The 94,741-nt window shown below is 65.9% G+C and carries 100 protein-coding genes, 3 tRNA genes and 1 other RNA gene (1 of these 104 running past the window's edge); 27 read left to right on the top strand and 77 right to left on the bottom strand.

Translation table 11 applies throughout. The features are described from left to right. Positions 1-88: 88 nt before the first annotated feature. From CLG96_RS09775 to CLG96_RS09680, 20 genes are all read right to left on the bottom strand, one after another. Positions 89-367: a DUF1467 family protein gene (locus CLG96_RS09775; RefSeq protein ID WP_107967664.1), complete on the bottom strand. Its 279-nt coding sequence runs from the start codon at positions 365-367 to the stop codon at positions 89-91. A 43-nt stretch (positions 368-410) separates the two neighbouring features. Further along, positions 411-1,991, bottom strand: coding sequence for a ribonuclease J (locus CLG96_RS09770; protein ID WP_107967712.1), 1,581 nt, complete (start codon positions 1,989-1,991; stop codon positions 411-413). 249 nt (positions 1,992-2,240) lie between these two features. Beyond that, positions 2,241-2,945 (bottom strand): biotin--[acetyl-CoA-carboxylase] ligase, encoded by a 705-nt coding sequence (locus CLG96_RS09765; RefSeq protein WP_107967663.1) that lies wholly within the window; start codon positions 2,943-2,945, stop codon positions 2,241-2,243. Between the two features lie 9 nt (positions 2,946-2,954). After that, a complete protein-coding gene (nuoN, locus tag CLG96_RS09760; protein WP_107967662.1) occupies positions 2,955-4,394 on the bottom strand; it encodes an NADH-quinone oxidoreductase subunit NuoN in 1,440 nt (479 codons plus the stop codon). Then, positions 4,394-5,929, bottom strand: a complete 1,536-nt coding sequence (locus CLG96_RS09755; protein ID WP_107967661.1) for an NADH-quinone oxidoreductase subunit M — start codon at positions 5,927-5,929, stop codon at positions 4,394-4,396. The genes nuoN and CLG96_RS09755 overlap by 1 nt, the downstream gene beginning before the upstream one ends. Before the next feature lie 4 nt (positions 5,930-5,933). Further along, positions 5,934-8,006 carry an NADH-quinone oxidoreductase subunit L gene (gene nuoL, locus CLG96_RS09750; RefSeq protein WP_107967660.1) on the bottom strand — a complete coding sequence of 691 codons (2,073 nt, stop codon included), beginning with the start codon at positions 8,004-8,006 and terminating at the stop codon, positions 5,934-5,936. 7 nt (positions 8,007-8,013) lie between these two features. Beyond that, a complete protein-coding gene (gene nuoK / locus CLG96_RS09745; RefSeq protein WP_107967659.1) occupies positions 8,014-8,319 on the bottom strand; it encodes an NADH-quinone oxidoreductase subunit NuoK in 306 nt (101 codons plus the stop codon). After that, positions 8,316-8,927, bottom strand: coding sequence for an NADH-quinone oxidoreductase subunit J (locus CLG96_RS09740; RefSeq protein WP_107967711.1), 612 nt, complete (start codon positions 8,925-8,927; stop codon positions 8,316-8,318). Before CLG96_RS09740 ends, nuoK begins: the two co-directional genes overlap by 4 nt. Positions 8,928-9,016: 89 nt before the next feature. Then, the gene (gene nuoI, locus CLG96_RS09735; protein WP_107967658.1) at positions 9,017-9,502 is read right to left on the bottom strand and encodes an NADH-quinone oxidoreductase subunit NuoI; all 486 of its coding nucleotides are present in this window, start codon (positions 9,500-9,502) and stop codon (positions 9,017-9,019) included. 4 nt (positions 9,503-9,506) lie between these two features. Then, positions 9,507-10,550 (bottom strand): NADH-quinone oxidoreductase subunit NuoH, encoded by a 1,044-nt coding sequence (gene nuoH, locus CLG96_RS09730; protein ID WP_107967657.1) that lies wholly within the window; start codon positions 10,548-10,550, stop codon positions 9,507-9,509. Next, positions 10,547-12,550, bottom strand: a complete 2,004-nt coding sequence (gene nuoG / locus CLG96_RS09725; protein WP_107967656.1) for an NADH-quinone oxidoreductase subunit NuoG — start codon at positions 12,548-12,550, stop codon at positions 10,547-10,549. Before nuoG ends, nuoH begins: the two co-directional genes overlap by 4 nt. Positions 12,551-12,553: 3 nt before the next feature. Beyond that, positions 12,554-13,852: an NADH-quinone oxidoreductase subunit NuoF gene (gene nuoF / locus CLG96_RS09720; RefSeq protein ID WP_107967655.1), complete on the bottom strand. Its 1,299-nt coding sequence runs from the start codon at positions 13,850-13,852 to the stop codon at positions 12,554-12,556. Continuing rightward, a complete protein-coding gene (locus CLG96_RS09715) occupies positions 13,845-14,501 on the bottom strand; it encodes a complex I 24 kDa subunit family protein (protein WP_107967654.1) in 657 nt (218 codons plus the stop codon). The genes nuoF and CLG96_RS09715 overlap by 8 nt, the downstream gene beginning before the upstream one ends. Continuing rightward, entirely contained in the window at positions 14,501-15,733 is a 1,233-nt protein-coding gene (locus CLG96_RS09710) for an NADH-quinone oxidoreductase subunit D (RefSeq protein WP_107967710.1), read from the bottom strand. The genes CLG96_RS09715 and CLG96_RS09710 overlap by 1 nt, the downstream gene beginning before the upstream one ends. 20 nt (positions 15,734-15,753) lie before the next feature. Continuing rightward, complete coding sequence (locus CLG96_RS09705) at positions 15,754-16,413, bottom strand: NADH-quinone oxidoreductase subunit C (RefSeq protein ID WP_107967653.1); 660 nt, start codon at positions 16,411-16,413, stop codon at positions 15,754-15,756. Continuing rightward, positions 16,410-16,949: a NuoB/complex I 20 kDa subunit family protein gene (locus CLG96_RS09700; RefSeq protein ID WP_107967652.1), complete on the bottom strand. Its 540-nt coding sequence runs from the start codon at positions 16,947-16,949 to the stop codon at positions 16,410-16,412. The genes CLG96_RS09705 and CLG96_RS09700 overlap by 4 nt, the downstream gene beginning before the upstream one ends. Beyond that, positions 16,940-17,317, bottom strand: a complete 378-nt coding sequence (ndhC, locus tag CLG96_RS09695) for an NADH-quinone oxidoreductase subunit A (RefSeq protein ID WP_107967651.1) — start codon at positions 17,315-17,317, stop codon at positions 16,940-16,942. The genes CLG96_RS09700 and ndhC overlap by 10 nt, the downstream gene beginning before the upstream one ends. 152 nt (positions 17,318-17,469) lie before the next feature. Continuing rightward, positions 17,470-18,288 carry an inositol monophosphatase family protein gene (locus tag CLG96_RS09690; protein ID WP_107967650.1) on the bottom strand — a complete coding sequence of 273 codons (819 nt, stop codon included), beginning with the start codon at positions 18,286-18,288 and terminating at the stop codon, positions 17,470-17,472. A 103-nt stretch (positions 18,289-18,391) separates the two neighbouring features. Then, positions 18,392-18,955, bottom strand: a complete 564-nt coding sequence (gene efp, locus CLG96_RS09685) for an elongation factor P (RefSeq protein WP_107967649.1) — start codon at positions 18,953-18,955, stop codon at positions 18,392-18,394. A 96-nt stretch (positions 18,956-19,051) separates the two neighbouring features. Next, positions 19,052-20,065, bottom strand: coding sequence for a L,D-transpeptidase family protein (locus tag CLG96_RS09680; RefSeq protein WP_107967648.1), 1,014 nt, complete (start codon positions 20,063-20,065; stop codon positions 19,052-19,054). 90 nt (positions 20,066-20,155) lie between these two features. Between CLG96_RS09680 and CLG96_RS09675 the strand changes: the two genes are divergently transcribed. Continuing rightward, complete coding sequence (locus tag CLG96_RS09675; RefSeq protein WP_107967709.1) at positions 20,156-20,704, top strand: peptidoglycan L,D-endopeptidase MepK; 549 nt, start codon at positions 20,156-20,158, stop codon at positions 20,702-20,704. 47 nt (positions 20,705-20,751) lie between these two features. On the opposite strand, the gene thiE is transcribed toward CLG96_RS09675, so the two are convergent. From thiE to tkt, 6 genes are all read right to left on the bottom strand, one after another. Further along, positions 20,752-21,447, bottom strand: a complete 696-nt coding sequence (gene thiE / locus CLG96_RS09670; protein ID WP_107967647.1) for a thiamine phosphate synthase — start codon at positions 21,445-21,447, stop codon at positions 20,752-20,754. Positions 21,448-21,504: 57 nt separating this feature from the next. Next, positions 21,505-22,419, bottom strand: coding sequence for a class I fructose-bisphosphate aldolase (locus tag CLG96_RS09665; RefSeq protein ID WP_107967646.1), 915 nt, complete (start codon positions 22,417-22,419; stop codon positions 21,505-21,507). Positions 22,420-22,477: 58 nt separating this feature from the next. Continuing rightward, complete coding sequence (locus CLG96_RS09660) at positions 22,478-23,674, bottom strand: phosphoglycerate kinase (protein WP_107967645.1); 1,197 nt, start codon at positions 23,672-23,674, stop codon at positions 22,478-22,480. Beyond that, on the bottom strand, positions 23,674-24,135 hold the full coding sequence (locus tag CLG96_RS09655; protein ID WP_107967644.1) for an MOSC domain-containing protein: 462 nt from the start codon (positions 24,133-24,135) through the stop codon (positions 23,674-23,676). Before CLG96_RS09655 ends, CLG96_RS09660 begins: the two co-directional genes overlap by 1 nt. A 64-nt stretch (positions 24,136-24,199) precedes the next feature. Continuing rightward, positions 24,200-25,210 (bottom strand): type I glyceraldehyde-3-phosphate dehydrogenase, encoded by a 1,011-nt coding sequence (gap, locus tag CLG96_RS09650; protein ID WP_107967708.1) that lies wholly within the window; start codon positions 25,208-25,210, stop codon positions 24,200-24,202. A gap of 11 nt (positions 25,211-25,221) precedes the next feature. After that, on the bottom strand, positions 25,222-27,204 hold the full coding sequence (gene tkt / locus CLG96_RS09645) for a transketolase (protein ID WP_107967643.1): 1,983 nt from the start codon (positions 27,202-27,204) through the stop codon (positions 25,222-25,224). Between the two features lie 160 nt (positions 27,205-27,364). Between tkt and CLG96_RS09640 the strand changes: the two genes are divergently transcribed. The 6 genes from CLG96_RS09640 (at position 27,365) to CLG96_RS09620 (ending at position 29,976) form a co-directional block, all read left to right on the top strand. Continuing rightward, positions 27,365-27,589 carry a Rossmann-fold NAD(P)-binding domain-containing protein gene (locus CLG96_RS09640; RefSeq protein ID WP_107967642.1) on the top strand — a complete coding sequence of 75 codons (225 nt, stop codon included), beginning with the start codon at positions 27,365-27,367 and terminating at the stop codon, positions 27,587-27,589. Then, positions 27,589-27,915: a cell division protein ZapA gene (locus tag CLG96_RS09635; protein WP_107967641.1), complete on the top strand. Its 327-nt coding sequence runs from the start codon at positions 27,589-27,591 to the stop codon at positions 27,913-27,915. The genes CLG96_RS09640 and CLG96_RS09635 overlap by 1 nt, the downstream gene beginning before the upstream one ends. A 12-nt stretch (positions 27,916-27,927) precedes the next feature. Continuing rightward, positions 27,928-28,084, top strand: a non-coding RNA gene (ssrS, locus tag CLG96_RS19455) — 6S RNA. A 29-nt stretch (positions 28,085-28,113) separates the two neighbouring features. Next, the gene (locus CLG96_RS09630) at positions 28,114-28,674 is read left to right on the top strand and encodes a 5-formyltetrahydrofolate cyclo-ligase (RefSeq protein WP_107967640.1); all 561 of its coding nucleotides are present in this window, start codon (positions 28,114-28,116) and stop codon (positions 28,672-28,674) included. Beyond that, positions 28,671-28,895, top strand: a complete 225-nt coding sequence (locus CLG96_RS09625; RefSeq protein WP_107967639.1) for a DUF2842 domain-containing protein — start codon at positions 28,671-28,673, stop codon at positions 28,893-28,895. The genes CLG96_RS09630 and CLG96_RS09625 overlap by 4 nt, the downstream gene beginning before the upstream one ends. 58 nt (positions 28,896-28,953) lie before the next feature. After that, positions 28,954-29,976 (top strand): GGDEF domain-containing protein, encoded by a 1,023-nt coding sequence (locus tag CLG96_RS09620; protein WP_107967638.1) that lies wholly within the window; start codon positions 28,954-28,956, stop codon positions 29,974-29,976. Positions 29,977-30,033: 57 nt separating this feature from the next. Here CLG96_RS09620 and CLG96_RS09615 read toward each other — a convergent pair. Continuing rightward, a tRNA-Asp gene (locus CLG96_RS09615) sits at positions 30,034-30,110 on the bottom strand. 55 nt (positions 30,111-30,165) lie between these two features. Next, positions 30,166-31,314, bottom strand: coding sequence for an AI-2E family transporter (locus CLG96_RS09610; RefSeq protein WP_243395728.1), 1,149 nt, complete (start codon positions 31,312-31,314; stop codon positions 30,166-30,168). A gap of 423 nt (positions 31,315-31,737) precedes the next feature. Here CLG96_RS09610 and CLG96_RS09605 point away from each other — a divergent pair, with 423 nt between their 5' ends. Further along, the gene (locus CLG96_RS09605) at positions 31,738-32,391 is read left to right on the top strand and encodes a cell wall hydrolase (RefSeq protein WP_243395721.1); all 654 of its coding nucleotides are present in this window, start codon (positions 31,738-31,740) and stop codon (positions 32,389-32,391) included. Positions 32,392-32,485: 94 nt separating this feature from the next. Here the strand turns inward: CLG96_RS09605 and CLG96_RS09600 are convergent, their stop codons facing one another. The 10 genes from CLG96_RS09600 to CLG96_RS09555 form a co-directional block, all read right to left on the bottom strand. Continuing rightward, positions 32,486-32,824: a hypothetical protein gene (locus CLG96_RS09600; RefSeq protein WP_107967637.1), complete on the bottom strand. Its 339-nt coding sequence runs from the start codon at positions 32,822-32,824 to the stop codon at positions 32,486-32,488. A 12-nt stretch (positions 32,825-32,836) separates the two neighbouring features. Further along, entirely contained in the window at positions 32,837-34,252 is a 1,416-nt protein-coding gene (locus tag CLG96_RS09595) for an MBOAT family O-acyltransferase (RefSeq protein ID WP_107967636.1), read from the bottom strand. A 3-nt stretch (positions 34,253-34,255) separates the two neighbouring features. Then, entirely contained in the window at positions 34,256-35,734 is a 1,479-nt protein-coding gene (locus tag CLG96_RS09590; protein WP_107967635.1) for an SGNH/GDSL hydrolase family protein, read from the bottom strand. Next, complete coding sequence (locus CLG96_RS09585; protein WP_243395720.1) at positions 35,731-36,726, bottom strand: SGNH/GDSL hydrolase family protein; 996 nt, start codon at positions 36,724-36,726, stop codon at positions 35,731-35,733. Before CLG96_RS09585 ends, CLG96_RS09590 begins: the two co-directional genes overlap by 4 nt. A 135-nt stretch (positions 36,727-36,861) precedes the next feature. Continuing rightward, a complete protein-coding gene (locus tag CLG96_RS09580; RefSeq protein WP_107967704.1) occupies positions 36,862-37,677 on the bottom strand; it encodes a ferredoxin--NADP reductase in 816 nt (271 codons plus the stop codon). A 180-nt stretch (positions 37,678-37,857) separates the two neighbouring features. Beyond that, positions 37,858-37,934: transfer RNA gene (locus CLG96_RS09575), tRNA-Arg, on the bottom strand. Between the two features lie 36 nt (positions 37,935-37,970). Continuing rightward, the gene (locus CLG96_RS09570; RefSeq protein WP_107967634.1) at positions 37,971-38,435 is read right to left on the bottom strand and encodes a DUF1178 family protein; all 465 of its coding nucleotides are present in this window, start codon (positions 38,433-38,435) and stop codon (positions 37,971-37,973) included. Then, positions 38,432-39,262, bottom strand: a complete 831-nt coding sequence (locus CLG96_RS09565; protein ID WP_107967633.1) for a carbon-nitrogen hydrolase family protein — start codon at positions 39,260-39,262, stop codon at positions 38,432-38,434. The genes CLG96_RS09570 and CLG96_RS09565 overlap by 4 nt, the downstream gene beginning before the upstream one ends. Beyond that, positions 39,262-39,519, bottom strand: a complete 258-nt coding sequence (gene grxC, locus CLG96_RS09560) for a glutaredoxin 3 (RefSeq protein WP_107967703.1) — start codon at positions 39,517-39,519, stop codon at positions 39,262-39,264. The genes CLG96_RS09565 and grxC overlap by 1 nt, the downstream gene beginning before the upstream one ends. A gap of 33 nt (positions 39,520-39,552) precedes the next feature. Next, on the bottom strand, positions 39,553-40,311 hold the full coding sequence (locus tag CLG96_RS09555; protein WP_243395719.1) for a ComF family protein: 759 nt from the start codon (positions 40,309-40,311) through the stop codon (positions 39,553-39,555). Between the two features lie 54 nt (positions 40,312-40,365). Between CLG96_RS09555 and CLG96_RS09550 the strand changes: the two genes are divergently transcribed. Beyond that, complete coding sequence (locus tag CLG96_RS09550) at positions 40,366-41,232, top strand: class I SAM-dependent methyltransferase (protein WP_107967632.1); 867 nt, start codon at positions 40,366-40,368, stop codon at positions 41,230-41,232. Here the strand turns inward: CLG96_RS09550 and CLG96_RS09545 are convergent. Then, positions 41,229-41,645, bottom strand: a complete 417-nt coding sequence (locus CLG96_RS09545) for a (deoxy)nucleoside triphosphate pyrophosphohydrolase (protein WP_107967631.1) — start codon at positions 41,643-41,645, stop codon at positions 41,229-41,231. The two genes, CLG96_RS09550 and CLG96_RS09545, sit on opposite strands and share 4 nt — an antisense overlap. On the opposite strand from CLG96_RS09545, the gene CLG96_RS09540 reads away from it, so the two are divergent. Next, a complete protein-coding gene (locus CLG96_RS09540) occupies positions 41,632-41,985 on the top strand; it encodes a Flp family type IVb pilin (protein WP_133175386.1) in 354 nt (117 codons plus the stop codon). The two genes, CLG96_RS09545 and CLG96_RS09540, sit on opposite strands and share 14 nt — an antisense overlap. On the opposite strand, the gene CLG96_RS09535 is transcribed toward CLG96_RS09540, so the two are convergent. The 5 genes from CLG96_RS09535 to CLG96_RS19320 are packed head-to-tail and all read right to left on the bottom strand — an operon-like array spanning position 41,976 to position 47,284. Next, positions 41,976-43,421 (bottom strand): M48 family metalloprotease, encoded by a 1,446-nt coding sequence (locus CLG96_RS09535; protein WP_107967629.1) that lies wholly within the window; start codon positions 43,419-43,421, stop codon positions 41,976-41,978. The two genes, CLG96_RS09540 and CLG96_RS09535, sit on opposite strands and share 10 nt — an antisense overlap. A gap of 57 nt (positions 43,422-43,478) precedes the next feature. After that, on the bottom strand, positions 43,479-44,420 hold the full coding sequence (locus CLG96_RS09530) for an acetyl-CoA carboxylase carboxyltransferase subunit alpha (RefSeq protein ID WP_107967628.1): 942 nt from the start codon (positions 44,418-44,420) through the stop codon (positions 43,479-43,481). Between the two features lie 11 nt (positions 44,421-44,431). Then, positions 44,432-45,340, bottom strand: coding sequence for a tyrosine-type recombinase/integrase (locus tag CLG96_RS09525; RefSeq protein ID WP_107967627.1), 909 nt, complete (start codon positions 45,338-45,340; stop codon positions 44,432-44,434). Positions 45,341-45,348: 8 nt separating this feature from the next. After that, positions 45,349-47,166 carry a hypothetical protein gene (locus CLG96_RS09520; RefSeq protein WP_107967626.1) on the bottom strand — a complete coding sequence of 606 codons (1,818 nt, stop codon included), beginning with the start codon at positions 47,164-47,166 and terminating at the stop codon, positions 45,349-45,351. Beyond that, positions 47,150-47,284 (bottom strand): hypothetical protein, encoded by a 135-nt coding sequence (locus CLG96_RS19320; RefSeq protein WP_279330609.1) that lies wholly within the window; start codon positions 47,282-47,284, stop codon positions 47,150-47,152. The genes CLG96_RS09520 and CLG96_RS19320 overlap by 17 nt, the downstream gene beginning before the upstream one ends. Before the next feature lie 89 nt (positions 47,285-47,373). Between CLG96_RS19320 and CLG96_RS09515 the strand changes: the two genes are divergently transcribed. Both CLG96_RS09515 and aroB read left to right on the top strand, forming a co-directional pair. Next, complete coding sequence (locus CLG96_RS09515) at positions 47,374-47,928, top strand: shikimate kinase (protein ID WP_107967625.1); 555 nt, start codon at positions 47,374-47,376, stop codon at positions 47,926-47,928. Beyond that, on the top strand, positions 47,925-49,031 hold the full coding sequence (gene aroB, locus CLG96_RS09510) for a 3-dehydroquinate synthase (protein WP_107967624.1): 1,107 nt from the start codon (positions 47,925-47,927) through the stop codon (positions 49,029-49,031). The genes CLG96_RS09515 and aroB overlap by 4 nt, the downstream gene beginning before the upstream one ends. Positions 49,032-49,046: 15 nt before the next feature. On the opposite strand, the gene CLG96_RS09505 is transcribed toward aroB, so the two are convergent. After that, the gene (locus CLG96_RS09505) at positions 49,047-49,805 is read right to left on the bottom strand and encodes a competence/damage-inducible protein A (RefSeq protein ID WP_107967623.1); all 759 of its coding nucleotides are present in this window, start codon (positions 49,803-49,805) and stop codon (positions 49,047-49,049) included. Between the two features lie 66 nt (positions 49,806-49,871). Here CLG96_RS09505 and map point away from each other — a divergent pair, with 66 nt between their 5' ends. Next, the gene (gene map / locus CLG96_RS09500; protein WP_107967622.1) at positions 49,872-50,702 is read left to right on the top strand and encodes a type I methionyl aminopeptidase; all 831 of its coding nucleotides are present in this window, start codon (positions 49,872-49,874) and stop codon (positions 50,700-50,702) included. A 14-nt stretch (positions 50,703-50,716) separates the two neighbouring features. Here map and CLG96_RS09495 read toward each other — a convergent pair whose 3' ends face one another. Then, positions 50,717-51,433 carry an endonuclease V gene (locus CLG96_RS09495; RefSeq protein ID WP_107967621.1) on the bottom strand — a complete coding sequence of 239 codons (717 nt, stop codon included), beginning with the start codon at positions 51,431-51,433 and terminating at the stop codon, positions 50,717-50,719. A gap of 157 nt (positions 51,434-51,590) precedes the next feature. Here CLG96_RS09495 and CLG96_RS09490 point away from each other — a divergent pair, with 157 nt between their 5' ends. Next, on the top strand, positions 51,591-51,929 hold the full coding sequence (locus tag CLG96_RS09490) for a P-II family nitrogen regulator (protein WP_107967701.1): 339 nt from the start codon (positions 51,591-51,593) through the stop codon (positions 51,927-51,929). An 83-nt stretch (positions 51,930-52,012) separates the two neighbouring features. After that, on the top strand, positions 52,013-53,425 hold the full coding sequence (gene glnA, locus CLG96_RS09485) for a type I glutamate--ammonia ligase (RefSeq protein WP_107967620.1): 1,413 nt from the start codon (positions 52,013-52,015) through the stop codon (positions 53,423-53,425). Between the two features lie 77 nt (positions 53,426-53,502). Here glnA and CLG96_RS09480 read toward each other — a convergent pair whose 3' ends face one another. Then, entirely contained in the window at positions 53,503-53,820 is a 318-nt protein-coding gene (locus CLG96_RS09480; protein ID WP_107967700.1) for an antibiotic biosynthesis monooxygenase family protein, read from the bottom strand. Between the two features lie 71 nt (positions 53,821-53,891). On the opposite strand from CLG96_RS09480, the gene CLG96_RS09475 reads away from it, so the two are divergent. The 5 genes from CLG96_RS09475 (at position 53,892) to CLG96_RS09455 (ending at position 57,154) form a co-directional block, all read left to right on the top strand. After that, positions 53,892-54,218: a DUF167 domain-containing protein gene (locus CLG96_RS09475; protein WP_243395718.1), complete on the top strand. Its 327-nt coding sequence runs from the start codon at positions 53,892-53,894 to the stop codon at positions 54,216-54,218. Positions 54,219-54,275: 57 nt separating this feature from the next. Next, entirely contained in the window at positions 54,276-54,992 is a 717-nt protein-coding gene (locus tag CLG96_RS09470; RefSeq protein WP_243395717.1) for a DUF4197 family protein, read from the top strand. A 4-nt stretch (positions 54,993-54,996) separates the two neighbouring features. After that, positions 54,997-55,290: an oligosaccharide flippase family protein gene (locus tag CLG96_RS09465; RefSeq protein WP_480935822.1), complete on the top strand. Its 294-nt coding sequence runs from the start codon at positions 54,997-54,999 to the stop codon at positions 55,288-55,290. 206 nt (positions 55,291-55,496) lie between these two features. Continuing rightward, positions 55,497-55,946: an FAD synthase family protein gene (locus CLG96_RS09460; RefSeq protein WP_107967618.1), complete on the top strand. Its 450-nt coding sequence runs from the start codon at positions 55,497-55,499 to the stop codon at positions 55,944-55,946. A gap of 17 nt (positions 55,947-55,963) precedes the next feature. Next, positions 55,964-57,154 carry a CDP-glycerol glycerophosphotransferase family protein gene (locus tag CLG96_RS09455; protein WP_107967617.1) on the top strand — a complete coding sequence of 397 codons (1,191 nt, stop codon included), beginning with the start codon at positions 55,964-55,966 and terminating at the stop codon, positions 57,152-57,154. A gap of 15 nt (positions 57,155-57,169) precedes the next feature. On the opposite strand, the gene metG is transcribed toward CLG96_RS09455, so the two are convergent. The 6 genes from metG to CLG96_RS09425 are packed head-to-tail and all read right to left on the bottom strand — an operon-like array spanning position 57,170 to position 63,456. After that, on the bottom strand, positions 57,170-58,714 hold the full coding sequence (gene metG / locus CLG96_RS09450; protein WP_107967616.1) for a methionine--tRNA ligase: 1,545 nt from the start codon (positions 58,712-58,714) through the stop codon (positions 57,170-57,172). Between the two features lie 4 nt (positions 58,715-58,718). Then, positions 58,719-59,708 (bottom strand): DNA polymerase III subunit delta', encoded by a 990-nt coding sequence (locus CLG96_RS09445; protein ID WP_107967615.1) that lies wholly within the window; start codon positions 59,706-59,708, stop codon positions 58,719-58,721. Further along, positions 59,705-60,319, bottom strand: a complete 615-nt coding sequence (gene tmk, locus CLG96_RS09440) for a dTMP kinase (protein ID WP_107967614.1) — start codon at positions 60,317-60,319, stop codon at positions 59,705-59,707. Before tmk ends, CLG96_RS09445 begins: the two co-directional genes overlap by 4 nt. Continuing rightward, entirely contained in the window at positions 60,316-61,494 is a 1,179-nt protein-coding gene (locus CLG96_RS09435) for a D-alanyl-D-alanine carboxypeptidase family protein (RefSeq protein WP_107967697.1), read from the bottom strand. The genes tmk and CLG96_RS09435 overlap by 4 nt, the downstream gene beginning before the upstream one ends. A 29-nt stretch (positions 61,495-61,523) precedes the next feature. Continuing rightward, positions 61,524-62,411 carry a septal ring lytic transglycosylase RlpA family protein gene (locus CLG96_RS09430; protein ID WP_107967613.1) on the bottom strand — a complete coding sequence of 296 codons (888 nt, stop codon included), beginning with the start codon at positions 62,409-62,411 and terminating at the stop codon, positions 61,524-61,526. Continuing rightward, positions 62,395-63,456 (bottom strand): lytic murein transglycosylase, encoded by a 1,062-nt coding sequence (locus CLG96_RS09425; RefSeq protein ID WP_107967696.1) that lies wholly within the window; start codon positions 63,454-63,456, stop codon positions 62,395-62,397. The genes CLG96_RS09430 and CLG96_RS09425 overlap by 17 nt, the downstream gene beginning before the upstream one ends. A 117-nt stretch (positions 63,457-63,573) precedes the next feature. Between CLG96_RS09425 and CLG96_RS09420 the strand changes: the two genes are divergently transcribed. Continuing rightward, positions 63,574-63,663, top strand: a tRNA-Ser gene (locus CLG96_RS09420). Here CLG96_RS09420 and CLG96_RS09415 read toward each other — a convergent pair. After that, a complete protein-coding gene (locus tag CLG96_RS09415; protein ID WP_107967612.1) occupies positions 63,631-64,011 on the bottom strand; it encodes a VanZ family protein in 381 nt (126 codons plus the stop codon). The genes CLG96_RS09420 and CLG96_RS09415 overlap by 33 nt on opposite strands. Positions 64,012-64,147: 136 nt before the next feature. Here CLG96_RS09415 and CLG96_RS09410 point away from each other — a divergent pair, with 136 nt between their 5' ends. Continuing rightward, positions 64,148-65,089: an XdhC family protein gene (locus CLG96_RS09410; protein WP_107967611.1), complete on the top strand. Its 942-nt coding sequence runs from the start codon at positions 64,148-64,150 to the stop codon at positions 65,087-65,089. Positions 65,090-65,144: 55 nt separating this feature from the next. On the opposite strand, the gene rpmE is transcribed toward CLG96_RS09410, so the two are convergent. Beyond that, entirely contained in the window at positions 65,145-65,375 is a 231-nt protein-coding gene (gene rpmE / locus CLG96_RS09405; RefSeq protein WP_107967695.1) for a 50S ribosomal protein L31, read from the bottom strand. A gap of 102 nt (positions 65,376-65,477) precedes the next feature. Here rpmE and mobA point away from each other — a divergent pair, with 102 nt between their 5' ends. Then, positions 65,478-66,017 carry a molybdenum cofactor guanylyltransferase gene (mobA, locus tag CLG96_RS09400; RefSeq protein WP_107967610.1) on the top strand — a complete coding sequence of 180 codons (540 nt, stop codon included), beginning with the start codon at positions 65,478-65,480 and terminating at the stop codon, positions 66,015-66,017. A gap of 89 nt (positions 66,018-66,106) precedes the next feature. Here the strand turns inward: mobA and fabZ are convergent, their stop codons facing one another. The 11 genes from fabZ to rpsB form a co-directional block, all read right to left on the bottom strand. Beyond that, positions 66,107-66,589: a 3-hydroxyacyl-ACP dehydratase FabZ gene (gene fabZ, locus CLG96_RS09395; protein WP_279330605.1), complete on the bottom strand. Its 483-nt coding sequence runs from the start codon at positions 66,587-66,589 to the stop codon at positions 66,107-66,109. Further along, positions 66,586-67,206: an OmpH family outer membrane protein gene (locus tag CLG96_RS09390; protein WP_107967609.1), complete on the bottom strand. Its 621-nt coding sequence runs from the start codon at positions 67,204-67,206 to the stop codon at positions 66,586-66,588. Before CLG96_RS09390 ends, fabZ begins: the two co-directional genes overlap by 4 nt. After that, on the bottom strand, positions 67,206-69,797 hold the full coding sequence (gene bamA / locus CLG96_RS09385; RefSeq protein WP_243395716.1) for an outer membrane protein assembly factor BamA: 2,592 nt from the start codon (positions 69,795-69,797) through the stop codon (positions 67,206-67,208). Before bamA ends, CLG96_RS09390 begins: the two co-directional genes overlap by 1 nt. A gap of 140 nt (positions 69,798-69,937) precedes the next feature. After that, complete coding sequence (gene rseP / locus CLG96_RS09380) at positions 69,938-71,071, bottom strand: RIP metalloprotease RseP (RefSeq protein WP_107967608.1); 1,134 nt, start codon at positions 71,069-71,071, stop codon at positions 69,938-69,940. Next, entirely contained in the window at positions 71,068-72,231 is a 1,164-nt protein-coding gene (locus tag CLG96_RS09375; protein ID WP_107967607.1) for a 1-deoxy-D-xylulose-5-phosphate reductoisomerase, read from the bottom strand. The genes rseP and CLG96_RS09375 overlap by 4 nt, the downstream gene beginning before the upstream one ends. 2 nt (positions 72,232-72,233) lie before the next feature. Next, on the bottom strand, positions 72,234-73,037 hold the full coding sequence (locus CLG96_RS09370; protein ID WP_243395715.1) for a phosphatidate cytidylyltransferase: 804 nt from the start codon (positions 73,035-73,037) through the stop codon (positions 72,234-72,236). Beyond that, on the bottom strand, positions 73,034-73,780 hold the full coding sequence (locus CLG96_RS09365; protein ID WP_107967605.1) for an isoprenyl transferase: 747 nt from the start codon (positions 73,778-73,780) through the stop codon (positions 73,034-73,036). The genes CLG96_RS09370 and CLG96_RS09365 overlap by 4 nt, the downstream gene beginning before the upstream one ends. Before the next feature lie 26 nt (positions 73,781-73,806). Further along, positions 73,807-74,364: a ribosome recycling factor gene (frr, locus tag CLG96_RS09360; RefSeq protein ID WP_107967604.1), complete on the bottom strand. Its 558-nt coding sequence runs from the start codon at positions 74,362-74,364 to the stop codon at positions 73,807-73,809. Positions 74,365-74,380: 16 nt separating this feature from the next. Next, positions 74,381-75,097, bottom strand: a complete 717-nt coding sequence (pyrH, locus tag CLG96_RS09355; protein WP_107967692.1) for a UMP kinase — start codon at positions 75,095-75,097, stop codon at positions 74,381-74,383. A 156-nt stretch (positions 75,098-75,253) separates the two neighbouring features. Next, the gene (gene tsf, locus CLG96_RS09350) at positions 75,254-76,177 is read right to left on the bottom strand and encodes a translation elongation factor Ts (protein ID WP_107967603.1); all 924 of its coding nucleotides are present in this window, start codon (positions 76,175-76,177) and stop codon (positions 75,254-75,256) included. A 100-nt stretch (positions 76,178-76,277) separates the two neighbouring features. Continuing rightward, the gene (rpsB, locus tag CLG96_RS09345; RefSeq protein WP_107967602.1) at positions 76,278-77,030 is read right to left on the bottom strand and encodes a 30S ribosomal protein S2; all 753 of its coding nucleotides are present in this window, start codon (positions 77,028-77,030) and stop codon (positions 76,278-76,280) included. Between the two features lie 234 nt (positions 77,031-77,264). Between rpsB and CLG96_RS09340 the strand changes: the two genes are divergently transcribed. Continuing rightward, positions 77,265-77,504, top strand: a complete 240-nt coding sequence (locus CLG96_RS09340; RefSeq protein ID WP_107967601.1) for a hypothetical protein — start codon at positions 77,265-77,267, stop codon at positions 77,502-77,504. Here the strand turns inward: CLG96_RS09340 and CLG96_RS09335 are convergent. Further along, entirely contained in the window at positions 77,467-78,243 is a 777-nt protein-coding gene (locus CLG96_RS09335; RefSeq protein ID WP_107967600.1) for a CDP-alcohol phosphatidyltransferase family protein, read from the bottom strand. The genes CLG96_RS09340 and CLG96_RS09335 overlap by 38 nt on opposite strands. A gap of 11 nt (positions 78,244-78,254) precedes the next feature. Further along, a complete protein-coding gene (locus CLG96_RS09330) occupies positions 78,255-78,989 on the bottom strand; it encodes a phosphatidylserine decarboxylase (protein WP_107967599.1) in 735 nt (244 codons plus the stop codon). A gap of 152 nt (positions 78,990-79,141) precedes the next feature. On the opposite strand from CLG96_RS09330, the gene CLG96_RS09325 reads away from it, so the two are divergent. Both CLG96_RS09325 and CLG96_RS09320 read left to right on the top strand, forming a co-directional pair. Further along, a complete protein-coding gene (locus CLG96_RS09325) occupies positions 79,142-80,362 on the top strand; it encodes an NADP-dependent isocitrate dehydrogenase (protein WP_107967598.1) in 1,221 nt (406 codons plus the stop codon). Positions 80,363-80,527: 165 nt separating this feature from the next. After that, positions 80,528-82,042: a carbon-nitrogen hydrolase family protein gene (locus tag CLG96_RS09320; protein WP_107967691.1), complete on the top strand. Its 1,515-nt coding sequence runs from the start codon at positions 80,528-80,530 to the stop codon at positions 82,040-82,042. Positions 82,043-82,064: 22 nt separating this feature from the next. On the opposite strand, the gene ybaL is transcribed toward CLG96_RS09320, so the two are convergent. Next, complete coding sequence (gene ybaL, locus CLG96_RS09315; protein ID WP_107967597.1) at positions 82,065-83,708, bottom strand: YbaL family putative K(+) efflux transporter; 1,644 nt, start codon at positions 83,706-83,708, stop codon at positions 82,065-82,067. Positions 83,709-83,839: 131 nt separating this feature from the next. Here ybaL and CLG96_RS09310 point away from each other — a divergent pair, with 131 nt between their 5' ends. Further along, positions 83,840-85,654, top strand: a complete 1,815-nt coding sequence (locus CLG96_RS09310) for a cation:proton antiporter domain-containing protein (protein ID WP_107967596.1) — start codon at positions 83,840-83,842, stop codon at positions 85,652-85,654. Positions 85,655-85,664: 10 nt separating this feature from the next. On the opposite strand, the gene alaS is transcribed toward CLG96_RS09310, so the two are convergent. The 8 genes from alaS to dapA all read right to left on the bottom strand — a co-directional run. Then, the gene (gene alaS / locus CLG96_RS09305) at positions 85,665-88,328 is read right to left on the bottom strand and encodes an alanine--tRNA ligase (protein ID WP_107967595.1); all 2,664 of its coding nucleotides are present in this window, start codon (positions 88,326-88,328) and stop codon (positions 85,665-85,667) included. A 66-nt stretch (positions 88,329-88,394) separates the two neighbouring features. Continuing rightward, the gene (locus tag CLG96_RS09300) at positions 88,395-89,021 is read right to left on the bottom strand and encodes a glutathione S-transferase family protein (RefSeq protein WP_207796650.1); all 627 of its coding nucleotides are present in this window, start codon (positions 89,019-89,021) and stop codon (positions 88,395-88,397) included. A gap of 240 nt (positions 89,022-89,261) precedes the next feature. Next, a complete protein-coding gene (gene recA, locus CLG96_RS09295) occupies positions 89,262-90,335 on the bottom strand; it encodes a recombinase RecA (protein ID WP_107967689.1) in 1,074 nt (357 codons plus the stop codon). Positions 90,336-90,432: 97 nt separating this feature from the next. After that, positions 90,433-90,789, bottom strand: coding sequence for a response regulator (locus tag CLG96_RS09290; protein ID WP_107967688.1), 357 nt, complete (start codon positions 90,787-90,789; stop codon positions 90,433-90,435). Positions 90,790-90,815: 26 nt separating this feature from the next. Continuing rightward, entirely contained in the window at positions 90,816-93,227 is a 2,412-nt protein-coding gene (locus CLG96_RS09285; RefSeq protein ID WP_107967594.1) for a hybrid sensor histidine kinase/response regulator, read from the bottom strand. Between the two features lie 42 nt (positions 93,228-93,269). Further along, positions 93,270-93,821: a DUF2062 domain-containing protein gene (locus CLG96_RS09280; RefSeq protein WP_107967593.1), complete on the bottom strand. Its 552-nt coding sequence runs from the start codon at positions 93,819-93,821 to the stop codon at positions 93,270-93,272. A 10-nt stretch (positions 93,822-93,831) separates the two neighbouring features. Next, on the bottom strand, positions 93,832-94,314 hold the full coding sequence (gene smpB, locus CLG96_RS09275) for an SsrA-binding protein SmpB (RefSeq protein ID WP_107967592.1): 483 nt from the start codon (positions 94,312-94,314) through the stop codon (positions 93,832-93,834). Further along, on the bottom strand, positions 94,314-94,741 hold the end of the coding sequence (dapA, locus tag CLG96_RS09270) for a 4-hydroxy-tetrahydrodipicolinate synthase (RefSeq protein WP_107967591.1). 448 nt of this gene lie beyond the right edge of the window; 428 of the gene's 876 nt are visible here — the last part of the coding sequence; its start codon lies off the right edge, out of view — the gene reads right to left on this strand; it ends in the stop codon at positions 94,314-94,316. The genes smpB and dapA overlap by 1 nt, the downstream gene beginning before the upstream one ends.

Genomic DNA, 94,741 nt, shown 5'->3' with positions numbered 1-94,741 from the left:
TGCGATCTCTACTCGCCCGAGGAATGCTGGAATTACCTCAAGGCTACCGGCTATGCGTCAGATTAAACGCACAACGCTCTAGCTCCGCTCACCGCGTCCCATGCGCCGGCGGCGTGAAGAAGTTGAGCGACTGCACGTCCAGCCAGCCATTGACATAATTGGCGTAATAAAGCCCGAACAGCAGCGCCGCGACGATCGTGGTCCACAGGCATGTCCGCCCGAAGCTGAAGCGTGGCGGCGCGCTGTCCGCCTGCCCCGGCACGGGCGCATCCGGTTCCGCGCTCGTCCGCAGCCGGAACGGCAGGACGAGGAAGAAGCTCAGCGACCAGAACAGCGCATAGATTGCGATGATCGAGCTGATCTTCATGGGCTTCCTCCCTTCCCCTCCCCAACGGGGAAGGGAATTCTCCTCACAGCCGGATCAGCGACACCTCAACCACCGGCTTCTTGCCCGTCCACTGCGTCGCCCGGCGGCGGACGCCCAGCCGGATCGCCTCGCGCAGCTTCTTCTCGTCGCGAATGCCCTCGCCGGCCACATCCGCCGCCGCCTCGCGCGCTTCCTCCAGGAAATCGGCGCGATCCTCCTCCACGGGGATGCCCTGGATCGAAATGGCCGGCTCGCCCAGCAACTGCCCCTTCTTGTCGAGCGCCACCGCGACCGAGATGAAGCCGTTGACCGATATCTTGCGGCGCTCGTTCATCGTCGTGCCGTCCGCCGGCAGGATCACGTCGCCGTCCAGGATCAGCCGGCCCGCGCGCTCATTGCCGATCTTCCGCGGCCCGTCGGGCGCCAGCCGCAGCACATCGCCATTGGTCTGCACGATCGCCTTGGGCACGCCCTTTTCGAGGCCGAAGCGCGCCTGCTCGGCCATATGGCGCATCTCGCCATGCACCGGCAGGATGATCTCCGGCCGGATCCATTTATACATCAGCTCCAGCTCGGGCCGCCCCGGATGGCCGGAGACATGGACATGCGCCTGCCGGTCCGTGACCATGATGATGCCCTTGGCGGACAGCGCATTCTGGATGCGGCCGATCGCCATCTCATTGCCCGGAATCTGCTTGGAGGAGAAGACGACCGTGTCGCCCGCCGAAAGCTTGATCGCATGGCTGTCGAACGCGATGCGGGAGAGCGCGGCGCGGCTCTCGCCCTGCCCGCCCGTCGCGATGATCATCACTTCGGACGGCGGCAGCCGCATCGCCGCGTCGAAATCGATCGTCGGCGGGAAATCCTCCAGATAGCCAGCCGCCTTGGCGACCTTCACGATCCGATCGAGCGAGCGCCCCGCCACGCAAAGCTGCCGCCCGGTATCGCGCGCCACCTCGCCCAGCGTCTGCACGCGCGCCGCGTTGGAGGCGAAGGTGGTGACGAGCACGCGGCCCTTCGCCGCCTTGATGACGGCGTCCAGCCCCTCGCGCACCGCCGCTTCGGAGCCCGAGGCCGCATCGTTGAACACATTGGTGGAATCGCACACCAGCGCGAGCACGCCCTCGTCGCCGATCGCGCTCAGCTCCTCGGCGGTGGACGGCCGGCCGAGCAGCGGTTGCTCGTCCAGTTTCCAGTCTCCCGTGTGGAAGATCCGGCCATAAGGCGTGTCGATCAGCAGCGCATTGCCCTCGGGGATCGAATGGGCGAGCGGCACATAGGTGAAGCCGAACGGCCCGAGCCGGAAGCTGCCCTCATTCTCGATGACGCGGAGCTTCACCTGGCCGGCAATGCCCTCCTCCTCCAGCTTGCCGCGGATCAGCCCGGCGGTGAAGGGCGTGGCATAGAGCGGCACGTCCAGATCGGCGGCGAGATAGGGGATCGCGCCGATATGATCCTCATGGCCATGGGTGAGGACGATGCCGAGCAGGTCGCCGGCATTTTTCTCGATGAATTCAAGATCGGGCAGGATCAGGTCCACGCCCGGATAGGCGGGGTCCGCGAAGGTCAGGCCGAGATCGACCATCACCCACTTACCCTGCGTGCCATAGAGATTGACGTTCATGCCGATCTCGCCCGACCCGCCGAGCGCGAGGAAGAGCAGTTCGTTGCCTGGTTTTGTCACTTGTTCGCGGTTCCGTTCACATCATGCCGATCACGCGGCGCTGCCCGGCCGCCCGGGGGCGGAAGCATGCGCGCGATCGTAAATCTCGTCCGTTTCGCTTTGAAAAGGCGCGGTATCACAGTCTTCATGTAAAGCTTCGCGACCGCGCCGCAAGCATTTGAACGCCCGCGCATGACGGATGGACGAGCTTTATAGCAGGAAGACGTCTCCGGCATGGATCGTCTCCACGCCCCCGTCCGCGCGCCGCAGCCGCAACGCCCCGCTCTCGTCCAGCCCCTCGAACAGCCCTTCGACAGAAGCCGATTCCAGATTGGCCACCAGCGGCGTGCCCACGGCATGCGCGCGCTCCAGCCAGCGCAGCCGCACCGGCGCGAGCCCCTCGCCGCGCCAGCGGCCGAGCCAGCGCGCAAAGGCCCGCGCCAGATCCTCGGCGAACAGCTCCGGACCGGGCGGCTCGATCCCCACGGCCGCGAGGCTCGTCACGGGCCGGTCGAGCCCCTGCGGATGATGTGCCAGATTGACGCCGAAGCCGATCACGACCGCCTCGCCCGCCCGCTCCAGCAATATGCCCGAAAGCTTGGCGCCGTCGATCAGCAGGTCGTTGGGCCATTTGATCATCGCCCGTGCGGGACCGACATAGGCCGAGACCAGCTCGTCCAGCGCCACTGCCGCGACCAGCGCCAGCGTCGCGGGCTGCGGGTCGCCCGGGAGCAGCCGTACCAGCGTGCTGGCATAGAGATTGCCCGGCGGCGAGAGCCAGGCCCGGCCATGCCGCCCGCGCCCGCCGCTCTGCGTCTCGGCGCGCAGCCACAGCCCCTCGGCCGCGCCCGCCCGGGCCAGCGCCGCCATATCATCGTTGGTCGATGCGGTTGTCGCTATGGTCCGGACGCGCAGGCTGATACCTCAGAAGAGCGCGCGCGCCGCGTTCAGCGTCACCGCGCCCAGCAGGGGGATCGCCAGATAGCCGAGCGGGGAGACGGCGATGGCAGAAAGCGCGATCAGCCCATTTTCCACCTTGCTGTCCGCCGCCGCGAAGGCGGGCGCCGGCTCGTCGAAATACATCGTCTTGACGATCTTCAGATAATAATAGGCCCCGATCACCGATGTCGCGATGCCGATCGCGGCGAGCGGCCACAGGCCGATCTCCACCACCGCATCGAACACCACGAATTTCGGCCAGAAGCCGAACAGCGGCGGAATGCCGGCGAGCGAGAACATGAAGATGGCGAGCGCCGCCGCCAGTGCCGGCCGCGTCCGCGACAGGCCCGAAAGCGCCGCTATATCCTCCACCTGCGCGCCATCCGCCGTCCGCATGCGCAGCACGCAGAGGAAGGAGCCGAGCGTCATGACGACATAGACCGTCATATAGGTCAGCACCGCCGACACGCCCGCCGCCGTGCCGGGGACGAGGCCCATCAGCGCGAAGCCGACATTGTTGATCGAGGAATAAGCGAGCAGCCGCTTGATATTGGTCTGGCCGATCGCCGCCACGCCACCGAGGATGGTGGAGGCGAGCGCCGCGAAGATGATGATCTGGCGCCAGGATTCGGTCGCCGGGCCCATCGCCTCGACCGCGACGCGCACCAGCAGCGCCATCGCCGCCACCTTGGGCGCGGAGGCGAAGAAAGCCGTCACCGGCGTCGGCGAGCCTTCATAAACGTCCGGCGTCCACATGTGGAAGGGCACGGCCGAAATCTTGAAGGCGAGGCCCGCCAGCACGAAGACGAGGCCGAACAGCTCGCCCACCGAAAGCCCGCCGGCGAAGCCCACGGCCACGCCCTCGAACGCGGTCGTGCCGGTGAAGCCGTAGAGCAGCGAGATGCCGTAGAGCAGGATGCCCGAGGCGAGCGCGCCCAGCACGAAATATTTGAGCCCCGCCTCGGCCGAGCGCGTATCCCGGCGCATGAAGCTCGCCAGCACATAAGCGGCAAGGCTCTGCAGCTCGAGCCCGACATAGAGCGTCAGCAGGTCGCCCGCCGAAACCATCATCCCCATGCCCACTGCCGAAAGCAGGATCAGGACGGGATATTCGGCACGCAAGGTCGCATGGCGCGCAAAATAGCCCGGCGCGATCAGCACCGAGACTGCGGCTGCGACATAGATGAGCAGCTTGGCAAAGGCCGCGAAGGCATCCGCGCGATAGAGGCCGTCAAAGGCGACGCCGCCATGGCCCGCCGGCCCGAGCAGAGCCAGCGCGGCGGCGCCGAACAGCGCGACCGCGGCCCAGCCGATCGGCTTGGTCAGCCGGTCTCCGCCATAGGCCGCGACCATCAGCAGCGCCATCGCGCCGATCGAGAGGATGAGCTCGGGCAGCGTCAGCGCGAGCGAAGAGCTAGTCGTCATCAGTGCGCTCCCCCGTGCGCGACAGGAGAAAGTTGAGGTCCATGGCCGGCGGCAAGCTGCGCGTCGCCCTGCGGCTTGGCGCGTTCCAGCCGGGCCAGCACGGCGCCGACATCGGCCCGCATCGGGCTGATGAAGCTTTCGGGATAGACGCCCATCCACAGCACCACCGCCGCAAGCGGAGCCAGCGTGGCGATCTCGCGGCCCGAAAGATCGGGCATCGCCGCCACGTCCGGCTTGTCGAGCGGGCCATAGGCCACCCGGCGATAGAGATAGAGCATATAGGCCGCACCCAGGATGATGCCCGTCGTTGCCACGAAGGCCGCCCAGCTCGACGCCTGATAGACGCCCAGCATCGCCAGGAACTCGCCGACAAAGCCCGACGTGCCCGGCAGGCCGACCGATGCCATGGTGAACAGCAGGAACAGCACGGCATAGCGCGGCATATTGTTCGAAAGGCCGCCATAGCGGGCGATCTCGCGCGTGTGCAGCCGATCGTAGATCACGCCGACGCAGAGGAACAAGGCGCCCGAGACGAGGCCGTGGCTCAGCATCACCAGCAGCGCCCCCTCAATCCCCTGCCGGTTGAATGCGAACAGGCCGAAGGTGACGAAGGCCATATGCGCGACGGACGAATAAGCGATCAGCTTCTTCATGTCCTGCTGCACCAGCGCCACCAGCGAGGCATAGACGATGGCGACCATCGACAGGCCCATCACCAGCCAGAACATCTGCGCCGAGGCTTCGGGGAACATCGGCAGCGAGAAGCGGATGAAGCCGTAACCGCCCATCTTGAGCAGCACGCCGGCGAGGATCACCGATCCCGCCGTCGGCGCCTGGACGTGCGCATCGGGCAGCCAGGTATGCACCGGCCACATCGGCATCTTCACCGCAAAGGAGGCGAAGAAGGCCAGGAACAGCCAGGTCTGCGCTTCGGGCGGGAAATCGACCGCCATCAGCACGGGGATGTAGGTCGTGCCCGCATATTGCGCCATCCACAGCATCGCGATCAGCATCAGCACCGATCCGAGCAGCGTGTAGAGGAAGAATTTATAGCTGGCATAGATGCGGTCGACACCGCCCCAGATGCCGATGATCAGATACATCGGGATCAGGCCGGCCTCGAAGAAGATGTAGAAGAGGAACAGATCCTGCGCCGCGAATACGCCGATCATCAGCGTTTCCATCAGCAGGAAGGCCGCCATATATTCGGGCACGCGCTTCTCGATCGCATCCCAGCTCGCCGCGATGCAGATCGGCATCAGGAAGACGGAGAGCAGGATCAGCATCAGTGCGATGCCGTCGATGCCCATTGCCCAGGCGAAGCGCCCGAACAGCGGAACATTCTCGACGAACTGCCATTGCGGCCCGCCGACATCATAATTGGCCCAGAGCAGCAGCCCGAGCGCGAAGTCGACGAGGGTCGCGGCGAGCGCGATCCAGCGCGCCATGTCCGCGCGGACGAAGAGACAGGCGATCGCCGCGAAGGTCGGGATGGCGATCAACAGGGTGAGGATAGGAAAGCCGAGCTGGTTCATCTGCTTAACCCACCATCGCCCAGGTTGCTGCCGCGGCGAGGCCAAGCAGCATCACCAGCGCATAAGTATAGAGATAACCCGACTGGAGCCGCCTTGCGGCGACGCCCCCCGTCGCGACGAGCGTCGCGAAGCCATCGGGGCCGAAACGGTCGATCGTCCCCTGATCGCCGCGCTTCCACAGGAAACGGCCGATCGCGAAAGCCGGACGCACGAAGATCACGTCGTAAAGCTCGTCGAAATACCATTTGTGGAGCAGGAAATCGTAGAGCAGGCGGAACTGCGCGGTGAAGCGGCCGGGAATGCTCGTGTCGATTATATAGGCCCAAAGCGCCACCAGCAGGCCCGTCACCATCACGACCGTCGCGGAAAGCTGCACCCACAGCGGCACGCCATGCATCGCGTGCATCAGATGCTCGTTGAAGGCGAGGCTGCCCTTCCAGAATTCCGCCCCCGTCTCGGCGCCGATGAAGGCGCCCGCGAAGACATAGCCGGCGAAGATCGCGCCGAGCGTCAGCACGATCAGCGGCACGAGCATCGGCCAGGGGCTCTCATGCGGATGATAGCCGGCGGTGCCATGCTTCACCTCGTCGATGCCGCGCTGGTCGTGGATCGGCTCCGAACCCGCGCCCTCGTCGGGCACCTCATGGGCGACATGATGCGCGTCATGCGCATGTTCGTCATGCACCGCATGCTGGATATGTTCGGACGCCGCCCAGCGCGGTGCGCCGAAAAAGGTGAGGAAGACGAGCCGCCAGCTATAGAAGCTGGTGAGCAGCGCCGCGAAGACCGCAACGACGAAGGCGACGCCGCCCGAGGTCGTGCCGGCGGCATAGGCCGCCTCGATGATCGCATCCTTCGAATAGAAGCCTGCAAAGCCGAAGACGCCCGCCACGCCCACGCCGGTGATCGCCAGCGTGCCGGCCATCATCGCCCAGAAGGTAAGCGGGATATGCTTCCTAAGGCCGCCATAGAAGCGCATGTCCTGCTCATGGTGCATCGCATGGATCACCGAGCCTGCGCCCAGGAACAGCAGCGCCTTGAAGAAGGCATGGGTGAAGAGATGGAACATCGCCGCGCCATAGGCGCCGACGCCCGCTGCGAAGAACATGTAGCCGAGCTGCGAGCAGGTCGAATAGGCAATGACGCGCTTGATGTCGGTCTGCACCGTGCCGACCGTCGCCGCGAACAGCGCGGTCGCGGCGCCCACATAGGTGACGACGGTCAGCGCGGTCTGGCTCGTCTCGAACATCGGCGAGAGGCGGCAGACCATGAAGACGCCCGCCGTCACCATCGTCGCAGCATGGATCAGCGCGGAAACCGGGGTCGGGCCTTCCATCGCGTCCGGCAGCCAGGTGTGCAGGCCGAGCTGCGCCGACTTGCCCATCGCGCCGATGAACAGCAGCAGGCAGAGCAAGGTCATCGTATCGACGCGATAGCCCAGGAAGCCGATGGTGGAGCCCGCCATGCCCGGTGCCGCTTCGAGGATCGCGGGGATCGAGACGGTGCCGAAGACGAGGAAGGTGCCGAATATGCCGAGCGAGAAGCCGAAATCGCCAACGCGGTTGACGACGAAGGCCTTGATCGCGGCCGCATTGGCGGACGGCTTATAATACCAGAAGCCGATCAGCAGATAGGAAGCGAGGCCCACCCCTTCCCAGCCGAAGAACATCTGGATCAGATTGTCCGACGTCACCAGCATCAGCATGGCGAAGGTGAAGAGCGACAGATAGGCGAAGAAGCGCGGCTGATCCGGGTCCTCCGCCATATAGCCCCAGCTATAGAGGTGGACGAGCGCGGAAACGCTCGTCACCACCACCAGCATCACCGCCGTCAGCGTATCGACGCGCAACGCCCAGTCGACGTTCAGATCGCCCGAGCGGATGAAGCTCAGCACCGGCTCGACATAAGCGGTCGTCTCGCCGGACAGAAAGCCCAGGAAGATCGGCCAGCTCAGCGCGCAGGCGACGAGCAGCGCGCCCGTCGTCAGTGCCTTGGCTGCGATATTGCCGAGCGCCTTGTTGCCCAGCCCTGCGATGGCCGCCGCGATGAGCGGCAGGAAAACGATGAGCTTGATCACCGAATGATCACCCCTTCATCCGGTTGATGTCGTCCACCGAAATGGTGCCCCGGCCCCGGAAATAGATGACGAGGATGGCCAGACCGATCGCCGCCTCGCCGGCGGCCACGGTCAGCACGAACATCGCGAACACCTGCCCGACCAGATCCTGGAGATAGGCGGAGAAGGCGACGAGATTGAGGTTCACGGAGAGCAGGATCAGCTCGATCGCCATCAGGATGATGATGACGTTCTTCCGGTTGAGGAAGATGCCGAACACCCCCATCACGAACAATATGGCGGATACGGTCAGATAATGTTGGAGACCAATCACAGCTGCACCCCCTGCCCCACGGGCGCGTCGACTTTGCGGATCGCTTCTTCCGGCCGGCGCATATTCTGGCGCGTCACATTCTGCACGCGCACGTCGCCGCGCTTGCGGTGCGTCAGCACGATCGCGCCGATCAGCGCGACGAGCAGCACCAGACCCGCCCCTTCGAAGATGTAGAGATAACGGGTGTAGATCAGCGTGCCGAGCGCCTGGATGTTCGGCACTTCGCTGGGCGTCGGCGCCAGCCGCTGCGCGAATTCCACGCCGCCCGCATTCCATGCCGCCACCGCAAAGATCATCTCGGCGGCGAGCACGATCACCAGCAGCATGCCGAACGGCAGATATTGGGCGAAGCCCGCGCGCAGCTCGGCGAAATCGATGTCGAGCATCATCACGACGAACAGGAACAGCACCGCGACCGCGCCGACATAGACGATGACGAGCAGCATCGCGATGAATTCGGCGCCGACGAGCAGCATCAATCCGGCCGCGTTGAAGAAGGCGAGGATGAGCCAGAGCACGGAGTGCACCGGATTGCGCGCCACGATCGTGAGCGCGCCCGACGCGATCACAAGCGAAGCGAACAGATAGAAGGCGATCGTCTGGATCAACTCAGTTCCCATCCCCGTTGGTTGTTCTTGTTCTTCGATCAGGCCCCGATCCCGGCGGCATGTCGTATGCTTCGTTGCGCCGGCGTGGCTTAGCGATAGGGCGCGTCGGCAGCAAGATTCGCGGCGATCGCGCGCTCCCACCGGTCCCCATTCTCCAAGAGCTTTGCCTTGTCGTAGAGCAGTTCCTCGCGCGTCTCGGTCGAGAATTCGAGGTTCGGCCCTTCCACGATCGCATCCACCGGACAGGCTTCCTGACAGAAGCCGCAATAGATGCATTTGGTCATGTCGATGTCGTAGCGCGTGGTGCGGCGGCTGCCATCCTCGCGCGGCTCGGCCTCGATCGTGATCGCAAGCGCGGGGCAGACCGCCTCACACAGCTTGCACGCGATGCAGCGCTCCTCCCCATTGGGATAGCGGCGCAGCGCATGCTCGCCGCGAAAGCGCGGGCTCAGCGGGTTGCGCTCGAAGGGATAGTTGATCGTCGCCTTGGGCTTGAAGAAATATTTGAGCGTGAGGGCATGCGCCTTCACAAATTCCCACAGCGTGAACGACTTGACGATGTGCGCGAGGCTCATCCCGTCAGACTCCATAGCGAGTGACCATCAGCCACCCGGACACAAGGAACACCCAGAAGAGGGAGAGCGGCAGGAAGATCTTCCAGCCCAGCCGCATCAGCTGGTCATAGCGGAAGCGCGGCACCGTCGCCTTCACCCAGGAGAAGATGAAGAAGAAGATGAAGATCTTGAGGAAGAACCAGAAGATGCCCGGGATCGCATAGAGCGGCGCCCAGTCGATCGGCGGCAGCCAGCCGCCCCAGAAGAGCACGGCGTTGAGCGCGCACATCAGGAGCACATTGCCATATTCGCCGAGCCAGAAGAGCGCGAAGCTCATCGACGAATATTCGGTCTGATACCCTGCCACGATCTCCGATTCCGCCTCGGTCAGGTCGAAGGGCGCGCGCGCCGTTTCCGCCATGGCGGAGATCAGGAAGATCACGGCCATCGGAAAGAGCAGGGGATTGAAGCCGAAGCCGTTGATAATCCCGAAAATATGCGCCCGCTGTGCATCGATGATGCCGCTCAGGTTGAACGTCCCCGCCCACAGCACCACGGAGATCAGCACGAAGCCGATCGACACTTCATAGCTCACCATCTGCGCGGCCGCGCGGATCGAGGAGTAGAAGGGATATTTGGAGTTGGATGCCCAGCCGGCGAGGATCACGCCATAGACGCCGAGCGACGAGACGGCGAGAATGTAGAGCAGGCCGACATTGATGTCGGCGAGCACCATGCCCGGCCCGAAGGGGATCACCGCCCAGGCGACCAACGCCACGGTAAAGGTGATGACCGGCGCGATCAGGAACAGGCCCCGGTTGGCCGCAGACGGGATGATCGTTTCCTGAAGGAAGACCTTGAGGCCGTCCGCGAAGCTCTGGAGCAGGCCGAAGGGGCCCACCACGTTGGGCCCGCGCCTGAGCGCCATCGCCGCCCAGATCTTGCGATCGGCATAGATGATCATCGCGACAGCCAGCATCAGCGGCAGCGCGATCATCAGGATCAGGATCAAGGTGGCGAGGAACCAGCCAAAGCCATAGCCCAGATGCGCCTGGAAAAACTCGGTCATTCCGCGGCCTCCGCATAGGTCTGGCCGTGGAGCAGCTCGGCCGAGCAACGCTGCATCGTCTCGCTCGCCCGCGCGATCGCATTGGTCAGATAAAAGTCGGCAATCGGATAGCCGATCGGGCCCGAAGCGGCCTTGCCGAGGCTCGGCGGCGCCCATTCATAGGCGGCCAGCCCCTCCTGCCCCAGCGCGGGCACCTCGGCGGCCATCGCCGCGCGCAGCGCGTCGAAGCTGTCGAAGGTCAGGCGCGCACCCAGCACGTCGGAAAGAGCGCGGAAGATCGCCCAGTCCTCGCGCGCATCGCCCGGCGGGAACACCGCCCGGTCGCCACGCTGGACGCGTCCTTCCAGATTGACATAGGTGCCCGGCTTCTCGGCATAGGAAGCGCCCGGCAGGATCACGTCCGCCATGGCCGCACCCCGGTCGCCATGATGGCCGGCATAGACTTTGAAGCTGTCCGCAAACCGCGCCGGATCGACCTCATCGGCGCCGAGCAGGAAGAGCAGCTTCGGCGCGGCCGCCGCGACCGCCGCGATGCCGCCCGGCTGCGCATAGCCGAGCATCAGCCCTGCCATGCGCGATGCCGCCATGTGCAGCACATTATAGCCGTTCCAGCCTTCCTTCACGAGACCGAGCGTCTCGACCAGCGCAAGGCTCGCGCCCTGCGCCCCGGCCTTGAGCGCGCCGCCGCCGACGATCAGCGCCGGCCGCTCCGCCTTGCCGAACGCATCCGTCACCGCCTGCGGCAATTTGCCCAGCAGCTCCAGATCATTGCCGAGCCACGTCACCTTATAGGTGAAATCAATCTCCGGCCCGATCGCGAACACCTTGGCACCGCGCTTCACCGCCTTGCGGATGCGCGTATTGACCAGCGGCGCTTCCCAACGGACGTTCGATCCGACGATCAGGATCGCATCGGCCTGCTCGATCCCGGCGATGGTCGTGTTGAAATTGACCGCCGCGATATTCGAGCAGTCATAATCCAGCCCCGTCTGCCGCCCTTCGAGCAGCGAGGAGCCGAGCTTGGCGAGCAGCGCCTTGGCCGCATACATGGTCTCGGCATCGACCAGGTCGCCCGCGATCGCCGCGACGCTCGTTCCGGCATTCACCGCCGCGATCGCCTCGAACGCCTCGGCCCATGTCGCCTCGACGAGCTTGCCGCCCTTGCGCACATAGGGCCGGTCGAGCCGCTTGCGGATGAGGCCGTCAACGGCATGGCGCGTCTTGTCCGACGCCCATTCCTCATTCACTTCCTCATTGATCCGCGGCAGCACGCGCAGCACCTGCCGGCCACGGCTGTCGAGGCGGATATTGGTGCCGACCGCGTCCATCACGTCGATCGCCGCCGTCTTCTTCAGCTCCCACGGCCGCGCCTCGAAGGCATAGGGCTTGGAGGTGAGCGCGCCCACCGGGCACAGATCGACGACATTGCCCGAAAGCTCGGACGTGACGGCATGCTCCAGATAGGAGGTGATCTGCATATTCTCGCCGCGATAAAGCGCGCCGATCTCCTCCACGCCCGCCACTTCTTCCGCAAAGCGGACGCAGCGGGTGCATTGGATGCAGCGGGTCATGACCGTCTTGACGATCGGACCCATATATTTCTCGGTCACCGCGCGCTTATTCTCGAGGAAGCGCGAGTGGCCCTTGCCATAGGCGATCGACTGATCCTGCAGGTCGCATTCGCCGCCCTGGTCGCAGATCGGACAATCGAGCGGATGGTTGATCAGGAGGAACTCCATCACCCCTTCGCGCGCCTTCTTCACCATGGGCGACATGGTGGAAATCTGCTGGCCGTCCGCCGCCGGCAGCGCGCAGCTCGCCTGCGGCTTGGGCGGCCCGGGCTTCACCTCGACCAGGCACATGCGGCAATTGCCCGCGATCGACAGCCGCTCATGGTAGCAGAAACGCGGTATTTCCTTGCCGGCCGCTTCGCAGGCCTGCAGCACGGTCGCGCCCGCGGGCACTTCGACCTCGATCCCGTCAACGGTAAGTTTGGGCATTGCTTACTCCGCCGCAACCGCGAGAGGCGCGGCACCGTTACGTTCGTTGATCCGCCGTTCCAGCTCCGGCCGAAAATGGCGGATGAGCCCCTGGATCGGCCAGGCCGCCGCGTCGCCAAGCGCGCAGATGGTGTGGCCTTCGACCTGCTTGGTCACTTCCTGGAGCATGTCGATCTCGGAGATGTCGGCATTGCCCTCGCGCAGCCGCTCCATCACGCGCCACATCCAGCCCGTGCCCTCGCGGCAGGGCGTGCACTGGCCGCAGCTCTCATGCTTGTAGAAATAGCTGATCCGGCTGATCGCGCGGACGATGTCGGTGGACTTGTCCATCACGATCACCGCCGCCGTGCCGAGGCCCGAGCCCAGCCCGCGCAGCCCGTCGAAATCCATCGGCGCGTCCATGATCTGCGCCGCCGGCACCAGCGGCACCGACGAGCCGCCCGGGATCACCGCGAGCAGATTGTCCCATCCGCCGCGAACGCCGCCCGCATGTTTCTCGATCAACTCGCGGAACGAAATGCCCATCGCCTCCTCGACGACGGTCGGCCGGTTCACATGGCCGGAAATCTGGAAGAGCTTGGTGCCCTTGTTATTCTCCCGCCCGATCGAGGAGAACCAGCTCGCGCCGCGCCGCAATATGGTCGGCGCCACCGCGATCGATTCGACATTGTTCACCGTCGTCGGGCAGCCGAACAGGCCGACCCCCGCCGGGAAAGGCGGCTTCAGCCGCGGTTGGCCCTTCTTGCCCTCCAGGCTCTCGATCTGCGCGGTTTCCTCGCCGCAGATATAGGCGCCCGCGCCGCGATGGACGAACACGTCGAAATCATAGCCCGAGCCCGAGGCGTTCTTGCCGATCAGCCCGCGCTCATAAGCCTGGGCGACCGCAGCGAAGAGCGTCTCCGCCTCGCGGATGAACTCGCCGCGAATATAGATGTAAGCCGCCCGCGCGCGCATCGCATAGCCCGCGATCAGCGCGCCTTCGATCAGCTTGTGCGGATCATGGCGGATGATCTCGCGATCCTTGCACGAACCCGGCTCGGATTCGTCGGCGTTGATCAGCAGGAAGCTCGGCCGGCCCGGCTTATTCTCCTTGGGCATGAAGCTCCACTTCATGCCGGTCGGGAAGCCCGCCCCGCCGCGCCCGCGCAGGCCCGATGCCTTGATCTCCTCGATGATCGCGTCCTGGCCGCGCGCCATCAGCCCCTTGGTATCGTCCCAGTCGCCACGACGCATCGCGGCATCCACGCCCCAGTCCTGGAAGCCGTAGATGTTGGTGAAGATGCGGTCCTTGTCCTCAAGCACTGGCGCCGCCCTCCGTCACATAATCTTTGAGCACGGTCGGCCCGCCCACCGGCGCGGCACGATGCCGGTCGATCTGCGGGCCCGGTTTCGGCGTCTCGCCGCGCGCCAGCGCCTCGAGGATCGCGGTCATGCTTTCGAAGGTCAGATCCTCATAATTATCATCGTTGATCTGAACCATCGGCGCATTGACGCAGGCACCGAGGCATTCGACCTCGGTCAAGGTGAACAGGCCGTCCGCCGTCGTCGCACCCTTCTTCAGCCCCTTGGCCTTGCAGGCAGCCAGCACGTCGTCGCTTCCACGCAACATGCAGGGCGTCGTTCCGCACACCTGCACATGATGGCGGCCGACCGGCACCATATTGTACATGGTGTAGAAGCTCACCACTTCGAGCGCGCGGATGTAGGGCATGTCGACCTGGCGCGCGACATATTCGATCACCGGGATGGGCAACCATCCTTGCGTGTTCGTTTCGGCGCCGACCTGCCGCTGGGCGAGATCGAGCAGCGGCATGATCGCCGAATGCTCGCGTCCCTTGGGGTAGCGGCCGATGATCTCCTTGACCTTCTCGGCATTGGCTTCCGACCACTGAAAGCCGCCCCAGCGGGCGCGCGTCTCGGCTTCGTCGGGAATTTGGGCTGCATCGGCCATCAGCGGTCACACTCTCCGAAAACAACATCTATCGCCGACAGGACGGCGGTTGTGTCCGCCAGCATGTGGCCCTTCATCATGAAGTCCATCGCCTGAAGATGGCTGAAGGCGGTCGGGCGGATCTTGCAGCGATAGGGCTTGTTGCTGCCGTCGGAGACCAGATAGACGCCGAACTCGCCCTTGGGCGCCTCTGTCGCGACATAGACCTCGCCGGCCGGCACGTGGAAGCCCTCGGTATAGAGCTTGAAATGGTGGATCAGCGCTTCCATCGAGCGCTTCATCTCACCGCGCTTGGGCGGCACGGCCTTGCGGTCGGTCGACGCGATCGGCCCGTCCGGCATCTGCGCCAGGCACTGCTTCATGATCCGCGCCGACTGGCGGACCTCCTCCACGCGCACCATGAAGCGATCATAGCAGTCGCCCCGCGTGCCGACCGGAATATCGAACTCCATCCGGTCATAGACGTCATAGGGCTGCGACTTGCGCAGATCCCAGGGCAGGCCCGCCGCGCGGATCATCGGGCCCGAAAAGCCCCAGGCGATCGCATCGTCGCGGCTCACTGTGCCGATATCGACATTGCGCTGCTTGAAGATGCGATTGTCCGCCACCAGGCTGATCGCATCCTCGAAAAGCTGCGGCAGGCGCGTGTCGAGCCAGTCGGCAATGTCGGTCAGAAGCTTCAGCGGCACGTCCTGATGGACGCCGCCGGGGCGGAACCAGGCGGCATGCATGCGCGCGCCCGATGCCCGCTCGAAGAAGCCGTAAGTGTCCTCGCGAATCTCGAACAGCCAGAGATTGGGCGTCATCGCCCCCACGTCCATCACATGGCTGCCGAGGTTCAGCATATGGTTGGAGATGCGCGAAAGCTCGGCGAAGAGGACGCGCAGATATTGCGCGCGCAGCGGCACTTCGAGGCCGAGCAGCTTCTCCACCGCGAGCACATAGCTGTGCTCCATGTTGAGCGGCGAGCAATAATCCAGCCGGTCGAAATAGGGCAGCGCCTGGAGATAGGTCTTATATTCGATCAGCTTCTCGGTGCCGCGGTGCAACAGGCCGATATGCGGATCGACGCGCTCGACGATCTCGCCGTCCAACTCCATCACGAGGCGCAGCACGCCATGCGCGGCGGGATGCTGCGGGCCGAAATTGATCGTGTAATTGGCGATTTCGGTTTCGGAAGGGGCCTGCCCCTCGTCCGCGACCTGGAGGCGCTCGAGCGCGGCGGCGTCCATCAGTTGATCCTGCTCGGCCATCAGCGCTTCACCTCATCGGCCTTGAGCGGCGTCGGCGCGCCTGGTGCTTCCGGCGCCTTCTCGTCGCCCGGCAGCACATATTCCGCGCCTTCCCACGGGCTCATGAAATCGAATGTGCGGAAATCCTGCGCCAGCTTCACCGGCTCATAGACGACGCGCTTCTGCGTTTCCGAATAGCGCAGCTCGACATAGCCGGTCAGCGGGAAGTCCTTGCGCTGCGGATGGCCGCGGAAGCCATAGTCGGTCAGGATGCGGCGCAGGTCGGAATTGCCCTCGAACAGCACGCCATACATGTCGTAGACTTCGCGCTCGAGCCAGCCCGCCACGGGCCACAGACCCGTGACCGAAGGCACTGGCCTCGCCTCGTCGGTCGAGACATGTACGCGGATGCGATGATTCTTGGTCAGCGAGAGCAGGCAGTAAACCACCTCGAAACGCTCCTCGCGCTCCGGATAGTCGACTCCGGCAATCTCCATAAGCTGCTGATATTGCAGCTTGTCCCGCAGGATCCGCATCACCTCGACCAGCGCCTCGCGACGCACGTCGAGCCGCACCTCGGAAACCGCCTCGCAGGCCGTAACGAGCATGTCGCCCAGCGCCGCCTGCACGGCCTCGATCACCCCCTCATTGGAGGCATATTTGGGGAAAGGCGCCGTCACCGTTCGATCGTCCCCGCCCGGCGAATCTTCCGCTGGAGCTGCATGATGCCGTAGAGCAGCGCCTCGGCGGTCGGCGGACAGCCCGGGACATAAATGTCCACCGGCACGATCCGGTCGCAGCCGCGCACCACCGAATAGCTGTAATGATAATAGCCGCCGCCATTGGCGCAGCTGCCCATGGAGATGACATATTTCGGCTCGGACATCTGGTCGTAGACCCGACGCAGCGCCGGCGCCATCTTGTTGCAGAGCGTACCTGCAACGATCATCACATCCGACTGGCGCGGAGACGCGCGTGGTGCGGCGCCGAAACGCTCCAGATCATAGCGCGGCATGTTGACGTGGATCATCTCCACCGCGCAGCAGGCGAGACCGAAGGTCATCCACCAGAGCGAGCCCGTACGCGCCCACTGGAACAGCTCTTCGGTCGAGGTGACGAGAAAGCCCTTGTCCTGCACCTCGGACTGGAGGCCGTTAAAATAATCCTGATCCGGCGGCGTGACTTGCGTCGAGGCCGGATTGAGCATCACTCCCATTCGAGAGCTCCCTTCTTCCAGGCATAGACGAAGCCGATGGTAAGCTCCGCCAGGAAGATCATCATCGCCAGCCATCCAGCGAAGCCGATCGCGCCGAGCGATACCGCCCAGGGATAGAGGAACGCCGCCTCCAGATCGAACACGATGAAAAGAATCGCAATCAGATAGAAGCGCACGTCGAATTGGGCGCGGCTATCCTCGAAGGCGGGAAAGCCGCATTCATATTCGGTGAGCTTTTCAGGATAGGGCTTGGATGCGCCGGTGAATTTGGCGGCGATCATCGGCAGCACAACGAACGCGCTCGAAAGCACGATAGCGACGCCGAGAAATAGCAGGATCGGCAAATAACCGACGGCTACGGACGCCATATGTCTCTCCATTCCCGGGCACCTATGAACGACCCGTTCAGGCGGCTTCTATTCCTGCCGCAACTGCGAAGCAAGGCTCGGGTCCTGTGAAAATGAATCGCAAGAACCCGGCCTTGTGGAGAGGGAAACGGAGAGAGATGTGGGGAGGGGATTCAGGCCTTGCGGAGCGCGCCCGCCAGAAGCTTGTGCAGCTTGGAATGAAGCCCGTCATTGGAGGCGAGGAACTCGCTGCGCTCCATGGGCTTGTCGCCGCCGCGGAAGTCGGTGACGAATCCGCCTGCCTCGCGCACGAGCAGGATGCCCGCGGCCGCGTCCCACGGCTTCAAGGGGCTTTCCCAATAAGCGTCGAACCGGCCGGCGGCGACCCAGGCAAGATCGAGCGCAGCCGCGCCGAGACGGCGGATACCCGCCACTTCCGGCCCGATCGCATTGAAGATCGCGCTCCACTGGGCGAAATCGCCGACTCCCATGAAGGGCGTTCCGGTGGCGATCAGCGACTCCGAAAGATCACGACGAGCGGATACGCGCAGACGGCGATCCTGCAGCCAGGCCCCCCTGCCCTTTTCCGCCCAGAAGCTCTCGTCGGTCAGCGGCTGATAGACCAGCCCCTGGGTGATCTCGCTCCGCCCACCCGGACGCGGCTCTTCCACCGCGATCGAGATGGCGAAATGCGGCACGCCATGCAGGAAGTTGGACGTGCCATCGAGCGGATCGACGACCCAGCGCGGCTTGGTCGGATCGCCCTCGATATATCCGCCTTCCTCGCCCAGAAAGCCCCAGTCGGGCCGCGCCTTCTTCAGCTCCTCATAGAGCGTCGCCTCGGCGCGCTTGTCGGCCATGGACACGAAGTCGGCCGGCCCCTTGCGCGAGACCTGAAGTTCCTGCGTCTCGCCAAAATCGCGACGCAGGCGCGGCGCCGCCTTGCGGGCAGCGCGCTCCATGACGGTGATGAGGCCGCTATGCGATACCACTCTCATATCTCCGTTCATCCCGAGCGGAGCCGGGAGGGGTTGGCTGGGCGCATGTGTCGCGACATCGCGCGACACATGCGGAAGCAATCATGTCCGGTGCGGATCAGTCCGCGCGGCGGACATATTCCTGCGCATAGACGTCGACGACGATCCGCGTGCCCGCGGTGATGTGCGGCGGCACCATCACGCGCACGCCATTTTCGAGTATCGCCGGCTTGTAGGAGGAGGAGGCCGTCTGGCCCTTCACCACCGCATCCGCCTCGACAATGGTCGCCTCGATCGTGTCGGGCAACTGCACCGAGATCGGCTTATCTTCGTAAAGCTCCATCACCACGTCCATCCCGTCCTGCAGGAAGGCCGCGGCATCGCCAAGAATGCCCTTGTCGAGCGAAACCTGGTCGTACGTGTCCTTGTCCATGAAGGTCAGCTGGTCGCCGTCCGCGAACAGGAATTGGAAATCCTTGGTGTCGAGGCGCACACGCTCCACCGTCTCGGCCGAACGGAAGCGGACGTTGGTCTTGCGGCCGTCGATGAGATTCTTCATCTCGACCTGCATATAGGCGCCGCCCTTGCCGGGCTGGGTGTGCTGGATCTTCACCGCACGCCACAGGCCTTTTTCATATTCGATGATATTGCCGGGACGAATGTCCACGCCGCTGATCTTCATGGCTGTCTCACGATTGGAAAAGAGCAGGGGCGGCCATTAGCGGGCGGAGCCGTTTCCGGCAAGCAGCGGATGGGACTCGAGCGCGCCTGCCCGATATCAGGCGCGAAACAGGGCCGGCGTCCCCGGCTTCACCATCAGCGCGAGCCGCGCCGCATCCCAATTGGTGAGCCGGATGCAGCCATGGCTTTCGGTGCGGCCGATCAGCTCGGGCTTGGGTGTGCCGTGTATGCCGTAATGCGGCTTGCTGAGATCGAGCCAGACGACGCCCACGGGACCATTGGGCCCGGGCTTGAGCAATTGCCTGCTGTCGCGCCTGCCGGCATCCCAGAAGAGATCGGGATTATAATGGAAGGGCGGATTATAGGCCGTTCCCAATATCTTCCACCGGCCGAGCGGCAGCGGATCATGCCGGCTACCGGTCGTCACCGGAAACTGGGCGACGAGTTGGCCCGCAGCATCCATCACCATCAGGACCTTGTCCGATTTGTCGACGATGATCCTGGCCGCCCTGGGCTGGTTCGACGACACGTTGAGGCTCGCCAGCGTGCGGCGCCATTCGGGCGTGAGGTCCGCCGGATAGGCGCGCGCATCGGGAACGACATTGGGCACGCGGATCTTCAGCCCCGGCGCGAGCAGGGTGGACGGGCTGTTCAGCGCCAGCAGCACGTGCGGCGTCGTATGGAATTTCTCCGCCAGCGCCTCCATCCGGTTCTGATAGCCGAGCATCGGCAGTTTCGCCTGTCTGGCGTAACCGGACGGAAGCCGCCCGATGAAAGGCCCGGCCAGATCGTCGCGGGTCAGCATGACCTCGATGACGCCGGGCACGTCCTTGTGAACCTTGAGCAGCTCGCGCGTGGCACCGTCCAACATGCCGGTGATGGGAATGCCGCGCGCCTGCTGGAAGCCGCGCAGCGCCTTTCGCAGCGGCTGTCCCTTGCGTCCGTCGATCACACCGGACGAGAAGCCGAGACGATCGAGAAGAACCTGAACAGATAGAATGTCGGGATCCGGCCCGATAGGCACGATCGGCGCCTGCGCGATCGTTTCGGCCCCGGTGAGACCGACTGTTGCAAGCGCGAGACAAAGGCCTGCAACCGACATTTTCCTCATGCAGGTACATCCCCTATTCTGGCTTCGGGCAATGAAGGAAACGCGGACTTTCGCCTTTCTTTCCTGAGAGCGGGATCATTGATGTTCGATATGAATTGCAGCCGCCGCCGGCTGATCGGCGGCGCCTTTGCACTGGGGGCGACTTCCCTCATCGGAACGACGAAGGCATTCGCGGCCCTCCCCGAGCGCCGCCTCGTCTTCCGCAACGTGCACAACAACGAGAAAGTGGATGCGCGCTATTTCGGCGCCGACGGCTTCGATCGGGAAGGTCTTGCCGAGATCAACCATGGCCTGCGCGACTGGCGGACGGGCGACGTGATCGACATGGACCGCGACCTGATCGATCTGCTCGTCTCGATCCGCGACAGGCTGGGCGTGGATCCGCGGCGGGGCTTCGACATCATCTCCGGCTATCGTTCGCCGCGAACCAATGCCGCGCTTCGCGCGCGCAGGGGCGGCCATAGCGGCGTCGCCACGAAGAGCCAGCATATGCTGGGCAAGGCGACGGACATTGCGCTTCCCGGCGTGCCGCTCGATCGCCTCAAGCTCGCGGCCTTTTCGATGCAGCGCGGCGGCGTCGGCTATTATCCGCGCGACGGCTTCGTCCATGTCGACACGGGCCGCGTGCGGAGCTGGTAACGCCCGCCATTGGGATGCCATCCCGGCCAGGCCGGGATGGCCGCATCTCAAATGCGAAACAGCTCGGCGAAGCGCCTGACGGCCGCAGCCTCGCCTTCGGGCGCATTCCAGACGGCGCCGCATACCGCCAGGAAATCCGCGCCGGCATCGATCAGCGGACGGGCATTGTCCGGCGTGATCCCGCCGATCGCCACGCAGGGCAGTTCGAACAAAGTGGACCACCAGGAGAGAATGGAAGGATCGGGCCGGTGGCGCGCCTCCTTGGTCGTCGTCGGATAGAAGGCGCCGAACGCGACATAGTCCGCGCCCGCTTCCCCCGCCTCCATCGCGAGATGGCGGCTGTCATGACAGGTCACGCCGATCTGCGCCTGCGGGCCCAGCACGCGCCGCGCCTCGCGCGGATCGCCATCCTCCTGCCCCAGATGCACCCCGTCCGCGCCCAGCCGCTTGGCGAGGCCGATGCTGTCATTGATGATGAAAGCCACCTCGCGATCCGCGCAGATACGTTGCAGCGGCGCGGCGAGCGCGGCGATGGCATGATCGTCCAGCCCCTTGAGGCGGAGCTGGAACGCCGCCACCGGCCCGGCATCGAGCGCGGTGGCCAAACGATCGGCGAACCCCGCATCGATCGCGGGCGGCGAGATCAGATAGAGCTGGCAGGGCGGCCGCTCATCCTGTTCGAAACGATCGGCGAAACCGGGATCGAGGCGAAGCTCGTCCTCATCAAATTCGGGGTCGGTCATGCCCGTCCCTCTAATCCGTCCGTCACCCCGGCGGAAGCCGGAGTGACGGACGGATCGTCATTCCTCGCCCTTGTAGATGCGGACCAGCTTGTCGAGCATGGCGAGCGCTTCCTCGCGCGGGCGCTGGAAAGTGTTGCGGCCGATGATCGATCCGTTGCCGCCGCCGTCGCGAATGTCGCGCGCATCCTGATAGACGGCATCGGCGCCCTTGGCTGCGCCGCCCGAGAAGACGACGATGCGGCGGCCGTTGAAGCTCGCCTGCACGACATGGCGGACCCGTTCGGCCTGGCTCGACCAGTCCTTGCCCTCATAAGCGGGCTTGGCTTCCTTCTGCTCGATATGATCGGTCGGCAGCTTCACCTTGATGATATGCGCGCCCGCCAGCGCCGCGATATGCGCCGCATAGGCACCGACATCGAGCGCCAGCTCGCCCGCCTTGGAGATGTTGCCGCCGCGCGGGTAGGACCAGATCACCGTCGCGATGCCGACCGCCTTGGCCTCTGCGGACATTTCGCGGATTTCCTCGAGCTGGTCGAAGATCTGATCCGCGCCCGGATAGATGGTAAAGCCGATCGCAGCACAACCGAGACGCAGCGCATCGTCGACCGTTCCCGTCACCGCCTGGTCGATCGACGTTGCCCAGCTGTTCGACGAATTGACCTTCAGGATCGTGGGAATTTGGCCCGCGAAGGTGGCGGCACCGGCTTCGAGTGGCCCAAGCGGCGCAGCATAGGCCGAAAGCCCCGCGTCGATCGCGAGCTGATAATGATAATGGGGATCATAGGCCGGCGGATTGACCGCGAAGCTGCGGGCCGGGCCATGTTCGAAGCCTTGATCCACCGGCAGGATGATCAGCTTGCCCGTGCCGCCCAGCTTGCCCTGCGTCAGGATGCGGGCGAGGTTCGCCTTGGTACCGGGATTGTCGCTCTCATAATAGTCGAGGATCTTCTTGACGGTCGGCGTAAAGGTCATCGTTCGGGCTCCCCTATAAACTCTTCGCTGATGCAATATCGAGTATAGGCAGGGACGATCAGGCTTCCAGCGCCTTCACGCCCGGCAGTTCGCGGCCTTCCATCCATTCGAGGAATGCGCCGCCGGCGGTGGACACGAAGCTGAAATCCCCGGCAGCGCCCGCATGGTTGAGCGCCGCCACCGTATCGCCGCCGCCCGCGACCGACACGAGCGAGCCGCTCTTGGTGAGCGCCGCCGCCGTCCGGGCGAGCGCCACGGTCGCGCTGTCGAAGGGCGGGATCTCGAACGCGCCGAGCGGCCCGTTCCAGACGAGCGTGCGGCAGGTCTTGAGCGCGTCGCCCAGCGCCTCGACCGCATTCGGCCCCACGTCGAGGATCATCTCGTCGGCTTCCACCTCATGCACATTGACGGTGCGCGTCGGCGGGTTCGCCCGGAATTCCTTGGCGACGACGACATCATAGGGAAGATGGACGGTGCAATCCGCCTTGTCCGCGGCATCGAGTATCTCGAGCGCGGTGCCGGTCAGATCATGCTCGCACAGCGACTTGCCCACATCCACGCCGCGCGCGGCGAGGAAGGTGTTGGCCATGCCGCCGCCGATGATCAGATGATCGACCCGGCCGACAAGATGCTTGAGCACGTCGAGCTTGGTCGAAACCTTCGCACCGCCGACGACCGCCGCCACGGGATGCTCGGGATTGCCCAGCGCCTTTTCCAGCGCCTCCAGCTCGGCCTGCATCGAACGGCCGGCATAGGCCGGGAGCAGCTTGGCAAGGCCCTCGGTGGAGACATGGGCGCGATGCGCGGCGGAGAAGGCGTCGTTCACATAAAGATCGCCGAGCTTCGCGATCGCCTCCGCAAGGGCCGGATCATTCTTCTCCTCGCCCTTGTGGAAGCGCGTATTCTCAAGGACGGCAATGTCGCCCGGCTGGAGCGTCGCGACCGCGGCCTCCGCCTCGGCGCCGCAGCAATCGTCGATGAAGCGCACCTCGCGGCCGAGCACCTCGCTCAGCGGCTTGGTGACGAGCGCCAGCGACATGTCCGGATTGCGCTCACCCTTGGGCCGGCCGAAATGCGCCAGCACCAGCACGATCGCGCCCTTGTCCGAAAGCTCCGACAAGGTCGGCGCGGCGGCGCGGAGGCGCGTATCGTCCGTCACCCTCGCACCATCCATCGGCACGTTCAGATCCTCGCGGACGAGAATGCGCTTGCCGGCCACGTCGCCGATATCGTCCAGGGTCTTGAAGCTGCTCATCACGCCTCCTCGATGCTGATCTCGTCGCCGACGCACAGATTGCCGCCCGCAATCACCCGGGCGGTCCTGCCGCCGCGCCATTCGGGTGTCAGGACGGCCTTGAGGCCGGTCGCTATTTCTTCCATCCGGCTGCACGGATCGCATTCGCCGGTGATTTCCAGCACGGCCGATCCGATACGGAGCCGCGCGCCTGGCACGCGCGGCAAAGCGATACCCTCCACGAGGAGGTTCGCCCGGCGCACCGACCAGTCGAGCGACAGGCCCAGACCGGCGGTCGCCACCTTCCAATCCTCCGCTGAGAGGATGGTTATCTGCCGCCTGCCCGACTTGCCCGGCCGGATAGTCCCGCGAAAATCGCCGGCGATGCCCGTGTCGATGCCGATCGTCGCATGATCGATCGTCTCGACATCGCCGCGCGGGCGCGCCTTGCGGGCGATACCGAGCAGCCGGCCCTTGGTCATATGCCCGCCACCCCGGCTGGAGCCGGGGTTTCAGCCCGTGCCGGGATGGCGGGCACGCCCATGATCAGATGAGCTTCGCGATCGCGCCGGCGGTGTCGACCATCCGGTTCGAGAAGCCCCATTCATTGTCGTACCAGGAAATGACGCGGACGAGCTTGCCTTCCAGCACCGCCGTCTCGAGGCTGTCGACCGTCGAAGACGCCGGATCATGGTTGAAGTCGATCGAGACGAGCGGCTCGTCGGTATAGGCCAGGATGCCGGCCAGCGGACCGCTCTCCGACGCATCCTTCAGCACCTTGTTCACTTCCTCGACCGAAGTGTCGCGCTTCGGCGTGAAGGTCAGGTCGACGAGGCTGACATTCGGGGTAGGCACGCGCACGGCCGAACCGTCCAGCTTGCCCTTGAGCTCGGGCAGCACCTCGCCCACCGCGCGGGCGGCGCCCGTCGTCGTCGGGATGAACGACATGGCGGCGGCACGCGCGCGGCGCTTGTCGCTGTGGATCTGGTCCAGGATCTTCTGGTCGTTGGTGTAGCTGTGGATCGTGGTCATCAGGCCGCGCTCGATGCCGATCGTGTCGTTCAGCACCTTGGCGAGCGGCGCCAGGCAGTTGGTGGTGCAGGACGCGTTGGAGACGACGGTATGTTCGGCGGTCAGCTTGTCATGATTGACGCCGTAGACGACCGTCAGGTCGACGCCCTTGGCCGGGGCCGAAATCAGGACGCGCTTGGCGCCGGCGGCGAGATGCTTGGACGCCGATTCCTTGTCGGTGAAGAAGCCGGTGCATTCCAGCGCGATGTCGATGCCGTTTTCGGCATGCGGCAGATTGGCCGGATCGCGCTCGGCGGTCACCTTGATGCGCTTGCCGTCGACGACAAGATCATTGCCGTCGGCATAGACCTCACCCGGATAGGTGCCGTGAACGCTGTCGCGCTTGAACAGCAGCGCGTTCGACTTTGCGTCCGCAAGGTCGTTGATCGACACCAGCTCGAGACCAGCGTCCGGCCGCGCGAGAATGGCGCGCGCGACAAGCCGTCCGATACGCCCGAAGCCGTTGATCGCAACCTTCACCGCCATGTCCTTCTCCTTCAATTGCCCTTGAGGGCGGCCAGAACCTTCGGCGCGATCTTTTGCGCCGTCAGCCCGAAATGATCGTAGAGCATGGGTGCCGGAGCGGAAGCCCCGAACCCGTCAATGCCGAACCGCAAGCCGTGCGGCGTCGTATAGCGTTCCCAGCCCATCGTCGTCCCCGCCTCGATCGAGACGCGGAGGATCTGGTCCGACGGCACGTCCGGGAGAATCTCGTCGCGATAGGCCCGCGGCTGCGCATCGAAGCGCGACCAGCAGGGCATGGACACCACATCCGCGCCCACGCCTTCGGCCTCCAGCGCATCGGCCACGCCGAGCGCGATCTCCACCTCGGATCCGGATGCGATCAGGATCACCTTGCGCTCCGCCTTCGCCGCACGCAGGCGATAGGCGCCCTTCGCGCTGAGATTTTCATCCGCATTGTCACGTAGCTGCGGCAGATTCTGACGGGACAAGGCAAGCAGCGACGGCCCGTCCTTCTTCTCCAGCGCCAGCGCCCAGCATTCGGCGGTCTCAACCACATCGGCCGGCCGATAGACATCCAGATTGGGCATCACGCGCAGCGACATCAGATGCTCGATCGGCTGATGCGTCGGGCCGTCCTCGCCGAGCCCGATCGAGTCATGCGTCATCACATAGACGACGCGGGCGCGCTGGAGCGCAGACAGGCGGATGGCGGGGCGGCAATAGTCCGAGAAGACCAGGAAGGTGCCGCCATAGGGTATCACACCACCATGCAGCGCCATGCCGTTCATCGCGGCCGCCATGCCGAACTCGCGAATGCCATAATAGATGTAGCGGCCCGAATAATCTTCCGCCGTCAGGGGCTTGAGCGACTTGGTCTTGGTGTTGTTCGATCCCGTCAGGTCGGCCGATCCGCCGATCGTTTCGGGCAGTTGCGCGTTGATTGCCTCGAGCGCGAGTTCGGAGGCGCGACGCGTCGCGACCTTCTGCGGATTGGCGATCAGATCGGCCAGATGCGCGTCGAGCGAGAAGCTCTCCGGCAGATCGCCGACCATCCGCCGCTCGAACTCGGCGCGATGCGGCGATGCGGCGAGCCGCGCCTCCCATGCCTCGCGCACCGCCTTGCCGCGCACGCCGGCCTTGCCCCAGCCCTCGACCACCTCCTGCGGCAGATCGAACGCCTCGTTCATCCAATTGAGCACCTGGCGGGTCGCCGCCACCTCGTCATGGCCCAGCGGCGATCCGTGCGTCGCCGAGGTGCCCTGTTTGTTGGGCGCACCGAAGCCGATGATGGTCTTGCAAGCGACGATCGAGGGGCGCGGATCGGCCTGGGCCTCCTCCAGCGCGCGGGCGATGTCGGCGGGGTCGTGGCCGTCGCAGGAGAGGGTCTGCCAGCCGGACGCGGCATAGCGGGCGAGCACGTCCTCGCTGGTCGAAAGCGAGGTCGGCCCGTCGATGGTGATGCGGTTGTCGTCCCACAGCACGATCAGCCGGCCGAGCTTCAGATGACCGGCAAGACCGACCGCCTCATGGTTGACGCCTTCCATCAGGCAACCGTCCCCGGCGATTACCCACGTACGATGATCCACCAGATCATCACCGAACTCCGCGTTCAGATGCCGTTCCGCGATCGCCATGCCGACCGCGGTGGCAAGGCCCGAACCCAGCGGCCCGGTGGTCGCCTCGATCCCGGCGAGCTCGAAATTCTCCGGATGGCCGGCGCAGGGGCTGCCGAGCTGGCGAAAATTGCGGATGTCCTCGATCGTCGGCCGCTCATATCCGGTCAGGTGGAGCAGCGCATAGATCAGCATCGATCCATGCCCGGCGGACAGGACGAAACGATCGCGATCGGCCCATTTCGGGGCCTTGGGATCATATTTCAGATAATGCGCGAAAAGCTGGGTCGCGACATCGGCCATGCCCATGGGCATGCCGGGGTGGCCGGAATTGGCGGCCTGCACGGCATCCATCGAAAGCGCCCGGACGGCGTTCGCGAGGAGGTTCGGAGCGACGGACATCAGGGAGCCTTGAAAAAACGGACAGAACAGCCCCGGTCGAGTCGAATGACCCGCCGGCGAGCGCCCATTTGTCGTGGCGGAGCCGCAGCGTCAACCGCCCGCTGGCCGATGGCAGGCTCCGAAGGGGGCGCCATATGTTGCGGCACTATCGATCCATGCTATGCCTTTGGCGATGATCGACGATCCCGTAGCCGATGCGTTTCAGCGGCTCGAAAATGCCCTTACGCGGCTGGAAAGCTATGCCTCGACAGTTCCGGCTCCACCCCCGAGCAGGCTGGCCGAATCCTATGCGCTGCTCGAGGAACGACACAAGCTGCTGCAGGAGCATGTGCAGGAAACGATCGAGCGGCTGGATCGACTGATCGGATCGGAAGGGCAAAGCTGATGGCGCAAGTCGATCTGCGCGTCGCCGGACGTCATTACGAACTATCCTGTCGCGACGGGGAGGAAGCCCGCCTGCGCGAACTGGCGCGGATCGTCGATGCGAAGGCGGTCGAGGCCGCACGGGCGCTCGGCGGGGTGAATGAGGCACGCCAATTGCTGCTTGCAGCATTGCTGCTGGCCGACGAACTCAGCGAACTGCGCAGCGCGGCCGCCAACCCGCCCGCCGGCGCCTATAGCGATCATGACGTCGCCGATCTGATCGACCGACTGGCGGAACGTCTCGAAACGCTCGCCGACGGGCTTGAGGGACGCGCGACGACATCCTAGATGGGTAGGCGGCGGGCACTGCCCGGTACGAGCCGATGAGAACATCCCTGAGGCGATTCACAATCCATGGGAGCTGTCCCTGAGCGGATCCAGGTCTGCATTACACGGCGCCCACCTGACGTTGTTGGCGTCAGAGGATATTCCGGCAAACGGCCATGGCGGTCCCGCCACCCGCGCGCGTAACGCGCCGCTTCGACCATGAACAAGTCCGAGCTGAGAACCCTCCTGCGATCGCGGCGCGCGGCGCATGTCCGCATGCTCGGCGAGGCAGGCGATCTCGATCTGGCCCGGCATCATATTGCGGGCCGCATCATGGCGCGGCTCGACGGAGCGACCATCCTTTCCGCCTATCTTTCCGATGGCGCCGAAGTGGATGCGCTGCCAACGCTCGAAGCCGCCGCCGCGCAGGGGCTCGAAACCGCCCTGCCCCATGTCACGCGGCGGACCGAGCCGATGCGCTTCCTGCGCTGGCGGCCGGGCGATGCGCTGGTCGAGGGGCCATTCGGCCTGCGCCAGCCGCGCGACGATGCGCCCGAACTGCTGCCCGACCTGATCCTGACGCCGCTCCTCGGCTTCGACCGAACGCTCGCGCGCCTGGGCCAGGGGGCTGGCTTCTATGATCGCGCCTTCGCATCGCTTCCCGCCGCGCGGCGCATCGGCCTCGCCTGGTCGGTGCAGGAAATGCCGGCGCTGCCCTGCGATCCCTGGGACATTCCGCTGCACGCGATCGTCACCGAGAAGGAATGGATAGGGCAATGAGCGGCACGCCGTCACAGCCGAGCTGGCGCAAGCCCGTGGGCATGCTGATGATCCTGGCGCTGATTGCCGTCTGGGCCGCGATCGTGCTGCTCCTGTCGCCCTGGATCGAGCGGCTGCCGGTGCTTGTCCAGGCACCCGTCTATCTCGTTGCCGGCATCGTCTGGATCCTGCCGCTCAAGCCACTGCTGCGCTGGATGGAACTGGGGCGCTGGCGCGAATAGGTCCATCTTGGCAAGGAAGCGCTTTCCTTCGTCACATTGATGAGGGAAACATCCGTCCATGATCGAACCTCTGCCCGCCGCGCATGACTGGCGGCTTCTCTACGAACGCATCGGTACGATGCTGTTCGAGAATGGCCTTGAGCCCACGCCGGCCAATTATTCGCTCGCCCATCGCTATCAGGCGGCCGAGGACAGCAGCTTCAACCATCTGGTCGACCGGGCGATCGAGGCGGCCGGCGGTCTTACCGCCGTCGCCGCGGCCGCCATCATCGCGCAACGTAGCGTGGAATTGTCGGCGAGCGATCTCGCGCGAATCATCGCCGATGCACAGGACAGGTTGATGCAGGTGAGCAGCCTGATCGAGCGATCGGACGCCGATGTGCGCGCCTATGGCGCCGCACTGGAGGATAATGCCGCCACTCTCGAAGCCGGCACGCCCCCCGAACAGGCGGTCGCCACGCTGATTGCGCTCACCCGATCCATGATCGCCAAGACCCGAACGGTGGAAGAGCATCTGCGCCGCACCGGGGACGAAATATGTGAGCTCAGGGAAAGCCTGGCCGAAGCGCAGGACCGCGCCAGTCGCGACCCGCTCACCGGCCTGCCCAATCGCCGTGCGCTCGATGCGCGGCTGATGGCGGCGACGGAGGCGGCGCAACGTTCGGAGCACCCCTTCACCATCTGCATCTGCGACATCGATCATTTCAAATCGTTCAACGACACTTACGGTCATCAGATCGGCGACGAGGTGATCAAATTCGTCGCCTCCGCGCTTGCCCGCGATGGCGACGGCCGGCTGTTCGCAGCGCGTTATGGCGGCGAAGAATTTGTCCTGCTGTTCGAAGGGGTGGACGCGATCACGGCCGGCGCCGAGATCGATCGCATCCGCACCGCGCTCGCCGCACGCGAGCTCAAGATCACGGCGACGGGACAGGCTTTGGGCCGGCTGACCTTTTCGGCCGGCATCGCCGGCCTCGGCCCGGACGAAAGCGCTTCTGCCGTGCTGCAGCGCGCCGATCAGGCGCTCTATGCGGCCAAGCGCGCCGGCCGGAACCGCGTGCACATCGCCCGGGCGATCTGAGCTCGCTAATTATTTTTCCAGCGATTTCAGCGTGAAGCGCCATCTCCATGGAAGGAGTGGCGCGAGTGACGGGGCTCGAACCCGCGACCTCCGGCGTGACAGGCCGGCGCTCTAACCAACTGAGCTACACCCGCTTGGGACGTTGTGGAGGCGGGCTCTAGTGGAGCGTCGGAGGGGTGTCAACAGCCTTCATCCCAATGATGCATCAGAAGTTGAATCCTCCGCATGAACCGATGTCAGCGTCCCTTCCTCGAACAGGAATCCGGCTATGTCCGGCTTGCCCGCGGCAACCAGCACCGTTTTCATGATGATGAGCAGCGGCACGGCGAGCAGCGCGCCCGTAGCGCCCCACACCCATCCCCAGAAGCTCAGCGCCACGAGAATCAACAGCGGACTGATCGTCAGCCGCCGGCCGATCATCGTCGGCGTCACGACATTCGCCTCGAACAGGTGGACGCCCACGAAGAACAGGGCCGGCGTCATGGCATACCAGGGATCGGTGAAGGTCATCAGCCCGCCGAGCCCCAGCAGCAGCGCCGCCGCCACGGGCCCCAGATAGGGCACATAATTCATGATCGCGACGATCCCGCCCCACATCAGCGGCGTCGGCACACCAAGGAACCACATACCGATCGCCACGATCGCGCCGAGACAGCAATTTATCAGTGTGATCGTCAGCAGATAGGCCGATGTCGCGTCGACCATGTCCTGAATCACGCGCGCGGTGACCATGGCGCTGGAGAAGGTGCCCCGGCTGGTGATGGTGCGCCGCCGCATCCTCGTCCAGCCGGAAAGGAAGAAATAGACCACCAGAATGGCGAAGATAAGCTGGATGATCGCATGCGGCGCCGATGTCGCGATGATGTCGAGCAGCGAATTGGGCGTCTCGATCGTCACGATGCGCGAGGCAGACCCGGGCGATCGTGACAGCGTCTTGATCGTATCGTTGATGAAGCGTTCCAGGCTCGAATAAATCTCGATCAGCGGGGAAAGATTGGTCTGGATGCGGCTGATCCGCTGGGGCAGCAGCGCGAACCAGTCCGCAGCGGGCACGATGATCGCCGCCACCGCCACATTGGCGACCGTCAGGAACAGGGCGATGCAGATAAGGGCCGCCAGCCGTGAAGGCACGCGCCGCCGCTCGAGCCATTCCAGAAGCGGCACGAGCGCGACCGCAATCACCAGTGCGGCCGTGACAGGCAGGAAGAATTCGGCGCCCGCCCTGAGCGCGAAAGGCGCCGCCAGCGCCAGCCCCATGCCGCCCATCAGCGCCAGCGCGGCGAGCAGCCGATCGCGACGCAGCACTTCGAAAGCGCCGGCCAGCCGTTCCTGCTCCATCCGCTCGAAATCGTTCACGCCTACCCCCAAGCACCGAGAATCGCTCATGCTGAAAAGGCTACGAATCGCCTTGCCGAGCGAATCCATTACGACCGAACCATGCTTTGGCGGACAAAAATTGCGAAGCCTTTGACTGGCCGGGAATCCGCCCATTTTCCCAAATATTTCGGGCGCGGAATAGCGATTGCGCTACGTTTGGGCCGGAATGATGGTTCCCAGGCCCGGCTCGGATCAACTCATTACGACAACGATTCGTCGTCCGCTATTTGACTTGATGCGCCGCAAAATAGAGTAGGATGCTCAATTCGGTCGTGCGGGGAACCATCAGAATCGCCTGACGCGGCAAGTCGTAGAGCCTCCAGCGCGCCCTCAGTTTGGGTTTCGGGCGCGGGAAGAGGCTTCGCGCATAGGATGGAGCCTTGAGTGAACCCCACGCAGCGCAGCAACCGCTTGCCGCTTGCCAGCCTTGCGATCCTGGCCGGCGCCGTCGCGATCCCCGCGACCATCGGATTCGCGGCCGAGACGACCAACGTCTCGCCGACCACGTCCGCCACATCGCCGGTTCTCGCTTATGATATCGCAGACACCGCTCCCCTCGATTTCTCTCCGGCCGCCGCCAAGCAGGCCATGATCGAGGGCGAAGGCGCCAAGATCATTCAGGCCGATCAGGCTGCCCAGACCGCGCCCCAGACGAAGCTCGCCGCCGCAAAGGCCGATGCGGAGCTCGAATGCATGGCCAAGGTCGTCCATCATGAAGCCGCCAACCAGTCCCGCGAGGGCCAGCTCGCCGTGGCGCAGCTTATGATGAATCGCCTGGAATCGGGCCGTTTCGCCGACACCATCTGCGGCGTCGCTCATCAGCCCGGCCAGTTCTTCAACACCAGGGCCTATAATCCGCGCCGCGACACCGCGCTTTGGCGGACGGCCCTCGAGGTCTCGCGCGAGGCGATGACCGGCCAGGCCGATCATGTCGTTCCGGGCGCCTTTTACTATCATGCCGCCTATCAGAAGGCGACGGCCTTCTTCCGCACCCGTCAGCGCATCGTGACGCTGGGCGATCATATCTTCTATCGCTGAGGCGAGACGCTCCAATCCGATTGCCATCCCCGTGAAAGCGGCTGACCGGCTCCGGTAACGGGTCCGGATTTCCGCTTTTCACGCGGATGGCATTTTATTGCGCGTCTGTCTCGTCACCAAACCGCGCGGCCTGGGCCTTCTTCCATAACCCATGCAGCGTGGCGCGGGGCGCGCCCAGCCCGATCCGGTCGGTGATCGCCACCCATTCCTCCGCCGCCGCCGCGAAACGCGCCTGAGCGGGGCTGGGCGTCAAATCGTTCGCCCAGTCGCGGATCGACACTGCATTGGTCATCAGCAGGAACAAGGCGGCGACTGCGATCGTCACGCTCGTCCAACGCAGCGGATGCGCGTCGACTGCCTCCCCGACCGGCAGATCGACGGGAGAAAGCGTTTCGTCCGCGGCGCTGAGCGCAATCTGATCGGCGGGTGCCATAGGCGCTGTTCCCTAGAATTGATAATAGATGAAGGGCGCGACCCCTTCGAAGCGCATCGCATCCACGATCAGGATCGTCGCCCCCACCAGCAGGCCCAGCGCCGGCGCGGACATGTTGCGCAGCCGGACCGCGATTCCCTGGGCAAGATGGTGCGGCGTGAAATGGATCGCCATGCCGAACAGGATCAGCGCCAGCGCAAGCGGCGTCGTCACCGCGCTTGCGGCGTCGCTGCCCGCCATGCCCCTGATGTAGAAGATGGCGCCGTCGAACGTCTCCGCGCGGAAGAATATCCAGCCCAGCAGCACGATATGGAAAGTGATCAATATGCCCAGCCAGCGCGGCACCGTCGGCCAGCCCGCCGGGCGGAAGCGCGCCCAGATGCGCTCGAGCATCAGCACGCTGCCATGCAGCCCGCCCCAGATCAGAAAGGTCCATTTGGCGCCGTGCCAGAAGCCGCCGATCAGCATCGTCATCAGCAGATTGGCGCATTGCCGCATGAAACCCCGACGGCTGCCGCCGAGCGAGATGTAGAGATAGTCGCGCAGCCAGCTCGACAGGCTGATATGCCAGCGCCGCCAGAAATCCTGCAGCGAGGCGGCGCGATAGGGCTGGTTGAAATTATGCGGGAAATGATAGCCGAGCAGCGCCGCAAGCCCGATCGCCATGTCGCTATAGGCCGAAAAGTCGCAGTAAATCTGTATCGCATAGCCATAGGCCGCAACGATTAGATCCATCTGTGAATGGGCCGAGGGATCGAAAAAGACCGGATCGACCAGCCCGACCGACAGTTCGGATGCGATCACCGCCTTCTTGAACAGGCCCCAGACGATCAGCAGCAGTCCCATCGCCACCATCCCCCGATCGAGCCGGGGCGTCTCGCGGAACTGGGGAATGAGGTCGGACGCGCGAACGATCGGCCCCGCCACGAGATGCGGGAAGAAGGACATGAGCAGCGTGATGTCGAGCAGCGGCGCTGCCGGAACACGCTTCTTATAGACGTCGATCAGATAGCTCATGCCCTGGAAGGTGAAGAAGGACACGCCGACCGGCAGCACGATCTGCAACAGCGGCATGTCCCGCGCGAAGCCGATCGCGCCAAGCAGCTCACCCGCTTGCTCCAGGAAGAAATCGAAATATTTGAAGAAGCCGAGGATGGCGAGATTGGCGACGACGCCGAGCATCAGCAGCGCCTTGCGCCGTGCGACTTCCTCCTCCTCCGGCATGCCGGCGATCAGCCCCGCCAAGCCCCAGTTGATGATGGCGGATGCGATGAGCAGCGCCACGAAGCGCCAGTCCCAGGCACCGTAGAAGATCCAGCTCGCCAGCAGCAGCAGGATCTTGCGCCATTCATTGCTGCCGCGCACCGCCCAGGTGACGGAATAGACGGCGAGGAAGAACAGGCCGAAGGTGAGCGTGGGAAAGAGCATGGGTCAGCGCGTCTGGGCAGCGGCGCGATCGAGATCGGCCTGGAGCCGCGATCCGATCTCCCTGCCCCCGGCCGAATTGAAATGGACATAGTCGCCCCGCATCAGCGCCGGCGTGCCCTTCACCCACTGGACGGCGGAGCAGCGACCGCCCATCCGCGCCTCCCAGTCCCAGAAGGCGAGGTTGAGCGACGCCGCCACCCGGCGCTGCACGTCGCGCGCGGCCTTTAACCCGGCGGGCGGGAAGATCGGCCCCCGCGATACGGGCGCAGGAGCGGGCGTGAGGACAGGCGCCGGCGGGGCGATGACCGGCAATGGCGCCGGCGGCGCCTCGGGCTCGATCGTCACCTCTCCGGCCAGGCCGAGCTCGGCCATCATCGCGGCGATGCCATTGGGATTCTCCACGGGCGGCCGCGGTGTCGCCACGACGGACGCGACCGCCGCCACGGGAGGCGGCGAAGGCGGAGGTGCAGCTACGGCAAGCGGTCGAGGCGAAGGCGCCGGCCGGGGTTCGACACAGGCCGCCGGGATCGGGCCGGGTGCGTTGTTGCGCATCTCGGGCCTGCGGCTGCTCGCATCGGGCGCGCCCAGCAGCAATATCGGCACATCCCCCGCTAGCCGGCGGATGCGGCCGATCTGGGTGCGCAGCACAATCTCATATTCAAAGGGCGAGAAGTGCGGCGAAAAGCCTTCATTGGTGCCGAAGGCGATGACGATCAGGTCGGGATCATAGGCGCGCAGCTCCTCCGCCAGCACGGCATCGTCGGTGCGCGAGAAATGGACGAGCTGCGATCCGACCACGCCGAGATTGGACAGGGCAACGCCGCCCGCGTCGCGGAAGCTCGCCACCGAGGTGATGGTGACAGGCCCGCCTTCGGCTATGATCTGGGCCTCGGTCGCAGACTGGCTCGATCGGATCGTCCTGCATTCCGGCCGGGTGGTGATCGAGGCGAGCCGCATATGGCTTGTCTCGTTGCCGACACGGATCGAGAGCGTTCCCGCATTCCGCTGCGCCACCGCGCAGACGACGAAGCGATCGAAGCGCTGCGCCGGATCCGCAACCAGCCCGATCTTGGCCCCTTCCGCCGTCGATGTCAGGCTGAAGCCGGACAGGCCGAGCGGCGGGCGCGGCGTGCCGGAGCCGTTGCCGAAGGTCGCCGAAACTTTCCAGCCGGCGGACATGGACGCCTGCACGCCGCGCGTGAGAAAGCCGTCATAGGGCCTGCCCGGCGGCAGCACGCCGCGCCCGCCCCCGCCATAGCGCGCCTGCAACAGATCGCGCCACGCGCCCGTGATCGCGTCACCGGCGGTATGGCTGTCGCCGATCTGCAGGATATGGACCGGCTTGCCGCGTCTTGCCGCAGGATTGGCCTGTGTCGCGAGCTTTTCGAAATAGGGATCGAGCGTGCGCGCATTGCACAGCGCCTCGTCGCAATATCCCGGCGTGGCGGCTGCAGCGGCAGCCGCAGCGAGCATGGCGATCATGAGGTGCTGGAAACCTTCTGGGCGGTTTCCAACGTCGGCGCGGCGGGTGTCGCCGCCAATTGCCGCGCCTGATCGACATAGGCGCGTATCTGTCCGGCAAGGCCCTTGCTGATCCGCACATAGCCGTTCATCGACATATGGATGCCGTCATTGGCGCGCAGCAGCTTCTGCGCCCCCGTCCCCTCGTCGGTCATATAGGCCGAATAGCGGCCCTCCGCGTCCACCGTCATCGGCCGCACATCGATGAAGGGCACGCCCAGCCGTCGCATGCGATCGGCATAGAAGGCGTTCATTCCGGTGATGTCCGCGTCGAACTTGGCATCGCGCATCTTGGGCAGGCCCACCCAATAGACCATCGCACCATGCCGCCGGAGCATCGCCACATAGGAATCGATCCGCGCGCCGATAATCTCCTGCCAGGCGGGGCTCAGCAATGCGCCATATCTGCCATCGGCATAGACGCCCTGAGCGTCGTTCGCGCCGAAGGAGATCACCGCTACATCGACCGGATCATTCCCCAGGCGCCCGGCATCATGCGCCTCCAGATTGAGCCGCTTGTAACGGGTGAAGCCGGTCGATTGCTGGCTGAACTTCACCACATCATAGCGTTCGCTGCGCGGGAGCAGGCGATAGAGAGCGGACCAGACGCCATCGCCGAAACTGTCGCCGAACACGCCCACCCGAATCGAGCGCCCTTCCCTGACGGTCGCGAGGATCTGCTCGCCGGGCGGTGGATTGGGCGCGAGCGGAGTCGGCTCGGCCGCCGCCATGGCGGGCGGAGGGGGCGCGGAGGGCTGCGTTCCGTTCGCGACATCGCCGGGCGTGGTCGGCTTCGTCGCAGGCGCGGACGGCGCAGCATCCGATTGCAGCACGACGACGTCGCGCTCGGGCTCCCCGCCCTTCGCGAAAGAATATCCGATCGCGGCCCCGGCCGCGACGCCCAGGAAGAGCACCGCGGTGCGATCCGCCAGAGCCTGCAGCGTCTTCATCATTCCCCCGTGCCCATCGATCCCACGCCCGGCAAGGCTGGGACCGGCCGCCTGTCGGCGGGCTGAACGAAAGGGCACCATAGGGCGAGATTATGCGCCCGATCCACCCCCGTCAGACGAATGGCAGAGGAAGAACGATCAGCCGACGAAGGCGCGCTCGATCACATATTCGCCGGGCTTGGCGTTCGACCCTTCGGTGAAGCCGAGCTTGTCGAGCATCTCGGCCGTTTCCTTGATCATCGCCATGCTGCCGCACAGCATCAGCCGGTCATGCTCCGGATCGAAGCGATGCGGCTCGGCGACACGGCCGGCGAAGAGCGTGCCATCCTCCATCAGCTTCTCGATACGGCCGGTGGTGCGGAAGGGCTCGCGCGTCACGGTCGGGATATAGGTGAGCTGCGCCTTGGCCTGCTCGTCGACCAGCGGATCGCCGTCGAGCAGGCTTTCCAGCTCCTCGCGATAGGCAAGATCGCTCACCCGGCGGACGCTGTGCACCACCACCACCTGCTCGAAGCAGTCATAGATATCCGGATCGCGGATGATGCTGATGAAGGGCGCAAGGCCCGTGCCCGTGGAAAGCAGGAACAGGCGGCGGCCCGGAAGCAGCGCATCGGCCACCAGCGTTCCGGTCGGCTTGCGGCCGAGATAGATGTCGTCGCCCGGCTGGATCTTCTGCAGGCGCGAGGTCAGCGGACCGTCCGGCACCTTGATCGACAGAAATTCCAGCTCCTCGGCATAGGCCGGGCTGGCGATCGAATAAGCGCGCAGCAGCGGCTTCTTCTCGCCCTGCAGGCCGATCATCACAAATTCGCCGGAACGGAAGCGGAAGCTCGCCGGGCGCGTGATGGTAAAGCTGAACAGATGCTCGTTCCAGTGACGAACCGACAGGACCTTCTCCACCGACAGGCTGGCCGAAGGCTCGAGCCCGGCGACAGGGTTGGCAGCATCAGTCATCAAAATAGCCTCGATCTGTTGGAAAATGGGCATGGCGACCCCTGCGGCGGACGCCATAAATAGAGCGCCGCGCTTGCGCAACCGGCGGCGGCGGCGGAAACGGCCCTTCGCCGCCTAGAAAAACATGCCCTGCCTAAATCGGGCGTTTCCCCCCAGCCGGGGCGAATAGCATCCGCAAGATGGTGCCCCGAGAGAGACTCGAACTCCCGACCTGCGGTTTAGGAAACCGTTGCTCTGTCCTGCTGAGCTATCGGGGCACGGAGATGGTCGTTAGGCGGGCCTATGGCTCCAAGTCAATTGTCCAGCCGGGTCGGGCGTACCGGAAGCGGCAGCGGCGCCACGGAGATTCCCTCGTCGATCAGCGCCCTGGCCTCGTCCGCCGTCGCCTCGCCATGGATAGAGCGCTGCTCACTTTCGCCGAGATGGATCGCGCGCACCTCCTCGGCGAAGCGGCGGCCGACATGCTCCGATCCTTCCAGCATCTTTTCCTGCACCTTGGCGAGCGCGGAGAGCATGGCCTTCACCATCTCCGGCGACGGCGCCTCATTGCTCATCGCCACCGGCCCGCCGCTGACCGGCCCGCTATTGCCCTTGGGCGCGACGTTGGGCGCCATCACCGCCTTCGACACCTCGCCCGCTCCGCAGATGGGACAGGAGACGAGCCCGCGCGCGCGCTGCGCCTCATAATCCTCGCTCGATCCGAACCATGCCTCGAAGATATGGCCGGCCTTGCCGCATAGCAGATCGAACACGATCACAGGGCGATCTCCGGCGTGCCGATCGGCCGGCGGTGGGCGAGCGCCGGGATACGCGCGCGCACATCCGCCAGCCGGGCCGCGTCCAGCTCGACAAGGGCGACGCCGCCTTCCTCGCCCATGTCGAGCAGCACCTCGCCCCAGGGATCGATCGCGAGCGAATGGCCGAAAGTGGCGCGCCCATCCTCATGCTCTCCGCCCTGCGCGGCCGCGATCACGAAGGCACCCGCCTCGATCGCCCGCGCGCGCAGCAGCACATGCCAGTGCGCGCGGCCGGTGGGCACGGTGAAGGCGGCCGGAACCGCGAGGATGGTTGCACCGGCATCGCTCAGCGCGCGATAGAGATCCGGAAAGCGCAGATCATAGCAGACGGACAGGCCAAGCCGCCCCCATGGCGTCTCGGCCAGGATAACGCGCTCGCCCGGCGCATAGGCAGCCGATTCGCGCCAGCTCTCGCCACTCGGCAGATCGACGTCGAACAGATGGATCTTGTCATAGCGCGCCCGGATCGCGCCCGTGCCGTCGATCACGAAACCGCGATTGGCGAGCCGCCCATCCTCGCGGCCCGGCTTGATGGCGAGCGAGCCGAGATGGATCCAGAGGCCCGTCCGGGCCGCCGCCTCACGCACCGCCGCGAGCACCGGATCCTCCGCCTCCTCGCGCAGATTCGCGGCCGCACGCCGCCGGTCGCGATCGAGCAGGCCGCTCATTTCGGGGGTGAAAAGCATGTCAGCGCCGTCCGAGCACGCCCGATCGACCGCGGCGACCAGCGCGCGGGCATTATCGGCGGGATCGATCCCCGTCCTGCTCTGGAACAGCGCCGCGCGCATCACGCCGCCAGCAGCGGGTCAAGCTTGCCCGCGCGCTCGAGCGCCGCCAGATCATCCGAACCGCCAACATGGAAATCGTCGATGAAGATCTGCGGCACGGTATGGCGGCCATTGGCGCGATCGAGCATCTCGGCGCGCTTGGGGCCGCCCATGGTGATGTCATATTCCTCGAAATCGACACCCTTTTCGCCCAGCAGATGCTTGGCCCGGGTGCAATAGGGGCACAGCATCTTGGTGTAGATTTCGACCTTCGCCATCATGTTGCTCCCTTCGCTCACATCAGGGAGTTGTTATCGCGGGTCCGGAAAGTCAACGTCATCGACGCGGCCGCGCACGACGCGTGCCCAGCAGAGCAGCCGCACCTGGCTCGCCCCGGCGCGCCTGAGCGCCTTCGCACAGGCATTTGCGGTGGCACCGGTGGTATAGACATCGTCGATCAGCAGCACCGCCCTGCCCTTCACCAGCTCCTTCCAGCGCGGGGAAAGAATGAAGGCGCCCCGTACGGCCTTGACCCGTGCCGCGGGGCCCAGCCCGCGCAGGACCGGCGTGGCCTTGCGGCGCTCCAGCAGATCCAGCGCCAGCGTGCCGCCCGTGCGACGCACGAGCGCGCGGGCGATCAATGCGGACTGGTTATAGCCGCGCCGCCAGATGCGCCAGCGATGGAGCGGCACAGGCGCCACCAACATGTCCGCCGCGCCGCTCGCATGCCGCTCAAGCTGCCGCGCGATCGTTTCGGCCAGCCCCGGGCGACCGCCATATTTCAGCCTGAGCGCCACCCGCCGGGCTATCTCGCCATAGGCCACCGCCGCCGCCATCGCATCATAGGCCGGCGGATCGGCAAGGCAGGCGCCGCAGCGCGCCTCGGGGCCGGCATCCTGCTCGAACGGCTCGGCGCAGGCAGCGCAGGCCGGCGGCCCCAGAAAATCGAGCTTCGACCAGCAGGCGAGGCAGAAATGATGATCGTCCGCCGTCACTACACCGCACCCCGGGCAGCGTGGCGGCAGCGCGAAGGCGATGAGCTGCGCGCCCGCCATGGCCAGTCTGTCCATCACCCCCATGATCGGGCTTGTCCCGCGCGCGGCCGCGAGGCACAAGCCCCGCCGATGACGGCAGACGCGGAAATCTTCGACAGGGGCCTCCGCCGCTTGCGCCGCGACCGTGCTGCGCCGGATTTCGCCGATCATGCCTTCCTGCTCGATCATCTCATCGACGAGCTGATGCACCGGCTCGATTCGGTGACGCGGACCTTTTCAAAGGCGCTGGTGCTGGGCTGTTTCGACGGGCGGCTGGCGGAGGCGCTGCGCGCCCGGGGCCTTTCGGTCGTCTCCGCCGATGCCGGCTGGCGCTTCGCTCATGAGGCGGGCGGCGTCCAGTGCGACGAGGATCGCCTTCCCTTCGCGGATGGAAGCTTCGATCTGGTCGTTTCGGCGGGCGTGCTCGACAGCGTCAACGATCTGCCCGGGGCGCTTACGCTCATCCGCCGCATCCTCAAGCCCGATGGCCTGTTCCTCGGCGGCTTCGTCGGCGCGGGCAGCCTGCCCCGGTTGCGCACCGCGACCCTGGCGGCGGACAGCGTCGCGGGCGGGGGCGTCGCGGCGCGCATCCATCCGCAGATCGATATTCGCGCGGCAGGCGACCTTCTCTCTCGCGCGGGCTTCGCGCTGCCGGTGGCGGATGGCGACCGGCTCGATGTGGGCTATGCAAATCCCTTTCGCCTGATCGCCGATCTTCGCGGCATGGCCGGCGGCAATCTGCTCAGAGGCGAAAGACCGGCCTTCGGCCGGGCGGGCGTGGCGGCGCTCGCCGAAAGCTTCGCCGATGCCGCCGATCCGGACGGCCGCACGCGCGAACGATTCGAGCTGGTCTATCTCATCGGCTGGGCGCCCGCGCCGGATCAGCCGCGCCCGGCACGGCGTGGATCGGCCGTCCGCTCGCTCGCGGACGCGCTGAAACCGCCATCCGCCTCCTAAAGCAGCGTATCGAGCAGGCCGATCAGCGGCCGATCGGCCGGCGGCATGGGCAGATTGTGCAGCTCCAGCGGACGGACCCAGCGCAGCGTGCCGCCTTCCATCGGTTGGGCGATCCCCTGCCATTTGCGACAGATATAGAGGAGCAGGAGCAGGTGTTTCTGGCCCAGCGCCTCGCTGGCGAAGGCGGCGGGCGCCAGGCAGGCGACCTGCGTATCGATCCCGAGCTCCTCGCGCAGTTCGCGGATCAGCGCCGCTTCGGGCGTCTCGCCCGGCTCGATCTTGCCTCCGGGAAATTCCCATAGCCCGGCCATCGGCTTTCCTTCCGGCCGCTGCTGCACCAGCACGCGGCCGTCCGGATCGACCAGCGCCACCGCGACGACGGGAAAGAGAGAGGCGGATATGTCGATGGTCATCGGTCGTTTCTTGATCCTGTTGCGAGCCGCCCTGCGCTTTACGGGCAAATCGGGCCGCCGCGAAGGATCGTTCCGGCCGCGCCGTCAAAGCTTCGGAAACCGCCCCGGCCTGATGTCCGGATCGCCTTATCGTCAGTTCGGGCCGGATCGATCCGGGAGGCTCCACAGGCAGCGCATCCGCAAGCTGCTCAGGGATTTCAGTGGCTCCACCATATTCAAATATGGCCCGATCGCCACGCTCATCGCGATCTTCGCCATCAGCGTCCTACAAAGCCTGGAAAGCAAGCGCAGCCTCGCCTTCCACGGCATCGCGGCAATCGCTGATCGATCTTATCCGTAGACGATCAGCTTCACCTTCTGCCCCGGCCGCAGCGCCGTGCCCGCGGAAAGGGCATTGAGCGTCAGGAAACGCTCCAGCTTATAATCGCCATAGGCCATGCGCTGGGCGAGGCTGTTCGCCGTATCGCCCGCCTTCACCGTCACGACGTCGATCCGCCGCGCCTTGATCGCGGAAGCCTGGGCATCAGTGAGCCGCGTGAAGGATTGGATCATCGGCGAAAAGGGGCCGAGACCCGCGCCCGCTGGCGTGATCGTCGTGAAATGATAGGCCTTGCCGCCAAGCGCATAGGCAAACACGGTCACATCCAGTTGCTGGCCGGAATTGCCGGCCGCGCGCGCCGAGGCATAGGCCGCGTCGAGGCCATTGATCCGCGTCGCCTGCACCTGGCCGTAATTCACCATGCCGTTCCCACCGCCGGCGAGGCCACGAAACACTCGGTCGATATAGCCGGCCAGATCGGTGGTCGCGGCACCACCCGAAAATTGCGCCTGCCCGCCCGACCCGCTGACCGACACCGCCGTCGTGCCATTGGCCAGCGCATAGCCCGGAGGCGCGGTGAAGCCGAGCTTCAGCGCCGGATGCTGGAATCGCTGCCCGTCCACGATACCCTGCGCGGGATCGTCATCATAAGTGACGCCATCGAGCGCCGTGAGGAAGGTATCGCGGTTGCGCAGCCGCGTGCCGGCGGCGACGCCCGTCTTGGCCGCCTGCGCCTCCGCACGCCGCACGCGGTCGGCGCCATTGGGGTGGGTGCTGGCCCAGGTCGGCAGGCCCCTATCCTCCTGGCCGCGAACGCGCGCCTCCAATGAGGTCTGCGCGTTGAGCGAAGCGAGCATGGAAGCCGAGGCATAGGGATCATAGCCCGCCGTCGTCAGATAGCGGATGCCGAGATCGTCGGCCTCATATTCCTGCTGGCGGGAGAAGCGCAGCGTGACGAGCTGCGCGCCCTGGCCGACGATGCCGGCGATCTGCGAATTGCCCGTCAACACGCCCGCCGCCGCCGCCGCAATCTGCCCGAAGATCGAGGTCCGGTTGCGCTTGGCGGCATGGCGCGCGGCGACATGGCCGACCTCATGACCCAGCACCGAGGCGAGCTCCGCCTCGTCATTCATCAGCGCAAGGAGCTGGCGCGTCACATAGACATAGCCCCCCGGTATGGCGAAGGCGTTGTTCACCGGCGAATTGAGCAGCGTGACGGTGAAATCTTTCTGGGAATTGGACAGGCCGGACTGCACCGCGATCCGTTTACCGACCGACTCGACATAGCGCGCCTGCGGCCCCGGATAGGCGCCCCCAAATTCCTCCAGCAGTTGCGGATGCGCCCTGGCCCCCGCCGCCTTGTCGCTGGCGGAGATGCTGCGCACCGTCTGGGTCACGCCATAGCCGGTGCCGCCAATGGCCAGCGCCGCCGCGCTCAACAGGATCAGGGGTCTCATCGAGGGCAATTCTCCCAAAATTTCCGAAGGAACCGGGAAAAGCCGTTTCGGTTCCTGTCAGCCGATCGCGAGGAACTTGTCCCGCCGCGCCTGGCGCAGCGCATCCGCGCTCATCATGGAGAGCGCATCGACTTCCTCGCCCAGCGCCTTGCCGAGCGCCGCGATGGCGGCATCGCGGTCACGATGCGCGCCGCCCATCGGCTCGGGCACGATGCGATCGACGACGCCGAGCCGCTGCAGATCCTGCGCGGTGATCTTCATCGCCTCGGCGGCATCCGACGCCTTTTCCGCCGTCCGCCACAGGATCGACGAGGCGCCTTCGGGCGAGATCACCGAATAGACGGCATGTTCGAACATCAGCACGCGATTGGCCGCCGCAAGCGCCACCGCGCCGCCCGATCCGCCCTCGCCCACCACCGCGGCGACGAGCGGCACGCCGACCGCAAGGCACTGCTCGGTCGAACGTGCGATCGCCTCGGCCTGGCCGCGTTCCTCCGCCTGGATACCGGGAAATGCGCCCGACGTATCGACCAGCGTGACGATCGGCAGGCCGAAACGGTCGGCAAGCTGCATCAGCCGGATCGCCTTGCGATAGCCTTCAGGCTTGGCCATGCCGAAATTATGCTTGAGGCGGGTCGCGGTATCGTCGCCCTTCTCATGGCCGATCACCATCACGCGGCGGCCGCCGATGCGGCCCAGCCCGCCGATGATCGCGAGATCGTCGGCAAAGGCGCGGTCGCCCGCCAGCGGCACGAAATCCTCGACGAAGCCCGCAATATAATCCTTGAGATGCGGCCGCTCGGGATGGCGCGCGACCTGCGTCTTCTGCCACGGGGTCAGCTTCGCATAAGTGTCGCGCAACAGCTTGTCGGATTTCGCCTCCAGCCGGGCGACCTCCGTGCCGATATCGAGCGAGCCTGCGTCCGCCGTTTCGCGCAGCTCGGCCACCCGGGCCTGCAGGTCCGCGATCGGCTTTTCGAAATCCAGAAATGCCACCATGATCGGAGCGCCTAGGGAAGCCGGATCGTTCCGTCAACGGAGCCGTCGGCGAGTGGATGACGCGCATTGACCAGTTCGACGAGCCGGCGGCTGTCGACATGGGTGTAGATTTGCGTCGTCGATATGTCCGCATGGCCAAGCATCGTCTGCAATGCGCGCAGGTCCGCGCCCCCTTCCAGCAGATGGGTGGCGAAGGCGTGGCGCAGCACATGGGGGCTCACCCGCTCGGGCGGCACGCCGGCATCGGCGGCGAGCGCCTTGATGAGTTGATGAAGCCGCACCCGACTGACATGATTCTTCCCCGACGGAAATAGCCAGAGGCTGTCCTCGGGCACCGTCGCCGCCCAGGCCCTGACCGCCACGCGGGCCCGATCGGAGATCGGCACCAGCCGCTCCCGCCCACCCTTGCCGCGCAAAATCAGGAAGGGCTGATCCCGGCGGAAGGCGTGGCGGGGCAGCGACACCAGCTCGGTCGCGCGCAATCCCGATCCGTAGAGCAGCTCGACAAAGGCCGCGAGGCGCAGCGTGGGCGGAGAGGGATCGAGCCCGATCCGCCGCTCAATCTCCGCGAACAGCCGATCGACGTCGCCATGGCCCAATATCTTCGGCAGGGTCCGCGCGGCGCCGGGCCGGGGCAGCGCATCGGAGGGATCGTCCGTCCTATGCCCTTCCTCCGCGAGAAAGGCGAAGAAACGGCGCAACACCGAAGCCTTGCGCGCAACGCTCGATCGGGCGAGCGAGACCCAGTCCTCGCCCAGCTTCACCAGATCATCCTTCGTAGCGGCCGAAAGCCTGCCATCAAGCGTTTCGGACGCGGCGCGCAGGTCCGTGCCATAGGCGATGAGCGTGTTGCGCGCCGCCCCCGCCTCCGCCGCCAGCATCTCAAGGAAGCGCTCGATCAGCGCGATGTCCCCGGACATGAGCGCGGCTATAGTCGCGCCATCGCCTCGGCCGCGATCATCCGCGCCTCACCCTCCAGCCCGACATGACGCAAGGCGCCGATCAGGCGATAGAAGTCGCCGGGCGGCACGCCTTGCCAACGCGGCGTCTGCATCGCCACCGCTGCGAGCAGCGCGACCGTCGCCGGCTGGCCGCGCGATACCGCCTGGTCGAGCGCACGCGTCCAGATCGTCCGGCGGCCGATCGGCACGCCATGCTCCTCCGCCAGGCGGGTGAGATCGGCATTGGAAAGTCGGCCGAGGCCGCCAAGCGCCGCGATCAGCATCTGGGTGCGATACGGCCCCTCCTCGCCTGCCCGGCGCGCAAAGCGATCCACCCGGCCACCGCTCAGATCGACCACCGGCCGCGTGGCGCCCGTCGCGAGCAATGCCCAGGCGCGGTCGCCCGTCGTGCCGTCCGCACGATCGACGATGCGCGCCCAGCGCTCGGCCTGCCAGTCGAGACCGGCCGAGAGCATCGACGCGATCAATGCCGGCGCATCCTCCTCCAGCGCCGCGTCCGGCGTGATGCGGGCTGCGGCGCGGGCGGTAAGGATGGAGGCGGCATAGCGATCGCGCTCGCCCCCCGCGCCGTTCGCCGCCTCGTCCCACAAGGATCTGAGCGCCGTCATGCGTATCGCCTGATCGTCGCCGACATAGGCCTGGCGCAGGCGGCCGGCGGGGCTCTGCGTGTCGAACTCGCCCGTCTCGTCCATCTGCGCGCCATATATGTCGACCAGCGCGGCGCTGGAGAAGACGCCGAGCGCGGCGGCGATTCGGGCGGCCTCCAGCCGGGCGGCGAGCGGGAGCATCGGCGCGCGCGCACGCCACGCCTGAAAATGCGGGCCCGCGCCCGCCATCAGCCGATCAGGCACGGGCACGCCGACGGCGCTCGCCAGGCCGAAGCGCCAGTCGGTGAGGCGATCGACCGGATCCCATTCGAGCTGCACGGCGCGGCGGCTGTTGCTGCCGGCACCGACCACCTTTTCGGCCAACAGATGATCGATCTCGCGCCGGCCGCCGCCGGTCCGCGCCGCCCGCCCGATCAGCGTGCTCGCCACCGCCGTTTCGCCCGACAGGGCCGCGCACATCGCCCGGATCAGCGGCCAGACCGGCCTGTCGCCGACCGTCTCGCCGCCATCGCTCAAGGGGCAGAGCCCCGCCGGATCCGCCGTCGCCAGCGCGGCGCGAATCGCCACCACGCGCAGGCGCGGGCTGAAGCGATCGACATCGACGCCCTGGACGAGCATCCGCGCCCCGTCCGCCTCGCCCAGGCGCAGCAGCAGATTGGCGCGCTCGGCGACCCAGTCCGCCGGCTGCACGCGGCGCGGCGTGGGAACCCGCGTCAGGAGCGCCCGCCGCAACATTATCTCCGCCCAGCGGGATGCGATCGGCGTATCGAGACGGCGCATCAGGATCGACAGGAAACGCCCGTCGGCCGCCCCGAAGGCCGTTGGCCCATAACCGTCAAAAGCGCCGACATAGTCCATCGACCGGCGCGCCCAATCGGGCAGCTCCAGCGGTTCGAGCGGCTCTTCCGCCTCTTCCTCTTCCGGGGCGATGGCTTCGGACAGCAGGGTCGCGAGCGGATCGAGGGTAGGCGCCGGCGCGACAGGGGGAGCCGGCCGCGCGGGAGCGGGAGCAGTGGGCGCCGGCTGCGCCGGGGGTGGAGGCGGCGCGGGCTCGCCGAAACCCGGCGGCAGCAGCGACTCGGGCGCTTCCTGCCCGAAGGCGGGAATCCCGATCGCCGCGGCGCCGGCAAGGAGCAGCGCCGCCGTCAGCGCGAAACGCTTACGGCTTGGCGTCATTCGCGACCGCCTTCTCCACGCGCTTGAGCGGCACTTCCGTATCGATGCTGGTAAGCGCCACGACCCCGCCGACGATCAGGGCGAGCAGGATTATGAGGAGGAGACTGGCACGCGACATCGTCATTCCTTGAACTTCTGCGCCGGACACGCGACCCGACGAGCGGGCTTTTGCCCGAGGCATGCGCCCTGTGTATAGCCCCGCAGATAATGCAGCAAAGCCCTTCCCCGTCTTCCTCCCGACCAGACCGTCCGCTGGACCGCCCTATCGTGCTCATCGGCCTGATGGGCGTCGGCAAGTCGACCGTCGGCAAGCGGCTCGCCGCGCGCCTCCATCTGCCCTTCGTCGATGCCGATCATGAGATAGAGGCCGCCGCCGGCTGCACCATCAGCGAGATTTTCGCCCGCTTCGGCGAGACTCATTTCCGCGACGGGGAACGCCGCGTGATCGCCCGCCTCATCGACGGGCGGCCGAAGGTGATCGCGACGGGCGGCGGCGCCTTCATGAACGAGGAAACGCGCAAGCTGATCCTCGATCGCGCCACGGCGGTATGGCTCGATGCCGATATCGACGTGCTCGCCGAGCGCGTCGGCCGGCGTGGCAGCGGCCGTCCGCTGCTCAAGGACCGCGACCCGCGCGAGGTGCTGCGGGAGCTGGCCGCCGTGCGCAATCCCATCTATGCGCTCGCTCCCATCCATGTCCGCAGCCAGCCGCTGCCGCACGAGGCGGCGGTGGAATCCATTCTGAAGGAACTTCGCGCATGATCCGGATCGACGTCGGCCTCGGCAAGCGCGCCTATCCGATTCTGATCGAGGCGGGCCTGCTCGATCGGGCGGCGGACCTGCTCGGTGCGTTCGCGCGCGACGGGCGGCTCGTCGTGGTGACGGACGAGCGGGTCGCGGCCACGCAACTGCCGCGCCTTGCCGCTGGTCTCGATGGAATCGCGATCGAGCCGATCGTGCTGCCGGCGGGCGAATCCACCAAGAGCTGGGCAGAGCTCGAAGCGCTCACCGATCGGCTGCTCGAGCTCGGCGTCGAGCGCAGCGACCATATCGTGGCGCTGGGCGGCGGCGTGATCGGCGATCTGGTGGGCTTTGCCGCGGCGATCGTGAAGCGCGGCTGCAAATTCGTGCAGGTGCCGACCACCCTGCTCGCCCAGGTCGATTCCTCGGTGGGCGGCAAGACGGCGATCAACAGCAAGGCGGGCAAGAATCTGATCGGCGCCTTCCATCAGCCGAGCCTGGTGCTGATCGATCCGACGACGCTCGACACGCTGCCCCCGCGCGAGATCCGGGCGGGCTATGCAGAGGTCGTCAAATATGGGCTGATCGACGATCCGGACTTTTTCGACTGGTGCGAAGCCAATGGCGCGGCGTTGCTCGCGGGAGATAGCGACGCGCGACTCCATGCCATAGCGCATAGCGTCGCCGCCAAGGCGCGCACCGTCGCCGCCGACGAGCGCGAAACGACAGGCCGGCGCGCGCTGCTCAATCTGGGCCATACATTCGGCCATGCGCTGGAAGCGGATACAGGCTTTTCCGATCGGCTGCTCCATGGCGAGGCGGTCGCGGCGGGCATGGCGCTCGCCTTCCGCTTCTCGGTGCGGCAGGGACTGTGCGATGCGGACGATGCGGCACGGGTGACGCGCCATCTGGAAGAGGTGGGGCTGCCGACGACGCTCGGAGCGGCCGGGGTCAGCGCCTCGGGTGAGAAGCTCGTTACCTATATGGAGCATGACAAGAAGATGGAGGGTGGGCGCCTGCCCTTCCTGCTCGCGCGGGGGATCGGGCGGACCTTCCTCGACCGGACGGTGGAGCTGGCCGAGGTCGCGGCCTTCCTCGACGAGGAATGGCTGGTTGAGGCCTAAGCACCCGAAACTGCTTTAGATTCCGCCGTCCACCGGATCATGGCCGAGCGCGCCCAGCCGGGTAGCGAGATCGGCGGCACAGGCGGCCAGCGCCGCCTCGTCGGTCGAGCGTATCACGAAATTGGCGCCGACCGTGCCGTCGCGGAAGAAAGGATAGCTGCCGATCTGGCAACCGTCATGATCCCGCTCGGTGGCGCAGAGCATGTCGGCCACCTCGCTTTCGGCTACCCAGCAGCCGATGGTACGCGAGACGAGCGGCAGGCCGCCCTCAAGCTGGCCTGAAAGCGCATCGAGCATCGATCCGGCGATATGCGGCACGCCGGCGAGGATCATGATGTTGCCGATGCGAATGCCGGGCGCGCCGGACATGCGATTCTCGATCAGTTCCGCCCCGTCCGGCACGCGCGCCATGCGCAGCCGCGCCTCGGTCAGCCCGCCGCGCGTTTCATAATAGGCCTCCAGCGCGGCGCGGGCACGGGGATGCACCACCACCTCCACGCCCAGCGCGGCCGCGATCGCATCGACGGTGATGTCGTCATGCGTGGGGCCGATGCCGCCCGTCGTGATGAGATAGTCATTGGCGGCACGGAGCTCCGTCACCGCCCGGCCGATCGCCTCCATCCGATCGGGCACGACACGCACCTCGGCCAGGCGGATCCCCTGCAGGTTCAGCCACAGCGCCACCTGCGCGATATTCCGATCCTGCGTGCGGCCGGACAATATCTCGTCGCCGATCACCAGCAGCGCGGCCGTCCAGATGCGGGGCGTTGTCATTGCCGCTCGCCATAGCGCGGGCCGCGGCCGCTCGCAAAGCCGGACAGGCATTGCTATATGGTCCACATGACCGATTATCAGACCATCGCCGACGGCGACGTCGTGGAACGCACCGGCGCGATCAAGCTTCATGGGCCGGAGGGCTTTGCCGGCATGCGCGCGGCGGGCCGGCTGGCGGCCGAAATACTCGACGCGCTCGTGCCCCATGTCGTGCCGGGCGTGGAAACGGCCGAGCTCGACCGGATCGTCTATGACATGACGATCGCGGGCGGTGCCGTTCCCGCGACGATGAACTATCGCGGCTATACGCATAGCTGCTGCATCAGCGTGAACCATGTCGTGTGCCACGGAATCCCTTCCTCGCGCACGCTGAAGGAAGGCGATATTGTCAATATCGACGTGACGCCGCTGCTGGGCGGCTGGCATGGCGATACGAGCCGCATGTATCTGGTGGGCGACGTGCCGATCAAGGCGCGCCGGCTGGTGGACGTCACCTATGAATGCCTGATGCGCGGCATCGAGCAGGCGAAGCCCGGCAACCGGCTGGGCGACATTTCCCATGCGATCCAGAGCTTCGCCGAGAAGCATCGTTACGGCGTAGTGCGCGATTTCTGCGGCCATGGGCTCGGCCGCTTGTTCCACGACGCGCCCGAGGTGGTGCATGTCGGCCGCCCCGGTACCGGCCCGGAACTGCGCCCGGGCATGTTCTTCACGATCGAGCCGATGATCAATATCGGCCGGCCGGACGTGAAGATGCTCGACGACGGCTGGACCGCCGTGACGCGCGACCGTTCGCTTTCCGCCCAGTTCGAACATTCGATCGGCATCACCGAGACCGGCTGCGAGATCTTCACGCTGAGCCCGAAGGGACTGCACGCGCCACCTTATAGCGGCTGAGACATGCCCTCCCCTCATCCCTCCGAAGGCAGGGATGAGGATGCTGCTGCCCGTCGCGCAGCGTTCGCGGCGTCGTGCGCGAGGCGGATCGGGAGGGGCAGGCGCCGGCCCTCGCTGAGCCTCAATGCCCAGTCCACAGCGGTTTCCAGCGACAGGCGGTGGCCGATGCTGACGAAGATCGGGCCTCCGCGTGGCGAAGTCCTAAGCGCGATCGCGACCTCTTCGCCCCGATGAACCACCGGCGCGCGATCGCCGGCCCTTGGCCCCACCTCCCCCTCGATCGAACCGCATAGCAGGCTCTTGGCGATACCGATGGTGGGCATGTCGAGCAGCACGCCGATCTGCGTCGCCACGCCGCAGCGGCGTGGATGGCTGCGCCCCTGCCCATCGACGAGCAGCAGGTCCGGCTTGTCCACGAGCCCCTCCCACGCCGCCAGAACGGCGGGCGCCTCGCGGAAGCCGAGATAGCCGGGCACATAGGGAAAGCGCGGGATGCGCGTCGCGGTGGCGGCAGGCTCGATCCGCCGTTCCGGCCAGAGGATCGGTGCCACCGCGGCATGGATCGGGCCCCGGGAATCGCGCCATTTCATCGACACATCGGCACCCGCGATCCGGCCCACGACTCCGAGCCGATCCTTCGTTTCGCAGGCGGCGGCGATCTCATGCTGGATCTTCGTCGCCGCCGCGAGGCTGGGTGGTTCCAACCAGTGCAAATTATGCCTATCATTCATGCAAATGCACTTTTTATTGCTGATATTTTGGGCATTTCGTCACAATCTGCCATGCTTGCCCCACCGATCCTTGCGTAGCGACGCGCGGCACGCTTATTGGAAGCGCGCGGATGCGGTTCGGGCCCTCGCGGGCGCCTGGACGGGGAGGCATGAGCACGTGAAGAAGATCGAAGCCATCATCAAACCATTCAAGCTGGACGAGGTGAAGGAAGCGCTGCACGAAGTGGGCGTATCCGGCATCACCGTCACCGAAGCCAAGGGCTTCGGCCGGCAGAAGGGCCATACCGAACTGTATCGCGGCGCCGAATATGTCGTCGATTTCCTGCCCAAGGTGAAGCTGGAGGTCGTCGTCGACGACATGCTGGCGGAGCGCGTGATCGAGGCGATCGCCTCCGCCGCGCAGACCGGGCGCATCGGCGACGGCAAGATTTTCGTCCTGCCCGTGGAAGGCGCGGTGCGGATCCGCACGGGCGAACGGGACGCGGACGCGATCTGATCGCTGCACGCGAAGGAATGACTCGGGCGCCCGTCCGGTTGCCCGCTCTCTTCAGTGGAATTTTCTAGGGGAAGGCGAACACCATGGCCAACACGGCTTCTGACGTTCTCAAGCTGATCAAGGAAAAGGAGATTGAGTGGGTCGATCTCCGCTTCACGGATCCCAAGGGCAAGTGGCAGCATCTGACGATGTGCCAGAATGTCGTCGGCGAAGATGAGCTGACCGACGGCTTCATGTTCGACGGTTCCTCGATCGAAGGCTGGAAGGCCATCAACGAATCCGACATGATCCTGAAGCCGGATCTGGACGCGGTCTATGTCGATCCCTTCTCGGCGACCCCGATGCTGATCCTGGTCTGCGACATCGTCGAGCCTTCGACCGGCGAGCTTTATGGCCGCGATCCGCGCTCGACCGCCAAGCGCGCCGAAGCCTATGTGAAGTCGCTTGGCATCGGCGACACCGTCTATGTCGGCCCCGAGGCCGAATTCTTCATGTTCGATGACGTGAAGTTCGAGACGAGCTATTCCACCAGCTATTACAAGATCGACGACATCGAGCTGCCGACCAACACCGGCCGCGACTATGACGGCGGCAATCTGGGCCACCGCCCGCGCGCCAAGGGCGGCTATTTCCCGGTCGCCCCGGTCGACAGCGCGGTCGACATCCGCGGCGAGATGGTCTCCACCATGCTGGAGATGGGCCTGCCGATGGACAAGCATCATCATGAGGTGGCGGCAGCACAGCATGAGCTGGGCCTCACCTTCGGCACGCTGGTGACGACCGCGGACCGGATGCAGGTCTATAAATATGTCGTCCATCAGGTCGCCAACGCCTATGGCAAGACGGCGACCTTCATGCCCAAGCCGATCAAGGAAGATAATGGCTCGGGCATGCACACCCACCTGTCGATCTGGAACGAGGGCAATCCGCTCTTCGCCGGCAACGGCTATGCGGGCCTGTCCGATCTCGCCCTCTATTTCATCGGCGGCATCATCAAGCATGCCAAGGCGATCAACGCCTTCACCAACCCGTCGACCAACAGCTACAAGCGGCTGGTTCCGGGTTATGAGGCGCCGGTGCTGCTCGCTTATTCGGCGCGCAACCGCTCGGCCTCCTGCCGCATCCCCTATGGCGCGGGCGCCAAGGCCAAGCGCGTCGAGGTCCGTTTCCCGGATGCGACCGCCAACCCCTATCTCGCTTATTCGGCGCTGCTGATGGCCGGCCTCGACGGCATCGAGAACAAGATCCATCCCGGCGAGGCGATGGACAAGAATCTCTATGACCTGCCGCCGGAAGAGCTGAAGCAGGTTCCGACCGTCTGCGCGTCGCTGCGCGAGGCGCTCGAGAATCTCGACGCGAACCGCACCTTCCTGACCAAGGGCGGCGTGTTCACCGACGATCAGATCGATGCCTATATCGAGCTGAAATATGCCGAAGTCGCCCGCTGGGAGATGACCCCGAGCCCGGTCGAGTTCGACATGTATTACAGCGCCTGATCGCATCCACGCGAAACAGGTAAAGGGAGGCCCTCGTCGAGCGATCGGCGGGGGCCTTTGCCTTTCATTCCGCTGCATCAGCGGCGCAGCAGGTCATCAGTGACGGTCATGGCGAAGATGGGAGCGTTGCCGGGGGGCACCTCCGCGACGGCATCGACGAACATCGCCCGCGCCTCCGGATCGTCATAGACCATCTTGGCGTCGAACGCCCGCTGCCACGTCGCCTCGTCCGGCCATTCGGCATAGCCCACGAAGCGGCCGTCCCGATCGCGATGCAGGCGCGACCCGAAGCTGCCATAGATTTCGGTGATCCGCGCGGTGCCGCGACGCCATGCCTCGCGAAACTGATCTTCCTTGCCGGGATGGACGCGCCACCAATAGACTGCGACGAACATGCTGTTCTCCCGCACGGCGCGACGCACGAGGCGCCGGGACGTTCCGTGGGCTTCATGGTGAAAGGATCGGAATGATGGACGGCGGGCAGCCCTTCAGCCGGGACGAAGGGGGCGTGCGGCTGGCGCTGCGCCTGACGCCGCGCGCCGGACGAAACGGCCTGGACGGGGTGATGGCGGGCGCGGACGGGCGGCCGGCGCTGCATGTCCGCCTCGCCGCCCCGCCGGTCGACGGGGCCGCCAACAAGGCGCTGATCGCCTTCCTTGCTGAAGCGCTCGGCATGCGGAAGGGCGATATCAGCATCCTGTCCGGCGAGACGGCGCGGATGAAGCTCGTCCGGCTCGCAGGCGACGGGGACCGGATCGCCGCACGCCTGACCGCGTGGATCGCAAGCGGCTGAGGATCGCAGCCCCGTTCATCGCCGGTTCCGGCAACGAGGCCGATGAGGCGTCGCCACATGGATGAGAGGGCCGGCATGGACAGGATCGATCGACGGCAACTTCTGGGGCTGGCCGCGCTGCTGCCGCTTGCGGGGCTGGCGGGCTGCGCGACGGGGCTTGGCGGATATGGGCTGGAGGAAGGCGTGCGCCGGCTGCTCACCCTCTCCTCGCAGCGCGCCTTCGGCCGCCTGCTCCAGCCCGGCGGCTTCTATGATGACGAGCTTGCCCGGCTGGCCGTGCCCGATGCACTGGGCGGGCGGATCGGCAGCGGCCGGGCAGGCGCGGTGCTGGGCGCGGTGATGGGGAGCGCGCCGGTGCGGCGCGAGCTTGCCATCGCGCTCAACGATGTCGCCGGAGAGGCGGCAGCACGGGCAGCGCCGGTCGTGACCGATGCGATCCGGACGATGAGCTTCGCCGACGCGGTGCATGTGCTGCGCGGCGGCCCGCATGCCGCGACCGACCTGCTGCAGGACCGGATCGGCGATGCGCTGGTGGAAGCGCTGGTGCCCGAAATCGGCACGGCATTGCGTTCGGACACGGCGGACGTGCTCGCGACCGCGCTCGCGGCAGCGACGGGGATCGACTATCGGGCGCTCTATCAGGGCCTCGCGAGCCAGGCGGCCAGCGGCATATTCCGCGCGATCGGCCGGGAAGAGGCGATCATCCGCGACGATCCGGCCGCGACGCGCGATCCGGTGCTGATCGCGCTGCTCGGCGCGGGAGGGCGGCCGTAACGATATCCCCTGGCGGATATCGATCGGCTCCCTTCACAGTCCCTCCGCACCCATCCGCCGCGTGGCGGACATGCTGGCCTTTGGCGGGCAGGTGACGATATCCGGCCTGTTCGACTATTTCCGACGCAATCTCGACACTATGTTGATCGGGCGCATGTGGGGCGGCGAAATGCCGGGCCGCGATGGCTGCGTCTACAAGCCGCCGATGCGCCGCTGCTGGTCGTCCCCATGCTCGGCCGGACGCTCGATCTCATTCGTTCCGCTGCCGCAACAAAGCGACGAACCGCCCCTTCCATAAGCTGATCCGGTCCTGCCCGACCGTTAGCGTCACCCGGGCTTGTCTGCCGATAGTTTTGCTACGCCGAAATCCGGCTGAACCCATAACCAGATTGTAACGTTACAGTAACCTGGTTGAAAAGATTCTGGACAGTCAAGAAAGCTTTCAACCAGAGGGAGAACGCTCAGAGGGGCCTTCACCATCCATACTGACTCTGGAGGCAAGGCATGGACAGCGTAGTTGTCTATGTAAGCGGTGTATTCGACCTCTTCCACCGAGGACATGTCGAACTTCTACGCCGTGCAAGGAAATATGGAACACATCTAGTCGTTGGAGTGAACAGCGATCTGATCACGTCGCGTTACAAGCGCAAGCCTTTCTTTTCCGAAGACGATCGGTTGGCGATCGTACGAAGCTGCAAATATGTCGATCTCGCCTTCATCGCCACCAGCCTGAACCTGCGCAACTACATCGTCGAACATGGCGTGAAGAAGATCGTCCATGGTGATGATTGGGAACATCATAGCTATCTTCGGCAGATCGGGCTCGATGAAGCCTTCATCGAGCGCCGTGAGATCGAGATGATCTATCTGCCTTATTGGAACGGCATCAGCACGTCCCAGATCATCGAGCGCGTCGCCCGCCCGACGAGCGACATGCGGGAGATCCGGGCCTAATCCGCAGGAGCCGCACCATGAAACATCTTCGCGAATATAAATCCGCCTGGCTGATCAAAGCCAAGACGCTGATCCGCCCGACGATCAACGCGATCGTGACCTTGCTGGACCGACTGGTGCCGGACAAGCCGCGTCGCGTGATCTTCGGCGCCGATGGGGGACACCGCTTCGCGGACAATCCGCGCCGGCTGTTCGAACATATGGTGCGAAGCGGCGAATGGGATCCCTATTGGGTCACGAAGTCCCGCCACGCGCTGAACGAGATCAATGCGCTCTATCCGGGGCGGGGCCTGTGGTGGCTGAGCTTGCGCACGCTGCTCATCGGCCTGCAATCGCCTCTGCGCGTCATTTCGCAATCGCGGGCGGACATATTGCCGATCGGCTTTTCGAACCGGAAGAGGATCATCCATCTTACGCATGGCACGCCGTTCAAGACGATGGGCCTGGCGACGCCGACCGCCAATCCGGCCTATATCGCGCGGGAAAATTCGACCTTCCTGCACATGATCGCCTGTTCCGACTATGCGGCGGGGCTGTGGCGCGAAGCCTATGGCTATCCCGCGAACGACATTCTCACGCTCGGCATGCCGCGAAACGACCTGCTGTTCGAATCCGATGCCGCGCTCATCGACAAGCACCCCTTCCTCAAGGCGAAGCTGATCCTCTATGCGCCCACCTATCGCGACTGGGCGCCGCTCGACCGGCTGCTGCCCGTCGGGCAAGCAGGGCTGGGACGGCTGATCGCGCTCTTGGAGGCGCATGACGCCTATCTGCTGATCCGGCCGCATTATTTCGAGATGCAATCGGCGGACGAGGCGATCGCCCGGGCGGGATCGGAGCGGATCATCAACGCCGGCGCGACCCTGTTCCCCGACATCAACCCGATATTGCGGCATACCGACATATTGGTGACGGACTATTCGTCCATCTATCTCGATTTCCTGCTGCTCGACCGGCCGGTGATATTCCTCCCCGCCGATCTCGACCGCTATATCGCCGAGCGCGGGCTGATGCTCGATTATGACAGCTTCACCGCGGGCACGAAGGCGCTGGACGAGGAGGCGTTTCTGGATGCGCTCGCGCTGGAACTGGAGGGGCGCGACCCCTTCGCGCCGGCGCGCGCGAAGATGGCCGAGCTGTTCCATCGCTTCCACGACGGAAATTCCAGCGCGCGCATCACGCGCCACCTCGAGCGGATCGCGGGCTGAGCCGGATCCCGCCCGTCAGGCGGGATCGACCCAGCGCGGGAAGACGCCCTGCGGCGGCGGCAACGGCAGGCCAGGAACGAGCGGCGTGCCGAGAGCGGCGAAATCGCGCGCATCCGCGCCCTGCCCAAGCTGATCGAGCAGCTTGGCGGTGCTTTCCGGGATCGCCCAGCTCGCCAGGATGGCGAGACGGCGGACCGCCTCGGCAGTATGATAGAGGATGGTATCGGCGCGCGCCGGATCGGTCTTGCGGACCGTCCAGGGCGCTTCGCGGGCGATATATTCGTTCGCGATCGACAGGCCTTCCCATGCCGAGGCCAGCGCCTGATCGATGCGCGGGAAGCCGGGCGTGCCGTCCATATGCTCGCGGCACTGGGCAATGCGGCTGTCGAGCGCCGCGCGGAACTCGACTTCCGCTGCCGTCTCCGGGCCGGGCGTGGGAACGACGCCGCCGCAATTCTTCGCGATCATCGACAAAGAACGCTGGGCGAGATTACCAAAATTATTGGCGAGATCCGCATTCGAGCGGGTGACGATCGCCTCATGGCTATAGCTGCCGTCCTGGCCGAAGCTCACCTCGCGCAGCAGGAAATAGCGAAGTTGATCGACGCCATAGGTGCGCGCCATCTCGATCGGATCGACGACATTGCCGACCGACTTGGACATCTTCTCGCCCCGGTTGAGCAGGAAGCCATGGCCGAAAACCGTCTTGGGCAGCGGCAGGCCGGCGGACATCAGAAAGGCGGGCCAATAAACGGTGTGGAAGCGGACGATATCCTTGCCGATGATATGGAGATCGGCGGGCCAATATTTGTCGAAGCCCGCCTGATCGTCGGGATAGCCGATGCCCGTCAGATAGTTGGTCAGCGCATCGACCCAGACATACATCACATGGCCCGGGCTGTCCGGCACCGCCACGCCCCAATCGAAGCTGGTGCGCGAGATTGAAAGGTCGGACAGACCGCCTTTCACGAAGCTCAATATCTCGTTGCGGCGGCTTTCGGGGCGGATGAAATCGGGATTGGCCTCATAATGAGCGAGCAGCCGGTCCGCGAAGGCGGAAAGGCGGAAGAACCAGCTTTCCTCCACCGTCCATTCGACCGGCGTATTCTGGGGCGACAGCTTCTGGCCGTCCGCCCCCTCGATCAGTTCCTTCTCGTCGTAAAAAGCCTCGTCACGGACCGAGTACCAGCCTTCATAGCGGCCGAGATAGATGTCGCCATTGGCGACCATCGCGCGCCACAGGGCCTGGCTCGCCGCATGATGCGCGGGTTCGGTGGTGCGGATGAAGCGATCATGGGAGATGTTGAGAACCTCGTCCATCTCCTGGAAATAGGAGGACATCTCATCCGCGAGCGCGCGCGGCTCGATGCCCCGCTTGCGCGCTGTCTGCGCCATCTTCAGCCCATGCTCGTCGGTGCCGGTGAGGAAGAAGACGTCGCGGCCGGCAAGGCGCTGGTAGCGCGCGATCGCATCGGTCGCGATCACCTCATAGGCATGGCCGATATGCGGCCGACCATTGGGGTAGCTGATGGCGGTGGTGATGTAGAAGGGCTTGGACATGCGCTCAGGCTTTAGCGGGCGCGGGCTCCGGGGCAAGCCTCGCGAGCAAGCCAGCCAGCTCGAATACCGTCGCCTGCGGATCGAGCGAGAGGCGGACGGCGCCATCGGCAAGGCCGCGCGCCTCCTCCCACAGCGCGATTGCGCGGGCGAGCGCGGGGCCCGACAAGCGGTGCGCTTGCGCGGCGATGCGGGCGGGCGCGCGCTCCAGGAAAATCTCGTAGCGGGGCTGCGCCGCCTTGAGCGACAGCGCCCGAGCAAGCGCCACGCGCTCGGCATTGGTGGGATCACCATGCGCGATCAGCCGCTCCATTGCCGCATCGAGCCCGGCCACGTCGAGCCCGGCGAAGCGCAGCGCCGTGCCCGGGGCGCCGCCCGCGATCGAGACGAGCGCGCCTATCTCCGCCTCCTCCGCCTCGGGCAGCGCCTCGCGCAGCACGGCGGCGGTATCGGCCGCGTCGAGCGGAGAGAAACGGAGCAGGCGGCAGCGCGAGCGGATGGTGGGGAGCAGCCGGCCGGGCGCGTGGCTCACCAGCAGGAACAGCGTATCGGCGGGCGGCTCCTCCAGATTCTTGAGGAGCGCGTTGGCGGCGGGCCGTTCCAGATCATCGATCGCATCGATGATGACCACGCGGCGTGGCGACAGGCTGGGCGTGGTGGCGAACAACGCCTGGAGCGCGCGGACCTGCGCAATGCTGATCGAACGGGCAAGCTCCTCCGACTTGTCCTTGGCCAGCCGCTCCAGCCGGCGCAGATCGGGATGCGAGCCCGCCGCGACCAGCTTCGCGATCGGATGATCCGCCGGCACATCGAGCCCGGGCGCCTGGACCGGCGGACCGGCCGATTCGGCGAGAAGGCGCAGCGCCGCGGCATCGGCAAACCGCGCCTTGCCGATCCCCTGCGGTCCGGCAAGCAGCCAGGCATGGTGCAGCCGGCCGGAGCGCGCCGCGTCGAGAAAGGCGGTAACGAGCGGGCGATGGCCGTGAAGCGCGGTCATGCCAGCGCCGCGAGCAGGCGCGCAGTGACGCTTTCCGCATCTCCGCTGGCATCAACGATGCGGAAACGGCCGGGATCGGCCTCGGCGAGCGCGCGGAAGGCCTGCGCCACACGCGCATGATAGGCGGCGTCGCGCGCGCCGATGCGGTCCGCGCCATCGCCATCGCGCTTGGCGGCGCGGACAGCCGCCTGATCGGCGGGCAGCGTCAGGAGCAGCGTGCGATCGGGCAGGAAGCCGTTGCTACCAACATTGTGAAGCGCACGGATCGCCTCCTGCCCCAGCCCGTCGGCACCGCCCTGATAGGCGAGCGAACTGTCGAGAAAGCGATCGCAGACGACCCATTTTCCTGCCGCGAGCGCGGGGCGGATCGTCTTTTCGACATGATCGGCGCGCGCGGCGGCGAAGAGCAGCGCCTCCGCCCCTGGCCCCCAGCGATCGGCGCCGCCTTCGAGCAGCAGCGCGCGGATCGCCTCCGCGCCCGGGCTGCCGCCGGGCTCGCGCGTCTCGACCACCTCATGACCTTGCGCGCGGAGCGCTTCGGCGAGGCGCCGCGCCTGGGTGGACTTGCCGACGCCCTCGCCGCCCTCAAGCGTTATGAAACGACCGCTCACGCAAGCCCGAACAACCAGCGGATGCCCGCCATCAGCCGATCGAAGAAGCCCGCTTCCTCCACATCGGTGGCGGCGACCAGCGGCAGTGTCTGCGGCGGCGAATCGGCGGTCTTCACGACCAGATCGGCGATATGCTGGCCGGCCTTGATCGGCGCCTTGATCGGACCGTTATAGACGACCGACATCTTCATGTCCGATCCCATGCCGGCGGGCACGGTGACGGTGAGGTTACGCGGCGCCACGAGGCCGACCTCGCGCTTGTCGCCGAGCTGGACCTCGGCGGTCTGCACCTGCTTGCCCTTGGCGAAGAGCGGCTTGGCCGTCCAGGCACGGAAGCCCCAGTTCATGAAGGCGACCGACTGCTCGATCCGCTGGTTGAACGAGGTGAGGCCCGCCAGCACCATGACGAGGCGGCGCCCACCCTGCTCGGCCGATCCGGTGAAGCCATAGCCGGCCTCTTCCGTATGACCCGTCTTGAGCCCGTCCGCGCCGGCGACGCGACCGAGCAGCGGATCGCGATTGGCCTGGGTGATCGCCTCGCCCGAGCCCAACGTCTTGCCCCAGGTGAATTGGCGGCGGCTGTAGAAGGTCTTGTAGAGATCGGGGAACTTCTCGATCGTCGCCTGGGCGAGCGTCGCAAGGTCGCGCGCGGTGACATAGGTGACGCCGGCATCGGGCCAACCGTTCGAATTGCCGAAATGGCTGTTCTTCATGCCAAGCTCGGCCGCGCGCCGGTTCATCAGCGCGGCGAAGGCGGGCTCGGTGCCCGAAATATGCTCGGCCAGCACGACGCAGGCATCATTGCCCGAAAGCGTGACGATGCCGAACAGTAGATTGGCGACGCTGACCTGCTCGCCGGGCGAGAGGAACATGGTGGAGCCCGCCGCCGGGCCATGCCATTGGCGCCACGTCTCGGGCCGCACGGTGACCATCTGATCGAGTTTGAGCTCGCCCTTCTTGATCAGATCGAAGGCGACATAGACCGTCATCATCTTCGCCATCGAGGCGGGCGGCATGCGGCGATCGGCATCCTTGGAAAAAAGGATGGCGTCGGAGGAAAGATCCTTCAGGAAGGCGACGGGTGCCGGCGTATCGAAGGGGGGCGCTGCAGCCATGCCGGGCGCGGCGACGAGCAGCGACGCCCCGACCATCGAGGCGGCGAAACGGATACGCATCATCGAATGTCTTTCCATCTAAGCGATTCTCAGGAGCCGGGACGGACCAGCCTCGCCCCCTGATAGCCGCGCGATCCGAGCTGCGCCAGCATCAGCGCGGCGGAAGATTCGTCCTCAAAAGGCCCGAGCCGCACACGATAAAGCCCGCCTACCGGCTGGACCGTTCCACCCAGCTCGGCCGCCAGCCGCTCGGCGCGGGAAAGCTCGCCATAAGCGCCGATCTGGACATACCAGGCGGTGGCGATCGCGGGCGTCGGCGCGATGGCGGGCCGCGGCTGCGGATCCGCCGCACGCACCGCCAGCCGCGCCCGGGCCTCCGCCAGCTCGGCCGGGCCGGCGTCGGGCAGCGGGGCGGCCATGCGGCCCGATCTGAGCGCGAGCCGCTCGGCCTCGCCCGGAAAGATACGGCGGACGCGGACGGGCCCGGTGCCGGCCTTGTCGATGCCGAGCATCCCGGCCGCGCGGCGCGAAAGATCGATGATCCGATTGGGCACGAAGGGGCCGCGATCATTGACGCGGACGAGGATGCGCCGCCCCGTCCGGAGCGACGTCACCTCGACATAGGAAGGCAAGGGCAGCGTCTTGTGCGCTGCGCCGACCATGTCCATGTCGTAGCGCTCGCCATTGGCGGTCTGCCCCCCATGGAAATCCGATCCGTACCAGGAAGCGATACCGACCTCGTCATAATCGGCATCGTCCGCCGGATAGTACCAGATACCGAGCACCTGATAGGGCTTGCCGACCTTGACCGGCGCATCGGGCACGGGCCCGCGCGACGGGCGCGGCTGAGCCCCCTTGGGCGGTCGGGGCGTGGAGACGCAGGCGGCAAGAAGCAGCGCCAGGGCAAGCGACGCCCAGCCCCGCCCCCTTCCCGCCGCCGGGAAGACGGCCGGGGCCGCCTCAGCGTGCGACGGCATCGGCGAGCAGGCCGACCGACAGCGCGTAGAAGTTCGAGCAATTATAATCGAGGATCGCGCGATAATTGCTCGACAGCAGATAGGCGGTCTCGCCCGGGCCGTCGGGCTCGATCAGGCTGGCCAGTTCCGTATCGGCCGGCACGGAGCTGCCGGCGGGCACGACACCCAGGCGGCGCCATTCGGCGATGCTGAGCCAGCGGCTGTGCCGCTGATGGACGCGCGGGCAGCGCGGCGAGGTGACGAGCGGCTTCACCGCCTCGCGATCCAACCCCGACGGCACGACCGCAGCGACGCCCCAGGGCACGTTCGGCTTCCAGCCGGCGTTGATCAGATAATTGCCGATCGAGGCGAGCGCATCCGCCTCGTTGCTCCAGATATCGACCTTGCTGTCGCCATCGCCATCGACCGCGAGGCGGAGATACATGCTGGGCAGGAATTGCGGATAGCCGGTGGCACCGGCCCAGCTTCCCTTGAGCGTGGAACGGGGAATGCCGCGTTCGAGCAGCTTCAGCGTAGCGATGAACTCGTCCGTGAAGAGCGCGCGGCGGCGCCCCTCATAAGCCAGGCTGGCGAGCGCGCGGAGCAGATCGAAATCGCCGGCGAAGGTGCCATAGCCCGTCTCATGGCCGTAAATCGCCATCATGATCGATTCGGGCACGCCGGTGCGCGCCTCGATCGCGGCAAGACGCGGGCGCAGATCCTGATAACGGCGGCGTCCGCGCCCGATGCGATCGGCATCGACATGCTTGACCCGATAAGGCTCGAACCGCGCGATGGCGGCCGAGGGGCTGCTGGTCGGCGTGCCGCCCGGCTGGGCGCGATCGAGCTCGATCACGCGAGAATTGAAGCTGAGCGTGGGGATCACCGCATCGAAGGTGGCGGCGCTCACCCCGGCCGCGAGCGCGCGGGGGCGCAGTCCATCGAGAAAGGCGCGGAAGGCGGCATCCTGCCCCGGCAGGACCTGGACCACCGCCTGCGCGGGCGCGCGCGACAGGGGCGTCAGGGCCGAAGCGGCAAACAGGATGGCGGCAAAGAGGAGACGCATGTGGAAAAACCCTTCCTCCACATTCTCTGCCATAGTAGCGGGCCCGCGCAAATCCCGATCCGTCGCGGCAACGGCACGGTTGCACGCCGGGGCCATTCGGGGATAAGCGGCCCCACCGGATGGGTGGCCGAGTGGTTTAAGGCAGCGGTCTTGAAAACCGCCGTGGGTGCAAGCTCACCGTGGGTTCGAATCCCACCCCATCCGCCACCGGCCGAGCCATGCCACGATCGGCCGCGCCACGAGCAGCGCGGCAAAGAGGGCGATCATATCCGCCACCCAATCCCAGACGCTCGAATCGCGATGGATCAGCGGGACCATCTGGCTGAATTCGATCAGCGCGCCGAACAGACCGAGCGCGCCGATCACATAACGCACCGGAAAGCGGGGATAGCCGAGCCGGAAGAGCAAGGTGATGGTGAAGAAGGCGAGCATATGTTGCGCCTTGTCCCATCCCAGCACCTTGGGCGCTTCGTCTTCCGGCATGATCGACAGCATATAGGCGCCGCCTATGGCCAGCCAGCAGGCGACGGCGAAGAAGCGATGGATACGCGTCATGACCCCATCATCCCCTTTTCGGCACAGAATGTCGAGCTTCGCATGTGCAGCATGAGATGGATAGCTAATCATTGCCTGCCCGCGCGTCCCATGCCAACGAGCCGAACCTCCCCCTTTTCTCGACGAGACGAAGCCGATGACGCAGGCCGCGGAACAAAAAGGTGAACTGGATCGGCTGATCGCGACAGCGCATGCCTGGCGCGGCGCGAGACTCGCGCTGGCGACGGTGATCGCGACATGGGGATCGGCCCCCAGGCCGCGCGGCAGCCATATGCTGGTGCATGAGGATGGCCGGTTCGAGGGATCGGTCTCGGGCGGCTGCGTCGAGGGCGAAGTGCTGCATGCGGCGGCGGAAGCGATCGCGACCGGCCGGAGCCGGCGGCTGGACTTTGGCGTGGCCAATGACACGGCCTGGGAAGTGGGCCTGCCCTGCGGCGGCGAGATAGCAATCTACGTCCAACCCGTATCGACGGAAGGATTTCCTGCGGAACTGTTCGACGCGATCGCCGCCGCCCGGGTCGAGGGACGTGCCTTTTCCATCACCACGGACCTCGCAACCGGCCGCAGCGAGGCGGGGGAGACGGCGGGCGAGACGCGCTTCGTCAACCGCTATCAGCCGCCACGCCGGCTGCTGATCGTGGGCGCGGTGCAGATCGCGCAGTCGCTGGCGCAGTTCGCACGGGCAATCGACGTGGCGCCGACGCTGATCGATCCGCGCGACCGATTCCTGACCGAGGAACGCTTCCCCGGCATGGCACGCGACGATCGCTGGCCGGACGAGGCGATCGCCGCGCTCAAGCCCGACGAGGCGACGGCGGTGGTGACGCTGAGCCACGACATCAAGATAGACGATCCGGCGCTGATCGCAGCGCTCAATTCGCCGGCAGCCTATGTGGCCGCGCTGGGATCGCGCAAGAGCCATGCCGCGCGGCTGGAGCGGCTGAAGGCGGCGGGGCTGAGCGAGGAACAGCTCGCCCGGTTGGATGCGCCGGCGGGGCTGGCGATCGGGGCGCAGGGGCCGGCCGAGATCGCGCTATCGATCGCGGCGGGCATGGTGAAGGCGCTGCGGGCGGGATGACCGCCCCGCCCTCTCGCCACCCCGGCCGAGCCGGGATGGCGGATGCGGCAGATATTTACTTCTTGCCGAGCGTGAGGCCGCCGAAGCGCTTGTTGAAGCGCGCGACCTGGCCACCCGCGTCGAGCAGGGTCGACTTGCCGCCGGTCCAGGCCGGATGCACGGTCGGATCGATGTCGAGCAGAAGCGTGTCGCCCTCGCTGCCATAAGTGGAGCGGGTCTCGAACACGGTGCCGTTCGTCATCTGGACCTTGATCATGTGATAATCGGGGTGGATATTCTTCTTCATGGCGGCGTTGCTCCATTGCATGGCTGGTTTCCGACCAGCCCGGAAAGCGGAGCGCGGCCTTTACGCGGATGAGACCTGAATGACAAGCCGGGCGGCCCCGAGATGAGCGTGCTGGGCGCGATCTTCGCCGGCGGTGAGGCGCGCCGTTTCGGCAGCGACAAGGCAAGCGCGGAGATTCTTGGCGTGAAGCTGCTCGATCGGGTCGCGGCGCGGCTGCGCGCGCAGAGCGACGCCGTGATCGTCGTCGGGCGGGAATGGCCTGGGCTGTGCTGCGCGCCCGACATTCCTCGGCCGGGCATGGGGCCGCTGGGCGCGCTCGCGGGCGCGCTCGCCTTCGCGCGCGAGGCGGGATTCGACCGGGTGCTGACCAGCGGATGCGACCTGCCCGACCTGCCGCTCGATCTGATCGAACAGCTCGCGCCCGGCCCGGCGGTGGCGGAGGGGCAGCCGCTGCTGGGGCTGTGGCCGTCCGACATGGGGGGGCTACTGAAAGACTATCTGGAGAGCGGCGGCGATCTGGCGATGCGGAGCTGGATTGCGCAAGCGGGGGTACGGCGCGTGATGCTGTCGGCGAGCCCGAGCAATATCAATACGCCGGAGGAGCTGGCGGCCTTTCTGGCCGATGATCGGATGGGTGATTAGGCCGGCTGCTGCCTATATGGCCGCGCTCAGGGTAAGCGCTGTCGGCCCATTATTCCCTCATCCCTGCCGAGGCAGGGATGAGGATTAGGTTAAGTCGAAGGCGGATCGGCGATCATCGCGGTGAAGCTCGCCTCGGCAGCGACCTTGCCGTCGATCAGGGCGCGGCCGGCGAATTTGCAGACCTTCGCGCGCTTCTGGACGAATTCCACCTCGAGCCGGAGCAGCACGCCGGGCTCGACCGGGCTGCGAAACTTCGCCTCCTCGATCGCCATGAAATAGACGAGCTTGCCCGTGCCCGCGAGCCCGAGCGATTCCACCGCGAGGACGCCGGCGGCCTGCGCCAGCGCCTCGACGATCAGCACGCCCGGCATGATCGGGCGGCCGGGGAAATGACCCTGGAAGAAGCCCTCGTTGATCGTCACCGCCTTGATTGCGGCGATCGACCGGTCGGGGATCAACTCCTCGACGCGATCGACCAGCAGCATCGGATAGCGATGCGGCAGCGCCGCCATCACCCGCTTAATATCAAGCGGGCCGATGGAGGCGGCCGCCGGAACTTCCGTATCGCTCACCGGCCGGTCGGCTTGGCCGGGGTGGCGGCGGCAGGGGCGGCGCCCGCCTTGGCCTGGCCCGGCTGCCAATTGGCCGGCGGGGTGATCGACACCGTCTTCACCTGGGCGTTGAGCTGGGAGACGATGTCGGCCGTGAGATCACCGGCCGGCAGCGCGAGCAGCACAGCTTCCGGGCGGACGAGCAGCGAGACATTCTTCGCGGCCATGGCGGCGCGGACGGCGGGCTCGACCTTGTCGGCAACCTGCTCCTGCGCATAGGCGGACGGGCGGCCGAAGGGGGCGGCAAGACCGGCCAGCTCGCGCTGCGCAGCCTGCTCGCGCGTGCGATAGGCGGTCACCTTCTGCTGCAGCGTCGCCGGCGGGGTCGCCGAATTGGCCTGAAGCGTCTGGATCTCGCGCTGGAGCGGCTGGAGCTCAGCGGCGAGCGCCTGCTGGCGCGCGTTGAACGCGTCGATCTGCGCCTTGTACTGCGTCTGGATCTGCGTCTGCGCCGCCTTCATCGCGGCGGACTGCTCGACCGCGGCACCCAGATCTGCGGTGGCGACCTGCGCCTGGGCAGCAGCAGGAATCGCGACGAACGCCGCGGCGGCGACCGCCGCCTTGAGGAGAATCTTCATCAGAATTGGGTTCCTACGTTGAAGGTGAAGAGCTTGGTGTCATCGCCGCGTTGCTTGACCAGCGCCTTGGCGACGTCGATCCGGAACGGACCGAAGGGCGAATTCCAGTTGACGCCGAAGCCCACCGAGACGCGCGGCTTAGGCGTATCGCCGAGGAAACGCTCGGAGAAGGGCGCGATCGTGCTCGCGACAAGATTTCCCGTCGGACAGACCGGAAGGCCATTTGAGACGTTCGGGATCGTGGTGATGCTGTTGTCCGCCTGAAGACACTGGGCCATGCCGGCCGAATTCAGGATCGGGATGGTCTGCGTCGTCCGCTGATCGGTCAGGACCGGGCGGGTAACGCCGAAGACAGCGCCTGCATCGACGAAGAGCGACGGACGAAGGCCGAGCTCGCGCGCGCCACTGCCGAGCGGCAGCTCAAGTTCGGCACGGCCGAGATAATAAGCCCGGCCGCCCAGCGCATCGTCGACGCGCTGATTCTGATCCGTGATGAGATTGCCGTCGGCGTCATAGGAAAAGCGCTGGACGCGCGGGCCCACGCCACGAATAGCGAAACCTCGAATCTGCGGCTCGCCGAGGAAGAAGCGATCGGTGAGGCGCACCTTGTCGACGCCCTCGCCGCGGCTCTTTTCGAGCGAATGAATATAGCCGCCCTCGGCGCCGAGCGAGAAGATAAAGCCAGAGCCCAGGCCCCAATATTTGCGCGCATTGGCCGTCGTGCGCAGATATTTGACGCTGCCGCCGAGGCCCGCAAAATCCTGGCTGAACAGGATGCGGTGGCCCGCGCTCGGCCGGAGCCGGTTGTTCAGATTGTCGAAGGACAGCGAATAGCCGACCGAGGAGGTGGTGCGCTGGCCGATCGCATCGCAGAGATAGCGGCCCGCGAGCAGCGGCGAACATTGGCCGTTCAGATAGAATGTATTCCGATCGAGCGACACGTCATCATAGCTAAGGCCGTAACGCAGCGCGAGGCTGACATATTCGGTGAGCGGCACGCCCGCGCGGATCTGGAAGCCCGTCGTGGTCTGCTCATAGGTGGTGTTGCGGTCGTTGCCGTTGATATAGTTGAACGAATTATAGTCGCGGCGGAATATGTCGCCGCCGATCGCGATATTTTTGTCGAACAGATAGGGCTCGGTGAAGCCCAGATTCACCGACTTGGAATAAGTGGAATAATCCGCGCTGGCGCGCAGCTCCTGCCCCTTGCCCATGAAGTTGCGCTGGGTGATGGCGAGATTGACGATGAACCGCTCGAGGCTGGAGAAGCCCGCCGACACCTGCAGCTCGCCGGTCGATTTTTCCTCGACATTGGCTTCGAGGATCACCTTGTCCGGCGCCGAGCCCGGCTTCTGCTCGATCTCCAGCTTGTCCTGGAAGAAGCCGAGCGACTGGATGCGGTCGCGCGAGCGCTTGACGCGGAAGCCGTTGAAGGCATCGCCCTCGGCCAGACGGAATTCGCGGCGGATCACCTTGTCGCGGGTGATGGTGTTGCCATTGATGTCGATCCGCTCGACATAGACGCGCGGCGCATCGGCGACCTTATAGGTCACCGACATGGTGCGCTTATCCTTGTCGCGCTCGAAATTGGGGCGGACGTCGGCGAAGGCATAGCCCAGCACGCCGGCCGTCTCGGTCATGGCGTCGACCGTGTCCTCGACCAGCTTGGCATTGTACCAGTCGCCGCTCTTCATCTGCAGCAGATATTTGAGCGTCTCGGGCTTCAGGTCGCGAATGTCGCTGTCGATATCGACATCGCCGAATTTGTAGCGCTCGCCCTCCTCGACCACATAGGTGATGATGAAGTCGCGCTTGTCGGGCGTCAGCTCGGCGACGGCCGAGACAACGCGGAAATCGGCATAGCCTTCCGTCAGATAGAATTGGCGCAGCTTCTGCTGGTCGTAGGAGAGGCGATCGGGATCATAGCTGGTGCCCGAGGAGAAGATCTTGGTGATCCCGGCTTCCTTGGTCGCCATCTCGCCGCGCAGCCGGCCGTCCGAATATTTCTCGTTGCCGATGATGTTGATCTTGCGGACCTTGGACTTGGCGCCCTCGCTGATCTCGAACACGATATCGACGCGGTTCTGATCGAGCTGGACCATCTTCGGCTCGACCGTCGCGGCGAAGCGCCCCTGGCGGCGATAGAGCTCGATGATGCGGGCAACGTCCGCGCGCGCCTTGGAACGGGTGAAGATCTGGCGCGGGGCGAGCTTGATCTCGGGCCGGATCTTGTCTTCCTTCAGCCGCTTATTGCCTTCCAGAACGATGCGGTTGATGACCGGATTCTCGCGCACCTGGATGACGATGTTGCCGGTGTCGGCACCCGCGATCTGGACATCGGCGAACAGCTCGGTGGCGTAGAGATCCTTCAGCGCCTGATCGAGCGATTCCTGCGTATAGGGCTCGCCCGCACGAAGCTTCACATAGGAGCGCACCGTATCGGGCTCGAGCCGCTGCGCGCCCGTCACATTCAGCGAGCGGATCACGCCTGCGCCCGGAACAGCCGGTTGCGGCGCGGCCGGCGCAGGCTGCGCCTGCTGGGCAAAGGCGGGAGCGCCACCGAGGATGGTGCCGAGAAGGAGGGCGGACATCAGCCGCGTTCCGTTGATGGTCGTCCCACCAGTCGTCTTACTAGCCGTCACGCAATCCCGCCCTTCACTCAAAAACGCATCAAACGCCACATGGCGCGCCGGCCCCCCGAAGACCGGCCCCATGCCCTGCCCCAAGCGCGTCAGCCGATCAACCCGGCAAGCCGCCGCCACAGACCGAACGAGCCGAGATCATTCACCGTGACGAACAGCATGAAGCCGAGCAGGAGGGCAAGGCCGGATCGAAACGCCCATTCCTGCGCCTGCGGCGGCAGCGGACGCCGCCGGATCCCCTCCAGAACATAAAAGATCAGATGGCCACCATCGAGCATCGGGATTGGCAAGAGATTGATGAATCCCAGATTAATCGAAATCATCGCGATCAGCATGATCAGCTTGGCAAGGCCCAGCGTCGCCTGCTGCCCCGAAATCTGCGCGATCTTGAGCGGCCCGCCCAATTCCTTCACCGAACGGCGGCCGGTGATGATCTGGCCGATCGTATCGACCATGGTGCGCAGGATCGTGCCCGTCTGGCGCACCGCGGCGCCGAGCACCTCATGCGGCTTCAACGGCGCGATGATGCGCGGCCCCGAAGCGACGCCGAGCACGCCCTTGCGAAATTCATTGCCGAACCTGTCCCGCTCGATCATGGCGGCCGGGGTGACGACCGCATTCATCGGCCGCCCGTCGCGGACGAAGCCGATCGCCAGCGGTTCTTCCGGGCGGATCTGGACGATCATGACGATATCGTCGAAGGTCGTGACCGAACGGCCGGCCACCGATACGATCCGGTCGCCCGCGCGCAGGCCCGCGGCAGCGGCCGGGGAACCGGCGCTGATCGCTGCGGCGACGGGCGGCGTGCGCGGCTCGCCATAGGCGATCAGGAAGCCCGCGATGATGGCGATGGCGACGATGAAATTGGCGATCGGGCCTGCGGCGACGATGATGAAACGCTGCCATAGCGGCTTGGCCTGGAAGGTCTTGGCCCGCTCCTCGGGCGGCAGGCGCAGCCATTCCGGCGAGGGCTGGTTGGCCGGGTTCATGTCGCCTGCGAACTTCACATAGCCGCCGAGCGGCAACCAGGCGATCTTCCAGCGCGTGCCGCGCCGGTCCGTCCAACCGACCACCTCCTGCCCCATGCCGATCGAGAAGACGTCCGCCTTCACGCCACAGGCGCGGCCGGCGAGATAATGGCCGAGCTCATGCAGGAAGACCAGCGGGCCGATGACCAGCAGGAAGCTCAGCACCGTGATCAGAAAACCGGGACCCTCGATCACGTGACCAGCCTTTCCATCACCTCCGCCGCCCGCGTCCGCGCAGCCGAATCGATGGCGAAGACATCGTCGAGCGACGCGGGCGCCGGCGGATCATAACGTTCCAGAACCTCGGCCACGACCGCGGCGATATCGAGGAATCCGACCCGCCGTTCCAGAAACGCGGCGACCGCCACCTCATTGGCCGCGTTGAGCACCGCGGGGCGCGCGCCGCCCGCCGCCAGCGCAGCCTGGGCGAGGCCGAGTGCGGGGAAGCGATCATAATCCGGCGCCTCGAAATCGAGCCGGCCGATCGCCGCCAGATCGAGCCGGGGCGCGGGCGTTGCCATGCGCGCGGGCCAGGCGAGCGTATGGCCGATAGGCGTGCGCATATCCGGCGTGCCAAGCTGGGCCAGCACCGATCCATCGACATATTCGACCATCGAATGGACCACCGACTGGGGATGGACCAGCACCTCGAACCGATCGGCGCCGACGGGGAAGAGGTGATGCGCCTCGATCAGCTCCAGCCCCTTGTTCATCAGCGTGGCCGAATCGATCGAGATTTTGGCGCCCATCGACCAGTTGGGGTGGCGCACCGCCTGTTCGGGCGTCGCCGAAGCCATCTCTGCCCGGCTCGCCGCGCGGAAGGGGCCGCCGCTGGCGGTGAGGATGATCTTGCGGATCTTCTCGGGCGCTTCGGGCGCGAAGCATTGGAAGATCGCATTATGCTCCGAATCGACCGGCAGCAGCGTAGCGCCCGATGCGCGCGCGGCCCGTGTCATCAACGCGCCGGCGGAGACGAGCGATTCCTTGTTGGCGAGCGCGACCGTGCGCCCCCGTTCGAGCGCGGCCATTACCGGGCGCAGCCCCGCCGAGCCGACGATCGCCGCCATCGTCCAGTCCGCGCCCAGCGCGGCGGCATCGATGATGGCCCCTGCCCCGCCGGCCGCCTCCACCCCCGTGCCGGCCAGCGCGGCGCTGAGATCGGGCAGCAGCGCCTCCTCCCCGATCACGGCGAGGCGCGCACGGGTACGGCGCGCGGCAGCGGCAAGCCCGGCCACGTCGCGCTGCGCGGTGAGCGCGACCACCTCGAACGTCTCGAGATCGCGCTCGATCAGGTCGAGCGTGGAGGTGCCGATCGAACCGGTCGCGCCGAGAATCGAGACGGTACGCCGGGCCATGATCAGATCAGGCCGGCAGAACGGAGCGCGGCGATCAGCACGGCGACGGGCACGACCCCATCCAGCCGATCGAGCGCGCCGCCATGGCCGGGAAGCAGCCGGCCGCTATCCTTCACTCCGGCACGGCGCTTGAGCCAGCTTTCGAACAAATCGCCCATCTGGGCCAATATGGCGAGCGGCGCCCCCAGAAACAGCAGCGGCCCGGGCAGGCCGAACAGCGCGGCAAGGCCGGCGCCGAGGAGCAGAGCCGCCACCATGCCGCCGAGCAGGCCCGACCAGGTCTTGTTCGGGCTGACGATCGGCGCGAGGCGCGGGCCACCGAAGCGCCGGCCGGAAAAATAGGCGCCGATGTCCGTCGCCCAGACGATGGCGAGCGTCCAGAGCGTGAGCGCGATCCCCTGCGGCTGTTCGCGCAGATAGATCAGGCCGATCGCAGGCAGGCCGGCATAGAGCAGCCCAGCGCCGAGCCGCGTGCTGCCGCTCGCCACCGCCACGACCAGCGCCGCGCCGCCGAGCAGCATCACCACACCACGCTCCGGCCCGACCAGCAGCGGACAGGCGCAGAGAAGCGGAACGGCGAAGACGATCAGCGTGGCGCGGATACGCCCCGTATCGCAACGCATCAGCCCGCCCCATTCGGCCAGCATCAGCAGCGCCGCAACGGATGCGAGCAGCCAGAAGGCAAAGCCGCCAAGCCAGAGCGCCACGAGCGCCACCGCGATCATCGCCGCCCCCGCCCCCGCGCGGGTCGCGAGATCGGAGCGGCTCCGGGCGAGCGTCCCGCCCAAGCCGGTATCGGCCATCATAGCCCGCCGTAGCGCCGCTCGCGCGCGCCGAACGCCGCAACTGCCTTGGCAAGTGCTGCACCATCGAAATCGGGCCAGAGCGTGTCGACGAACAGCAATTCGGCATAGGCTGCCTGCCACAGCAGGAAATTGGACAGGCGCGCCTCGCCGGAGGTGCGGATCAAGAGGTCGAGCGGCGGCAGGCAATGCGTGTCGAGCCGCGCCTCGATGGCGGATGCGTCGATCGAGGCAGGATCGAGCGTACCGCTACGCGCCTCCTCCGCCAGCGCGCGCGCGGCGCGGACGATCTCGTCCTGCGCGCCATAGTTGAGCGCGATCACGAAATGCATGCCGCTATTGCCCGCCGTCCGGGCGCGGGCCTCATCGATCAGCGCGACGATATCGGAATCGAGCCGGCGATAGTCGCCGATCACATGCAGGCGGATGCCGTTGGCATGGATCTCGTCTATCTCGCGGCGCAGATAATGGCGCAGCAGCCCCATCAGGTCCGCGATCTCGGTCACGGGGCGGCGCCAATTTTCCGAGGAAAAGGCATAGAGGGTGAGCGCCTCTATGCCCATCTCGCCCGCCGCGCGCAGCGTCTTGCGCAGCGCTTCGGCGCCCTGGCGATGGCCCGCGATGCGAGGCAGCAGGCGTTTCTTGGCCCAGCGGCCATTGCCGTCCATGATGATCGCAACATGGCGCGGCACGACGGCCCCGCCAGCGGATCGCGAAGCGACGGCATCCCCAGCCGGAGACGCCATTGCGGATGACTGGGCCGAGGCCGGCGTCACTTGCCCAATATTTCCTTCTCCTTGGCGGCCGCCGCCGCGTCGAGATCGGCGATGGTGGAATCGGTCAGCTTCTGCACCTCGGTCTCGCGGCGCTTGCGATCGTCCTCGCCAATCTCGCCCTTCTTCTCGTCCGTCTTGAGCGAATCCATGCCGTCGCGGCGGACATTGCGCACGGCGATGCGCGCCTTTTCCGCATATTGGCTGGCGAGCTTGGCCAGCTCCTTGCGACGCTCCTCCGTAAGATCGGGGATCGGGATCCGCAGATTCTGCCCGTCGACGATCGGATTGAGGCCGAGGCCGGCGGCGCGGATCGCCTTGTCGACCGGGCCGACGCTCGATTTGTCCCACACCTGCACCGCAAGCATGCGGGGCTCGGGCGCGGTGACGGTGGCGACCTGATTCAGCGGCATATGCGCACCATAAACCTCGACCGTCACCGGATCGAGCAGCGAGGTGGAGGCGCGGCCGGTGCGCAGGCCGGCAAGATCATGCTTCAGGGCCTCGACGGCGCCAGCCATGCGGCGCTCCAGATCGGCCTTGTTGTACGCAGCCATTAATTGGTCCTTTTTTTCAGTTTCCGACGATCGTCGCCGTTCCCTCGCCCGCAAGCACGCGGGCCAGATTGCCCTGCTCGCGGATGTTGAACACAACGATCGGAATATTGTTGTCGCGGCACAGTGCCACGGCGCTGGCGTCCATCACCTTGAGGTCGTCCGACAGCACCTGATTGAAGCTGACCGTATCGTAACGGGTCGCGGTCTCCACCTTCTTGGGATCGGCATCATAGACGCCATCGACCGACGTGCCCTTGAACAGCGCGTCGCAGCCCATTTCGGCAGCGCGGAGCGCGGCCGCGCTGTCCGTAGTAAAGAAAGGATTGCCGGTGCCCGCAGCGAAGATCACGATCCGCCCCTTCTCCATATGGCGCACGGCGCGGCGGCGGATATAGGGCTCGCACACCGAAGGCATGGGAATGGCGGACTGAACGCGCGTCTCGACGCCGATCTGCTCCAGCGCATTCTGCACGGCAAGCGCGTTCATCACGGTCGCGAGCATGCCCATATAGTCGGCGCTGGTGCGATCGAAGCCGCGCGCGGCGGCAGCAAGACCGCGGAAGATATTGCCCCCGCCTACGACGAGGCACAGCTCGAACCCGGCGGCCTGGGCAGCGGCGATCTCGCCGGCGACGCGCGCCGTGGTGGCGGGATCTATGCTGACCTTTCCATCCCCCATCAACACTTCACCGGACAACTTCAGAAGAATGCGTTTGAAGCGCGGCAGGGTCATGCAGGGGTTCCGTTCATCGAGGAAAATGAGGCGGGAGCGCACCATAGTAGCGGGATCGCCCGCTGCCAAGCGACGCGGGCGCGGCCCGAACACAAGGACGCCCGCCGGAGCCCGCCCCGCAAGGCGGACCCCGGCGGGCGCCGGAAAGCGTGCGGATCAGGCGCCCGCCGCAGCCGCGACTTCCGCCGCGAAATCGCTCTGCTGCTTCTCGATGCCCTCGCCGAGCTGGAAGCGGACATAATCCTTGAGCGTGATCGTGCCGCCGGCTTCCTTGGCCGCGGCCGCGACGACGTCGGCGATCTTGGTCTTGTTGTCGATCACGAAGATCTGGCTGAGGAGCGCATTCTCCTTGCGGAACTTCGCGATCGCGCCTTCGACCATCTTCTCGACAATGTTCGCGGGCTTGCCCGATTCGGCGGCCTTTTCGGTCGCGATCGCGCGCTCGCGCTCGACGAGCGCCGCATCGAGCCCATCCTCATGCAGCGCCTGCGGGCTGGCGGCGGCGATGTGCATGGCGAGCTGCTTGCCGAGCGCCTCGATCTTCTCGACCGGAGCATTGCCCTCGAGCGCGACGAGCACGCCGATCTTGCCGAGGCCCGGCGCGGCGGCATTGTGGACGTAGGGCACGATCGCGCCTTCGCTCACGTCCAGCACCTTCACGCGGCGCAGATTCTGATTCTCGCCGATGGTGGCGATATTGGCAGTCAGCTTCTCCGAAACCGTGCCGCCGCCCGGATAGGCCGCGCCGGCGAGCGCCTCGACATCGTCGCCGCCCTCGAGCGCGAGCGTGGTGACGGTGCGGACGAAATCCTGGAACTGATCATTCTTCGAAACGAAGTCGGTCTCGGAATTGACCTCGACCGCAGCGCCCTTGGTGCCCGCGACGGCGACGCCGACCAGCCCCTCGGCGGCGGTGCGGCCGGACTTCTTGGCGGCGGTGGCGAGGCCCTTGGTGCGCAGCCAGTCAATGGCGGCTTCCATGTCGCCATTGGTCTCGGTGAGCGCCTTCTTGCAGTCCATCATGCCGGCGCCCGAGCGCTCGCGCAGATCCTTGACGGCAGCAGCGGTGATCTCCGCCATGTCCTTTTCCTTTCAGATAGAAATTGACGGGACGGAGCCATCGCCCCGCCCCGTTTCAGTCTCGTGACGGGCGCCGCCGCGACGGGGCGCCCGAAGCCGATCAGGCGAGCGCTTCTTCGGCCGGCGGAGCTTCGGACGCGCCGAAATCCTCGCCGCGAAGCTGGCGCGCACCCTGGTTGCCGCGGGTCGCCGCCTCGGCCACCGCGTCGCAATAGAGGCGGATCGCGCGGGCCGCGTCGTCATTGGCCGGGATCGGGAAAGCGATGCCCGAGGGATCGACGTTCGAATCGAGGATCGCGACGACCGGGATGCCGAGCGTATTGGCTTCCTTGATCGCCAACTCCTCCTTGTTGGCGTCGATCACGAACATCACGTCCGGAATGCCGCCCATATCGCGAATGCCGCCGAGCGACAGCTCGAACTTGTCACGCTCGCGGGTGAGCTGGAGCACTTCCTTCTTGGTGAGGCCGTGCGTGTCGCCCGAAAGCTGCTCCTCGAGCGCCTTGTAGCGCTTGATCGAGCCCGAAATGGTCTTCCAGTTGGTGAGCATGCCGCCCAGCCAGCGATGGTTGACGAAATGCTGGCCCGAACGACGCGCCGCATCCGCGATCGGCTCCTGCGCCTGGCGCTTGGTGCCGACGAACAGAACCTTGCCGCCATGGGCGACCGTCTGGCTGATGAAGTCAAGCGCACGCGCGAAGAGCGGCACGGTCTGCGACAGGTCAATGATGTGGATGCCGTTGCGATCGCCGAAGATGTAAGGCTTCATCTTCGGGTTCCAGCGATGCGTCTGGTGGCCGAAATGCGCGCCCGCGTCGAGCAGCGCCTGCATGGAGACGGTGGGAGCCGCCATAGGATAATCTCCTTCCCGGTTACTACCTCTGCGGGGCAGTGACCGGACCCAGCCTCGGCTGGCTCCCGGCACCGGTATGTAGCCCCACATGTGGAATGGCTGCGCGCCTAATCGCATTTTCCGCGCAAATCAAGGGTTGACGAACGGAACATAACAGGAACATATAAGAGCAGACATAGTCGTGATGGACCGGCGAACCCGCCGGAAACATCGTAGGGATCGGAGTTTCGTAAGATGCTTCAGATATTTGCGACGATCTTCTTCGCGGGCGCAGCATTGGGCGCCCTGGCCGTGCTCGCGGCCAGCCTGATCGACAATCGGGACATGATCCGCCGTGCGCTGGGCAGGGACGAACCCTATCTTCAGCCGCAGCCCCTGCCTCCGCGAATCCGACTGGTCCCCGCGCCGCGCCGGGCGAGGATGATGACGCAGGCGGCTATTGCGCGCCCTGCTGAGCTGCGCGCTGCCGCCTGACCCGGGCATAGCTGCGCACGCTGAAAGGAATGGCCAGTATATAGAGTATGGCGATCACGCTGAGCGTCGCCCAGGGTGCGCTGATCAGCGCGGCGCCGACCAGCCCGACCAACACCAGCACCCAGAGCCTGAACCCCGGGCGCAAGCGGAAAGACGACCAGGAAAAGGTCGCCAGATCGGAGATCATCAGGAAGGCGACGAGGATCGCCCAGGGCGCGACGACATAGACCTGGCGGAAAAAAGGCTCGCCCGTCACCAGCCAGAGATAGATGGGCAGCAATGCCAGCCCTGCACCCGCCGGCGCGGGAACGCCCGTCAGATAGCCAGCGGACTTATGCGGCTGTTCCTTGACGTCGATGCTGGCGTTGAAGCGCGCGAGGCGCAGCGCGCAGCAGACGGCATGGGCGAGCGCGAAGACCCAGCCGAACTGTGGCAGATGCTGCAACGACCAGAGATAGATGAGGATCGCGGGCGACACGCCGAAGGCGATCACATCCGACAGCGAATCGAGCTCGGCACCGAAACGGCTCTCGCCCTTGAGCATCCGGGCAATGCGCCCGTCCAGCCCGTCGAGGACGCCGGCGATGACGATCGCGGCGATCGCCTTCTCCCATTCGCCCGAAATGCCGAAGCGCACGCCCGTGAGCCCAAAGCAGAGCGCGAGCGCGGTGACCGCGTTGGGCGCGAGCGCGCGCAGCGGAATGCCCCGGAACGGGCGATGGGGCGAAGGCGATTTCATCCTGTTCGGCCTTAGAGCGGAATACCGTCGATCTTCTCGCCGTCGCCAATGCGGCCGAGGATCGTCTCGCCCGCGATCGAGCGCTGGCCGAGCGCGACCTTGGGCGCGGTGCCTTCCGGCAGATAGACGTCGACGCGGCTGCCGAAACGGATCAGGCCGACGCGCTGCCCGGCCGCGACGATGTCGCCAGGCTTGACGAAGGGCACGATGCGCCGCGCGACGAGACCGGCAATCTGGGTGAAGCCGATGCGCGTGCCGTCCGCGCCCTCGACCAGGAAATGCTGACGCTCATTATCTTCGCTCGCCTTGTCGAGGCTGGCGTTGAGGAACTTGCCCGAAATATAGACGACGCGGCGGATCGTGCCGGCGATCGGGCTGCGGTTGATGTGCACGTCGAACACGCTCATGAAGATCGAGACGCGGATCATCGGCTCGTCGCCCAGCGCATCCGGCCCACTCAGCTCGCGCGGCGGCGGCACCCGCTCGATCATGGTGATGAGCCCGTCGGCCGGCGCCACGATCAGCCCCGGCCCGCGCGGTACCGAGCGGACCGGATCGCGGAAGAAGGCCAGCACCCAGATGGTGATCCCGGCCATCGGCCAGGCCAGCGTCTCCCAGGCGAGGAGCGCGAAGATCAGGGTGATGCCGCCGGCGATCAGGGCGAATTTGCGGCCTTCGGGATGCACCGCCGGCCAGCGCCAGCGGACGCTCGGCGTCGTGCCGGATGTCTGTTCGAGAGAGTTCATCGCATCCTTCTAGGGACGGCGCCTCTGGCTGACAATCTCGATGGGCCAAAAGCGCCGCGGGCGCCATCGTTCCCGCCCTGTTGAATCTCGCCGCCTACGGCCCTAGAGCCCCGACACAACAACCCTCCATTGGACGAGGAGAAAGCAGGCCCATGGCGAAGATCAAGGTGAAGACCCCGGTCGTCGAGATCGACGGCGACGAGATGACGCGGATCATCTGGCAGTGGATCCGGGAGCGGCTGATCCTTCCCTATCTCGACATCGACCTGCTCTATTTCGATCTCGGCATCGAAAATCGCGATGCCACCGACGATCAGGTAACGGTGGACAGCGCGCGCGCCATCCAGAAATATGGCGTCGGCGTGAAATGCGCGACGATCACGCCGGACGAGGCGCGCGTCGAGGAATTCAAGCTCAAGAAGATGTGGAAGTCGCCCAACGGCACGATCCGCAACATCCTGGGCGGCGTCGTCTTCCGCGAGCCGATCGTCATCAAGAATGTGCCCAGGCTGATCCCGGGCTGGACCGATCCGATCGTCGTCGGCCGCCATGCCTTTGGCGACCAGTATCGCGCGACCGATTTCAAGGTGCCCGGCCCCGGCAAGCTGCGCATGATCTGGGAAGGCGAGGACGGCCAGCGGATCGAGGAGGAAGTGTTCAACTTCCCGTCGCCCGGCATCGCCCAGGGCATGTACAATCTGGACGACTCGATCGCCGATTTCGCGCGCGCCAGCATGAACTATGCACTCGGTCGCGGCTGGCCGCTCTATCTCTCCACCAAGAACACCATCCTGAAGGCCTATGACGGCCGCTTCAAGGATATTTTTCAGGAGATTTTCGACAAGGAATTCAAGGAGAAGTTCAAGGAACGCAATATCGTTTACGAACATCGCCTGATCGACGACATGGTGGCGAGCGCGCTCAAGTGGAGCGGCAAGTTCGTCTGGGCGTGCAAAAATTATGACGGCGACGTGCAGTCCGATCAGGTGGCGCAGGGCTTCGGCTCGCTCGGCCTGATGACCTCGGTGCTGATGTCGCCCGACGGCAAGACGATCGAGGCGGAAGCCGCGCACGGCACCGTCACGCGCCATTATCGCATGCACCAGCAGGGCAAGGCGACGTCGACCAACCCGATCGCGTCGATCTTCGCCTGGACGGGCGGCCTCAAGCATCGCGGCAAGTTCGACGGCACGCCCGACGTGACGCGCTTCGCCGAAACGCTCGAGCAGGTCTGCATCAAGACGGTCGAGCAGGGCCAGATGACCAAGGATCTCGCGATCCTGATCGGCCCGGACCAGCCCTGGATGACCACCGAGCAGTTCTTCGAGGCGATCCGCGTCAACCTCGAAACCGCGATGGCGGACTGGAAGTAAGGGAACGCGCAGCCCTCCCGCTCCGTTTCGGCTGCATCGCCGGAATGGAGCGGGAGAGTGCTGAAAGTAGCTGACAGCAGCAGCAAGGCGCGGCTCGAAGTCCGCCTCGCACGAACATCGGACGTACCGGGCATCGTCGCGCTGGTCGCACGCGCCTATGAAGGCATGCCGGGTTACAGCCGCGGCATGGTCCGCGGACAGATCAACAATTTCCCCGAGGGCCAGTTCGTCGCCGTCTATGACGGCAAGATCGTCGGCTATTGCGCCAGCTCGCGGATCGACGAAGCGATCGCGCTGGGGCCCCATGACTGGGACCAGATCAGCGGCAAGGGCTTCGGATCGCGCCACGACCCGACCGGCGATTGGCTCTACGGCTTCGAAATGTGCGTCGATCCCAAGCAGCGGGGCCTGCGTATCGGCCAGCGGCTCTATGAGGCGCGCCGCATGCTCGCCGAGCGGCTGGAGCTGAAGGGGATCGTGTTCGGCGGGCGGATGCCCGGCTATTATCGCACACGCAGCAAGGTCGACGGGCCGGAGGATTATCTGCGGCGCGTGCGCGCGGGCAAGCTGCGCGATCCGGTGATCGGATTCCAGATCGCCAATGGCTTCGAACCGATCGGCGTGCTGCCCAACTATCTGCCCGAGGATCGCCGCTCCTGCGGCTTCGCGGCGCATATGGTGTGGCACAACCCTTATGTCGATCCGAACGAGGATCCCAAGTTCCGCGTTCCGCGCGGAATAGAGAGCGTCCGCCTCGCCACCGTCCAGCTTCAGGCGCGGGCCGTGAAAAATTTCGCCGAATTCGTCCATAATGTCGAATATTTCGTCGATGTGGCGGCGGGTTATCGGGCGGACTTCATCGTCTTTCCCGAACTCTTCACGCTCCAGCTCCTCGCCTATGAGAAGGAGGAGCTCAGCCCCGTCGAGGCGATCGACCGGCTGACGGAGCATCGCCGGCCGATCGTGAACGAGCTCGCCCGCATGGCGCTGCGCTACAATATCAACATCATCGGCGGCTCCCACCCTACGCGAACCGAGGATGGCGACATCCAGAATGTCGCCTATGTCTGCCTGCGCGACGGATCGATTCATGCACAGGAGAAGATCCACCCCACGCCCAACGAACGCTATTGGTGGAACATCAAGGGCGGGGATTCGATCGACACGATCCAGACGGACTGCGGCCCGATCGGCGTCCTCATCTGCTATGACAGCGAATTTCCGGAACTGGCCCGGCGGCTGGTGGACGAAGGGGCGCGGATCATCTTCGTCCCCTTCTGCACGGACAGCCGCCAAGCCTATCTGCGCGTGCGCTATTGCTGCCAGGCGCGCGCGATCGAAAATCAGTGCTTCGTGGTGATGTCCGGTAATGTCGGCAACCTGCCCGGCGTCGAGAATATGGACGTGCAATATGCGCAAAGCTGCATCCTGACGCCCTGCGACTTCCCCTTCGCGCGCGACGGGATCGCGGCGGAAGCGAGCGAGAATGTCGAGACGCTGACGATCAGCGACGTCAACCTCGCCGACCTCACCTGGGCACGCGCGGAGGGCACGGTGCGCAACCTGACCGACCGGCGCTTCGACCTCTATCAGATCGACTGGTCGCATGCCGGCCATCCCGAGACCCGGCTGCATGAAACGCCGCCCGCGCGCGGCGCCAAGGCGCCCGGCGGGGGATGAGCGCGGGCGGCCGGCCGAACGGTCAGATGCCGGTCAGCGCCTCCTCCACCATGCGCCGGGCGATCTCATATTCGCCTATGATGGTGGAATCGGCGCCCTTGGCGTGGAGATGATCCATCTCCTCCTGCGTATGCGCGCGCGCGACGATGCGCAGGCCGGGATTGATCGCGCGCGCCTGCTCGACAATCTGCCCCGCCTCGAACGCCTGCGGGATCGCCACGAACAGCATCCGCGCCTGGGCGACATGCGCGCGGTCCAGCATCTCGCTGCCGGCGGCATTGCCGATCACCAGCTTGATCCGGTCGTTCGGCTCCGGAAGCCCGGCAAGATCGCCCTCCGTCTCGATCACCGTCACTCGCTCATGCGCGGCGATCAGATCACGGCCGACGCGCGATCCGACGCGGCCATAGCCCACCAGCACGACATGGCCGCGCGGCGGCGCGCGCGGCGCATCGCCGATCGCATGTTCCTCGGCCATGCCCACCGCCCTGCCGCCGAAGCGGTCGACAAGTCCGAAGATCAGCGGATTGAACAGGATCGAGACGATCGCACCCGCGAGGATCAGGTCGCGTCCCTGTTCCGGCAGCAGCGCAAGCTCCGTCCCCAGGCTCGCGAGAATGAAGGAGAATTCGCCGATCTGCGCGAGGCTGGCCGAAATCGTCAGCGCCGTCCGCTTGCCATGGCCGAAGGCAAGCACGATCAGATAGGCCGCGACCGACTTGCCGACGATGATGATCAGGACGGTGCCGAGCAACGCCAGCGGCGCCTGCACCAATATATAGGGATTGAAGAGCATCCCCACCGACACGAAGAACAGCACCGCGAAGGCATCGCGCAGCGGCAGCGTCTCTTCCGCCGCGCGCTGGCTGAGCGGCGATTCAGCGAGGATCATGCCCGCGAAGAAGGCGCCGAGCGCGAAGGACACGCCGAACAGCATCGCCGCGCCGAACGCCACGCCGAGCGCGATGGCGAGCACCGACAGGCGGAACAGCTCGCGCGAGCCGCTATGTGCGATGAGATGCAGCGCCCAGGGCACGAAGCGCCGCCCGACGATCAGCATGAAGGCGACGAAGCCGGCGGCCTTGCCGATGGTGACGAGCAGGGTGAGGCCGATCTCCGCCCCGCTCTTGCCGTCCGCCCCCATCCCGCCGGCGAGCGCCGGCAGCAGCACCAGCGCCAGCACCATCAGCAGATCCTCGACGATCAGCCAGCCGACCGCGATCTTTCCCCGATCCGTCTCGATCAGCCGCCGTTCCTGCATCGCGCGCAGCAGCACCACCGTGCTCGCGACCGACAGCGCGAGGCCGAAGACGAAGCCGCCCGCGATGCCCCAGCCGAGCAGCCAGGCAAGCCCCATGCCGAGCAATATGGCGACCCCGATCTGCGCGATCGCGCCGGGGACGGCGATATTGCGGACGGCCATCAGATCCTTGAGCGAAAAATGGAGCCCCACCCCGAACATCAGCAGGATCACACCGATTTCGGCCAGTTCGTTCGCCAGCCCCTGATCCGCCACATAACCCGGGGTGAAGGGCCCGATCGCCACGCCCGCGAGCAGATAGCCGACCAGCGGTGGCAGCCGCAGCCGGAAGGCCGCCGCACCGAAGATGAAGGCGAGCACGATCCCCGCGACGATAGTTCCGATAAGCGGGGTATGATGCGGCATGAAAGAGGCGTCTCCCTGATGATCTATATTCCAGCCTAGCTAGGCACCATGGCGGCTATATGCGAGCAACAGGAGCATTTTTTGCACGGCCGATGGTGGCAATGACGCAGCGATGAAGGAAGGATGAAGCCATGGCGCTTCCCATCCACTCCTCGATGTTCAGCGATTCGCTGGTCGTGCTCGGCGCGGCGGGGCTGGTGATCCCTGCCTTTGCGCGTTTCCGGGTGAATCCGGTGATCGGCTTCATCCTGGTCGGGCTGCTGGTCGGCCCTTCGGGGCTGGGCGCGCTCGTCGACGAGGCGCCATGGCTTTATCATCTGACGATCACCGATCCCAATTCGATCAGGCCCTTCGCCGAATTCGGCATCATCCTGCTACTCTTCTCGATCGGGCTTGAGCTGTCGTTCCGGCGGCTATGGACGATGCGACGGCTCGTCTTCGGGCTGGGGGCGTCGGAACTGCTGCTGTCCGGCCTGGTGCTGGGCATCGCCTTCCACTTGTTCGGGCTCGGCTGGACCGGCGCATTGGTGCTCGGCATCGCGCTCGCGCTTTCCTCCACCGCGCTGGTGCTGCCGATGGTCGGCACGGCGAGCGCGGTCGGCACCAGCGCCTTCGCCATGCTGCTGTTCGAGGATCTGGCGCTGGTGCCGATCATCTTCACGCTCGGCGCGCTGGCGCCCTATGGGCAGGAAGCCGGCTGGGACGGGCTGATGCGCACGATCTGGTTCGGCACGGGAACGATCGTGGCGATGCTGGTGCTCGGCCGCCTCCTCCTTCCCCGCCTGTTCGCGCAGGCAGCGCGGACCAAGAGCCCGGAGCTGTTCCTGGCGGCGAGCCTGCTGGTCGTGATCCTCGCCAGCATCGCCACCACGGCGGCGGGGCTGTCGCCGATCGTGGGCGCGCTGCTCGCCGGCATATTGATCGCCGAAACCGACTATCGCACCGAGGTCGAGATCATCACCGCCCCCTTCAAGGGACTGGCGCTGGGCGTGTTCCTGATCACCGTGGGCATGAGCCTGGACCTCCGGCTGATCGCGGCGAACTGGATGGCGCTGGCCGCGGGCGTGATCGGCGTCGTGGCGGTCAAGGCGGCGATCACGGCGGGGCTGCTGAGGCTGGGCGGCGCGCGGGCGGGCGTCTCCGCGGAGACGGGGCTTTTGATGGCGAGCCCGTCCGAAACCACGCTGATCGTGCTCGCCACCGCCGCACAAGCGCAGCTCATCTCGCGCGAGACGGCCACATTCTGGCAGATCGTCACCGCGATCGGCCTGACGATCACGCCGCTGCTCGCGCGGATCGGACATGACATGGCCCGGCGGGTGGAGCGGCGCGCGGCCGTGCCGACCGATCAGGAGCTGGAGGCCAATTGCGAGGCGCGCACCGTGATCGTCGGCTTCGGCCGCGTCGGCCGGCTGGTCGCGCAGATGCTCGAGACGCACAACCTGCCCTATCTCGCGATCGATGCCGATGTGGATACTGTCGCCCGCGCCCGCCAACGGGGCTATAAGGCGAGCTTCGGGGATATCGCCCGGCCGGGCATGATCGACCGGCTGAACCTGGGCTGCGCAAGCGCGGTGATCCTCACTATGGACGATCCGGTACAGATCGTCCGTATCGCGCGGCAGGTCCGGCGGCTCTACCCGGACCTCGCCATCGTCGCGCGTGCGCGCGACCCCAATCATGCCGCCGAGCTCTACCGGGCCGGCGCCACCGACGCAGTGCCCGAAACGCTCGAATCCTCGCTCCAATTGTCGGAAGCGGTGCTGGTCGATCTGGGCGTGGCGATGGGGCCCGTCATCGCCTCGATCCATGAGAAGCGCAGCCAGCTCCGCGCCAAGATCATGGAGATGGCCGGAATCGACCGGGAGCCGCCGATCCGGGGACGGCGACTGAGGGACGGGAACCAGGAAAGCGCCATGCCGTCATTCCAGCACGAGCCGGAATGACGGCGAAGAATCAGGCGGCCTGCGCCATCGCCTCGATCCAGGCGCGCACCGCCGCGACCGCCTCGGCCGCCTTGGCACCATCCGGCCCGCCGCCCTGCGCCATGTCGGGACGGCCGCCGCCGCCCTGGCCGCCAAGTGCGGCCACCGCCTGCTTCACCAGATCGACCGCGCTCAGCCCCGGCGCCAGATCCTCGGTAACGCCGACCGCGACGCTCGCCCGGCCTTCATTCACCGCCACCAGCACCGCGACACCCGAGCCGAGCCGCTTCTTGGCCTCGTCGACCAGCCCGCGCAGCCCCTTGGGATCGAGCCCCTCGATCACCTGGCCGATGAAGCCATGGCCATTGACCTGCTCGGGGCCGGCGGCGTCGGCCTTGGCGCCGCCACCACCGAGCGCGAGCGCCTTCTTCGCCTCGGCCAGCTCGCGTTCCAGCCGGCGACGTTCCTCGACCAGGCTGGCGACGCGGGCGGGCACATCCTCGGGCGCGGCCTTGAGCGTAGCGGCCGCCTCGCGCAGCCGGTCCTCGCGTGCCGTGAGCCACAGGCGGGCGGCCTCGCCGGTCAGCGCCTCGATGCGGCGGACGCCGGAGGAGACGGCGCTTTCCGAGACGATCTTGAACAGCGCGATATCGCCCAGCGCCGCGACATGGGTGCCGCCGCACAGCTCGACCGAATAGCTCCGATCGGCATCGCGGCCCATCGAAAGGACGCGCACCTCATCGCCATATTTTTCGCCGAATAGCGCCATGGCGCCCGCGGCGATGGCGTCGTCCGGCGTCATCAGCCGCGTCGCGACCGGCTCATTCTCGCGGATATGCTGGTTCACCTCCGCCTCGATCGCGGCAATATCCTCAGCCGTCAGCGCCTTGGGATGCGAGAAATCGAAGCGCAGCCGATCGGCCGCGACGAGGCTGCCCTTCTGCGTGACATGGCCGCCCAGACGATTGCGCAGCGCGGCGTGGAGCAGGTGCGTCGCCGAATGATTGGCCCTTATGCGCGAACGGCGATCGACATCGACCGAGAGATGCACCGCATCGCCGATCCGGATGCTGCCCGCGCGGATCGTCGCGCGATGCGCGTGGAGCCGGCCGAGCGGCTTGGACGTATCGATGACATCCGCCGCGAAGCCATTGTCGCCACCGATCGTCCCGACGTCGCCCATCTGGCCGCCGCTCTCGCCATAGAAAGGCGTCTGGTTGGTGAGGATCACCACCTCCTCGCCCGCAGCCGCGCTTTCGACGCGCTGGCCGTCGCGGACGAGCGCGACCACCTGCCCCTCGCCTTCCTGCGCGGCATAGCCGGTGAATTCGGTGCCGCCATGCTCCTCGGCAATATCGAACCAGACATCGTCCGACGCCTTCTCGCCCGAGCCCTTCCAGGCGGCGCGGGCGGCGGCCTTCTGCTCGGCCATGGCGGAATCGAAACCGGGACGATCGATCGACAGGCCCTGCGCGCGCAGCGCATCCTCGGTGAGATCGAGCGGGAAGCCATAAGTATCGTAAAGCTTGAAGGCGACGGCGCCGGGCAGCGTGTCGCCCGCCGCCATGCTCCCCGTCGCCTCGTCGAGCAAGCGCAGGCCGTTGGCGAGCGTCTGGCGGAAGCGGGTCTCCTCCAGCTTCAGCGTCTCCTCGATCAGCGGCTGGGCGCGGACGAGCTCGGGATAGGCCGCCCCCATCTCGGCGACGAGCGCGGGCACGAGGCGGTGCATCAAAGGTTCGGTGGCACCCAGCAGATGAGCATGGCGCATCGCGCGGCGCATGATGCGGCGGAGCACATAGCCGCGCCCCTCATTGGCCGGCAGCACGCCGTCGGCGACGAGGAAGCCCGACGAGCGCAGATGATCGGCGATCACGCGATGCGACGCCTTCATCGCGCCGGCCGTGTCGCTCCTGGTCAACTCGCCCGAGGCAGCGATCAGCGCCTTGAACGTATCCGTATCATAATTGTCGTGCACGCCCTGGAGCACGGCGGCGAGGCGTTCCAGCCCCATGCCGGTGTCGATCGACGGGCGCGGCAGATTGATCCGCGTCTCCTTGTCGACCTGCTCATATTGCATGAAGACGAGGTTCCAGATCTCGACGAAGCGATCGCCATCCTCGTCCGGGCTGCCGGGAGGGCCGCCGGGAATATGATCGCCATGGTCGTAGAATATCTCGGAACAGGGGCCGCACGGGCCGGTATCGCCCATCGCCCAGAAATTGTCCGAGGTGGGAATGCGGATGATGCGGCTTTCGGGCAGGCCGGCGATCTTGCGCCACAGATCGAACGCCTCGTCATCGGTGTGATAGACGGTGACGGTCAGCCGGTCGGCAGGAAGGCCCCATTCCTTGGTGATCAGATTCCAGGCGAGGCTGATCGCGCGTTCCTTGAAATAATCGCCGAAGGAAAAATTGCCGAGCATCTCGAAGAAGGTGTGATGCCGGGCGGTGTAGCCGACATTGTCGAGATCATTATGCTTGCCGCCGGCGCGGACGCATTTCTGCGCGGAGGTCGCGGTCGAATAGGGACGCGTCTCGAGGCCGGTGAAGACATTCTTGAACGGCACCATGCCCGCGTTGACGAACATCAACGTCGGATCATTGTGCGGCACCAGAGGCGCCGAGGGAACGGCGGCATGGCCCTCGCCCGCAAAATAGTCGAGAAAGGATCGGCGAATGTCGTTGGTCGAGCTCATGGGGATCGACTTAGTGGAGCGCGCGTCCGTTCTCAAGCCGAGCGGAACAGATCGGTCATCACCCGTTCAGGCATAGGCATAAGCCCCGCCCCGTTCGAGCGCACGGCCATAAGCGGGCCGGGCATGGATGCGCTCCAGCCAATCCATCAGATTGGGTCGGCTGCCGTCGAGCCCGGCGCGCTGGCAGGATATTTCGAGCGGGAAGCTCATCATCACGTCGGCGGCGGTAAAATCCTCGCCGGCGAACCAGGCGCGCGCGGCAAGCTCGCCCTCCAGCCAGTCCAAATGGACGGCGAACATGCGGCGCAAGGGCCCGCGCGCCGGCCGGCCGAGCAAGCCCAGCCGATTGACGACCAGCATCGCGAACAGGGGTGGCATCAGCGATCCTTCGGCATAATGAAGGAAATGGCGATAGCGCAACGCCGCGTCGCGATGCGGCGGCGGGCCCAGCCGGTCGCCGGCCTTCTCCACCAGATATTCGACGATCGCGCCCGTCTCCGCAATCACCCGGCCTTCATCCTCGATCAGCGGCGACTTGCCGAGCGGATGGACGCGCCGCAATTCGGGCGGGGCGAGCAGGCTCTTCGGATCGCGGGCATAGCGCTTCACCTCATAGGGCAAGCCCAGTTCCTCGAGCAGCCAGAGCACACGCTGCGAGCGGGAATTTTCGAGATGATGGACACGGATCATCATGAAAATACCTTCATGACACACTGGATGATCCGAACGGACCACCAAGGCAAGCGGGACGGAAATTGCTCCCATCCCGCACATCTAATCCAATATCGTCATGCCGAACTTGTGTCGGCATGCCCCCCTCATCTGCACCGTCGCGCGCGTCGCAGGAGAGGGACATGAATTTCCGCCTTCGCGGAAAGGACGAAATTATGGAACTCGGCCGGAGCCGCCGCAACGCGCTCCGACCCAGCTTCCTCAAATATCGTCGTCGGCGCCGGGGCCGGTCATCATCTGCTCGGCGACACCGGCAGCATTGGCGCGGATCGCCTTTTCGAGCCGTTCGGCGACCTCGGGATGCTCGCGCAGATAATTTTTCGCATTTTCCCGCCCCTGCCCGATCCGGATCGAATCATAGCTGAACCAGGCACCCGATTTCTCGACCAGCCCCGCCTTGACGCCGAGATCGAGAATCTCGCCCATCTTGGAGACGCCTTCGCCATACATGATGTCGAATTCGACCTGCTTGAAAGGCGGGGCGACCTTGTTCTTGACGACCTTCACGCGCGTCGCATTGCCGACGATATCGTCGCGATCCTTGATCTGGCCGATGCGGCGGATGTCGAGCCGGACGGATGCGTAGAATTTGAGCGCATTGCCACCGGTCGTGGTTTCAGGCGAGCCGTACATCACGCCGATCTTCATGCGGATCTGGTTGATGAAGATGACGAGCGTGCGCGAGCGGCTGATCGAGCCGGTGATCTTGCGCAACGCCTGGCTCATCAGACGCGCCTGGAGGCCGACATGGCTGTCGCCCATCTCGCCCTCGATCTCGGCGCGCGGCACGAGCGCCGCCACCGAATCCACCACCAGCACGTCGATCGCATTGGAACGGATCAGCGTGTCGGTGATCTCCAGCGCCTGTTCGCCCGTATCGGGCTGGGAGACGATCAGCTCGTCAATGTCGACGCCAAGCTTCTTGGCATAGACCGGATCGAGCGCATGTTCGGCATCGACGAAGGCGGCGGTGCCCCCCGCCTTCTGCGCCTCGGCGATGGCATGCAGCGCCAGCGTCGTTTTCCCCGAGCTTTCCGGCCCGAAAATCTCGATGATGCGGCCACGCGGCAGGCCGCCTATGCCGAGCGCGATGTCAAGGCCGAGCGAGCCGGTCGAGATCGCTTCGATCTCGATCTTCTCCCGGCTGCCGAGCTTCATCGCCGAGCCTTTGCCAAATGCCCGGTCGATCTGTGCCAGCGCCGCCTCGAGCGCCTTCTGCCTATCCATGTCGGCCTTTTCCTTCTCGGAACCGATGAGTTTGAGCTGTGCAGCCATGAGCTCCATTCCCTCGTAAATGGTGCGACCTTCCGGTTCAACGCCGGGATTATGTACACCAGATGTTCCTAGAGAACAAGATAGGAACATGGCCAATTCAGGCGGACGCGGCGCCCTCCAATGCGGTGCGCACGCCGTTCAGGGTGAAGGGCTTGGACAGCAACGCGGCACCGGCATGACGCGCCGGCGGCGGATCGAGATGCCCTCCCGTCGCCAGCACAAAGGCGAAGCCCCTGTCCGCCAGCGCATCGGCCACCGGCCAGGAAACGCCATCGCGCAGATTGACGTCGAGGATCGCGATGTCGAAGCCGCCCGCCTCCACCCGCCCCAATGCTTCGCCGATGCAATCCGCGCTGCCCGCGACGCGATGGCCGAGCGCTTCGACAAAATCTTCCAACATCATCGCGACGAGCGGTTCATCCTCGATGATGAGCACGGAAAGGGGCGCGGTCATATCATCGGCCATAAGGATCAAATATATCAACCGCCATGATTTTTCGCGGCGGCCATCACGTCGCGCGCGGCCGCGGCAAGCTGCTGCACCGAAAAGGGCTTGGGCAGGAAGGCGATTCGGTCGATATCGATCGAGCGCCGGAGCTGTTCCTCGGCATAGCCCGACATGAACAGGATCGGCATGTCGGGAAAGCGGCCGCGCGCATGGCGGACGAGTGTCGGCCCGTCCATCGTCGGCATCACCACGTCCGAGATCAGGAGATCGACGGCCTCGCCGCCCTCGAGCAGATCGAGCGCCTCCTCGCCATTGGTGGCGATGAGGACGCGATAGCCCTGGCGGACGAGCGCGCGCTCGGCAACCCCGCGGACCATCGCCTCATCCTCCACCAGCAGGATCGTGCCCGTGCCCCATGTCTCGCCCGCAGCCTCGATCCGCGCGGGCGCGACGGGCTCCGCCGTCGCCTTTTCCGCCTGATGGACAGGCAGATAGAGCAGGAAGCGCGTCCCCTGCCCCGGCTCCGATTCGGCGAAGATGAAACCGCCCGTCTGCTTGACGATGCCATAGACGGTGGACAGGCCGAGCCCCGTGCCCTTGCCCACTTCCTTGGTGGTGAAGAAGGGCTCGAAGATCTTGCCGATGATCTCGGGCGGAATGCCCGTGCCGGTATCCGAGACGCTGAGCGCGGTATAATCGACGACGGGCATGATCTCGCTGCCGAGCTTGCGCACATCCGCGGCGCTCACCGCATAGGTCTGCAGCGCCAGCGTACCGCCGCCCGGCATGGCATCGCGCGCATTGACCGCGAGGTTAACGATCACCTGCTCGAGCTGCCCCGGATCGGCGCGGACGAAACCGAGATTGCGGCCATGCTTGACGGTGAGCGTCACCGTCTCGCCCAAGAGCCGCTTCAGCAGGTTCGAGATTTCGGAGATGACGTCGGGAAGCTGCAATATCTGGGGACGCAGCGTCTGCTGACGCGAGAAAGCGAGCAGCTGGCGCGTCAGGCTCGCGGCGCGGTTCGAATTATGCTTGATCTGCTGGATATCGTCATAATCGATGTCGCCGGGCGTATGGCGCATCAGCATCAGATCGCAATGGCCGATGATCGCGGTCAGGATGTTGTTGAAGTCATGCGCGACACCGCCGGCGAGCTGGCCCACCGCCTGCATCTTCGTCGCCTGCGCGATCTGCCGCTTGAGCTTCGATTCCTCGCTATTGTCCTTGAGGCTGAGGAGGGCGGCGGCATCGCCCAGCCCCTTGGCACCGGCGATGGTGAGCACCACCGGCTCGTCCGGACGATGCTTCAGCCGCACGGCGAGATCGCCCGGCAGGGCACGGCCGGCGGCGAAGCGGCGGACGGCCTCGGCGACGGTCGCCTTATCCTCCTCCACCACCAGATCGCTAGGATAAAGCACGCCCTCGCCCGTGGCGAGCCCGGCGGCGCGGCCGAACGCCGCGTTCATGAAGAGAAAGCGGCCGTCGCGCTCGGCCAGCGCCAGCCCCAGCGGCAGCATGGCGAGCAGCGCATGGACATTGGCGGTCGCGGTGCTGCGCGCGCCGGGCCGGAGCGCGGAGGCGCCATCCTCGTCGAGCATCAGGAACAGGGCGGCGCCGGTGGGGTCCGCCTGATCGACGGCCACGGGCACGATCCTGATCGGATCGGCATCGTCGGGCTCCCGCGCCAGGCGGATCAGATCGTCTTCGCCGCTGCGCAGCAGATCCGGAAAGGCATAGGCCGTCACATCCTGTTCGGGATCACCCAGCGCGCGCAGGCGGAACACGCGGTTGGCGCCCATCACCCGCCCGTCATGATCGACCAGCGCGGCCATCACACCGGCCGCCTCCAGCCGCCGGCCGACCTCCCCTTCCACCATCCCCAGCGAATCGAGCAGCGGATCGCGGCCGGGCGCCCGATCGAAGCGCCAGACAAGATAGGCACCGCCAAGGCCCGCGCGGCGGACACGCAGGTTCAGCCCGCAGGTCGCCATTTCCAAGCCCGCGACCCCGGCATCGCCATCGCGCCAGGCGATACGGCCGGCCTCGGCGAGGCGATCGGCGCCGTCGTCCGCGAAAGGCAGGGCGGCAGGAGCGGGAAGCCCGCCGAAAAGGGCCTCATAGACCGAATTGGCGCAGAGCAGCTCCCCGTCCCGATCGGTGACGGCAACGGCATCCGTGCTATCCTCCAGCGCCGCGGAAAGCAGCGACCAGTCGATCACCGGCTGCGGCCGCGCGGCGGCTCCGCCACGCCGCATCAGGGGCAGCGCGATCCCCGCCGCGACGAACATGGCCAGAAAGATCGCCGTGAAGGGCACATCGCCCAGCGCCGCCCATATCAGCCCGGCCGAAACGATGCCTGCGACCAGGACGCCGGCGACCGCAATCCGGCTGCCCGCTGCGATGGCGGGCGGGAGCGCGGGAGCAATAGAGGGACTGGCCATGGCCGCGCACCTTCGACGGGCGCATGGCCAGCGTCAAGCCGATCAGACGTGCAGCGCGTGCCCATGGCGGCGATGCCGCCATTTGTGCCCGATCCACCAGCGCCAGCCGAACGCCGCGAGCAGATAGCCCAGCGTCGCGCCGATCAGCGACACGAGGATCAGCCCCACCGCGAGGGCAGGCCCCACATCATGGACCAGCCAGTCCATCCAGCCCATCGCCTGCGGATGGACCTGGTTCGCCAACGCACCCGCATCGATCGACGCGAGCGCGAGGATCCGCCGCCCCACCCAGATGGAGAAGGCCCAGATAGCGGGCGTGGTGAGCGGATTGGTGATGAAGGTGGTGAGCGCCGCCACGGGCACATTGGCGCGCGCGGGCAAGGCGAACAGCGCGGCGAACACCGTCTGCGCCACGGGAACCAGCACGCCCACCAGCACGCCGAGCGCTACGCCGCGCGGCACCGAACGGCGATGGAAGCGCCAGAGATCGGGACGGAGCACGCGATGCGCCACCGGCCGGAGCCAGCGAATATTCTCGAACGTCTCGCGCGTCGGCATATTCTTCTGCGACCAGGCGCGGATGCGATCGAACATAAACGGCCCCTCAGCCCCTTTCGCGCAGCAGCCGCTGCTGATCGCGCTTCCAGTCGCGCTCCTTGACCGTCTCGCGCTTGTCGTGAAGCTTCTTGCCCTTGGCGAGCGCCAGCTCGACCTTCGCCCGGCCGCGACCGTTGAAATAGATGGAAAGCGGGATCAGCGTCATGCCCTCGCGCGCGACGGCATTGCGCATCTTCTCGATTTCCCGCTCGTGAAGCAGCAGCTTGCGAGGCCGCTTGGGTTCATGATTGAAGCGGTTGCCATGGCTGAATTCGGGCACATTGGAATTGACCAGCCAGACCTGTCCGTCCTTCACCTCGGCATAGCTTTCGGCGATCGATCCCTCGCCGAAACGCAGCGACTTCACTTCCGTGCCGGTGAGCGCGATGCCCGCCTCGAAGAAATCCTCGAGGAAATATTCGTAGCGCGCCCGCCGATTCTCGGCGACCGTCTTCACCTTCTCGAAGGCGGCGGGGCGCGGCCGAGCCATCAGATCAATCCGGCATGGGCCAATGCGGCATCCACCGCCGCGCGGCTCGCGGGCGAGGGCCAGGTCATCGGCAGGCGGATATCGGTCGGGAAGTCGGGCATGATTCGGGACAGAGCATATTTGGTCGGCCCCGGTGAAGCGTCGCTGAACAAAGCGGCATGGAGCGGGAAAAGCCGGTCCTGCAACGCCAGCGCGTCGGCCCAGCGCCCTTCCAGGCAGGCCCGCTGGAAATCGGCGCAAAGACCGGGCGCGACATTGGCCGTGACCGAGATGCAGCCCCTGCCGCCCATCGCCATGAAGCCCAGCGCCATATCGTCATTGCCCGAAAGCTGGCAAAAATCGGGGCCGCAGGCGAGCCGCTGGGCGGAGACGCGCTCCGCCTTGCCGCTGGCATCCTTGACACCGACGATGGTCGGGATCCTCGCCA

Origin of the sequence: Sphingomonas oleivorans, assembly GCF_003050615.1 — a bacterium.
In the GTDB taxonomy this organism is placed as follows: Bacteria; Pseudomonadota; Alphaproteobacteria; order Sphingomonadales; family Sphingomonadaceae; genus Sphingomonas_H; species Sphingomonas_H oleivorans.
This window is presented reverse-complemented; position numbering and strand designations above follow the sequence as displayed.

Excerpts from the sequence above, each read along its gene's own strand:
- mobA (WP_107967610.1), top strand. The coding sequence starts at position 65,478 with ATGAGCGTGCTGGGCGCGATCTTCGCCGGCGGTGAGGCGCGCCGTTTC.
- CLG96_RS09370 (WP_243395715.1), bottom strand. The coding sequence starts at position 73,037 with ATGATGGCCGATACCGGCTTGGGCGGGACGCTCGCCCGGAGCCGCTCC.
- CLG96_RS09675 (WP_107967709.1), top strand. The coding sequence starts at position 20,156 with ATGAATTGCAGCCGCCGCCGGCTGATCGGCGGCGCCTTTGCACTGGGG.
- recA (WP_107967689.1), bottom strand. The coding sequence starts at position 90,335 with ATGGCTGCACAGCTCAAACTCATCGGTTCCGAGAAGGAAAAGGCCGAC.
- CLG96_RS09620 (WP_107967638.1), top strand. The coding sequence starts at position 28,954 with ATGATCGAACCTCTGCCCGCCGCGCATGACTGGCGGCTTCTCTACGAA.
- CLG96_RS09390 (WP_107967609.1), bottom strand. The coding sequence starts at position 67,206 with ATGAAGATTCTCCTCAAGGCGGCGGTCGCCGCCGCGGCGTTCGTCGCG.
- rpmE (WP_107967695.1), bottom strand. The coding sequence starts at position 65,375 with ATGAAGAAGAATATCCACCCCGATTATCACATGATCAAGGTCCAGATG.
- ybaL (WP_107967597.1), bottom strand. The coding sequence starts at position 83,708 with ATGCCGCATCATACCCCGCTTATCGGAACTATCGTCGCGGGGATCGTG.
- CLG96_RS09775 (WP_107967664.1), bottom strand. The coding sequence starts at position 367 with ATGAAGATCAGCTCGATCATCGCAATCTATGCGCTGTTCTGGTCGCTG.
- ndhC (WP_107967651.1), bottom strand. The coding sequence starts at position 17,317 with ATGGCGTCCGTAGCCGTCGGTTATTTGCCGATCCTGCTATTTCTCGGC.
- CLG96_RS09460 (WP_107967618.1), top strand. The coding sequence starts at position 55,497 with ATGGACAGCGTAGTTGTCTATGTAAGCGGTGTATTCGACCTCTTCCAC.
- CLG96_RS09565 (WP_107967633.1), bottom strand. The coding sequence starts at position 39,262 with ATGCGCGCGGCGCTGTTCCAGAGCAGGACGGGGATCGATCCCGCCGAT.
- CLG96_RS09475 (WP_243395718.1), top strand. The coding sequence starts at position 53,892 with ATGATGGACGGCGGGCAGCCCTTCAGCCGGGACGAAGGGGGCGTGCGG.
- CLG96_RS09545 (WP_107967631.1), bottom strand. The coding sequence starts at position 41,645 with ATGACCATCGACATATCCGCCTCTCTCTTTCCCGTCGTCGCGGTGGCG.
- CLG96_RS09435 (WP_107967697.1), bottom strand. The coding sequence starts at position 61,494 with ATGCGTATCCGTTTCGCCGCCTCGATGGTCGGGGCGTCGCTGCTCGTC.
- CLG96_RS09640 (WP_107967642.1), top strand. The coding sequence starts at position 27,365 with ATGCCTTTGGCGATGATCGACGATCCCGTAGCCGATGCGTTTCAGCGG.
- CLG96_RS09625 (WP_107967639.1), top strand. The coding sequence starts at position 28,671 with ATGAGCGGCACGCCGTCACAGCCGAGCTGGCGCAAGCCCGTGGGCATG.
- CLG96_RS09655 (WP_107967644.1), bottom strand. The coding sequence starts at position 24,135 with ATGACCAAGGGCCGGCTGCTCGGTATCGCCCGCAAGGCGCGCCCGCGC.
- CLG96_RS09590 (WP_107967635.1), bottom strand. The coding sequence starts at position 35,734 with ATGATCGCCATGCTCGCTGCGGCTGCCGCTGCAGCCGCCACGCCGGGA.
- CLG96_RS09585 (WP_243395720.1), bottom strand. The coding sequence starts at position 36,726 with ATGATGAAGACGCTGCAGGCTCTGGCGGATCGCACCGCGGTGCTCTTC.
- alaS (WP_107967595.1), bottom strand. The coding sequence starts at position 88,328 with ATGAGCTCGACCAACGACATTCGCCGATCCTTTCTCGACTATTTTGCG.
- CLG96_RS09520 (WP_107967626.1), bottom strand. The coding sequence starts at position 47,166 with ATGACGCCAAGCCGTAAGCGTTTCGCGCTGACGGCGGCGCTGCTCCTT.
- pyrH (WP_107967692.1), bottom strand. The coding sequence starts at position 75,097 with ATGACCCTGCCGCGCTTCAAACGCATTCTTCTGAAGTTGTCCGGTGAA.
- glnA (WP_107967620.1), top strand. The coding sequence starts at position 52,013 with ATGGCCAACACGGCTTCTGACGTTCTCAAGCTGATCAAGGAAAAGGAG.
- CLG96_RS09445 (WP_107967615.1), bottom strand. The coding sequence starts at position 59,708 with ATGACCGCGCTTCACGGCCATCGCCCGCTCGTTACCGCCTTTCTCGAC.
- CLG96_RS09555 (WP_243395719.1), bottom strand. The coding sequence starts at position 40,311 with ATGGACAGACTGGCCATGGCGGGCGCGCAGCTCATCGCCTTCGCGCTG.
- CLG96_RS09535 (WP_107967629.1), bottom strand. The coding sequence starts at position 43,421 with ATGAGACCCCTGATCCTGTTGAGCGCGGCGGCGCTGGCCATTGGCGGC.
- CLG96_RS09700 (WP_107967652.1), bottom strand. The coding sequence starts at position 16,949 with ATGGGAGTGATGCTCAATCCGGCCTCGACGCAAGTCACGCCGCCGGAT.
- CLG96_RS09680 (WP_107967648.1), bottom strand. The coding sequence starts at position 20,065 with ATGAGGAAAATGTCGGTTGCAGGCCTTTGTCTCGCGCTTGCAACAGTC.
- bamA (WP_243395716.1), bottom strand. The coding sequence starts at position 69,797 with ATGTCCGCCCTCCTTCTCGGCACCATCCTCGGTGGCGCTCCCGCCTTT.
- CLG96_RS09580 (WP_107967704.1), bottom strand. The coding sequence starts at position 37,677 with ATGACTGATGCTGCCAACCCTGTCGCCGGGCTCGAGCCTTCGGCCAGC.
- CLG96_RS09710 (WP_107967710.1), bottom strand. The coding sequence starts at position 15,733 with ATGGACGCCGCCGCGCTCGAGCGCCTCCAGGTCGCGGACGAGGGGCAG.
- nuoN (WP_107967662.1), bottom strand. The coding sequence starts at position 4,394 with ATGACGACTAGCTCTTCGCTCGCGCTGACGCTGCCCGAGCTCATCCTC.
- grxC (WP_107967703.1), bottom strand. The coding sequence starts at position 39,519 with ATGGCGAAGGTCGAAATCTACACCAAGATGCTGTGCCCCTATTGCACC.
- nuoG (WP_107967656.1), bottom strand. The coding sequence starts at position 12,550 with ATGCCCAAACTTACCGTTGACGGGATCGAGGTCGAAGTGCCCGCGGGC.
- CLG96_RS19320 (WP_279330609.1), bottom strand. The coding sequence starts at position 47,284 with ATGTCGCGTGCCAGTCTCCTCCTCATAATCCTGCTCGCCCTGATCGTC.
- CLG96_RS09320 (WP_107967691.1), top strand. The coding sequence starts at position 80,528 with ATGCCGGGTTACAGCCGCGGCATGGTCCGCGGACAGATCAACAATTTC.
- CLG96_RS09425 (WP_107967696.1), bottom strand. The coding sequence starts at position 63,456 with ATGCGTCTCCTCTTTGCCGCCATCCTGTTTGCCGCTTCGGCCCTGACG.
- rpsB (WP_107967602.1), bottom strand. The coding sequence starts at position 77,030 with ATGGCGGCTCCCACCGTCTCCATGCAGGCGCTGCTCGACGCGGGCGCG.
- CLG96_RS09365 (WP_107967605.1), bottom strand. The coding sequence starts at position 73,780 with ATGGCGTCTCCGGCTGGGGATGCCGTCGCTTCGCGATCCGCTGGCGGG.
- CLG96_RS09540 (WP_133175386.1), top strand. The coding sequence starts at position 41,632 with ATGTCGATGGTCATCGGTCGTTTCTTGATCCTGTTGCGAGCCGCCCTG.
- CLG96_RS09285 (WP_107967594.1), bottom strand. The coding sequence starts at position 93,227 with ATGGCCAGTCCCTCTATTGCTCCCGCGCTCCCGCCCGCCATCGCAGCG.
- CLG96_RS09515 (WP_107967625.1), top strand. The coding sequence starts at position 47,374 with ATGCAGCAAAGCCCTTCCCCGTCTTCCTCCCGACCAGACCGTCCGCTG.
- CLG96_RS09415 (WP_107967612.1), bottom strand. The coding sequence starts at position 64,011 with ATGACGCGTATCCATCGCTTCTTCGCCGTCGCCTGCTGGCTGGCCATA.
- CLG96_RS09310 (WP_107967596.1), top strand. The coding sequence starts at position 83,840 with ATGGCGCTTCCCATCCACTCCTCGATGTTCAGCGATTCGCTGGTCGTG.
- tsf (WP_107967603.1), bottom strand. The coding sequence starts at position 76,177 with ATGGCGGAGATCACCGCTGCTGCCGTCAAGGATCTGCGCGAGCGCTCG.
- tkt (WP_107967643.1), bottom strand. The coding sequence starts at position 27,204 with ATGTCCGTCGCTCCGAACCTCCTCGCGAACGCCGTCCGGGCGCTTTCG.
- CLG96_RS09300 (WP_207796650.1), bottom strand. The coding sequence starts at position 89,021 with ATGATGATCCGTGTCCATCATCTCGAAAATTCCCGCTCGCAGCGTGTG.
- CLG96_RS09635 (WP_107967641.1), top strand. The coding sequence starts at position 27,589 with ATGGCGCAAGTCGATCTGCGCGTCGCCGGACGTCATTACGAACTATCC.
- map (WP_107967622.1), top strand. The coding sequence starts at position 49,872 with ATGACCGATTATCAGACCATCGCCGACGGCGACGTCGTGGAACGCACC.
- CLG96_RS09715 (WP_107967654.1), bottom strand. The coding sequence starts at position 14,501 with ATGGCCGATGCAGCCCAAATTCCCGACGAAGCCGAGACGCGCGCCCGC.
- CLG96_RS09755 (WP_107967661.1), bottom strand. The coding sequence starts at position 5,929 with ATGAACCAGCTCGGCTTTCCTATCCTCACCCTGTTGATCGCCATCCCG.
- CLG96_RS09505 (WP_107967623.1), bottom strand. The coding sequence starts at position 49,805 with ATGACAACGCCCCGCATCTGGACGGCCGCGCTGCTGGTGATCGGCGAC.
- CLG96_RS09330 (WP_107967599.1), bottom strand. The coding sequence starts at position 78,989 with ATGAACTCTCTCGAACAGACATCCGGCACGACGCCGAGCGTCCGCTGG.
- CLG96_RS09665 (WP_107967646.1), bottom strand. The coding sequence starts at position 22,419 with ATGACCTTTACGCCGACCGTCAAGAAGATCCTCGACTATTATGAGAGC.
- CLG96_RS09430 (WP_107967613.1), bottom strand. The coding sequence starts at position 62,411 with ATGCCGTCGCACGCTGAGGCGGCCCCGGCCGTCTTCCCGGCGGCGGGA.
- CLG96_RS09595 (WP_107967636.1), bottom strand. The coding sequence starts at position 34,252 with ATGCTCTTTCCCACGCTCACCTTCGGCCTGTTCTTCCTCGCCGTCTAT.
- CLG96_RS09335 (WP_107967600.1), bottom strand. The coding sequence starts at position 78,243 with ATGAAATCGCCTTCGCCCCATCGCCCGTTCCGGGGCATTCCGCTGCGC.
- CLG96_RS09480 (WP_107967700.1), bottom strand. The coding sequence starts at position 53,820 with ATGTTCGTCGCAGTCTATTGGTGGCGCGTCCATCCCGGCAAGGAAGAT.
- CLG96_RS09610 (WP_243395728.1), bottom strand. The coding sequence starts at position 31,314 with ATGGAGCAGGAACGGCTGGCCGGCGCTTTCGAAGTGCTGCGTCGCGAT.
- frr (WP_107967604.1), bottom strand. The coding sequence starts at position 74,364 with ATGGCTGCGTACAACAAGGCCGATCTGGAGCGCCGCATGGCTGGCGCC.
- CLG96_RS09290 (WP_107967688.1), bottom strand. The coding sequence starts at position 90,789 with ATGACCGCGCCCCTTTCCGTGCTCATCATCGAGGATGAACCGCTCGTC.
- CLG96_RS09660 (WP_107967645.1), bottom strand. The coding sequence starts at position 23,674 with ATGAGCAGCTTCAAGACCCTGGACGATATCGGCGACGTGGCCGGCAAG.
- CLG96_RS09375 (WP_107967607.1), bottom strand. The coding sequence starts at position 72,231 with ATGGCCCGGCGTACCGTCTCGATTCTCGGCGCGACCGGTTCGATCGGC.
- CLG96_RS09600 (WP_107967637.1), bottom strand. The coding sequence starts at position 32,824 with ATGGCACCCGCCGATCAGATTGCGCTCAGCGCCGCGGACGAAACGCTT.
- metG (WP_107967616.1), bottom strand. The coding sequence starts at position 58,714 with ATGTCCAAGCCCTTCTACATCACCACCGCCATCAGCTACCCCAATGGT.
- CLG96_RS09410 (WP_107967611.1), top strand. The coding sequence starts at position 64,148 with ATGACGCAGGCCGCGGAACAAAAAGGTGAACTGGATCGGCTGATCGCG.
- nuoH (WP_107967657.1), bottom strand. The coding sequence starts at position 10,550 with ATGACCGAGTTTTTCCAGGCGCATCTGGGCTATGGCTTTGGCTGGTTC.
- CLG96_RS09340 (WP_107967601.1), top strand. The coding sequence starts at position 77,265 with ATGCTTCAGATATTTGCGACGATCTTCTTCGCGGGCGCAGCATTGGGC.
- efp (WP_107967649.1), bottom strand. The coding sequence starts at position 18,955 with ATGAAGATCAGCGGCGTGGACATTCGTCCCGGCAATATCATCGAATAT.
- nuoI (WP_107967658.1), bottom strand. The coding sequence starts at position 9,502 with ATGAGCCTCGCGCACATCGTCAAGTCGTTCACGCTGTGGGAATTTGTG.
- CLG96_RS09495 (WP_107967621.1), bottom strand. The coding sequence starts at position 51,433 with ATGAATGATAGGCATAATTTGCACTGGTTGGAACCACCCAGCCTCGCG.
- thiE (WP_107967647.1), bottom strand. The coding sequence starts at position 21,447 with ATGACCGACCCCGAATTTGATGAGGACGAGCTTCGCCTCGATCCCGGT.
- CLG96_RS09525 (WP_107967627.1), bottom strand. The coding sequence starts at position 45,340 with ATGTCCGGGGACATCGCGCTGATCGAGCGCTTCCTTGAGATGCTGGCG.
- CLG96_RS09455 (WP_107967617.1), top strand. The coding sequence starts at position 55,964 with ATGAAACATCTTCGCGAATATAAATCCGCCTGGCTGATCAAAGCCAAG.
- CLG96_RS09280 (WP_107967593.1), bottom strand. The coding sequence starts at position 93,821 with ATGTTCGATCGCATCCGCGCCTGGTCGCAGAAGAATATGCCGACGCGC.
- gap (WP_107967708.1), bottom strand. The coding sequence starts at position 25,210 with ATGGCGGTGAAGGTTGCGATCAACGGCTTCGGGCGTATCGGACGGCTT.
- CLG96_RS09770 (WP_107967712.1), bottom strand. The coding sequence starts at position 1,991 with ATGAACGTCAATCTCTATGGCACGCAGGGTAAGTGGGTGATGGTCGAT.
- CLG96_RS09530 (WP_107967628.1), bottom strand. The coding sequence starts at position 44,420 with ATGGTGGCATTTCTGGATTTCGAAAAGCCGATCGCGGACCTGCAGGCC.
- CLG96_RS09630 (WP_107967640.1), top strand. The coding sequence starts at position 28,114 with ATGAACAAGTCCGAGCTGAGAACCCTCCTGCGATCGCGGCGCGCGGCG.
- aroB (WP_107967624.1), top strand. The coding sequence starts at position 47,925 with ATGATCCGGATCGACGTCGGCCTCGGCAAGCGCGCCTATCCGATTCTG.
- CLG96_RS09325 (WP_107967598.1), top strand. The coding sequence starts at position 79,142 with ATGGCGAAGATCAAGGTGAAGACCCCGGTCGTCGAGATCGACGGCGAC.
- CLG96_RS09470 (WP_243395717.1), top strand. The coding sequence starts at position 54,276 with ATGGATGAGAGGGCCGGCATGGACAGGATCGATCGACGGCAACTTCTG.
- smpB (WP_107967592.1), bottom strand. The coding sequence starts at position 94,314 with ATGGCTCGGCCGCGCCCCGCCGCCTTCGAGAAGGTGAAGACGGTCGCC.
- CLG96_RS09550 (WP_107967632.1), top strand. The coding sequence starts at position 40,366 with ATGACGGCAGACGCGGAAATCTTCGACAGGGGCCTCCGCCGCTTGCGC.